Source organism: Paeniglutamicibacter sp. NPDC091659, from assembly GCF_044756805.1.
GTDB lineage: Bacteria > Actinomycetota > Actinomycetes > Actinomycetales > Micrococcaceae > Paeniglutamicibacter.
Map to the genome: position 1 here is coordinate 114,442 of NZ_JBIVTO010000004.1, position 115,343 is coordinate 229,784.

A 115,343-nucleotide genomic window follows, 5' to 3' on the forward strand; every position below is an offset into this window, starting at 1 on the left:
GACTACGACTTCCAGAACTGGAAGGCGCACGAACCGGTGAAGATCGGCCCGTTCTCCATCACCCCGTACCCGGTGCTGCACCCCATCGAGGAGTCCTACGCGCTGCGCGTCGAGGCCACCGAACCGATGGCCGACGGGACCATGCGCACCTCCGTGCTCACGTACTCGGGTGACACGGATTCCTGCCCGGGCCTCATCGAGGCCGCCCGGGGCGCTGACATGTTCCTCTGCGAGGCCGCCTTCCAGGAGGGCCGTGACGATGCCATCAAGGGCGTGCACCTGACCGGTCGGCGCGCCGGCCAGGCCGCGACGGAGGCGGGGGTCGAGCGCCTGCTGCTGACCCACGTCCCGGTCTGGACCGACATCAATACCGTGGTCAACGAGGCCAAGGAGGTCTACTCCGGCGGCATCGCCGTGGCGGTCTCCGGCGTCACCTACGGGGTCTGGTCCGGTTCCCAGCTGGGCACGCCGAAGTCGCTGCCCACCGCGCCGGTCTCGATCGTGCGTTCGGCGCCCACCCGCGAGTGGCGGGGCGCAAAACCCAAGAAGAAGTAGCGCCGCGCAGCAGCATGGCGCGTGAAGGCGCATCCGGTCCCGCCGATTTCCGGTGGCACCGGATGTGTCTTTGGCTTTCCCCGCCGTTCACGCCCCAGGTGCACGGCGTGCGGTCCGGTTGGATGCGCGCACTAGACTTGAAGCCATGACTTCAGCATCGACTTCCGCAGCAGTGCGCGCCGACGGGCGCGCCGTAGACCAACTCCGCGAGATCACCATCACCCGTGGTTGGTCCAAGCAGGCCGAGGGCTCGGCCCTCATCGAATTCGGCAACACCAAGGTGCTGTGCACCGCCTCCTTCACCGCCGGCGTGCCGCGCTGGCTCAAGGGGGAGGGCACCGGCTGGGTCACCGCCGAGTACTCGATGCTGCCGCGCGCCACCAACACCCGCAACAGCCGCGAATCGGTCAAGGGCAAGATCGGCGGCCGCACCCACGAGATCTCCCGCCTGATCGGCCGCTCGCTGCGCGCCGTCATCGACACCAAGGCACTGGGCGAGAACACCATCGTGCTCGACTGCGACGTCCTGCAGGCCGACGGCGGCACCCGCACCGCGGCGATCACCGGCGCCTACGTGGCACTGGCCGAGGCCATCGAATGGGCCCGGGCCAACAACCTGGTCAAGAAGAACGCCAAGGTCCTCACCGACTCGGTCTCCGCGATCTCCGTGGGCATCATCGCCGGCACCCCGATGCTTGACCTGCCGTACGTCGAGGACGTCGACGCCGAGACCGACATGAACGTCGTAGTCACCGGCGGCGGCGACTTCGTCGAGGTCCAGGGCACCGCCGAGGGCGCACCGTTCAAGCGCGCCGAACTGGACGCGCTGCTGGACCTGGCGTTGGTCGGAACCACCGAGCTGGCCCGCATCCAGCGCGAAACCCTGGGCGAAAACGCATGAGCGTAGGCCCCCGTTTGGTGCTTGCCACCCACAACAAGGGCAAATTGCGCGAGTTGCGCGAGCTGCTGCGCGGCCAGGTGCCCGGGCTTGACGTCGACACCCAGGTCGTTGACGCCTCCGCGGTCGGCGCCCCCGACGTGGTCGAGGACGAGGTGACCTTCCAGGGCAACGCGCTGCTCAAGGCCCGCGCCGTCACCGCCGCCACCGGCCTGATCGCCATTGCCGACGACTCCGGCCTGTCGGTCGACGTGCTGGGCGGGGCCCCGGGCATCTTCTCGGCGCGCTGGGCTGGCCGCCACGGCGACGACCAGGCGAACATCGACCTGTTGCTCGCACAGCTTGGCGACGTCAAGGACGAGCACCGCGGTGCCTCGTTCGTGTGTGCCGCCGCTTTGGCGACCCCGGACGGGTACGTCGCTGTGGAGCTCGGGCACATGCCCGGCACGCTGCTGCGTGAGCGCCGGGGCGACGGAGGATTCGGCTACGACCCGATCCTGCAGCCGGAGGGCTACCAGATCTCGGTGGCCGAGCTGAGCCGCGAGGAAAAGAACGCGATCAGCCACCGCGGGCGTGCCTTCCGCGGTCTGCTGCCGCAGATCGTGAAGGCGCTGGCAGACCAGGACGCCAAGTAGGCATCGTCGCCGGTTCGGCGACAATGGAATGGGCGGTTCGCTTCAGTTCTTACCGAGTGGGCCGCCTTTTTCATGTCCTCATCGTGGCCATGGTCTGGTCGGAAACTGCTCCATGGGTTCATGCCGGAAGGCGGCGGGAGCCCGAGGCTGATGCCGGCACGCACGGCGTCGACGGCCAAGCCCTGTCCGCCATCCGGTTCCTGACTGCTGCGCAGGGGATACTGTGTGGTCGCATCCTGCCCAACGCAGCTCAGCACATAGAGTGGAAGCAAGCCGCAGTACGAAGAACGAACGGAGCAATAGTGGACACTTTTATTTTGGGGCCATCAAAGCGGGATGTCGCAGGCATGAAGAACGCTTTCGCGCTCGTGAAGAACACGGAAGTGATTTCGGTTCTGTTCAAGAATGCGCGCTATGGCAATTTCCTGGTCACCGGTGCTGCCCACCTGACGGTACTCGATGACCTCATGGTTGGCGGGGTGAACGCGGCTGCCGCTGCAAAGGATGCCAAGTCAGCAGATGGCGGCACCCTGCGACAGCGACAGCCGGACACGGAAGTACGTGCCTTCCCGGCAATCTTTGAGAGGCAGTTCGACCCGACGGAGATTGCGGCAGAACGCGTTGGACATGGCGATCTGGTGGTCGCTTCATTCGAACAGGAACCGTACGGTGATTTCGTGGTCACCGGCGTGGCCACCGCGGCCGAAGACGACAACTCCTACCTCATGGTCGGGCCGTGGATCCTCCATACCAAGAATGGGCCCGCCCCAAGGCTGAACGACGTGAAGCTCGTGGCCGCTGCCAGCAATCACGTCGCTCCCGTCCCGCCGCGCCGCGGACATGTGGAGTTCGAGGACTAGGCCTGGACTTTTTGCCCCGCACCGTGAACGATCCTGCATGTCCATCCCAATCCCCAACGGACATGCAGGGTCGTTGCAAATGGGGCATGCCCGGGATTCGGGCGCCCGCCGGAGGCCTCAATGCGCATGTCCCGTCCTTGACCGGGGCACGGCGCACCGGGTAGACATTGGGCATCGGAGATCGCGGGAAACGGGGCACCATGAAAAAGTTTTCACTCACGGCCATCGCGCGCACGCAGATGCGCACGGCAGCGACGGCTTCCAGCGGGCGCAGTGCCAGCACCGTCTTCGGCGGGCACGAGCACACGCTGCGGCAAACCGTCATGGGCCTGGCCGCCGGAACCGAGCTCAAGGAGCACCTCAACCCGGGCGAAGCCACGGTGATGGTGCTCAGCGGCCGCATCCGGCTGACCTCGGGCGAGGAGCATTGGGAAGGCCGCACCGGGGACCTGCTGGTCATGCCGCCGGGAACCTCGCAGATCACCGCCCTGGAGGAATCAGGGCTTTTGCTCAGCGTCGCCAAGACGGACAGGCCCGGCCCGGTCGCCACGGCGTAAGCCACGTCGCCGGCAGGCCCGGTGGCGCCCAAAGGCTATTTCTTGCGCTTGCGGGATCTGCCAGGGACCCCCTGCATGTCAAACACCGTGTCGCCCAGCGGCGCAGCGGCGTAGAGAGGGTCGTCCTTCAAGATTTCCCGCATTTCGCGGGCCGAGCGCAGCTTGGCTTCAAGCAAGCCGTCGAAGCACTTGGCCGCCGCCGGATTGGCCGCAGCACCGGGCACCGGAAAAGCACCGGGAGATCCAGGCTCAGGGCACCGAGATACTCGACGCTGTGGCCGGAACCGATTTCCGAGGAGACCAGTTTGGCGAGGCGAACGCCCTCCTGGATGAACTTCAGCTCAACTCCCCTCGAGCGAAACGCGTGGTTGCTGTTGAGCCCGCAGTAGAAGGACTGCTCCCATGCCAGCAGGTCTTCAACAAGCCCGCCGCTCAACCCGGTGTCGACATAATCCACCGGACCGTCGGCCCAGAGCACGGTGTCGGCGTAGTCGGGAAACATGCGGATGATTTCCGGGTTCCGGGAACTTGCGGGCTTCATGCGTTCATCGCACCGGCGGGCCGGCCGGTGAGTTCTTCGCCACATCTCGGCCGTCGTCACAGGAAACATCCGGACGGGTAGGGGAGACTGAATGGTGATGACGACTCTGATTGCGCTACAGGCCGCCACCGCCGATTCCTCCGGCGACAGCCTGATTTCCCGATTTGCCGACTGGGCCGTGGGCCTGATGGAAATCATCGGTGCCCCCGGCGCCGCTCTGGCCATCGCCATGGAGAACCTATTCCCGCCGCTGCCCTCCGAGGTGATCCTGCCGCTGGCCGGCTTCACCGCGAGCCGCGGATCGTTCTCTCTCTTCGAGGCGCTCCTGTGGACCACGCTTGGCTCGATCTTCGGCGCCTACGCACTCTACTGGGTGGGCCGCGCGCTGGGGCGCGAGCGCACCCGCAAGATCTTCGGCTGGCTTCCGCTGGTGGATCTGAACGACGTGGACAAGGTCGAGGGCTGGTTTGACCGCAACGGCTCCAAGGCCGTGTTCTTCGGCCGCATGATCCCGATCTTCCGCTCGTTGATTTCCATACCCGCGGGCATCACCAAGATGAACCAGGGCAAGTTCCTGGCGCTGACGGCCGCCGGTTCCCTGATCTGGAACTCGATCTTCGTACTTGCAGGCTTCTACCTGGGTGAAAACTGGCATGTCGTTGAAACCTACGCGGATGTCTTCCAGAAGATCGTCATCGTGGTCGTTGTCCTGCTGGTTGCCTTGTGGCTGGTGCTGAAGCTGCGCAAGCGCAAGGCCCAGCCGCTTCAGCCCGAGCAGGAAAGCGAAATCGTCGGTTAGCGGATAGGCCGTGTGACCGGATTTTTCGAGGCCCGGTCGTTGCATCTTCCCAAGCGGGAGCGCAACGACCGGGCTTTTTGCTGCCCTGAGAGGCCCCGGGTGCCGAAAATCTGCGCCGCTCGGATCTTGACACCGGGCAATCGCGGATCCTAGGTTAGTTACATGAGTAATGAACCAGTGAACCAATCAAGCGGTTGCCTCAGGGAATCCTCGGAGGTAGTACCCCATGAGCGTGATCGATGATTCCCGGCCGATCTTCCTGCAAATCGCGGAGTTGATCGAAAACGACATCGTTTCGGGAACCCTTGGCGAGGAATCACAGGTCCCCTCCACCAACGAATTCGCGGCCTACTACCGCATCAATCCGGCCACCGCTGCCAAGGGCGTCAACCTCTTGGTCGAAAGCGGAATCCTCTACAAGAAACGTGGAATTGGCATGTTTGTCTCAACCGGCGCGCGAGACCGATTGCTGGACGTCCGCCGCAAGGATTTCCAGGCACAGTACATCCAACCCCTGGCTCGGGAAGCGCGGAAACTCGGCATCAGTGGCGAGGAGCTAAACCTCATGATCAAACAATCACTCATCGCAGAAGTAGCTGAAGGGAGCGGCCCCCGATGAACGACCAACCAACACCCGCCATCGAGGTTCGCAACCTCGTCAAGGCGTACAAGGAACTCAACGCCTTGGACGGCATCTCGCTCACGCTCCAGGAGGGGAAGATCCACGGATTGCTGGGACGCAACGGTGCCGGCAAAACGACCCTGATGTCCATCCTGACCGGACAGGGCTACCCCACCAGCGGCGAGGCGCTGATCTACGGAAGCAACCCGTTCGAACACGACGAGACACTCTCGCGGATCTGTTTCATCCGCGAGTCCCAGAAGTACCCGGACGACTTCACGCCGAAGCAGGCGTTCATGGCGGCATCGCTCTTCTTCCGAAACTGGAACCAGGACCTTGCCGACCGCCTGGTGGAAGAGTTCTCCCTGCCGCTGAAGCGCCGGATCAAGAAACTTTCCCGGGGGCAGCTCTCGGCGGTCGGCGTCATCATCGGCATGGCGTCCCGGGCCGAGATCACCTTCTTCGACGAGCCGTACCTCGGTCTTGACGCCGTGGCCCGACAGATCTTCTACGACCGCCTGGTCGAGGATTTTTCGGAATACCCGCGCACGATCGTTTTGTCCTCGCACTTGATCGACGAAATCGCGAACCTGCTTGAACACGTGGTGGTCATCGACAAGGGCAGGATCATGCTCGACGAGGATGCCGAAACGCTGCGTGGATCCGCGGTGGCCGTCACCGGCAATTCGGAGAAGGTCGGCGCGTTCATCGACGGATACGAGGTGTTGCACCGCGATTCGCTCGGTTCACTGGCCTCGGTGACCATCAAGGCCAGGCTCACCGGCATGCAGCGGGAGATGGCAGCGGAACTGGGGCTCGAACTCTCCCCGGTGCCGCTCCAGCAGCTGGTGGTTCGCACCACGCTGGCAGAACAGTCCAAGGAAAACAACGAGGAAAGCCTGGAGGCCCTCAAATGAGCCGCATCGTCAACGTCGCGCGCATGCAACTGATCAACAAGTGGACCTTCCTGGGCATCCCGATGGTGATCCTGGTGGCAAGCACGACGTTCACCTTAGCCATCTGGGCCATCGTGTCAAGGAACTCGAGCGACGCTGTCCTGTTCTCCGGTTCGGGGCAGGCCGTCATGTGGTACTTCCTTGCGCTCGGGATCCAGTCGCTGACGCTGACGTTTCCCTTCTCACAGGCCATGAGCGTGTCGCGGAGAAGCTTCTACCTGGGAACCCTGGGCCTGTTCGCGGTGATCGCACTGGCGTACTCGGTGCTCTACTACGTGCTGGGGCTCATCGAAAAGGCAACCGGCGGGTGGGGCATGAACGGACAGCTCTTTGCGCTGGGATGGATTGCCGAGAACAACGCAGCGGTCCAGATCCTGTTCTACTTCGTGGCCATGGTGCTGCTGTTCATGATCGGGTTCTGGTGCGCCACCGTGTACCAGCGCTGGAAGGCCACCGGCATGCTGATCGTGGGCATCGGATTCGCGGTGATCGTGCTGGCGCTGATGGCGATGGTGACCTTCAACGACTGGTGGGTCCTCGTTGGCGGCTGGCTCGGCTCGCTGACCACCCTCGGGGTAGCACTGATACTGGGGACCATCTGCGTGCTGCTCGCCGGCGGCTCGTACGTGACCCTGCGGAAGGCAACCACTTAGGATCTACCCCCCGACGCTCTTGAAACCAAAGGTTGGCTCCCCGTTGCGACATGCGGGGAGTCAACCTTTTGTTGGGTGCACAGGGGGAATGCTGTAGGCGGAGGCACTGTCATTCCCGCCACATAAGATTGCCGCGGTTCCAAGAATGTCGGTCATCGGCTGTATCGTGTCACACGTGGCTTTGGACTTTACATCGATCGACTTTGAGACGGCTAACGGATTCCGCGGCTCTGCATGCAGCGTGGGCCTGAGCAAGGTCCGCAACGGAAAAATCATTGAGGAAGTCTCGTGGCTGATGCGTCCGCCTGCGGGTTTCGACCACTTCGATGCGCGCAACACGATGATCCACCACATCACCGCCGAGATGGTTGCCGATGCCCCGCGCTTCGGCGAACTGTTCATCCCCATGGCCAACTTCATCGGCGATGACACCCTCGTGGCGCACAACGCGGCCTTCGACCTCGGCGTGATCCGCTCCGCCCTGGAGGTTTCCGAACTCTCCGGCCCCGCCTACGACTACGCGTGTACCGTGAAGATGGCCCGGAAAACCTACGAGCTTTCTTCCTACTCGCTGCCCTTCGTCGCGGAGGAAGCGGGGTCGCCCATGGTGAACCACCACGACGCGCTCGCCGACGCCCACGCCTGCGCCGCCATCATGGTCGACATCGCCCATCGCCAAGCTGCGGATTCCGTGGCGATGGCGGCCGAGAAATTGAAAATCAAGATGGGCTTCGCGCAGGCATACCTCCCGGGTGACGAGCTTTCGAAGGCCACCCGCGATGCCCAGGGGTGGGCTGCCCGGGGCAACTCGGTTCCCGTCCAGCCCGACTGGGCGGCATGGCCGCAGGAAGGCAAGGATCCGGAGCCGAACCTCGAAGCCGATCCGGCGCACCCGCTGTACGGTGAAACCGTTGTCTTCACCGGAAACCTCGGCATCAGCCGACAGGTGGCAAAGGACAGCGCCGCCGAGCGGGGCGCCACCACGGCCAGCCGGGTCACCAAGGCCACCACGGTGCTGGTGGTCGGCGACGGGTTCGTCCCCGAGGATCTTGCCAACGGGCGGCTCACCGGCAAGGCCAAGCGGGTGCTGCGCCTCCAGGAAGCGGGCCAGCGCGTGGCCATCCTGGCCGAAGGCGAATTCCTTCAACTTATCGACGGGTTCGGAGCGGTCTAAGCCCGTTTTGCGCGCATGTCGCGAAGCGCGCCGAATCCCTCGCGGGCGAGCTGGCTCAGCGTGGCTTCGGGCAGGAAAGCGCGGGTCAGCCCGCCGGCAATGCGCGGCAGGTCGCTTTCGTCCCGGTACACCAAGTACATGGGCGCGACCCGGGGATTGAACTTGGCCTTGAAGGCATGCAACGAACCAAAACCGTAGAGCGGCTCCAGGGCCCTGGAGACCGAGGCGAGCACCCTGTCCACAGGTTCCTGCGCAGCCGTGTGCTGGGTGTGGGCCAGCGGCGCCCCCGACAGCGAGGCGAAATCGGCTCCTGAAGCCGAGAAGTGCTTGAGGGATGAACCGATGAGGAACTCCATGACCGACGCGAAGCCAAAGTCGCGCCGGCGCATGAGGTCCAGCGTCCAGCCGGAAATCTCGCCGCCCGGGGCATAGACCGGCAACCAGCTCAGGAATCCCTGGATCTCTCCCTGCGCATTCTCGGCCAGGGCAAGTTTCACCATGGGGTCGGCAGCCTCTTCCATGGTGCCAAGGGTGAACCGCATCTGGGGCAAGGACTTGTCGCCAACCCATGCCTTGGAGATCTCTTCGAGTTGGGACCTAACGCCCGCAGGTTCATCTGCCAGGCGGGTGACCCTGAACGAAACTTCCTCACGTGCGGCCCGGTTGAGCGCGGTGCGGATATCCGACCATTTCTTGCCCGCAAATTCCAGCCCCGGCAAATCGACCAGGGTGTCTTCTGCGATTTGCATGGCCCGCCAATGATCCGGCGGCGTGGCGAGGGGCGCGCTGGTGGAGAAGAAGAACGGGCAAAGGCCTGCTTTTTCGGCCGACGATGAGAACGCCGTCATGGCGGCATCCCGGTCCTCGACCGGGCCGATGGGCTCGGCCAATCCGATGGCGCACCCCATGTGGACCTGGTAGGTCACCAGCGACCCGCCGGGGGAGCGGAAATGCTGGTTCCCGCGCCACGTACTCATCCACGAGATGGTCCCGCCGCCGTACCTCCGCAGCTGGGCAACCACCGCTGGGGCATCCATGTCCCGGTGTCCAAGGGCGGTCGGCAGTCGTCGGAGCCTGCGCACGCCAAAGGCGCGCCAGCACAGCACGAGGTAGACAAGCATGAGGGTCCACAACGCCGCATGGGCCGCGGCAAACGAGGCAATGCCCGACCCGCGCTTGAGTTCCGGCCCGAGGGTCACGATAAGCGTCAAACCGATGATTCCACGCAGCACGTTCAGCACGGCCAAGACGATGGCAGCGACCCACGCGACACGGCGGCCGGAACGCAGTTCGCGAGCCAGGACAAGGACAAGCACGGCGTTGACAAGCACGGCAATGCGCCCGCCGCCGGCCTGGGTGGGGCCAAAGGGGCCGTTGGTGGGAACGATGATCGTCAGGATCTGGATGGTGACCAGCGAAAACAGTCCGACCCAGGCGATGAACCGCTGTTCGCGCAAGTTGGGCCTGGAAATGGTCCGGATTTTCCACAGGAGCACCAGGATGATCGCCGCGGCATGTTCAAGATCGCTGATTTCCCCGACGAGTGTCACGCTCACCACCGCGAAGCTGATCAAGAGAAACTGCCAGCGCAGCCTCCAGGGCTGCCGCAGGTAGCAAACAGCCAGGGTGAGGCATGCGAAGATGCCTCCGGTCGGACCGGTGTCCACGTCGCGGGACAGCGCATCGATCCAGGGCGATCCCAGGTCCCTGAAGAGCAGCAACACGGCGGCAACGACGGCGAGCGAAGCGAATTGGCCGAGGAAAAACGTCACGATCGCGGACTTTGTTCCGCGGGAAACCTCCAGCCACCCGACGCTGAACGGCAGCAGGAACATCACCAAAAGGTAGGAGGCCGGTTCACCGAGCACGAAGGTTCCGGTGATTGCGGTGAGCCAGTCGCCATTGCTGAACGCCGGCAAACCGTAGGCAAGGTCTTCGAACCACCTGTTGTTGCCAATGGTCCTGAACAGAGATCGGGTGATCAGGCCGCTGAGCAGAATGGCCCCCATGAGCGCAACGGTGAAGGGTGCCTTGGAGACCGCCCCGTATGCGGTGGCCCGCACGGTGCCGGCGAACTCGGACAGGCTGCGGCCCTTGGAAATTCCGGCGGGTGGCTTACCCGATGAGCCAGTCTCCGTCATGTGTTGCCCCTTTGCCACGTGCTTCGCTGAGATGCCGTCCGAAAGGCGGTGCTGCCGCGTTTCCGCGCTTCAAGCACTATCACTCGGATGGGACCGATCACTGCATGTCCGGCGAATCCCGGTGCAGGTCAAGATGCCGGACCGTGGAGCTGGACGTCCAGCGGTCCGGCAGCCGTCCTGGTTAGCTTCCGACGGTCAGCTTGATCCACCGCTCGTGCATCTGGTCGAGGATGGGATCGAGAACCGACGCGGGGCGGTGGGCCACGGCATCCGTCCCCAACACCGCTGCCAGCAACGCGCCTGCGAAGGAGGCGGTCTCGACATCAGGTTCTTCCCCGAGCAGTTCAAAGAGCGCGTCGTAGGCGGCCTGCGGGTCGGTGTTTTCCAGCGCTTCGGTGACAAAAGCCACCGCTGTGCGCAGCGCCTCGGCTGCCGTGCCCTTCAGACCGGCAACAAGCTCGGCCCATCGGGGCGCTGATGCCGAGCCGTTTTCCAGTGCGGCGCGCACGACAAGCGCAGCCTGGCCTGCTGCACGGTGGGCCAGCGGAGAACCGTGGGTCAGCGCGGCGGCGTCGGTTGCAAGTTTGTGTGTCGTTGACTCGTCGACGCGCGGCAGCAAGGCCATGAACGCCGCGCGGCTCAACACACCCGTGGTATCGGCGTCCGGGAAGGCAGGACGTCCAACGGAAGCCATATCCGAGTTCACCAGGGCCAACAGGTGCTGGGGATCGCCGGGTGCGAAGTCTTCTGCGCCTTCGAACGCCTCGTCGATCCAGCGCGGCTGCGGTACCGGCGAGCCCTCGGGGAATGACTTGATCACAAGCTTGTACCAACGCAGACCGGCCAGCCACATGCAGGCGGCCTCGTCCGAGGCAACGCCGTCGTTGGCCCACTCCAGGGCTTCAAGCAATCCATCAAGCAGGAACAGGGACAGCGTTTCGCTTTCGCCGGGTTCCTGGCCATCACGGGCGTGGGTGGCAGCGTCAACGGCGGCAAGCAGCACACCGAAAACTCGGTCGGAAAAATCAGCGGGAATCGCATACGGATCGATTGAATCAGTCACCCCACCAGTCTATGGGTTTTCCCCGGGGTGCCGAGTCGGTTATCAAAGCGTCCGGCGGCGTCGCTAGGCTTGGAGCCATGCGTATCTTGCACACCTCCGATTGGCACCTGGGCCGTTCCTTCCACGGGGCTTCCCTGCTGGCGGCACAGGAAGAATTCATCGACCGACTCCTGGACACCATCCGGGAGGAGAACATCGATGTGGTTCTCGTTGCCGGGGACGTCTACGACAGGGCCTTGCCGTCGGTCGACGCGGTGTCGCTCTTTGACAGGTCACTGGTCAGGCTGCGCCACGCCGGGGTCCAGCTGGTCATCACCAGCGGAAACCACGACTCGGCCCTGCGCCTGGGATTCGGCTCGGCATTGCTGGAACACGCCGGATTGCACCTGCGCACGCGCCTGGAGGACATTGCCAGGCCGGTGGTCATGGACGGAGAAGGCTTCGCGCTCGCCGTTTACGGACTGCCCTACCTGGAGCCGCGCATGGTCGCCGAACGACTGGGCGTTGAGGAGCCCGGCCATTCGCCTGTCGTCCATGCGGCACTGAACCTGGTGCGCGACGACCTGAAGGCCCGCCAAGCGGGTGCGGACAAGCCCGTTCACAGCATCGTCCTGGCGCACGTCTTTGCCGCCGGGGGAGCGGGCTCGGAATCCGAGCGTGAGTTGAGCATCGGCGGGCTGGACATCGTCCCCACCTCGCACTTCAACGACTTCAGTTATGCCGCGCTCGGACACCTTCACGGGCGCCAAAAACTTGCCCCGAGCATCCGCTACTCGGGTTCCCCCATCCCGTATTCCTTCTCGGAGGCAGGCCACAGCAAGGGTGCCTGGGTCCTTGAAGTGACGGCCGAGGGGCTGGGCGAGGTCAAGCACGTCGACTGGCCCGCACGGAAGCAACTACGCATCCTGCGCGGAAAGATCGACGAACTGCTCACCGACGAGCGGTACGCGTCGGCCAGCGATGCCTGGTGCCAGATCACGCTCACCGACAAGCACCGCCCGGCCGGGGCCATGGAACGGCTGCGCAGCAGGTTCCCCGACACCCTGGTGCTGAACTTCGAGCCCGATGAAAAGCCCGACGACACGGCACACAGCTATGCCGACCGGCTTGCGGAAGCCAAGTCGCCGATGGAGGTCTGTTCGGGATTCGTCGAGCACGTGCGCAAACGCCCGCTCAACGAGGCCGAGGATGACCTGCTCATCTCCGTCCTTGCCCAGGTACGCAGCGAAAAGGTTGAAAAATGAGGGTACACAGTCTCGAGTTAGAGGCCTTCGGTCCGTTCGCCAAGCGCGCCACCATCGACTTCGATGCACTCTCCGAGGGCGGGATCTTCCTGCTCAACGGTGAGACCGGTGCCGGCAAGACAAGCGTGCTCGACGGCATCTGCTATGCCCTTTACGGTTCGCTTCCCGGGGTCCGCCAGGGCAGCAAGTCGCTGCGCAGCGACCACGCGGAGGCGTCGGTGGCCCCCGAGGTCATCTGCGAATTCTCCACCGGGGGCCGACGCTTCGAGGTCACCCGCTCGCCCGCCTGGGACCGGCCGACCAAACGCGGCAAGAGCGGCACCACAACGGCCCAGGCACAGAGCCGCCTGCGTGAATTCGTCGGCGGAGGCTGGGTCGAAAAATCCACCCGGAACGACGAAGTCGGTGCCACCCTCAGCGAAATCCTGGGCCTGGACAAGGAGCAGTTCACCAAGGTGGCCATGCTGCCGCAGGGTGCCTTCGCTGCTTTCCTGCGGGCCAAGGACAAGGACCGCGAAGATCTACTGCGCTCGCTCTTTGACACCAGTGAATACGCACTCACCGAAAAGGTGCTGGCCGAACGATTCGCCCAGGCCAAGGCGGAGGCCGAGGCCGCCGAGCGAGACCAGCGGGCAACCGTCGACCAACTGGTCGCCGACGCGCTGACGACGCTGTACCCGGCCGAGGCCGGCTTGCCGGAGGACGCTGCGGGGTTGCGCGACTCGGCCGACTTTGACGCGCTGGGTGAATTCCTAGGCACCGCGCTGTCCGATGCCCGGCAGAAGTTGCGGCAGGAACTCGCGGAAGCGGACGCCCAGTCGGGAGCCGCACGCACCGCGGAAACCAAACTCAAGGAACGGGGGGCCCGGCATGCGCAGCTTGCCGAGCTGTCCACCCTGCGCGGGATCCATGAGGAGCAAAGCGCCGACGTTGCGGGGCTGGCCGCCAAGCTGAAGCTCGACGCTGCCGCGGCCGCGCTCAAGCCCTACCACCAGCAAGCACTCGGCGCCGCGGAAGCCACGGCAAACGCGGAGGCCAAGCTGCATGAAGCGATTTCCGACGCCGTCGATTTGGGTGCAGGATCCGCGGCTGCAGCCCTGGAGGTGGACGGAAACGACGAAGCATCCGCCGGGCTCTTTGCCTTGGCACAGGCTCCCGGGGTCGCGCTGGACACGGTGATGCAACTTGCCGAACATGCAAAGGCATCGGCAACCTCCGCCGTGCAGAAAGCCGCGGTCATCGAGGCGGCGCTGCCCGATGAACAGGAACTCGAGTTCACCCGGACCGAGCTGGGCAAGTTCAAGAACGCACTGGAATCCGAAGCGGCACTGCAATCCCGGCGCGCCAAAGACATCCAGGAGCTCAAGGCCGGACTCCCCGCCCTCCAGGCCGCATGCGCCACCGCGGACGCCCTGCTTGCCTCCCTGCCGGCGCTCCAGGAAGCGGTCGACGCAGCGAACGAACGCCGCGAGCAAGTGGCGGCGCGCGGTAAGGCCGAACGAGCCCAGCTCAAGGCACACTCCGAATTCAACGACGCCAAGAGCCACACGCTGACGCTGCGCGAGGCAGCGGCAGACCTTGTCTCCCTGCGCCTCGACCAGTCGGCCGCGACGCTGGCCTTGGAGCTGCGCGACGGCGAGGCTTGCATGGTCTGCGGTTCCGACGCGCACCCCAAGCCCGCAACCCTGCCCGAGGGCGAGCTCGTCGACTCCGACGCCATCGAACGAGCCCAGGAACAGGTCGCCAAGGCCGAGGTGGCCGAAGGCAAAACCGCTGCCCTGCTGGAAAAGGCAAACACCGCGCTGGCATTGATCCGGGACAGGATCGGCGACCTCGACCAGGAAACCGCCACGGCGGATTTCGACGCGGCCACGCTCACGCACCGGGCCGCCGCCGAGTCTTCCGCGGCCGCAACCAAGGCCGCCGCTGAACTTGCCCAGGAAACGGAAAAGCTCGAATCCCTGCAAAAAGACGAGGCCAAGGCGGCCACGGCCATCGAAGTCACCGGCACCAAGATTGCGGCGGCCGAGGCCCGCGTCGGCAAGCTCACCGAGTCACTTGCAGCTCTGGGCGGCGACGGACTGGACCTGCAAGAACTCCACACGACGCTCAAGGCCCGGGCAGCGGTCTTCGAATCCCTCGCCACGGCGGCCACGGCGCTGGCCGCAGCCCATGGCGCGGCAGCGGACGCGGACGCGCAGTGGGAGGCGAAACTCGCCCAGGCCGGCATCGCCGACACCGCCGCGTGGCTGGGTCAACTGCTGCCATCGGGTGAACGCGCCCGGAGCCAGCAACTGGTCGATGCCCACAACGAGCAGGCCGTGCGCATCAAGACGCTGGCCGAGGCCCCGGAAACAGCGCTCGCGCGCGCCGAGGCCGACTCCGGCACGGGGGCCCCGGAGGCCGAAGAGCTTGTCGCCGCCGCGGCAGCGGTGCGGGAATCCCTGGACCGCCGTGACGCGGTGCTTGCCGGCGATGCGGTGCTCGAAAGCTACACCGCCAGGCTGCAGGCCAACCGGGAAAGGCTTGCCGCCCTGGCCCGGGAGCAGGGGCCGGTCCTTGAACGGTTCAACACGCTCAAGTCGCTGGCCGATCTGGCCCGCGGTTTGGGGGAGAACCGGCTCAAGATGACCTTGAGCACCTACGTGCTCGCCGCCCGGCTGGAGGCCGTCGCGCTCGCGGCAACGCAGCGCCTGCTGCTGATGACGGGCCAACGCTACTCTCTGGTCCACGACGACACTCCGCGCGGAAACAACAAATCGGGGCTGGGACTGCAGATCCTCGATTCCTGGACCGGCGTCCGGCGCGACACCCAAACGCTTTCCGGCGGCGAATCGTTCATGGCCTCTCTGTCCCTGGCGTTGGGATTGGCGGATGTCATCCAGCACCAAAGCGGCGGCATCGACATCGAGACGCTGTTCGTGGACGAGGGCTTCGGCTCGCTTGACGCCGAAACCCTCGAGCAGGTCATGGACGCCCTCGAGGCCCTGCGCAGCGGCGGCCGGGTCATCGGCGTGGTCTCCCATGTGGCCGACATGAAGCAACGGATCACCACCCGGCTCAACGTCCACAAGGGGCGCAACGGGTCCACGGTGTCCATGGAAGTCGGAGGATAGCGCCGAGACGTATCTCGGATAGACTGTTAGACGTCTGAAAAGGGTTTTGTGCAACGGGAGGCAGGGACGGTGCACGCACGTTAGTGGAGCACACCCATTTTGAAATCCAAGACCACCCCCAAGACCCCAAGTGCCCAGGGTTCGCCCTATGCGGCGCTGCCGCCGCTGGTCGGCTGGGCCTTTTTCCCGCTGGGCTTCTTCGCCCGCCTGCCTCTGGCCATGCTCACCATCGGATCGATGACTCTGCTCATCGATTCGACGGGTTCCTACGCGATGGGCGGCATGGCCGCCGCCATGGTCGGCCTCGGCTCGGCCGTGGGCGGACCCACCGTCGGCTACTTCTCCGACCGCCTGGGCCAGCGCCGTGTGCTGATTCCGGTGGCGATCCTGCAATCACTGATGATCGCCGCACTGATGTGGTTTGGCGGCTCCGCCGCGCTGGCCCCCGTGGGAATCATCGTGTTGTTGGCCTTGCTGGCCGGTGCCACCGGCCCGCAGATCGGCCCGCTGGCGCGTGTGCGCTGGATGGCCTTGACCCGCAAGCGCGAGACCGGAGGACGTGAACTCTCCGCGGCACTGAGCTATGAAAGCATGGTCGACGAACTCGGCTTCGTGCTTGGCCCCGCGGCCGTCGGGCTCTTCGCCGCGCTGATCGCCCCCTGGTTGCCGCTGGCCATTGCCGCCGTCATGACACTCATCCTGGTGCCGCTTTTCGCGGTGCACCGCACCGAAAAGGCCGTCGTTCCCCAGGTCAAGAGCTCAACCAAGATCAAGTTGACGCGGAACCAGGTCGCCGGAATCTCGCTGGCCGTCGTCGGCATGATCGGCATGGGAACCTTCTTCGGGTCCAGTGCCGCCGGCACGCTGGCATTTGCCGGTGCCCAGGGCAACGCGAACATCGGCGGCCTGCTCTACGCGGCCGTGGGTTCGACAAGCGCCGCCGCCGCGCTGTCCGTTGCGTTCTGGCCGCACGGTTGGCCGCAGGCCAGCCGCTGGCTTGCCTGCGCCATCTTCATGGTGCCCGCAGCCCTGCTGCTGCAAATTCCTTCCGGGATCGGTTGGATGGTCGCGGCCCTGCTGCTGGTCGGGATCCCCGTCGGGCCGATCCTGGTCACCATCTTCACCCTTGGAGGCGAGGTCGCACCGGCCGAACGCCTCTCAACCGTCATGACCCTGCTGTCCTCGGGCATCGTCGTCGGGACGGCCGTTGGCAACGGCTTGGCCGGTGCCTTCGCCGATTCGTACGGCTACTCCGGTGCGTTTGGTGTTGCCGCCGCAGCCGCGGTACTCCTGCTGCTTTCCGGAACCGGCATGGCGGTGTTGCGTTCAAGCGCACAGCGCCGCATGCTGGCCGCCTAGTCGCGCCCGGCACTGCGCGAGCGGAACCCTGCTACCCGAGCTCCGCGGAGATCGCCAGGGCCGCTTCGCGCAGGCGGGCGCCGATTGCCTCGACCTCGCTGGTGTTCGAGCCGGTGCTGTAGACGACGGCAACGGCCGCCGGAAGCCGGCCGGGCACCTCGATGGGCGCGGCCACGGAGGAGAGCCCGGGAATCACCTCATCGATGCTTGTTGCGTAGCCCCTGCTTCGGGCCAATGCGGCATTCTGCCGGTACGGGGTCTCGTGGTTCAAGGCGTTCCACTGTTCCTCGGTGAGCGTGGACTGCATCGCAATGCCGGGGGCTCCGTGCCCGAACGGGTGCCGGGTGCCGGGGTGCTGAACCACAGTGGCGTGCACGTGGCGTGGTTCCACCGTCACCAGCGTGGTGCAGTCGGGCTGGTCCCAAACGGCAATGAATGCACACATCTTCAACTCGTTGGCCAAGACCGTGAGTTCCGGCAGTGCGGCGCTTTGCAGGTCCCGTTGCACCCCGCGGGCAAGCACGGCGAGACCCGGGGCCGCGTGGACGCGGCCCGATTCATCGCGGGTGACCAGCCGGTGCGATTCCAGGGTGCGCAGGATCCGGTAGGCAATCGAACGGTGCACGCCCAAGTCGGAAGCCAACTGGGCAATGGTTCGGGGTCCCGGTGCCTCGGCCAGGAGCTCCAGCATGCGGATGCCCCTGGAAAGAGTCTGTGAAGCTGGTGCAGATGTGTCCGATGGTGGCATGGTGGGGGGGACCCTTTCGCAATTTCGTTTCCCGGGCCACTGGCTTCTTGTTTGTCCAGTGAGTCTCAACTATGGTTTTAAACACAATTTCGCTATTAGAACCTTAGGTTCGATATTAGAACACTCTGGATCTGAGTGCGAGCCGGGCGGGGCAGCGGGAAATCCTGGGGAAATTCATGATGGTCACACGCAGGAAAATTGTCGCCGAGGGATCCATCCCCAGGAAGCTCGACGGCGCGACGTTGCATCACTTCCGCGGGAGCCTGGGCAGGTTTGCCACGGGCGTTGCCATCGTGACCTTCGACGGCGTGAGCCGGCGCCACGGCATCACCGTGAATTCCTTCACCTCGGTCTCCATGGAGCCTCCCTTGGTGCTTGTGTCCATCGCGCGCAGCAGCAAGGCGCACGACGAGCTCAAGGATCGCCCGTTCACCGTCAACATCCTCGGGGCCGAACAGCAGGCCCTGGCCATGCATTTTGCAGGACGTCCGGGTCTGGAACCCCTCTGGGTCGAGGGTGAAACCGCGCCGCGGCTTTCCGGAGTCCTGGCCTTTTTCTCATGCACGCCCTGGGCCGCCTACGACGGCGGCGACCACACCCTCTACCTTGGCCTGGTCCACGAGTTCAACTACCGCAAGGGCGATGCCCTCGCGTTCGCCAACAGCTCCTTCACCACCATCCCCGAAAGCCAGCTGGGCGTCGAAGAGCTTCTCTGAGGTCTTTTGCCTGCCCGCGGGTGCCAAACGGCACCGAGCCAGTCCCGAACACCAGTGAATCAGAATCGCAGAAGAGGTTGGAAAATGGGTATTCGTACAGGTCGGCAGTTTTTGGACAAACTAGACTCGATGACCCCGCACCTGGTCATCGACGGGGAAGTCGTCTCCCGGAATCTTACCGAGCACCCCGCGTTCAAGGAGCTGGCCCTCACCTACGCCAAGCTTTTCGACATGCAACACGACCCCAAGTACCAAGACGCGCTGACCTACGCCTCGCCAACTTCCGGGAACTTGGTCAACGCCTCGTTCCTGGTTCCGCGTTCGGCGGAGGACCTGAAGAAACGGCGGGCGGCGACCGCCACCTGGGCGGAGTACTCAAACGGTTTCCTGGGCCGCACCGGGGACTATATGAACTCCGCGCTCACCGCCCTGTCCACCGCCAAGAAGTTTTTTGAAAAAGCCGATCCCAAATTCGGCCAACGCATCGAGGCATACTACGAGTACGCCCGCGAAAACGACCTGCTGGCAACCCACACGCTGATTCCGCCACAGGTCAACCGCTCGGTCTCCGGCTCCGAGCAGCTCGGCGGGCAGCTCACGGCGCGAATCGTCGAGGAACGCGACGGCGGCATCGTCATCAGCGGTGCCCGCATGCTTGCCACGATCGCGCCGATCGCCGACGAACTTCTGGTCTTCCCCTCGACGGTGCTCCGCGGCACCCCCGAGGACGAGCCGTTCTCGTTCGCCTTCGCCATCCAGAACGACGCACCGGGCCTGCGCTACCTGTGTCGCACGGGACTGCACAACGGCGGCAACAAGCACGACGAGCCGCTGGCGAGCCGTTTTGACGAGATCGACGCCGTGGTCGTCTTCGACGACGTCTTCGTTCCCGCCGAGCGCGTCTTCATGCAGGGCCGCCCCGACCTGTGCAACGCCTGGTACCAGGAGACGGGCGCCGGTGCCCTGATGACCCACCAGGTGGTCACGCGCACCATCGCCAAGTCCGAGTTCTTCCTGGGCCTGGCTTCGGAGATCGCCGGGACCATCGGCATCGACGGCTTCCAGCACATCCAGGAGGACCTCGCCGAGTTGATCCGCTACGTCGAACTCGGCAAGGCGCTGGTCACCGCCTCCGAGGCGCTCGCGGCGCCGAGCGAGGACGGGGTGTTCCTGCCGCACTGGGAAACCCTGAACGCCGCGCGCAACTGGTACCCGAAGGCGTCCCAGCGTTTCCCGGAGATCATCAGGAAGTTCTGCGCCTCGGGCCTCATGGCGCTTCCTGGCCAGGCGGACCTCGAGGTGGCGCGAGATGACATCGAGATGTACTTGCAGGGCAAGAGCCTGACCGGGCCGGAGCGGATCCGCCTGTTCAAGCTCGCCTACGATGCGTCGATCACGGGCTTCTCCGGCCGCCAGGCGCTCTACGAGTACTTCTTCTTCGGCGACCCGGTCCGCATGGCCGGCGCGTTGGTCAACAGCTACGACCGCGAGCCCGTCCGCGCGCGCATCCGCGAGTTCCTCGCCCGCGAAGACTAGGGCCCGGCCGGACGGCGGTGCCGGACCAGTGACGCGCAGGGCGCCGCCCCGAGACGGCGCCCTGCACGTCGGTCTTAAATAGCTACACGTGGGAGTGCGGTTTCTGCTCGGAGGCGCGATGGTGTGACCGTCTGCCCGTTCGTCTCAAATTTCGACCACAGGGGTGAGCGAAGTCACGAACATGGGCTATCATGATCCTTGTCACATAACCGTCCGAACGGTCGGTAATAAGTGGTTTTCCCCTCATCATTCGAAGCGCACAGCGCCCCCACCCTTGGAGTTCCCATGGCTTCAGCTTCCCTGGCCGCAAACACCAAACGTTCCGAGGAACGTCGCGTCCTTGCGGGCACCCTGGTCGGCACCACCATCGAGTGGTACGACTTCTTCATCTTCGCGCAGCTCACCGCGACGTTGCTGACCCCGCTCTTCCTGAAGCCGTTGGGTGAATCCAACCCGGGCCTGGCCCAGATCCTGGCCTTCGCCATGATCGGCATCTCCTTCCTCTTCCGCCCGCTCGGCGCCATCGTCGCCGGCCACCTGGGCGACAAGTACGGGCGCAAGCGGGTCCTGGTCGCGACCCTGATCATGATGGGCGCGGCAACCGCGCTGATCGGCATGCTGCCGGTCTACGCACAGATCGGTTTCTGGGCCCCGCTGATGCTGGTGGTCCTGCGCATCGTCCAGGGCTTCTCCGCCGGCGGCGAATGGGGCGGCGCGGCGCTGATGGCCGTCGAGCACGCACCGGAAAATAAGCGCGGCTACTTCGGCGCCTACCCGCAGATCGGCGTGCCGATCGGCATGATCCTGGCCACCGGCATGCTCTACATCCTGCGCGTCTCGATGACCCCCGAGCAGTTCACGGCCTGGGGCTGGCGCATCCCGTTCCTGCTCTCGGTCGTGCTGATCGTCGTGGGCTACCTGATCCGCAAGGCCGTCGAGGAATCCCCGATCTTCAAGCAGCTGGCGCTGCGCAAGGCCTCGGAGCACACCCCGCTGAAGCAGCTCTTCCAGACGAACACCAAGGAAGTCATCCAGGCGGCCCTGATCTTCATCTCCAACAACGCCGCCGGCTACCTGGTCATTGCCTTCCTGATCTCCTACACCACCAAGGTGCTTCACATGCCCGCGGCCCCCGTGCTGCTGGCAACCACCATCGGTTCGGTCGGCTGGCTCGTCTTCACCCTGGTCGGTGGCTGGCTTTCGGACATCATCGGCCGCCGCAACACCTTTGTGTTGGGTTACGCGATTGTTTTCGTGTGGATGATCCCGATGTTCATGCTCATCGACACCGGCGACATCTTCCTCTACGGACTCTCGGTCTTCATCCTGACCATCGGCCTGGGCCTGTCCTACGGACCGCAGTCGGCCATGTACGCCGAGATGTTCCCGGCGCACATCCGCTACTCGGGCATCTCGATCGGCTACGCCCTCGGCGCGATCCTCGGCGGCGCCTTCGCCGCAACCGTTGCCCAGGTGCTGCTGGAGGAGACCGGCAAGTCGATATCGATCGCCATCTACATCATGGTCCTCACGGTCATCTCCGTGGCCGCGGTCTTCTGGGTCGGCGAAACCAAGGGCAACAACCTCCACGTCGAGGATGTCGATCCCGCCCTGCAGGCCGCGCACGACAAGGAACAGCACGGCCAGAACGCCTAAGGGCCACGTTCCGGCACACGACACATCGGGCCGGCCGATTCGCTTCCTCCCGCACAGGGCGGGGGAGCAGCGAGTCGGCCGGCCCTTTTGGCGCACCGGCACGCACGAACGCCTTCCGTGCGGATCTCAAAGGTGCGGGATCAGCGCCACGACCTCGTCGTCGGACACCGCATCGAAGCGGGAGTAGAAGGCGCTCACGGTATTGAACACCTTCGGCGAGATGGCACAGATGAACTCGTCGGCCTCGGCCTCGACTTCCTGGCGGGCGGCCAGCGTGGCCACCGGAACCGCCACGACGATGCGGGCAGCCCCCGCATGGCGCATGACTTCTATCGCCGCCAGCATGGTGGCGCCGGTTGCCATTCCGTCCTCGCACAGAATCACGGTCCGGTCCTTCACGGGCAGCACGATCTCCCCGACCAGCCTGTGCTGCAGGTCCATGAGCTCCGTGCGGGCCGCGGCCTCCACCTCGGCCAGGACCTCCTTGGTGAAGCGCTGTTGGGCGGGGCCCCAGACCCGGGCAACGTACTTCAAAGACACGTCGTCCCCGTAGGCCGCCAATGCGGCATAGGCGACTGTGCTGCGTTCGGGCAGGACGAGCCCGCTGACGGCAAGGGCGTCGACCTCGGCGCCCAGGTGCTTCGCGATTGCCGCCGCGACCGGGACTCCGCCGCTCAACAGGCCGAGGACCACCGTGTTTTCATCGGCGGCATGGTGCTCCAGCTCGGCAGCCAGGTACTCGCCGGCCTCGGCTCGGTCGGAAAATCGCGTGGGTGCAACGTGGTCCGGTGTCATGGGTCAAGTCTGCACCCTGGGTCGGGCCACGGCGATCCCCGGCAGCGCCGCGGCGCGGCGACGGGCACGGAATGCGGCTGTAGCATGTGTCCATGAAACGAATTGCAGCGCTCTTGCTTGTTCTGGTCGCAGCCTTGGGCCTCACCGGCTGCGCAACGTCTCCGGGGCAGGACGGGTCTTCCGTCGTTGGCCAGTGGGGTGGAGTGCCCGACGGTGCGCCCGTCCTCGTTTTCTCGGGAGAGGGCTCGTTCACCGGAAACGACGGTTGCAACACCTTGACCGGTTCCTGGAAGCAGGCCAACGACGTTGTCACCCTGGAAAACATGGCCACGACACTGATGGCGTGCGAGGGCGTCGACACATGGCTTTCACGAGCGTCCACCGCCAAGATCGAAGGCATGAACCTCACGGTGTTCGATGCCCAGGGCGGAGAAATCGGCGTGCTGGCACACGAGGGCACCAAGAACTGAGCCGGCTGGTTCCCCGGGGGGAACCGCCACGGGGCCGGTGCGGAGGGATGCCTGCTCTGTTCCGCGAAACCGGTCACGCACCGTGAGGCGGCACAAAAAGGTGTCGGCGTGCCCCCTCGCGAGGGGGCACGCCGACACCTGATTATTGGTTAGTGAGCGGCGCGGTGGCCTTCGCCCCGGCCCTTCACCAATCCGTAGATCCCGGCGACCACAACACCGCCAAGGATGGCCAGCACCCAAGTGCGAAGGTTGAAGAAACCGCCGAGTCCCGTATTGAAGATCATGGATCCGAGCCAGCCGCCCACAAGGGCGCCGACAACGCCGAGCACGAGTGATGTGATCCACCCGCCGTTGACCCTGCCAGGCATGAACTGCTTGACCAGGACGCCAACGATGAGTCCGAGAATGATCCAGCTAATGATGGTCATGATCTGCTCCTTCGAACAGGGGCCCGGCCATCCCGGTGACGGTGGGGCCGATTTGCCGGTAGATACCAGCGGCAACAACTTACGCCCGTTGCCGTGCCGAAGCAATGGGTCGATCGGCCCTATACACGGGCCCGCATGTAAGCTCTTTCGGGTGCAGAAACCCGGCAATGTCTGTCTTGCCCGGCACCGCGGAACGGAACGGAACGTTCTATCCACCCCGTTGTTGTCGCGAGGGTGGGTCGAGGGCCGCGGCCGGCACGGACGGCTACGGCTTGGTGCCGAACTCCGCAATCAGCCGGAGGATCTCCGGCTCGGAGACTTGTGAAAAATCCTCGTAGTAGGTGCCCACCGACGAAAAATCCGGCGGGGAAGAATAACAAATCACCGCATCCGCGTAGGCAGACAGTTCGCGCAGGACCTTTGCGGGGGAGACTGGAACCGCGACCACCAGGCTGGCCGGCCCCAGCAGGGAAACCACCCGAAGCGCCGCGGTCATGGTGGCGCCGGTCGCCAGGCCGTCATCGCACAGCACCACGGTCCGTCCCGCACAGTCCGGTGCAAACGCGTCAAATGCGGCGGACAGGCGAAGCAACTTGGCACTTGCCTGGCGCTCCACGGTGTCTAGGATTGCGGGGGAGTAGCGGCGCAGTGCATATTCGTAGATCCGCGGGACATGGTGCACCACGTGGTGCTGCCGATAGCTGGCGACGGCGCCGAAGGCGACCTCCGGCTCGTCGGGGATGCCCAGCTTTCGCACGGCCAGGGCCCCCAGCGAGGCGCCAAGCCGCGCGGCGATCGGGGCGGCGACGGGAACCCCGCCGCGCAGCAGGCCAAGCACGACCGCGTCGGAGCCAAGCCCCTGGGCGGCCAACAGCTCGCCGAGGATGGACCCGGCCGCCGAACGGTCGGCGAATCTGTGTGGGCCAACGGTGTTCATGGCATCCAGTTTCCCCGCATTGGCCCGCCGCCGCCATGCCCGGCGGCCATCGAGCGCGGGAGTCTTAACGGCCCGTGGCCGGCGTCCGGCTCCCGTTGCGCAGGTGCGCATGTGAGGGAGCGGAAGCCGGCCACGGGGTCGGTGCCTTGGAAGGGCTGCGGGTTAGAGCTGGTGGCCCATCTTGAAGCCGACTTCCTCGCCCGGATCCCCCGTCAGCGCATCGCCCGGGGCGCGGGTGTAGGAGAAGCCGTCGGCCCCCACGGTCACTGCCATCTCCGAGGAGTCGGTGCGTGCGATGACCTCGCGCGGGTTGCCGTCCAGGTCCAGGACCAGGGATGCCTCGGTGTACCAGGACGGGACCACCGGGTTGCCCCACCAGTCGCGGCGCTGGTTGTCGTGCACGTCCCAGGTGATGACCGGGTTGTCCGGGTCGCCGGTGTAGTAGTCCTGGGTGTAGATCTCGATGCGGTGGTCATCCGGATCCAGGATGTAAAGGTAGAACGCGTTGGAGACGCCGTGGCGTCCCGGGCCGCGCTCGATGCGGTCGGACATGCGCAGCGCGCCCATCTTGTCGCAGATCTGGATGATGTTGTGCTTCTCGTGGGTGGAGAAGGCCACGTGGTGCAGGCGCGGGCCGTCGCCGCCGGTCAGCGCGGTGTCGTGCACGGTGCCCTTGCGGTGCATCCAGGCCGCGTAGGTCACGCCCTTGTCGTCCTGGATGTCCTCGGTGACGCGGAAGCCCAGGTCCTCGAGGTACTTGCGGCCGCGCGGAACGTCCGGGGTGACCTGGTTGAAGTGGTCGAGGCGGACCAGCTCGCCGGCCGAGTAGATGTCGTAGCGCATGTGCAGGCGTTCGACGTGGGTGGTCTCGAAGAAGAACTCGTAGGGGAAGCCCAGCGGATCCTCCACGCGGACCGCGTCGCCGATGCCCTTGACGAAGCCCTCGGTGCGGCGCTCGGTGCGGCAGCCCAGTTCCTTGTAGTACGCCTCGGCGGCGTCGACGTCCTCCGGGGTGCGCACGCGGAAGGCCATGGCCTTCAGCGCGGCGACCGGGCCCTTGGTGAGGACCAGGTTGTGGTGGATGAACTCCTCGAAGGAGCGCAGGTAGATCTGCTCGTCGTCCTCGTAGGAAACGTGCAGTCCCAGCACGTCGACGTAGAACTTGCGCGAGGCGGCGAGGTCGGTGACGACCAGTTCGGCGTAGGCGCAGCGCAGGATGTCCGGGGCCGGGACGGACGGCTTGGGGATGGTGTTGGATTCGTTGGTGCTCATGGTTCGCTCCTTTGCGGAAAAACTCTTGAAGTGGGGAGGGGGGAAGGGCTAGGCGCCGAACTTGGGGGTGTGGACCTCACCGAGGGTGATGTGCACGGCCTGCTGGTCGGTGTAGAAATCGATCGAGCGGTAGCCGCCCTCGTGGCCCAGGCCCGAGGCCTTCACGCCGCCGAACGGGCTGCGTAGGTCGCGCACGTTGTGGCTGTTGAGCCAGACCATGCCGGCCTCGACGTCCTGCGCGAAGTTGTGGGCGCGCTTCAGGTCGTTGGTCCACACGTAGGCGGCCAGGCCGTACTTGGTGTTGTTGGCCAGCTCGAGGGCCTCTTCGTCGGTGTCGAACGGGGTGATCGCGACGACGGGGCCGAAGATCTCCTCCTGGAAGATGCGGGCATCCGGTGCGACGTCGGCGAAGACGGTCGGGGCGACGTAGGAGCCGTTTTCCTGGCCCTCGGGCAGGTTCTCCGGGCGGCCGCCGCCGGCCACGACGCGGCCCTCGGTCTTGCCGATCTCCACGTAGCTCATGACCTTGTTGTAGTGCTCCGGATGGACCAGCGCGCCGACCTGGGTGGTCGGGTCGTGCGGGTCGCCGACCTTGATGTTCTTGGCGCGGGCCGCGTAGGTCTCGACGAACTTCTCGTAGATCGGACGCTCGACCAGGATGCGGGAACCGGCGGTGCAGCGCTCGCCGTTCAGCGAGAACACGCCGAAGAGGGTGGAGTCGATCGCGGCGTCGAAGTCGGCATCGGCGAACACGATGGCCGGGGACTTGCCGCCGAGCTCCATGGACATGCCCTTGAGGTTCTCCGCGCAGTTGCGGTAGATCAGCTGGCCGGTGGAGGATTCGCCGGTGAAGGAGATCAGCGGGACCTTCGGGTGCTTGACCAGCGCGTCGCCGGCCTCCTCGCCAATGCCGTTGACCAGGTTGAAGACGCCGGCCGGCAGGCCCGCTTCCTCGAAGATGGTGGCCCACAGCGAGGCGGACAGCGGGGTGAACTCGGCCGGCTTCAGGACCACGGTGCAGCCGGAGGCGATGGACGGGGCCAGCTTCCAGGACTCGAGCATGAACGGGGTGTTCCACGGGGTGATCAGGCCGGCGACGCCGATCGGCTTGCGGTTCACGTAGTTCAGCTGGGAACCCGGGACCTTCAGAGCGGTGTCGTGCTGGGCGACGATCAGGTCGGCGAAGAAGCGGAAGTTCTCCGCGGCGCGCTGCGCCTGGCCGCGGGCCTGGGTGATCGGCAGGCCGGTGTCGAAGGTTTCCATCTCCGCGAGGCGGTCTTCCTGGGCGACGACGGCGTCGGCGATCTTGTACAGCACGTTGGCGCGGGCGCGCGGGCTCATGGTCGGCCACGGGCCGTTCTTGAAGGCCTCGGTGGCCGCGGCGACGGCGGCGTCGATGTCGGCCTTCTGGCCGGCGGCGGCGGTGGCGTAGGTCTGGTTGGTCACCGGGTCCAGGACCTCGAAGGTTTCCCCGCCGATGGAGTCGACGAACTGGCCGCCGATGTAGTGCTGCAGGTGCGTGGGCAGGTTCTCCGGAACGAAGTGCTTGCTCATGTGGTGTCTCCTTTGGTGTGACAAGTTTCAGGAAGGAAGTCGTGCTAAGTGCTGGGTGTTCTGTGCCGGCAGTTTCCCGCTAGAGCGGGGAGGCCGGCAGGTTGGCCGCCGCCAGGTACGCGTTCAGCGTGTTGGTGCGGTGCGCCCGGGCCGCCTGTTCGATCTCTGCCGCCGGGGCCTGGGCCTCGATCATGTCGAGCAGCTGCGCGTGCTCCCGCACCGATTCCCTGGCGCGTCCAGGAATATGGGTGAAGGACGAGGAGCGCATCAGCGCCAGCCGGTTCCAGCCGCGGTGCACCAAATCCAGGATGTGCGGATTGGGGCAGTTGCGGTAGAGCACTTGGTGGAACTCGTTGTTCAGCTCGGTGAAGCGCGGCGGGTCGAAGTCGGTGAGCAGGTCGGTCATCGCCTGGTTGATGGCCCGTGCCGCGGCCAGCTGGTCCGCATCCACGAAGGGTGCGCTCAGCGCGGTGGCGGCGCCCTCGATGATCGCAAGGGTCTGCATGGTGTGCAGGTAGAGCGCGCTGTCGGCCGCGGCGACGGTGGCCCCGACGTTGCGTTCGAAGTTCACCATGCCCTCGGCCTCCAGACGCCGGATGGCCTCGCGCACCGGCACCACCGAGCAGCCAAGCTCGTTGGCGATGGTGCCGAGCACCAGCCGGTACCCGGGGGTGAAGGTTCCCTCGGTGATGCGCGTGTGCAGCAGCCGGTAGGCGGCCTCTGACTTGCTCGTGTTCATGGCAGGCCTAGAAATCCGGTTCGCCGTCGGCGACCCACTGGTTGTACTTGGCCTTCCAGCCGGCGTTCATCGGGAACAGGCCCTTGATCTCGGCGCCGTTGGCGACGTTCTTGAACACGAAGGTGTCCTCGCGCTCGGACTCGACGACCTCGTCGGCGATCTCGGCCGCCAGGTGCGGCGGGATCACCAGGATGCCGTCGGCGTCGGCGATCACGATGTCGCCGGGCTGGATGGTGGCGCCGCCGCAGCCGATGGTCACGTCGGTGTCCCACGGCACGTGCTTGCGCCCAAGCACCGCCGGGTGCGCGCCGTTGTGGAAGGTCGGGATGTCCAGGGCGGCCACGGCGTCGAGGTCGCGCACGCCGCCGTCGGTGATGATGGCTTCGGCGCCGCGCACCTGGGTGCGCATCGCCAGGATGTCGCCCAGGGTGCCGGAACCCTTTTCGCCGCGGGCCTCCATGACCAGGATCTCGCCCGGGCCCACGGAGTCGATGACGCGCTTCTGCGCGTTGTAGCCGCCGCCGTGGGACTTGAAGAGGTCCTCGCGGTTGGGCACGTAGCGCAGCGTGCGGGCGGTGCCGATGACCTTTGTCATGCCCTTGGTGGCCTGCAGGCCGTCGACCGAGACGTTGTTCAGCCCGCGCTTGCGCAGCGCGCCGGAGATGGTGGCGGTGGCGACCGAGAGCAGCTTGGCCTTGACCTCGTCGGTCAGCGCCTCCTTGCCGGTGATCGGCAGCTCGATGCCGGCCGCGGAGGCCGTGCCGAAGGCGTCGATCCGGTCCGCGTCGGTGATCTTCGGCTGGTTGCCGAAGGCCGCGAAGGAGTCGGTGCCCTCGGTGACGGTCGTGGCCAGGCGCCCGGTGGTCAGGCCCGCGGCCTCGTCGTCGACCTGGACCTCGACGAGGTCGCCGGGGACGATCACGGAGGAGCCTGCCGGGGTGCCGGTGAGGATCACGTCGCCGGCCTTCAGCGTCATCTGCTGCGACAGGTCCGCGACGATCTGCGCGAAGGAGAAGATGAGCTCGGCGGTCGAGGCGTCCTGGGCGATCTCGCCGTTGACCCAGGTGCGGATGCGCAGGGCCTCCGGGTTCACGGCGGCCGCCGGTAGCAGCACCGGGCCCATCGGGGTGTAGCCGTCGCCGGACTTGGACCGGATGTTCGATCCCTTGTCGGCGTACTTCATGTCATACACGCCCAGGTCGTTGGAGGCGGTGACGGAGCCGACGTGGCTCCAGGCGTCCTCCACGGAAACGCGGCGGGCGTCGGTGCCGATGACCAGGGCGATCTCGCCCTCGAAGGCCAACAGCTCGGTTCCGGCCGGGCGTTCCACGGTGGAACCCGAGGTCGCCAGCGAGGAGGAGGCCTTCATGAAGTATGAAGGGAACGCGGGGGTGCGGCCGCGCTGGGCTGCACGCGAGGAGTACGAGAGATGGACTGCAAGCACCTTGCCCGCTGCATCGAATACTGACTGGTCGACCTGGACCAGATCGGTGGCTGTGGCGTCGCTGCTCACGTTTCCTCCTGTGATGTATGAAATCGTATACGATCTAGTGTGATGGCGGTCTCCGTGTTTGTCAACAGGGAAATGTTGCGCGTCATACATCCGCCGGAAATGCCTCCGAAGCGAATCTGCGGACCGTGTCCTGCTCGCAACGAAAGTCTCCAAGTGGTTCCGGTTTTTTCGTGTCATGATTCCGCGCGGATGCCCCCTCAACGGGTGCAGGGTTCGAAAGAACGGGCTCCCGGGAGTCCGGTGGCAGGGCGTGCTGTCTTGCCCAAGAGCATTTCATGGTCGCGCTCCGAACTCCATGGGAGTGAGGGATTGAAGCGCTCGAATCCTCAGAGCGACGGATCCGGCCGCAAACAGGTGGTGTTAGCCACTTGGTGTCGATCGTCCATTGTTGGACGCTCGCCGTAGGATCGCCTGGAATGTAGCCAAATACCCGCGGGTTGGGCCCGCAATATAGGGGGAAACACATGGAATTCCAGAAAGAATGCAAGTCGTGGTGCGATGGGTGTCAGGACGGCGAGTGCACGACCGAATCCACCCTGCATCGCGGCGGCATGCGTTCCGTAGGTTTCGGATTCGACTCCGACGGGTTCTACTCGCACAGCGACGAGCTGATGGTTCGCGCCGCGGCCGACGGCCAGGACGAGGACGGTGAATGCGATGGCACCGACTCGGTTTGGGTGAATTTTGCCGATGTGAGCAGTGGGTCGATCGTCGATCGGGCAAGTTTCGAAACCGATTGGCCCGGCATGCGTACCGTCCGCGCGCAGCTCGGGCGGTTCATCGCACTGGTCCGCAGCAGCGACGCCTACAAATCCGGGTTGTCCCCGAGCGGAAAGTTGGCGGCCGCAGGATCGTTGACCGGGGTGGATCCGGGAGCGCCGGACCTTGATCTCTGTGAACCGTGGTGCGCGGACCACGAGGTCGAGGGCTGCAAGCTGCGCATGACCCTTGGGGTGACGGTCGGCCGGGAACCGGAGAATCGATTCTGCGAGGCGAGGGAATCGACGGTGGCTGCCAACGGGATGCTGGAAGCGCAGGCGCGTTACGCGCGCCCGGTGGCGGGCAAACCCGGAATATTCCGGGTCCAACTCGACTGCGTCATGGATTTCTCCGACGGCGCGCGCTCCGAGGGGCGGATCGATACGGCGGTGCTCGGGCTGGACATGACCGAACTCAAGCGGATCCACACGCGGTTGGGCGCGTTCCTCGACCGACTCGACCTGTCGGCGTAGAGCCACGCCGGCGGGTCGAATGCCGGGAACCTAGCTTGCGAGGAACTCCACCGCTGCGTTCTTGAACTCGCGGCTCGTCACGGCGTTGGCGTGGTCGCGGCCCTGCAGCCAGAGCACGGACTTTGGCGTCTGGCGGGTGCCGAGCAGCTCGGTCAGCCGCGGCATGGTGGTGGCCAGCGAATCGCCGTCGCCCGCAACCAGCAGGGTCGGCATGGTCGGGACCATCTGCTCCGGGGCGAACGGCTCGGTCTTGATCGCCTGGATCATGCTCATGAGCGAGAACATGTCGTTGGACGGCACGGTCTGCGCCATGCGCAGCAGATCGGCGGTTGCCTCGTCGGCAATGGAGCTGCCATCGGCCAGGAACTGCTGGGCCGCGGCCAGGTCGAACGACGCCAGCGGGTCGATGCTGGCCGGGCCGCCGAGCACCAGCCGGTTCACCAGCTGCGGCTGGGTGCCGCCGAATTCCCAGGCCAGGCGGGCGCCGAGCGAGTAACCGACCAGATCGACGCCGGAGTGCGGGTCGCCTTCCTTGAGCGCCAGCGCGCCATGGTCCATCAAAAGCTGCAGCAAGTCCGCTCGCATCCGGCTGGGCGTGTAGGCGTCCAAGTCCTCCGGAGCCGGGGACGTCCCGTGGCCGGGGAGGTCGACGGCCAGGACCCGGCGGCCGGCCTCGGTGAGCGAGCGGATCCAGCCGGATTTCACCCAGTTCAGGTCGCTGGAGGAAGCGAAACCGTGCAGCAGCACCACGGGGCGGAGCCCGGCGGGGGCGTCCGGTTCGTAGGTGGTCAGGCTCAATGCGTTGGCAGTGCCCTCGACGAGGTGCTCATGTGTGGATCCCATGGGCAAATCCTGTCAGATCGGACATGGATTTGCGAGTTCCGCAAGATACAAGGGTTGCTGTGAAGCAACGGGTGCTTCGTCGGCGAAAACGACCCCGTGGCCGCGGTCAGCCCCGGGATGCCCGCCGGCTTACAGCGCCAGCAACTGCCGCGCGGTCCGTGCCGCGGCCGTGGACCCGGTGAACCCGGCCAGCCATTCAATCAAGGCTCCGCTTTCGGGCGCCTTGCCCAGACGAATGCTTTCGTCAAGCAGCACATTCATGAGGGTGCCAATGCCGTGGTGCCTTCTGTCTAACAGCGGGAACAACTCCGTCAGGGTTTCAACAACCGATCGTGCCGCACGCTGAGAGATACTCGCTACATCGGATAACGATGAGGCCCATCGTGAAGCCTTGGCAGGGCCGGCGCAATTTTTCATACCTCGTGCGAGTTCGGCTGCTGAAAGACGGTCAGGGATCGCTGCAGCAAATATCTCGGCCGCACGGATGCGAACCTCTCCGCGGTGTGCCGAGAGCGCAAGTCCCAACAATTCACCGGTTTCCTGATGCCAGATTCCCGGGTGAGTCTCCAGAGCGTACAGGATTGCCTCTTGTGCTGCAGAATCAAAATAATCTACAGCGCTATTCATCCGTGAGAGGGTCGCGGCCACCAGAGGCAGCGTGCAAAACGGAACGCTTAGGGCCAATTGGCGGATGTCCTGCGGCGAAGCGTCCCCCGTATCCCGAGGGCAGGAGGGAATCACTGTTGGATAATCGGGTAGTGAAACGGTGGGAACGGCAGCTTGCAGGGTAAGGTCCCAGACTTTGTAATGGGAGGTATCTTCTCCGTACCCGTAAGTCACCCGGCGTTCGATCCATGTGGTGTTAACCGTCGCAGGGTCGGTCTGCCCGAGTATCGTCAGCCCAGCCAACCGCAGATTTTCATCGCTTGAAAGCGGCGCACGTGCCCGCGCCGCGGCAACCCGCCATGGAGAGTTTTTGATCTCCAGTGCCGGGCCGCCAAGCGCATATGCCAAGGCGTTGGCGGCCTCTGCGCATGCAGGGGAGATATGTGACTTGGACATGAGATTCAAGGCGTCGGCACGCCGCTCGGGGCCGGTCCGGAGCAACGCTACGATCGTGTCGAAGTGTAGGGGTTCATGCCCCTCTGCATCGGATATAAGAAGCCGCTCGACCAATGTCACAGGATCAATCCACCCGTGTGCGTCAGTGGGTGTGGCCAGCAACAGGCGCCGAGGTGCGCGGCCTTGGAGTATCTCTACGACCTCCCGCATGCGCTTATGGAATGCGGGAATTACCGATTCCTCTTCGGGCCAATGGTTTGGACGGGTCTCGGGCGCTCCGAAACGCTGATTGCGCCGACGCCCGGGCCGAAAGACATAGGCGGGGTTGGTGGCGGCAAGAATCAAATCCACCGAGAAGTTGTCGTTCCGGTAGTCGGGTGCGTCAATTTTTGCTGCACGCCTTGCCAGTGGCTGCAATGTTGCTGGAGCATCGTTGGCTGCAAGCCACGCGAGGCCCAATTCGAAATCGATCTGATCTGTGTCATTTTCCAGCAGGGCTGCAAATCTTTCCAACACCTCGTCATTTTCCCAAGATTGAACCGGCAGCGCCGACGGTGAAAGGACCAGGGGGTCGATAGGTGTTGCGGGCACCGGAAATATGGGTGTGTCTGAGCCGATTGCCGAGAATGCGGTAGCCGTTGCCGGCGCCAGGGAATCGAAGCCGACCTCCAATAGTGCGGTTTGCTGGTGCATAACCAAGAGTTCTGCGGCAGCACGTTGGGCATCCCGATGGGGATGGGTCAACGCGCAAGCAATGGCCGAAAACAACTCGGCACGTGAGGTTAGATCCCCGACGAGGGTAGAAGGATTGGCCGAGGCCAGGGTCCCCAAGATATCGAGGATTTTCAGTGCTGAAGCCTTGCTGCTGGCCAATGCCGGCGAGCAAAGGCCAACGAACCGGCTCGTGTCTAGGTTTCCGGATCGATGCAGCAACGCGATCTGGCGTACGGCAAGTGAGACGGTGGCTGGGATATTGGAGGAAAGCAAGTGCAGTATCTCGGACTGATGGGCGGCTGTTTCGAGAGCACTGGGGTCAAGCACGTCGTACAGCCTCGAAAACCAGCCGGCGCGATAGCTGGAAAAGTCCCGGTTCAGGGCTTGAAGGCAGCTGAGTAGAACGCGTTCCCGTTCCAGTACGCCATCGTTGACCAATCCCACGACGGTGTCCTTCCAAGACCCGTTTTCACCGTTGAACTTGTCGATATTGGCCAAGGATGTCTCCCCGCCGCCCTCAACTTCGAAGAAGCGCCAAAACACGTCCTCGCGCAGACCCACATCGTGCGTGAGCATGAACGAGCGGACCGCATTCCCAGTCCACCGGCCGAGACCGGCAATTGTGTCCAGGACATAGTCATCGTCGTGTTCCCGCTGTACCCCATGGAAGATTTCACCGAGGCGCAGGGCGACAAAACTTGGCCACTGGGCTTCCGTGTCAGCCAGGAATGTCAGAAACCTTGGATCGGCCGCGGACTGTTGGAGATCGGGGTCGTTGATCTTGAGCATTCGCTCGTTCAGGGTCTCCAACGTTGCTGAGGTATCGTCGACCAACGCAGTGAGGTCCCTATTGAATTCCCAAAAATGGTAGGCCTCGTTGCTCATTCTGTTTCGCATTCGCTCTCATGGTTGGTCTGGTTGGAATCCCGCTGGAAGATCCGTGCGGCCAAGACATGCTTGCAGGGCCCGCGGCCGCCCTTGTACTTGGCAAACCACGGGCAGCTGCAGCTATCGGCGCGCTGCTCCCGCAGGTGAACGCGGTATTCCGTTCCGCCGGAATGCACCGCGAACGATTCGGCCCCCGGTGCCGACGGATCGAGCGGGGCGACGGCCCCGAGTGAAAGCAGCTTGTGGGCGCCCTCCAGCCGGGGATGGGCGCCGAGCAGGTCGCCCGTCTCAAAGGGCAGCGGTCGATGGAAGTAGCCCGACTCCGCGACGTCGAAACCGACTTGGCCGGATGAGGCCAGTACGGCCAACGCGTCGGCGACCCGGGGAATCCGCAGCCCGGTCTTTCCGCCCAGCCGGTGCAGGTCGATGCGGGGTTCGAAGGCCAGTGCCGCGCCGAGGATCCCGGCATCGTCCTGTGCGGCCGCCCCGGCAACCTCGTGGAGCACGCCTCCCTCGCCGGGGAATCCCCGGGATTTGTCGGGGCTGAGAGTAAGGCTGAGTCGGGCCCCCGGCAGGTCCAGCACCCATGTGCTGGCACTTGGCAGTGAGCCGGAATCCGTTTCCCTCCCGTAGATACGTAGCCCGGTGGCAAACCGCATCAGGGGTTCCAGCGTGCGCAGGCGTTCGGGGCCGGCCAGGCACACGGCCCCGGGGCTCGGTCTCGAGGCCAGGCGAAGCGAACGCGCGCCCCGGGTGGCCCAGGCCACCGATCCCGTGGAGCTGGTGCGGGGCAGCGAGCGAATGAACCGCCGCGCGTCTTCCGGCCCGAGTTCGTGCCGAAGGGCGACGGTCGACGCCGACGCCTGGACCTCGCAGAAACCCTTCAACCAGCGACGGGGCAGCTCGACCTTTTCCTCGACCGCCTCGGCGTCCAGGGTGCGGACGCGCAGCCCATCGTCCCCGACCGCCAGCTGCAACGGTTCCCCGGGCCGGAGGCCCGCAAGTGCCTGCCGCAGCGGGGGATTGACGTCGACGTTTGTCACGCCGCTGGCCTGGAATTCGGTGTCGAGGGCGTCGGCTGCCACGTCAAGCCGCGCGTAGACCCCGCAGCATGCGCTGAAGGATTCAAAACGCAACCCCTGGGGTGACGAGGTGACCACCGGGTCGGCCGCGCGCAGGATGGCCGCGAGCATTCCGGGCGGCACGTAGTACCTGGTCCGGGAGACCTTTGCCACGACCAGGAGTCCCGCGGCGACGCTCATCGGTTCGTTGGGGAAACCCGAGTAGAAATACGGATGTGCGGCCGGAGCAAGGTTTGCGTCCAATCCGCCGCTGGTGGCCATGTGCAGGAACGGGCGGCCGCCCAGGGAAACCAGCTCGGAGCTGTGGCCGTAGGTATAGAGCTGTTCGGTGAAGGGTGCGGTCATCGTGGGCATCAACTTTTCACGGGGCGGCAGGCGGGTGCCGTTTTACGCGGCGTGGATCCATGCTAGCCGAGGAATCCGCTCCGGGACATGACCCCGGGCCGCTAGCATCTTCGAAAGCGCGCAGGTCAACACCGCTATGGAGAGGCTCGTGGAGCCGGCGGGACGCCGCGCCGCGGCCATGCCGGAAGCCCCGCAAGCCCCGCTTGTTTCCGGCGTTTTGCACCCGCGGTGGCAGTGGTCGGGGCGCATCCCGTAATACGGGTTGTGCAGCCGCGTCCATGGTCGTATCCTTAGTTTTGGTCAATATGACATTAACTAAGGTGCTGAGTCAGATTCCATTCGCAAACGTGGCCGAACGCCGCGAACAACCGCCGATGCTGGCGGTCTCGACTGTCATCTTCGCGCTGCGCGACGACGATCGATCGGGGCGCAAGAGCCTCTGGCTTCCGCTGGTCCGCCGCACCCGCGAGCCCTTCCACGGTCAATGGGCGCTGCCCGGCGGCCCGCTCGGTCCCCGCGATTCGCTGCTCGACGCCGCGGCGGCAAACCTGCTCGACACCACCGGGCTCGTCCCGCGCTACCTCGAACAGCTCTACGCCTTCGGCGACCTGGATCGCTCGCCGACCCGCCGCGTCGTCTCCATCGTCTACTGGGCGCTGGTGCGCGAGGACGACGCCCCGCACACCGACACCCCCGCAACCTCGGTGCTGCTCGATGACCCGAACGTCGCCTGGTTCCGCGCCGACGACGAGGCCGTCCTGGCCAACCTGGCCTTCGATCACCGCCAGATCATCGAGTACGCGCTCTGGCGGCTGCGCAACAAGGTCGAGTACGGGTCGATCGCCCACCGCCTGCTGGGCGAGCGATTCACCCTCGCCCAGGTGCGCGAGGTCTACGAGGCGGTGCTGGGCAAGTCCCTGGACCCCGCCAACTTCCGCCGCCAGCTCCGCACGGCCACCGACCTCGAGGAAACCGATGAGTTCCTCTCCGGCGGCAAGCACCGCCCCCCACGCCTCTATCGCTACACCGGCTCAACTTCCCACCCACTTGAGAGCGAGAACATCTCATGAGCAGCATCAACTCCACCATCCAGCGCCTCACGCTGATCTCCCCGGAATCCACCTGCAACACGGACCTGGCCAAGGGCCCCTGGGCCTTCGACAAGGGCGCTCCGTCCTACGGCCCGGGCGCCTCGGAGGCCGACGCCACCCCGGCCTCCACCCCGAAGCAGGGCGACATCCCGGCCGAGTACCGCGAGGCCTCCGACGAGGAGCTGACCGCCCGCATCCTCGCCGCCAAGGAGACCCTCGGCGACCGGCTGGTCATCCTGGGCCACTTCTACCAGCGCGACGAGGTAGTGAAGTTCGCCGACTTCGTGGGCGACTCCTTCCAGCTGGCCAACGCCGCGCTGAGCCGCGAGGAGGCCGAATACATCGTCTTCTGCGGCGTCCACTTCATGGCCGAGACCGCCGACATCCTCTCCACCGATGCGCAGAAGGTCATCCTGCCGAACCTCGCCGCCGGCTGCTCGATGGCGGACATGGCCGACGAGTCCTCCGTGGAGGAATGCTGGGAACAGCTCATGGACCTCTACGGGGATGCGAAGACCCCGGAGGGCCTGGCCCCGGTCATCCCGGTGACCTACATGAACTGCTCCGCCGCGCTGAAGGCGTTCGTCGGCAAGCACGGCGGCATCGTCTGCACCTCCTCCAACGCCGCCACCGTGCTGGAATGGGCGTTCGAGCGCGGGCAGCGGGTGCTCTTCTTCCCCGACCAGCACCTGGGCCGCAACACCGCCAAGGCCATGGGCGTGCCGCTGGAGCAGATGCCCATGTGGAACCCGAACAAGCCGCTGGGAGGCAACGACGCGCAGACCCTGCTCGACTCCCGGGTCATCCTGTGGCACGGCTTCTGCTCGGTGCACCGCCGCTTCAACACCAAGCAGATCGACAAGGCGCGCATCGATTTCCCCGGCGTGCAGGTGATCGTGCACCCCGAGTGCCCGATGGAGGTCGTTGACGCGGCCGACGCCGCCGGCTCCACCGACTACATCCGCAAGGCAGTCGCCGCGGCCCCGGCCGGCTCCACCTTTGCCATCGGCACCGAGGTCAACATGGTCAACCGGCTGGCCGCCGAGTACCCGCAGCACCACATCTTCTGCCTGGACCCGGTGATCTGCCCGTGCTCGACCATGTACCGCATCCACCCGGGCTACCTGGCCTGGGTGCTCGAGGCGCTGGTCCGCGGCGAGGTGCTCAACCAGATCGTCGTGGCACCGGAGGTCGCGGCCGACGCACGCGTGGCCCTTGACCGGATGCTGGCGGCGCGGCCATGACTGCCGCGCCGTTGAATGCCGCACCGCTGCGGGCCACCGGCCTGCTGGTGGTCGGCTCCGGCGTCGCCGGGCTCTACGCGGCGCTGACCGCCGCGGCCCGCGGCCTGGAGGTCACGCTGCTGACCAAGGACAACCTGGAGAACTCGAACTCCTGGTTCGCCCAGGGCGGCCTGAGCGCCGTGGGACCCGCCGGGATTGCCCGCGGGGACTCGGTCGCCAGCCACGTCGCGGACACGCTCACCGCCGGCGCCAGGCTGAACGACGCCGGCGCCGTGGCTGCCATGTGCGCCGCGGCCTGGGACCACGTGGAGCGGCTCACCGAGGCCGGCGCCGTTTTTGATTCCGATCCCGAGGGCGAATACGCCCTGGGCCTGGAGGCCGCGCACGCCCACGCGCGCATCCTGCACGCGGGAGGGGACGCCACGGGCAAGGCCCTGGCCAGCGCGCTGATCGACGCCTGCCTGAAGCAGGAGGCCGCCGGCGCCCTGCGCATCCGCGAACGGGCCTTCGTCACCGAGCTGTTGGCGCAGGACCCCTACGACCCCGAACGCATCACCGGCGTCCGCGTGCTCAACGCCGACGGCACCACGGAGGAGCTCACCGCCGACGCGGTGCTGCTGGCCACCGGGGGCGTCGGCAACCTGTTCGCCGCCACCACCAATCCGCGCGGCGCCACCGGCGACGGCGCCGCGCTGGCCTACCGCGCCGGCGCCCTGCTGGCGGACAGCGAATTCGTCCAGTTCCACCCCACGCTGGTGAGCCCCGGCGGCTTCATGGTCTCCGAGGCCGTGCGCGGCGAAGGGGCGATCCTCGTCGACCAACACGGGCACCGCTTCATGCCGGCCGTGCACCCGGACGCCGAGCTTGCCCCGCGCGACGTGGTAGCCCGCGCCATCCACGCGGTCAACGCCGCGGGCGGGCAGGCCTACCTGGACGCCACGGGGGTGGAGTCCGACCACGGGCCAGGCTTCCTGGCCCGGCGCTTCCCGTCCATCACCGCCGCCCTGGCCAAGCTCGGCCACGACCTCGCCGCCGCGCCGGTGCCCGTCACCGAGGCCGCCCACTACTGGATGGGCGGCGTGTTCACCGACCGGCTCGGGCGCACCACCCTGCCGGGTCTCTACGCCGCGGGGGAGACCGCCTGCACCGGCGTGCACGGGGCCAACCGGCTGGCCTCCAACTCCCTGCTGGAGGCGCTGGTCTTCGCATGGTCCGCGGTGGTCAACCTGCCGGCCGCCGGCGCAACCGCGGATCCCCGAAGTGCGGACGCCGGAACGATCGCCGTCCACACGCTGGAAACCGTAGCAACCGCAGCCGCGGGATCAACCCCCGTTGACCTGCCGACGCTGCAGCGCCTCGCCACCGGCCACCTTGGTGTGGAACGCACCGGTGCGGACCTTGAAGACGCGCTCCGGCAGCTCTCCCTCTGGCACGTGGAAGGCGCGGACCGCGCGGCCCACGAGCTGTGCAACCTGCTCACCCTGGCCCGCGTCATGGCCACCGCGGCGCTCGCCCGGGAAAACTCGATCGGCGCGCACTTCCGGCTCGATGCGCCGGGGGCCCCGGAACCCGCCAACGGCGCCCTGCCGCGCCGCGGCTACCGGATGGCTGGCCCCGTCAAGGCATTCCCTGCCATTGCAAACGCCGACACGGCAATTGCCGCCACCTCCCAACTCGTCTCCTCGAACATCGGATCCTGACCTTGCCGAACACCAACCCCGCCCCTGCCGCACCAGCCACCGTCATGCCAGCCACTGTCGTGCCGATGCCCGTCCCTGCCCGGGCCATCAACGAGATCGTGCTCGCCGCGCTCGCCGAGGACAACCCGCGCGGCGACCTCACCGGCAACGTGCTCATCCCCGCAGACGCCCGCGCGACCGCCTCGGTCATCGCCCGCGAACCGGGCACCTGCGCAGGCCTGGACACCTTCATCGCCGCCATGAAGCTGACCGACCCGGCCCTGGAACTCACCCCCGCCCTGGCCGACGGCGACGAATTCGCCGCCGGCGACACCCTGATCACCGTGACCGGCCCGGCCCGCTCGCTGCTGGCCGGCGAACGCGTGGGCCTGAACCTGCTCCAGCGCATGTCCGGCATCGCGACAGCCACCCGCGCCCACGTCCGGGCCGCGGCCGGCACCGGGGCCCGCATCGTCGACACCCGTAAGACCACCCCGGGGCTGCGCATCCTGGAACGCTACGCGGTGCGCTGCGGCGGCGGGCACAACCACCGCGACAACCTCTCCGACGCCGTCATGGCCAAGGACAACCACCTGGCCCTGCTCGGCACCGGCGCCGAACTCACCGCCGCCCTGCGCAACGCCCGCGCGCGGCTTGGCCACACCGTGCACTTCGAGGTCGAGATAGACCACCTCGACCAGCTCGACGCGGTGCTCGCCGCCGGCGTGGACACCATCATGCTGGACAACTTCTCGCTCGCGGATCTGGCCACCGGGGTGCGCCGGGTGGCGGGTGCGGCGCTGGTCGAGGCATCGGGTAACGTCAAGCTGGACACCGTGGCGGCCATCGCGGCCACCGGCGTCGACATCATTTCGTCCGGGGCCCTCACCCATTCGGTGCGGGCGCTGGACCTTGGGCTGGACATCACCATCGAAACCAGCGCCAGCTAAACCAGCACGATCGAACCCGGCACCGTCTAAACCTGCAGGATTGAAGCACACCAACCATGATCTACCTCGACGCCGCAGCCACCACCCCCGTACGCCAGGAGGTGCTCGATGTCATCATCCCGCTGCTGACCAGCGACTACGGCAACCCCTCCAGCGTCCATTCGATGGGCCAGACCGCGGCCCGCGCCCTGGACTACGCCCGCGAGACCGCCGCCAACACCCTCGGCGTGCGCACCGGGGACATCGTCTTCACCTCCGGCGGCACCGAGTCCAACAACCTGGCCATCAAGGGCCTGGCGCTGGCCAACCCGCGCGGGCGGCACCTGGTCCGCTCGGCGATCGAACACGCCTCGGTCATCGAGTCCTGCGCGTACCTGGTCAAGCACCACGGATTCACGCTCGATGTGGCACCGGTGGACGCCGAGGGCATCGTGGACCCGGCGGCCCTCGCCGCCCTGCTGCGCGAGGACACCACGCTGGTCTCCGTCATGGCGGTGAACAACGAGGTCGGCACCATCCAGCCGATCGCGGACATCGCCGCGGCCGCACACGGCGTCGGCGCGCTGGTGCACACCGACGCGGTGCAGGCCGCCGGCTGGCTCGACGTCGCCCAGATCGCCGCGCACGTGGATGCGCTGAGCATCTCCGGGCACAAGCTCGGCGGGCTGAAGGGCGCCGGGCTGCTCATGGTGCGCGGCAAGCTGGCCCTGGAGCCGCTGGTCCACGGCGGCGGGCAGGAGCGCGAACGTCGCTCCGGCACCGAAAACGTCGCGGGCGCGGTCTCCACGGCCACCGCGCTGCAACTGGCCGCGGAGGCCAACGCCGCAGGTGCGGCCAGCGGCTACGGCAACCACATCATCCAGACCGTCCTGAAGGGCCTGAACACCTCCGGCCGCACCCGCGCCACGATCACCGGCCACGCCGCCGAACGCGTGCCCGGCATCGTCTCCTTCACCTTCCCGGAAACCGGGGGCGAGACCGTGCTGCTGGAACTCGAGCGCCGCGGGGTCGTCGCCTCCTCCGGGTCTGCCTGCGCCGCCGGGTCCACCGAGGCCTCGCACGTGCTGCTGGCCCTGGGCCGGGACGAGCAGGAGGCCCACACCGCCGTGCGGCTGAGCTTCACCCGTTCGGTGAAGGAATCGGAGATCGCCACCGCCGCACGCGCGGTGGTGGCCGCGGTCAAGGCGATCGCCGGTCCCTGACGGAGCGTCCCCAACGGAGCAGTTCTCGACGGTGGCCACTCCGTTGCCGACACGTTGCAGCCCTTGAGGCCCGGCGGCCGTCCGTGCTATCCATTGCTGCATGGGAATCGTGCTGGTCGAGGGGCAAAGCGACGCGATCGCCGTACAGGTCCTGGCCGAACGGCTGGGACTGCCGGCGCCGCGGGTGCTTGCGGTGGGCGGGTCCAAGGGGGCCCGCCGTGCGGCGGAGTCGCTGGCCGGGCAGCGGCTGGTCGGGCTGGTCGACGCCGCCGAACGCCGCGACTTCGAGTCCGTGCTGCAAACCGTCTTCGTCTGCGATCCTGACCTGGAATCCGAGTTCGTCCGCGCCCTGGGCGTGGAGGGGGTCGAGGAGGTCATGGCGCAGCAGGGCGAACTGGAGTCCTTCCGCCGGCTGCAGGCCCAGCCCTTCCAGCGCACCCGCACCATCGAGCAGCAGCTGGCCAGGTTCTTCGGCGGGCGCAGCGGCAACAAGGCGCGCTATGCCCGGTTCCTGGCGCAGGCCGTGCCCCTTGAGCGCATCCCGCGGCCGCTGAACGACCTGCTGGCAAGCCTTTCCGCGCAGGACGCGCCGCGCGATCGGTGAACCGTGCTCGATGCCCCTCGCATCATCCCGGCATAGACTACGGAACATGTCTCCCACCTCACACGTTGTCCCGGCGTCCGACGGACTCCCGGATCCCTGCGAATTCCTGGCCCCTGACGACGTCTCGCTCCGCGTGGCGGCGAAACTCGCCGAGCTGATCCGGTGCCGGACCGTTTCGCGCCCCGACCGCACCCTGGAAGACCGGGCGGAATTCACCCGGCACGTGCAGGCGATCAACTCGCTCTTCCCGCACATCGCCGGCGCGGTCGAGCAACACACCGTCGGCATCACAGGGCAGCTCTGGCACTGGCGCGGCGGCGAGTCCGCCCGGCCGATCGTGCTCATGGCGCACCAGGACGTGGTGCCCGTGGAGAGCGAGGACCACTGGGAGCACCCGCCGTTCGACGGGGTCATCGCCGACGGCCGCATCCACGGCCGCGGCACACTCGATGACAAGGGGGACCTGGCGTGCATCCTGGAGGCCGCCGAGTCCCTGGCCGCGACGGGCTTTGTCCCGGGGCAGGACGTGTACTTCTTCTTCGGCGACTGCGAGGAAACCGCGGGGGCCACGGCCGCGGAGGCCGTCGAATTCCTGCGTGGACGGGGCGTGCGCCCCTGGCTGGTGCTCGACGAGGGCGGTGCCGTGGCGCACCAGGCCTTCCCCGGCATCGGCGCGCCGGTGGGGGTCATCGGCGTCAGCGAGAAGGGCATCCTGGACCTGCTGCTGGAGGCCGAGGACGCCGGCGGTCACGCCTCGGCGCCACCCTCGTTCGGCGCGGTGCAGCGCATCGCCCGGGCCATCCTGCGCCTGCAGCGCAAGCCCTTCCCGGCCTCGGTCCACCCCGCCACCGAGGAGATGTTCAAGCGGCTGGGCTCCACCGCGCCGGGCCTGATGCGCACCGCCCTGAGGCTGGTCGCCCGCCCGGGACGGCCCGCCGGCGAGGTGCTGGCCCGGGTCGGCGCTGAACCGGCTGCGATGGTCCGCACCACGGTTGCGGCCACCGAGCTGCAGGGCAGCGACGGCACCAACGTGTTGGCGCGCCGCGCGGCCGTCACCCTGAACATCCGCATCGCCGTCACCGAATCGGTGGCGTCGGCCATTGCGGGGGTCCGCAAGCGCATCGCCGATCCCAGGATCAGGCACACTGTCCTTTCGGCGACCGAGCCGTCGCCGCTCTCGCCCGTCGACTGCGAGCAGTTCGCGCTCTTGGAGTCCTGCATGGGCCGCTCGCACCCGGAGGCGCTCGCCGTTCCGTACATCATGATGGCCGCCACCGATGCCCGGTTCTTCGCCGCGATCAGCGAGCACGTCTACCGTTTTGCGCCGCTGGGCATGGACAAGGCCCAGCGCGGTTCCATCCACGGGACCAACGAATCCGTCGCGATCCCCGAGCTTGGCAAGGGCGTGGCCTTCTACCGGCAGCTGCTGCGCTCGCTGTGACGGCGCCGGACCCGCAATGAAGCCTTCGACCGGGTTGCCTCCGCGTGGCGGGTGAGCGCCCGGGGCATCGGCCTTTGGCCGACGGCTCCTTCCTGCCGGCCCATGCGCTGGAACGTGGCGGAAAACGATCGCTGCGCTCCTCGATCCGGCGGCTCGGCGAGCACGGGGAGCGGCTGGCCTTTCACCAGGGGACCGCTGTGCCCGGATGGCCGACCCGTGTGCCGGGAATCGCCCGGCACCGCCAATGCCCGCCGGACATGGGTGGATCCCGGGGTTGGCCTCGTGCAATCATGGGGAGTCGGGGAGTCGGCAATGCGGATCCCCTCCAGCGGATCGTCCCGCTCCCGCCACGAAGAACCAATTTTGCACTCGAATCCCGAGGAGAGAGCATGTTCAACTGCGACCCAGGCGAAGTGTTGTCGGTGGTCATGGCCGACCGCGACACCTTGCCTCCGCGTCACGAACCAACGCCCGAACCCCTGCCCGGCCCGCCGCCGGGACCCGAGCCGGTGTACCCGACGTATCCACCCGTGGAGCCCGATCCCGGGTTGCCGCCGGGCTACCCTCCCGGGCCGGTCCCCGATCCCGAGCCTGGCCCGGCGCCGGCTCCTTGGTGAAGCGCTCCACGTCGCAGTAGTTTCAGCGAAGCGCCCGTCTTGGCGTAACCGCAGGATTCCGGGCGTGACCTCGTGCAAGGAGCGGGTAGACGGCCATCCGTCAACCCGCTCCTTCACCTAGTCGCAACCACCTGGCCGAATCTACATGGCCTTGGCCGCCGCGTCCTTCTCCGTCTTGGCCCCGGCGTTGAGCAGTTTGCCCTGGTCGTTTTCGAGGTGGGAGCGGATGAACCACTGGAACTGTTCCAGCTCACCGGTCTGGCCGATCAACAGGTCTTCGGTGATGGGGTCCAGCGCGCCGACTTCCGCGATGCACTCGCGCATGGACCCGATAACGCCCGAGAAGACCAGGTCGAGGGCGGCCAGGTGCTCGCCGGTGCTTGCCCTGTTGATGGAATAGTCGTCCCAGGCGCGCTGCTTGACCAGGTCGCCGGCCAAACCGTTGGGGGCAACGCCCAAGGTCGCCATGCGCTCGGCGAGCGCGTCCACCATGAGCCGGACGCTGGCGACCTGCGGGTCGAGCATTTCATGAACGCCGATGAAGTTCTGTCCCACCACGTTCCAGTGTGCGTGCTTGAGTGTCAGCTGCAGGTCGTTGAGCGCGTGCAGGCGCATCTGCAATGCCTTGCCCACCTTCTGTCCGTCCTTGAGTTCAAGGCCGGGTACCGTGAATTTTGCCTTCGAGCCGTTGCTTGTTGACATTGGTGCCTCTTTCGTTGCGTGGCGCCCCGCGGGATCACGGCGCGCAGGTAGGTATTTTGTGACGTGGTTTCGGGGCTGAACGTGCATGGGGCATGGTCGGGATCAGCTGCGCATGTCCGGGTCGATGCCCCATGTCTCGTAGCCCGCGTCGGTGTCCGGGTCCCATGCCAGCTTCGGCATGTGCTCAATCCGGTGCGTGGCCCTCCACATAACGGCGGCGCACGCGGCGGCGATCAACGTAACCACCCCCAGGAACATGAGCACGCCTGGCACCTTCGAGGGGTGGGTGCCGTACTTCCGTTGGGCCGAGGCCAGCGACCTGTCGATCGATTTCCGTGCATGTCTGGCCATCGCGCGGTTTCCCGTCACGGTGGCGAGGACTTCCTCCGATGCCCGCGACAGCCCCCGGGGATCGATCCGGTCCACGGCACGCCTCAGGGAATCCTCCAGGTGCTGGGGGTAGTCCTGCTTGGCCTTCTGCGACCAGCATTCGAGTCTCTTGATGATGTCCTGCATCTGCTTTTCGGCATGTGTCATTTTGGAGGCCCCTTCGTGCGTCGGCCGTTGAATTGTCCTACTGTGGCCAACCTAGACTCATCAATCGCCGCGGGCAAGCAGTGCCCGGGGAGTTTGCCCCGAAATGTGTTCGAATATATGTTCTACTCACGGTTTGGGAGGGTTGCCCGGGCGGCCGCGGGGCCTGTGCCCGGCGCATCCCGGCGTACCCCTTGCACCGGCCCGTCGGATGAGTAGGGTGACGCATAGGGGGACCGGAGAAGCGGAGCGCGGGAAAGGTGGGTGTGCGGCATGTCAAAGCGCAGCGACGCCCACATCCGTGAACTGCTTGCCTCCATGGCCAGCGTCACCAGCGACCTCAGCGTCGACACGCTCGTCCGGCGCTTGCTGGACGAGGCGATGAAAATCTTCGGGGCCACCGCCGGTCTGCTCGAACTCACCAACGCCACCATGGCCGAAGGCCGCCTCGCCAGGGGGAAGGACGCGGCCGCGCTGGGAGAATCCGCGGGCAGGGACGAGGGCAAGCGGTTGCGGGTCGAACTCAAGACCCGCGACCAACTCCTGGGCCGGCTCACCCTGGGGCCCAAGAACGGAAAGGACCGCTACTCGCGCGTCGACCGCGAGCTGGCCGACGCGCTCGCCGGAGCCGCCGGGGTCGCCCTGGAAAACGCCCAGCTCTACCAGGATGCCGCTGACCGTGTCCGCTGGCTCGAGGCAAGCTCCCGCATCGGTGAGCTGTTGGGCGGCGACCAGCAACAAACCCAGGGCCTGGATAGCGTCGCCGAGTTGGCCCGCAGCGAATCCCACGCCAAGTACGGACTGGTCCTCACGCCGGTGAACGACGAAAACGCCCCCCGCTACACCTACCGGATCGCGGGGATCAGCGAGCACGTCCACCCCAGCCTCTCCGGGCGAATCCTGGTCAACGTCGGGCAACGCGAGCCCAACGGCCCGAGGGACTTCGAACCGGCCATCCTCAAGGGTCCCGAGTCGGTGCTGCCGCTGGGGGAGATTGCCGACGGCGGGTACACGCTGCTGACCGAACTGCGCGCACGCGACACCCACTACGGCATCCTGCTGATGGTCAGGGGGAAGGGGGAACCGACCTACCGGCACATCGAAACCCAGATGGCCGCGGTCTTCAGCTCCAACATCGCCCAGGGCCTCGGGCTGGTCCAGATGCACCGCCTGCATGAGGAGGTCCGCCTGTACCTGGAGCGAGAGCGCATCGCCCGCGACCTGCACGACGTCGTCATCCAGCGCATCTTCGCCGCGGGCCTGAGCATCAGCGCCCTGGGCAAGCACCTTCCCACGCCGGCCACCAGGGAACGCGCGGCAGGCATCACCCGCGAGCTGGACACGACCATCGCCGAGCTGCGCGCCACCATCTACTCGCTGCGCACCAGCGCCGGGGAGCACGAGCGGCCCAGCAGCCGCATCCTGCGCGCCATCCGACTGGCCTGCGAACCGCTGGACTTCACGCCGCAGGTGCACATCGGCGACGCCGTCGACGGGCTTGGCGACGAAACCCTGCTCACGCACCTGCTGGCCGTGATCACCGAGTCGCTGTCCAACGCCGTGCGCCACGCACACGCCGGCGCACTGGTCATCGACGTGGAGCGCACCGAGGGTGCCCTGGTGCTCCAGGTCTCGGACGACGGCGTGGGCTTCACGGTGCCGGTCGCCGAGAGCGGCTTGGCGAACATGCGCCAACGCGCGGAGGAACTCGGCGGCACCCTTGGGCTGGATTCGGGACCCGGAAAGGGAACCACGCTGCGCTGGGCCGTTCCGCTGGGTTGAGACCCATGCCGAGGGATGCCAAGCGCCGCATGCGGCATGGCACCGGCGCGCCCGACCCGCCGGCAATCCCGACAGGACCGACATTTCCGACAGGCCCGGTCAGGTGCCCCCGTCGTTGGGCCCGGCCGGCGGGTGGGTCACAAACACCGCCGCCTGCGTCCGCGACTCGAACCCCAGCTTCGCCAACATCGACGAGACGTAGTTTTTCACGGTCTTCTCCGCCAGGCGCATGCGCTCGCCGATCTGCCGGTTGCTCATGCCCTCGCCGACAAGCTCCAGCACCCGGCGTTCCTGGGTGGTGAGCGCCCCCATGCGGGGATCCGGGTTCTCGTGCGCAAAAAGCCCCGAAACGATCCGCTGCTTGAGCCCAGGGGTGAACAGCGATTCGCCGCGCGCGGCCCTGCGCAGGGCGCCGATGAGGTCTGTCCCGCCGATCTGCTTCAGCACATAGCCGACGGCGCCGGCAAGCACCGCGCCGCGCAACGCCTGTTCGTCGTCGTAGCTGGTGAGGATCAGGCAATTGAGCGATCCGTCGATGGAGCGCACGTCGCGGCAGACCTCGATGCCCGTGCCGTCGGGCAGCCGGGCGTCGAGCACCGAAACGTCGGGGCGCAGGGCCGGGATCTGCTTGCGGGCGTCCTTGGCGCTGCCCGAGGTGCCGACCACCTCGAACCCTTCGCCCTCCAGCAGCTCGCGCAACCCGCGGCGCACCAGCTCGTGGTCGTCGAGGATGAAGACGCGGATGGGGGGACCTTGTCCGGGTCCGCCCGACGCGTCGTCCGCGGCGACGGCGTCGGGGGCGGAAACCTCGGGTGCGGGATGGAATCCGGTCGATCCAGCAGTGTGTTCCATGTGCGGTCCACCCCAATCCCAAGGCGCAAGAAGTTGTCGTTGCCTTCATTCTTCGCCGGGCAGCGGGCGGTCGGCAAGGGGCCAAAGGCCCCGGTCCGGAAGTGCCCTCCGGAAGAGGCGGCTACTGGCCGGTGCCGGTGTCCATGTCGGTGTCCAGGCCAAGCAGGTGCCGTGTCCGGGCGTACTTGGCCGCGAGTCGTTCGCGGGTGGCCTCGGGCAGCAGCGCCGTGCGCGCAGGGTCGGTGTTGTCATCGATGTCCGCGCGCTTGACCCGCAGGGCGGTGGGGCTGGCGAGGATGCGGGCGCAGTAGTCCTCCGGCGCTTCGCCATCGATCTTGGTGACCGCCTGGACGGCATCGATGACGGCGTCGGGGATGCCGGCCGCGGCCAGGTCGGCGGCCGACACGTCGCAGTCCTCCAGCACGTCGTGGAGCCAGGCCGCGGCAACCGCCTCGTCGGCACCGCCCTGGCGGAGCACGCGTTCGGCGACGCGGGCAGGGTGGGTGATGTAGTCGACGCCGGACTTGTCGAATTGGCCGGCGTGGGCGCTGCGCGCCATGGCTTCCGCGATCTCCACGAATGCCTGCTGGATCATTTCTTCCTCCGTAGCGGGGTGTGCGTTGCCCCGTGCCACACGGTACCAAGTCCCACCGACTCGTTGGGCGGGCACGGACACGCGGGAGGGTGCAGGTGGGTGTGCCTGTTGGTCGGGCGGTCGGCGAGCCATTCGGCGCGAAGCGGCGCCGCCGCCCGCCGGGCAGTGGGTCTTCGGCGCGCCTACAGGTCCGACGGATCGGTGTTGGCGCCGCAAACCAGCAGGGCCATCCGCTCGCCGGGGGCCGGGACGTAGGCGCCGGAGCGGACAGCGGCCACCACCGTCGCGGCACCGTGCTCGACCGCCATGCGGTAGTTCCGCCACAGCCAGGACCGGGCATCGAGAATCGCCGCCTCGCCCACCGTCACCGTGGAAACGCCGTGCGCCGCGGCAACCTCGAAACCGATCGTGCCGACCAGCCGCGCACCGAGCGAGTCGGCCGCGACGCCCGAAACCTCCACCTCGACCGGGCGGCCGGCGGCCAGCGAGGCGGTCAGCGACGGGCACAGCTCCGGCTCGACGCCGACCACCTTGATCTTCCGGTCGACGCCGGCCGTGATGCCGCCGACCAGCCCGCCGCCACCGACCGCGACGAGCAGGGTGTCCACCCCGCCCGCCGCCTGGTCGATCAATTCAAGTCCGATGGTCCCGGCGCCCGCGACGATTTCCGGCTGGTCGTAGGCGTGGCAGAACAATGCCCCGCGCTGCTCCTCGAACTCGATGGCCGCCTCGTAGGCGTGGCTGTACTCGGTGCCGACCAGGTGGACGACCGCGCCGTAGGCCCTGAGCTTGGCCACCTTCACCGCCGGCGCGTTCCCCGGCACGAAGACGTTCGCCGGAACGCCCAGGGCGGCGGCAGCATAGGCGTTTGCGAGTCCCGCGTTGCCGCCGGATGCCGCGACGATCCCGGCCTCCGCATCGAGTTCCCCTGCCTCCAAGGCCGCCAGCTGCCGGTTGAAGGCGCCGCGCGCCTTGAACGTCCCGGTGACCTGCAGCTGTTCCAGCTTCAGGTGGGTGACCCCGGGAAGTCCCGGGTCGTTGACGGGCATCAGCGGCGTGCGGCGGATGCGTCCGGCGATGCGTGCGGCGGCGTCGAGGACATCGGAATGCTGAAGCATGGGTTGCTCTTTTCCGCCGGCAGTGGCGTTCGGTGCGGGAAGCGGGTGGATGCAGCAGGTTGACGCGGCCGGGCGCGGCCCGACGGGTGCTTGGTCCCTAAGAGTTGATGCCGATGCGGACCTTGCCGTCCTCGACCTGCCAGCGCGCATCAAGCCGGACGTTGTCCAGCAGGCGGCGGTCGTGGGTCACCAAGAGCAGGGCGCCCTCGTATGATTCCAGGGCCTCCTCGAGCTGCTCGATGGCCGGTAGGTCCAGGTGGTTGGTCGGCTCGTCGAGCACCAGCAGGTTGACTCCGCGCGCCTGCAGCAGGGCCAGGCCCGACCGGGTGCGTTCGCCGGGGGACAGGTCGCGGACCAGGGAGGCGGTTTGGTGCGCCTTGAGGCCGAACTTCGCCAGCAGCGTCCGGGCCTCGGCCGGGTTCATCTCCGGCACCGCGAGCTCGAAGGCGTCTCCCAGCGGCGTATCCTCGCCCAGGTAGCTGCGCGCCTGGTCGATCTCGCCGATCGCCACCGAGGAACCCAGCGACGCGGAGCCGGTGTCCGGGGTCAGGTGCCCGAGCAGCAGGTTCAGCAGCGTCGACTTCCCGGCGCCGTTGGGGCCCGTGATGCCGATCCGGTCCCCGGCGTTGACCTGTGCGGAAACCGGGCCGAACGTGAAGTCGCCGCGCGTGATGGAGGCTTCGTTGAGCGTCGAAACGACGGTTGAGCCGCGCGGGGCGGCGGCGATCTCGAACTGCAGCACCCATTCCTTGCGTGGCTCGGCGACCTCGTCCAGCCGCGCGATGCGCGACTCCATCTGGCGGACCTTCTGCGCCTGCTTCTCGGAGGACTCGTTGGACGCCTTGCGGCGCAGCTTGTCGTTGTCCGGGTTCTTCTTCATGGCGTTGCGCACGCCCTGGGAGGACCACTCGCGCTGGGTTCGGGCGCGGGAGACCAGATCGGCCTTCTTGTCGGCGAACTCGTCGTAGGCCTCGCGGGCGTGCCGGCGGTTGATGGCGCGCTCCTCCAGGTAGGAGTCGTAGCCGCCGTCGTAGACCGCGACCTGGTTCTGCGCCAGGTCCAGTTCGACGATGCGGGTGACGCAGCGGGCCAGGAATTCGCGGTCGTGGGACACCAGTACGACGCCGGTGCGCAGCGAGGAAACGAAGGACTCGAGGCGCTCGAGCCCGGCGAGGTCCAGGTCGTTGGTCGGTTCGTCGAGCAGCACCAGGTCAAAGCGGCTGAGGAGCAGTGCGGCCAGAGCCACGCGGGCCACCTGCCCGCCGGAGAGCGCCGTCATCAGGGTGTCGGTGGGCAGGTCGAAACCCAGCTCGGCGAGCGTTGCCGGCGCGCGGTCCTCGAGGTCCATGGCACCGGACGCCATCCAGTGGTCGAACGCCGCGGCGTAGGCGTCGTCGGCTCCCGGAGCGCCGGAACCCAGGGCCTCCGCGGTGGACTCCATGTCGGCGGTGGCCTGGGCGCAGCCGGTGCGGCGGGCCAGATAGGCCTCGATGGTCTCGCCCTCGAGGCGCTCGTGTTCCTGCGGGAGCCAGCCGATGAACGCGCCGTCCGGCGCGGAAGAGACGGTGCCGCCCAGCGGCTCGTCGACGCCGGCCAGCAGACGCAACAGCGTCGACTTTCCGGCACCGTTGGCGCCCACCACGCCGATGACGTCCCCGGGGGAAACAGTGAAGTTCAGGTTGGAGAAAAGGGTTCGGTGGGCGTGGCCACCGGCAAGGTCCTTGGCCACGAGCGTTGCAGTCATGGATCCAGTTTAGTTTCCCGCGCCGCCGGAGCGGACATCGGTGCCCGGCCGGGGAGCGGGCGCGGGAATCAGCGCAGGTACTGCGAGCTCATCCAGCCGGTCTTGGTCCCGACCTTCACCTGGAACCAGACGCCGGAGGCCTTGCCCGTCAGCCTGACCCTGGTGCCTTTCGCGACACTGGCCAGCTTGTCCGAGTCGGTGGTCGCGCTCCGGCGCAGGTTCACCTTGGTGGTGGTGGTCTTGGTGAGGGTGGCCACGCCGTAGTAGTGCTCCAGCGTCTTGGACTTCTTCTTGGCCATGGCGCGGGCCTGTGTGGCGCCGACGTAGCGGAAGTGCCACGGCTCGTACTTGTAGCCGGTTACTGCTTCCTGGCCCTTGGGGTAGCGCAGCACAAAGCCGTACTTCGGGGCGTTCTTGCCCATCCACCTGCCCACCGGGGTGGTGGCGAAGCAGTCATTCAGCGCGCATTTCCGATTGAAGTTTCCGACGTCCAGGCTCAACCCGGTCTGGTGTTCGGAGGTGCCGGGCTTGGCGGCGAGGCTCCGTGCCTTCTCCGGACCGTACCAAACGGTGTAATTGTCGAAGATCGTTTTTTGGGACTTGTACGAGCGGTAACCGGAGGTGAGCTTGATGTTCACCCCGTCCCGTCTGGCTGCCTTGGCAAGGTCTCGATAGGCAGCGGCGGTTCTGGTCTCGAGGCGGATGCCCGTGTCCGCGATCGTCGAGGTCTTCGGGGCGTACTCCTTTGGCGCCAGCGGGTAGGTCTTGTTGACCAACACGTTGAGCTTCTTCGGGTTCCGCGGCGGGGCCGGCTTCTTGGCCAGCTGCGGGGCCGGCGTCAGTGCCGCGGGCGCAAGTGCCTGTGCCGAAGCGGGAACGGATGCCGACGCCGATGCAGGGGCTGCGGCGCCGCCGAAGCCCAGGGTCAAGGAGAGCGTGGCTGTGGCCAGCAGTGCCGGAAGCTTCAGGTGTTTTCGCATGGGTGTGTCCGGTTCCGTTCGCTCGATGGTGCCGTGCCTGTCTTGCGCGGCGTGCCTTGCAAGACATCTTATCCACAATCGGTGGCGAAACTCCCGTGGGCCGGGTGTGGACGGCCTACTGTTGGTGTTCGGCCCTGTAGACGTGGACCAGCGCGTTGGCATGCCCGTGGCCGATGCCGTGTTCGGATTTCAGCCAGTTGACCTGCTCCAAGTGTTTTTGGCCGGCCACGGCGTCCAGCAGTCCCATCCAGTGTTCGATGGGTTGGCCGTACGTGGTTTCGATCGACGGGAAATAGGACTTGGGTCCCTGGGTCGCATCACTCATGCGGTCCATCCCAGCACGCCGCGGCCCCTCCCGCAAGGGCCGGGATTCAAGAACGAAGGCGGGCGGGCGCGAAAACCAGCAGGCCCAAGCCGGTGGGGCCGGTGACTTTGTACCCTATCCGGGCAAGGTGCGCGGGAGCAGGATGAGAGTAGCCGACGGAAGGCTGTGGGACCAGGCGCAAGCCAGGGTCCGCATCGGGTTTCCGGCGGAGCCCGAACGGGCGACCCCTCATCGCGTATCGACAAACTCGTGAATCGGGGGACGGGATGAAAGGCAAGGAGATCTGGACCATGAAGCGGTTTACTGGATGGCAGAACTGGTTGGTGGTGGCCTGCGGCGTCTACACGTTGCTTGCCATGACGTGGACCAACGCGATGGGAATGTCCATGGCGTACATGACTGCCGGTGGTATCGCGTTGATTGTGATTGGTGCGGTCAACCTGGCAATGCCGGGCATGCCCGCTGCCGAATGGGTGCAGCTCGTCGTGGCACTGTTGGTTGTCGCGGCACCGTGGATGGGTAGCTTCGCTTCCGGAATGCCGGGCGTGGCATGGAATACCTGGATCCCGGGCGTGGTGGCACTCGTCGCCACGGGCATGGCGGTCAAGCCGGCGATGCGCGAGTACCGCGAGCATCACCATGCTGCCTCGCACTAGGTGAGCACAACCGATTCGCAGGGCCCGGCCAGCAAGGCCGGGTCTTGCTCCATGTATGGGCTTGGTTGCCGGTGTCCGGGATTGGCGGCCGGTGTCGCCGCGCAACCCCTGCACGATACCCTTGAACCATGTTGCTGCGCACCGAAACCCCTGCCGACCGCCCCGCGATTCGTGAACTGACCATTCGGGCATTTGCCGACAGCGAGAGTGGCGTTGAGCCCGGCGAGGCCGCGTTGCTGGATGACCTCTTCGGGTGCGAGGAATACCTGCAGGACTTTTCGGTGGTTGCCGAGGTCGACGGAAACATCGTCGGCCATGTGATCGCCACCCGTGGTTGGGTCGACGGGGACGTCCCGCTGCTGGGACTGGGGCCGATCTCGGTGCTTCCCGATCACCAGGGCCGTGGCATCGGCGGGGCGCTGCTCGACGAAATCCGCGACCGTGCGGCGGCCGCGGGGGAGCGAGCCATCGTCTTGCTGGGCCACATCGGCTACTACCCGCGCTTCGGCTACGTCCCGGCCATCCCCGCAGGCATCCTGCCCTCGGACATGTCGTGGGGCGACCACTTCATGGTGCTGGCGCTGGACGGCCACAAGTTGCCGGCCGGCAAGTTCAGGTACGCGGCACCGTTCGGCGTCTGAGACGGCCCGTCGGGCAGGACATTCCTGTCTCCAAGGCCTGGCCAGGCCATGTAGCCGTCGAGCCGCGCAAAAGAACCGCGGGTACCGGGGAAGTTGATTCTTCGCCCGGTACCCGCGGATCTTTTTCGTCGGGAACAGCTGCCCGCCTAGTCGGACTCGACGTGGTCGCGCAGCTTGGTGGTCAGCCGTTCCAGGACGGCGAACTCCTCGGCGGTGAGTGCATCGCCGATCAGTGCATGGATGCCCTTGACGTGCTCGCGGCCGATCTCCTTCTGCAACTTGGCGCCGGCCTGGGTCAGCGTGAACAACACGGCCCGCTGGTCGGTGGGATCCGGCTGCCGGGCGACCAGGCCCTTGGCCTCCAGCCGGTCGGCCATGCGGCTGAGGCTCGGCTGGGAAATGAGCAGGTGCTGGTTCAGGTCCGAGAGGCGGCTGGACCCGGAAGGGCAGCGGGCCAGGTTGAAGAGCACGTCGTATTCGCGGGTGCTCAGCAGCTTGAACTCCGGCAGCTTCTGCAGCTTGCGCATCACGGACACCTGGGCCCTGAAGAGGGATTCCCAGGCGGCGTTGGAGGCGCGCAGGGAGGCGTGCTCAGGCATCGGTGTTCCCTGCGAACAGCTTGGCGTCGCGGGCGGCCACGCGGTTGGCGTGGGTGGGGGCCTCCGGGTGGTCGGACGGCTTGCGCGCGTCGAGCTCCTTGCGCAGTTCCGGCAGCACGTACTCGCCGAAGAGGTCAAGCTGCTCCAGCACGGTCTTGACCGGCAGGCCCGCGTGGTCGACCAGGAAGAGCTGGCGGTGGTAGTCGCCGAACGCCTCCTGGAAGGTGAGGGTCTTCTCGATCATTTCCTGCGGCGAGCCGACGGTCAGCGGGGTCTGCTCCATGAAGTCCTCCATGGAGGGGCCGTGGCCGTAGACCGGTGCGTTGTTGAAGTACGGGCGGAACTCGTTCTTCGCGTCCTGGGAGTTCTTGCGGATGAAGAACTGGCCGCCGAGGCCGACGATCGCCTGGTCCGCGCGGCCGTGGCCGTAGTGCTCGTAGCGTTCGCGGTAGAGGCTGATCAGCTGCTGGTAGTGCTCCTTGGGCCAGAAGATGTTGTTGGCGAAGAAGCCGTCGCCGTAGTAGGCGGCGATCTCCGCGACCTGCGGGGTGCGGATCGACCCGTGCCAGACGAACGGGGCCACGCCGTCCAGCGGGCGCGGGGTTGAGGTGAAGTTCTGCAGCGGGGTGCGGTACTTGCCTTCCCAGTTCACGACGTCCTCGTCCCAGAGGCGGCGCAGCAGGTTGTAGTTCTCCACCGTCAGGTTCACCGAGTCCTGCATGTTCTTGCCGAACCACGGGTAGACCGGTGCCGTGTTGCCGCGGCCCAGCACCAGGTCCACGCGGCCGCCGGCGAGGTTCTGCAGCATGGCGAAGTCCTCGGCGATCTTCACCGGGTCGTTGGTGGTGATCAGCGTGGTGGCGGTGGAGAGGATCAGTTTCTCGGTCTGCGCCGCGATGTACGCCAGCGTGGTGGTGGGGGACGACGAGAAGAACGGGCGGTTGTGGTGCTCGCCGATGGCGAAGACATCCATCCCGACCTCTTCGGTCTTCTTGGCGATGGCGACGATGTCGTCGATGCGCTGCTTCTCGGTCGGCGTGCTGCCGCTGACCGGGTTGCGGGTGATGTCGCTGACGCTGAAAATGCCGAACTGCATTCTGTCCCTCCTGAGGGGTGTTGGTGCTGGCAACCATTCTGCCATATTTGCATGCGTTTGCATGTAATAGCGCGAAGTGGGTTGGAATAATTCCCGCGGGCCTTGTGCTGCGCATCACGTCAGGGTTGAAGTTCGCGGTAGAGTCCCGCTATGAACCATTCACCCACCCCGCCCGTCCGCCCCGCGGGCCTTGTCACCCACGCCCCGGTGCGCTGGGGCGCCGTCGCCTCGATCGTCGGTTTCCTGGCCCTGGTGGAGATCACCAGCGGCATCCTGCAGGGCTACTACACGCCGCTGATGACCGACATCGCGCGCCACCTGGGCATCCACGACGCCGACGTGAACTGGTTCGAGGCCGCCCAGCTGATGGTCTCGGCTCTCGCGGTGCCGCTGCTGGCATCCCTCGGGGACATTTTCGGGCACAAGCGCATGCTGCTCATCTCCGCAATCGTCACAGCCGCCGCATCATGGGCCGTGGTGTTCGCCGGTTCATTCACCACTTTCCTGATCGCCTGGGCATTCCAGGGGTTCTACGCGGTGTGGCTGCCACTGGAAATTGCCATCATCTTCTCCCGCTCCCGCAAGCTCGGCGCACCTGGCCCCATCACCCGCCGCGCCGCGGGCCTGCTGGTGGGTGCCCTCGAGCTGGGCGTGATCGGCGGCGCCTTGGCCGGCGGTGCACTTATCGGGGTGTTCGGCGGCAACCTCGCCTTGACCATGGTGGTTCCGGCGGTCGCCACGACGCTGTGCATCTTTGCCGTTGGCTTCGGCGTACCAGACGACGGGGCGCGCAGCGGAGCCAAGATCGACGGCGGAGGCTTCGGCTACCTGGCCGTCGGGTTGCTGTTGCTCACCAGCGGGTTGAGCTTCCTGCGCATCAACGGGCCTTCCAGCCCGCTGGTCTGGGGCTGCCTGGTGCTTGGCCTGGCCGTGCTCTACGTGTTCTACCGCCACGAAAACAAGCAGGACGACCCGCTGATCGATTTCAAGGTGCTCTTCGCCCGTTCCATGTGGCCGCTGCAGCTCACCGCCGGCCTGTTTGGCGTCTCGGTGCTCGGGGCGCAGATCCCGATGAGTACCTTTGCCCGCACCGATCCGGCGGTGAACGGCTACGGGCTGGGCATGAGCGCCTCGGGCGTCTCGATCATCATTGGCGCCTACGTGCTCTCGCTGCTCATCGGCGCGCTGCTCTTCCCGGTGGCGGCACGTCTTCTGGGAACCCGAATGACGCTGGTTGCGGCAAACACCCTGGTGGGCATCGGCTACCTGATGTTCCTGCCGCTGCACGGATCGCTCACCCAGGTCCTGACCAACATGATTGTTGCGGGCCTGGGATCCGGCGCACTGGTCGCGGCACTTCCGGCCGCGGCGGCCGCGGCGGCTCCGTTCAACCGGACCGGCATGGCCACGGGGTTGACCAATGCGGTCAAGACCATCGGCGGGTCCTTTGCCTCGGCGATCTTCGGACTGGCGCTGATCGGGCAGGTTGCCGGAGCCGCGAGCGAGGGGGCCGCCGAGAACTTTGCCGCCCCGCTGGCTGGCTACATGATCGTGTGGGCCATCTGTGGGGTAACCGCCATCGTGTGTGCGCTTGCGTTGTTGGCGGTGCCGCGCGGAGCGTTGGAGGATGCGCCGGCAAACGTGTAGTCAGAGGAATATGTTGTTGTGGGGCGTTGGGGACTGCCGACGAAGCGAACCTAGAACAGAGTCGGTTTCGGGCCCTGCCAGTAGGAGTTGCGCCGCGGAATCTGCTCCGGGTCCAAGTACTTCGGCAGCAGAAGATGCGGCAAGCCGTTGTACATGATGACCTTGAGCTCCCCATTGTCGATGCCGTGGTGGTGCGCCGTGCATTGTGCGATCAACGACCCCACACTGGTGCCCCCGCCGTTCTGGAACTGGTCGATGTGGTGGAATTCAAGATGCTCCGGTGGCACCGAACAACCAGGGAAAAGACAACCGCCGTCGCGGGCCAGCACCGCACGCTTCATGTAGTCGGGGGCGAAACGCATTTCCTGCCCGACGTCGAGTATCTCGCTTTGACCGCCAAGCACCATCGGAATCACGCCTTCGGTGGCAAGCTGTCGTCGTAGGTGTCCAACGGGGACTTCCAATCCGTGCGCCGTCCAACCCGCTCCCGTGGCAAGGCCCAGCAATGTTTCCAGATACACGTACACCACGATGTTTGCCCTGGGCAGACCGGTGGTTCCTCTCGCCGGTGGGGAATTCGGTGCACGCATCAGATTCAACAGCGTTTGCAGGTACCGCTGCGGCCGGGTAAGTCCGTCGGGACCGGGTTCCGTCGAATTCCTGCTGCCTGGACCGATGGATCCGAGTGCCACTGTTCCGCTGTTGAACTGGTCGTCAAATGTTTCGGCGTTGGCTGGTCTGGTGAACCAATCCGGGCCATCGATCTGGGACGCGGGTTCCGATGTGGTTTCCGGCGGATGCTGGGATTCGTGGGCGCCGTCCTCGGGGTTTGGGTCCGTGTGGATGTCCGAATTCTTCCCGGGTAGCGTAGCGGCCTCGAACAGTGCATGACGGTTTCCGGCATTGGTGCCAGGGTTGTCAGACCTGGCGAAATGCGACATGAACACCTCGGCGTCCAGATTCAGCATGCAAACGCTCAAATACGTGAAGTGCCGGGTGCGCTTGGTGATGAAAACACCGGTCTTCTCGCGAATTTCGGCAGCGCTGGGGAGCATGGTGGCGCCTTCGAGCTCGTCGCCCAGTTGGTCGAAAAGCTTCCTGGTGTTCTTCGCAATGCCAGTGGCAACGGATGTGGCAACGCGTTCCTCGAGTTCCCGTGCCAGCCGAGCCGCATCGGGTCGGGCCTGGATGCTTGGGCGGAGCTTGTCCAGCCGGCGGGCGGCATCGGCGGTGGGGCGCAATCGGGCCTTCCCGGCGCGCAGCTGGTCGGCGAGTTGCGGGTATCTGGGACCAAGCTGGATGCCATGCTCGTCAAGGTGCGGCAGCAATGCCTCGGCGGCGGCCAGCCTGTCTTGGGCCTCGAAATAGGTGATCCCCAGGGAGCCTTCGAGGCATTCGGCGGGGTTCTTGAATTCGAGCCGGCCCGTGGGGACAGCGGTGGGGTCCGGAGGGAGGACAATGGTGCCCTCAACGTAACTGGTGGGGTTATCGGCGATGCCGCGCAGGCCGGTGAGGATTTCAGCCGAGAGCTCGTGGACAAGGTTGCGCTGGGCCAGTTGGGCGACGGCGATTTGCGTGATTTCAAGTTCCCGGTGGGCTAGTTCGACGGCCTCGGCCAGCAACAGCACACGGGTGGGGGAACCCGACTCGTTTTCCAGTCGTTGGATCAGGATTCGGGCAAGCTGCAGGGTATTGAGCAGGGCGCGCAGTTCATCATCCGGGGTCGGTGCGTACCCCGGTTCGTCACGGTGTCCCGTGACCGCTGCGATGAATTGCGTTGCTTCCACGACCCCAGTGTGGGGGACTCGCCGTCCCCGGTGGGTTGGCTGCACGGGAGTGTGGATAACCCTTGGGCACAGCGGGGGACCCGGCGCCAGGGAGGCCGCGGGCGTGGCAGCATGGCAGGATCCGTGGCGGGGTGCCTGCGTTCAGCCGTGCTTCATGTGCTTCCACCAAGTCATGGGTTCGGTCACGTGGAAGCGGCGGCCGGTGACGCTGGTGGGAACGATGCGCACGAACTGGTCTTTCGGGCCGGGCTCCCACGGGAAGAGCATGAGCGAGAACGAGTCGACGAGTTCCTCGATGCCCTGGAACAGCTCCACGGTTCCCTCGATCATGACCGACCAGGCGACGCCGGTTTCCTGGTCGACGCCGTCGGCCTCGAACGCGACGTTCGGTTGCAGGCGCATGACGTCGAGCTTGTTTCCGGGGCCGGTGCGGAACACTACGGTGCCGTGGTCGACGGTGTAGTTGATCGGGAAGATCCTCGGCTGGTCGCCGTGGCTGACGGCCAGGTGCCCGACCGAGACGCTCCGCAACTGTTCCCAGCACTGGTGGGATTCGAGGACCTCGGTCCCCGGGTGGCGCTGTTGTTTTTCCATGCCACGAGCGTACGTCGGCGCCGGAGTTGTTGCCAGAGGTATCGATTCGGTGAACGAGCAAATGTCTGTCTTCATTTCCTCGGATGTCACGGTGGAGCGAGGGCGCGTAGCCGAAAGACAGCTTGCAATGCTGCGTGCGGATCGCTCTGATGTCGGCGGTCGGGTGATTCGCGGGCAGCGTGCGACGAAGCCGTTGGGTACGGCAAGATCCAGAAGCGGCGAGCTGGGTGTGAAGGTGCTCCAAGCGCATATCCGAAGCGAATGCTCCTCGAACGCGCGGTCAAGCCCGCAGTGTTATCGGTGCCCGGTTGTGCCAGCCCCGTCTTCGATTTCGTCAGTGACGAATCGGCGAGCACCTGTGCTTGATGCACACTAATCTGGGCAATATGTGCATATTGCACGTGGCGCGGATCATGAATCCTCCATAACTTAAGTGAGTCCCCGCATCCGCACTATCCACTTTGTCCAAGGAGCAACATGGCACATCCGACGCACGCCGACGATTTCGCCCTCTCCCGTGTCACCCCGCAGGCGCAGAAGCCATGGTTCGGCATTGCCGTCCAACGCTTCGGCCAGGTCTCAGCGCTCTCGCAATTCCTGCTGGGCGCGACGCTAGGCTTCAGCATGACCTTCGGAGAAGCGGCCCTGGCTCTACTCTTCGGGTCGATCATTCTTGAGATTCTGATGTGCATTGTTGGCATCATCGGCCAGAAGGAAGGCCTCAACACCGCACTATTGGCCCGCTGGACCGGTTTCGGTGACGTGGGAGCCTCCTTGGTTGGACTGGCCATCGGCATCAGCCTGATTGGCTGGTTCGGCATCCAGAGCGCCATCTCCGCACAGTCACTTGATGTGCTCATGCCCAACATGCTTCCCATGTGGGTCTGGTCCCTGCTTTTCGGCCTGGCAGTCACTGGCATCGTCGCCTTCGGCTTCTCCGGCATGCAGCGCCTGGCCAACATCACCGTGCCGCTATTCCTGGTTCTTGTCGGGTGGTCTGTGATCAGCGAACTTCGGAACCACTCCTTGGGCGAGTTGTTGACCTCCCCGGCTCCGGGCCCGACCATGACCGTCTGGCAGGGAACCGCAGTGGTGGCGGGCGGACTCATCGTCGGCGCCATCATCACCGCCGACATGACCCGGTTCAACCGTTCCAAGGCGGACGTCGTCAAGCAGACGGTGCTTGGCGTGACCCTCGGTGAGTTCGTCATCGGGCTGGCCGGCGTCCTACTGGCCCATGCCGCGGCCACCGGCGACATCGTGGCGATCGTGACGTCTTCCATCGGCTTCGTCGGACTGCTGATCGTGATTACCGGAACCTTGAAGATCAATGACTGGAACCTCTATTCCTCGTCGCTTGGGCTGATCAATTTCGTCTCCACGACCTTCAACAAGAACCTGAACCGCGTCACCACCACCGTGGTTCTGGGCTTGGTCGGATCCATCCTTGCCGCGGCCGGCATCCTCTCACGCTTCACGGACTTCCTGATCGTGTTGGGCGTCGCCTTCCCTCCGATCGCCGGAATCATGGTCGCGGAGTACTACATCCTCAAGCGGTGGCGCGGTGAACTCGATGCCACGCGCCTTTTGGGCACCCTGCCGGAAACCGCGCCGCGCGTCGTCCCGGCAACCATCATCATTTGGGTGGTCTCCTCGGTGGCCGGATACTTCGTCACTTGGGGTATCCCATCGCTGATCTCACTATTCCTATCAATGGCGCTCTACGTTGCCGCGGGCAAGCTCGGACTGGTCAGGGGTGTAGGGCAATCCCGCACCCTCCAGTCCGAACCCGCGAACGTCTCAACCGCAGCCTGAAACCAGACCTCACACATTTAGCGAAGGACTAGACCATGCATATCGGAATCGATGTCGGGGGCACCAACACCGACGCCGTGCTGATGGACGGGCGCCAGACGCTCGGCGCAGTCAAGCACGCCACCACACCCGACGTGACCACCGGAATCGTCGAGGCGATCCAAGACCTGCGACGCGGACACCACTTCGAGGGCGAGCAAGTCACCGCCGTCATGATCGGCACTACCCATTTCATCAACGCACTGGTTCAGGCCAAGCACTTGGCCCCCACTGCGGCACTGCGCCTGGGGCTTCCCGCAACCAAGGCACTGCCGCCGCTGGTGGACTGGCCCGAAGGGCTGAAGAACGCCATCAACGCGCGCAGCTACCTTGCACACGGTGGTTACGAATTCGACGGACGGCCCATCTCGCCGCTGGACCCCGATGAATTGCGTGCCCACGCCGCGGACATGAAAGCCCACGGCATCCGCTCGGTCGCGATTTCATCGGTCTTCAGCCCCGTCAACCACGACCTCGAGGTCAGGGCCGCGGAAATCGTCGCGGAAGTCCTCGGAAGCGATGTCGCCATCTCACTTTCCCACGAGATCGGCCGCATTGGCCTGCTGGAACGCGAAAACGCCACGATCATCAACGCTGCGCTGCGTGAACTGGCGGCTGAGATCGTGGACGGGCTCACAGTTGCAGTGCGCGCCGAGGGCATCGAATCACCCATTTACCTGAGCCAGAACGATGGCACACTGATGGACGAGGACTACGTGCGCCGCTACCCCGTGGCGACCTTCGCCTCCGGGCCCACCAACTCGATGCGCGGGGCCGCGCTCACTTCCGGCCTGGCTACCTGCGCCGTCATTGACATCGGCGGCACCACCGCGGACATCGGCCTGCTGGTCAACGGCTTCCCGCGCGAAACGGCCAACGAGGTCAAGGTCGCGGGCATCCGCACCAACTTCCGCATGCCGGACGTGCTGTCACTAGGCATCGGAGGCGGCAGCATCGTCGACACCGAAACCGGTGAAGTGGGCCCTGAATCGGTCGGCTACAAGCTGAGCACGGAGGCCTTGGTCTTTGGCGGCGGTACGCTCACTGCCACCGACATAGCCGTGGCGGCAGGCCGCGTGGAGATCGGGGATCGGAGCAAGGTCGCCCATCTGGATCCGGTCTTCGTGCAGAAGGTCCTGGCGCGGATTGCCGAACGGGTGTCCGAGGCGGTCGATAGGATGCGCACGTCGCCGGAACCCATCTCCGTGGTGGCGGTTGGCGGCGGCTCTATCCTCCTGGCCGATGAACTGCCGCTCTTTGGGGCCGTGAATCGCCCGGAAAACTACGCGGTTGCCAACGCCATCGGAGCATCCATAGCCCAGGTCGGAGGCGAGATCGACAAGGTGTACACCATCGAGCCGGGCCGCAGAGAGGAATCCCTGGCTGCAGTGCGCTCCGAGGCCATCGACAAGGCCATCGCTGCGGGGGCGTCCCCGCGCTCCGTCAAAATCATCGACTTCGACGAGGTGCCCATCCCGTACCTGCCGGGCAACGCCACGCGCATCCGGGTCAAGGCCGTCGGCGACCTGGAAATGGGGGTTCGGGTATGAGCTGGATGATATCCCTTGACATGATCGCGCCTCTGGCCCGCGGCGCGGCGGTGCTGGGCACCGGAGGGGGAGGAGACCCTTACATCGGCTCGCTGCTCGCCGAACAGGCATTGCGCGAACACGGTCCCGTCACGGCCATCTCGCTGGAGGAGGTGCCTGATGACGCCCTTGCGCTCACAGTCTCCATGATGGGCGCGCCCACCGTCATGGTGGAAAAACTGCCGAGCCTCGAGGAGCTCGTGGCGCCCGTCCGCGCACTGGAAAAGCACCTGGGACGGAAGATGACCCATGTTGCGTGTGCGGAGGTCGGCGGCGTGAACTCCACCATCCCGATCGCCGCGGCGGCCGTCCTGGGATTGCCGCTGATCGATGCGGACGGCATGGGCAGGGCCTTCCCGGAGCTGCAGATGCTTCTGCCCACGCTCTACGGAATCACCGCATCCCCGCTGGCCATCAGCGACGAAAAGGGCAACACCGCTGTGCTGGAAACTGCAAACAACCTCTGGACCGAACGGATCGCCCGGGTTGCCTGCGTGGAGATGGGGTGCTCCGTGATGGTCGCCGGGTTCGCCATGGACGGCCGGCAGGCCAGAGCCTCCATGGTGCCCGGTTCCCTGGGCCACTGCCTGTCTATCGGCACCGGCATCGAGGAGGCCCGCGCCGCCAAGACCGACCCCGTCGCGGTGGTGCTCGACCTCATCGGAGGGCTGGAAATATTTGCAGGCAAGGTCGTGGACGTCGAACGCGGCACCACCAAGGGCTTTGCCCGTGGCAACGCACGGATCGAGGACGCCGATTCCACGCTGAGGCTCTCCTTCCAAAACGAACACCTGATTGCCCAGACCGGGGCCCGGGTACTGGCCACCACTCCCGACCTGATCATGGTGCTGGACCACGAATCCGGGGAGCCGATCACCACCGAGTCGCTGCGCTACGGGCAACGGGTGCGCGTGCTCAGCGCGCCCAGCGACCCCCGCTGGCATTCCCCAGAGGCCCTGGCCATGGTGGGGCCAGGGTACTTCGGTTACGACATGCCATCGCACCGCTTCGACGGTGTTCCGGAGCCGGTTTCATGAGCTGGCAGCTGCGCGCCTCTGACCTCGATGACCTGGCCCGCGGAGCCACGTTGCTGGGCACGGGCGGTGGCGGGGACCCTTACATCGGAAAGATGCTGGTGGAACGCGTCCTGGGCGATGGGCACATCACCATCCTGGATCCGGAGGAGATCGACGACGATATGTTCGTGATCCCCACCGCCCAAATGGGTGCCCCCACGGTCATGGTCGAGAAGATCCCGGCCGGGACCGAGGCTCTGTTGGCCCTGCGCACCCTGGAAGAACACTTGGGCCGTACCGCCGATGCGACGATGCCCATCGAATGTGGCGGCATCAACTCGATGATTCCGCTGGCGGTTGCCGTTGAGGCGGGACTTCCCGTCATCGATGCAGACGGTATGGGGAGGGCCTTCCCCGAGCTGTCCATGGAGACCTTTGCAGTGTACGGGGTGCACGGCTCGCCGCTGGCGCTTGCCGGCGAACGCGGCGAGAAGGTCGTCATTGACACGGGGGACGACGACAGGCAGATGGAATGGCTGGCCCGGGGCATCACCGTCCGCCTGGGCGGGGTGGGGCACATTGCCGAATATTCGATGACGGGCGCCGATGTCAAGCGGACCGCCGTGCCACGCACGCTCTCCATGGCGCTGGCCCTGGGCCGGGCCATTCGCATGGCCCGGGAAGAACATGGCTCGCCCTTCGAAGCTATCGCCAAGACGCTGTCGAGCACCCTGTACTGCCACGTCAGGGAGCTCTTTATTGGCAAGGTAAGCGACGTGGAGCGGCGCACCACTGACGGATTCGCCAAGGGAAGTGCGGTGATTTCCCCGCTCGGAGTCGAAGGGGGCGAAGACCTGGAGATCGTGTTCCAAAACGAGAATCTGGTGGCACGCTGTGGCGGGGCCATCCTGGCCATCGTCCCGGACCTGATTTGCGTCCTTGACGCCGAAAGCGGGGAACCTATCACCACCGAAGGATTGCGCTACGGGCAACGTGTGAGGGTGCTGGGAATCTCGACCCCGGAGATGATGCGCACCCCCGCGGCCCTTGCCGCCTTTGGCCCCGCCGCATTCGGCCTCGAGGAGTCATTCGTCCCCGTGGAACAGCAAGGATTGCTGCGGGTGCCCCGATAGGATGGCACCATGACGATCATCCTCGGGCAAGCCCGGATCCCGGCGCTTGCCCGAGGGTTTTCCCTTCTGGGATCCGGGGGCGGCGGGAAAACCACGCTGCAGGAACTCATCTTGGGGGCCTCTGGCGAGTGGCCGCTGAACGTGCACCAAGTGCGCGACGTGGATCCGGCACTCCCGTGCGTTGCGGTTGCCTACGTGGGATCCACCCACTTCCTGCATGAGCGACTCCCTGCCGAGGACCCGTTTGCCCCGCTGCTGACGGCCGCGGCGCGCTGGTCGGGAACACGGCCGGAGGCCGTCTGTGCGTTGGAAGGCGGCGGGGTCAACGGCCTCACAGCCCTGGGCCTGGCCCATGAGATGGTCTTCGTCGACGCGGATTTCACCGGGCGGGCCTACCCCCGGCTTGATCAAATGTCTCTCTATGTGGACAAGGTTCCAGGCCTCTTTGCCGTCTGCGACACCGGTGCCGGCGGGGTCGCGATCGTGAACACCGACAGGGCCGAAGACATGGAAAAGGTCATCCGTGCCGCGGTGATCCAGGCCGGCGGGGTTGCCCCGGTCCTGCTGGGCGGCTTTCACGTCGGGGACCTCCGCGAACATGCCATCAATGGAATCTACCTGCAGGCCCTGGAACTGGGCGAAGCATTCATCGCCGCGGAGCAGGAGCCGGTGCCCGTACTTGCCGAAAGGCTGGGCGCCCGGCTCTTGGGCCAAGGCAGGGTCACAGCGATCGAAATTTCCGCGCAGACGATGCACAATTCGACCATCGAGGTCACCTGCAACGACGGGGAGATTTCCCGGGTGATAGCCCGCTCCGAGTTCCTGGCCTACATGAGCGATGGCGAAGTCCTGGCCGCAACCCCGGAAATCATCGTGGTGCTCGATTCGATATCCCGGGCCATCCTCCAGGTCGACGAGGTGATGCAGGGCAGGCACATAGCGGTCGTTTCGCTTCCGGCGCCAGCGTGGTGGCTGGAACGCAGAGAACGGCTGATCCATGTTTTGCCCGCCGTCTTTGGACTGGACCAACTTGAACGGAGCACATGAACCGGACACTGACGCTCAGCGACCTGCTGGCCCATCCACAGAACGGCGGCCTGCGCATCATCACCGGAGAACCGGGCATTTCGCTGCCGGAGGCGTTCGTTGAATCCGCGGAGGACAGGCTGCCGTGGAACAACTTGGGGGACTTGGCGGTGCTCACCATCGCTCCTCCGAGCGATGCCTGGCAACAAGACGCACTGATCCGCCGTGTACGCGACAGGGGCTTTGGCGCACTTGCCCTGCTGGATGCCGATCGCTTCGGCGTAGGCACCCGGGTGCTTGCCGGACGCCTGGGCCTTGCGCTGTTGCATGTGGATCGGCCCATGGAATTGGCCCAGGCTTGGTGGCAGTTGCGCGAGGGGCGCGATTCGTTGATGCTTTCCTATGTGCGGAAGGCTGCCCGGTCCTTTGAATACCGGGCGGAGGGGGTGTCCGACATGATCGGGCACCTCGCTGCGAACCTGGGCCACGGGATCGCCTTGGTGTCACGGGAAGGCGTGCTCGCTCAGTCCGGCGGGATCCTTTCGGCCGGACTGCTCTCGGAGATCGATTTTGCGCCGTGGCTGGACACCGCGCGAAGCGCCCACGGATGCGTGGCCTCGGTGCGCGTGGACAGCGCCGGCCGCAGCGGGCTGCGCCTTGCGGTCTTTGGGCAGGGGTTCGGGGAGGTGCAACTGGGGGCGCTGGCGATGGCCGCCGAGGTGATGATGCCCGCAGTCGCGGCCCGCATCCTCATTGACGAGGTCGCAGAGGTCAACGACGCCTCGGTGTCCGCCGGCCTGCTGGGCGATTTCCTGGAGAAACGGTCTGCCCCGGATCTCGACCTGGAACGTCGCATGCTCGACCGCGGCTGGGGGATCGGCGGATACCACCTGGGATTCAGGATGGTCGGCAGGACACGCATCGATGCATTGCAGCTGTTGCGCGAACTGAAACGATACCTGTCAGGCCTATCCGCTGACTGGCAAGCAGTGACCCTTGGCGAAGGCATTGCGGGCTGGCTGAACTTCCCGGCGCCGCTCAGGCAAAACGACCTGGAGGCCCAAGTCGCGGCCCTGAAGGCCATGCATGTGGAAGTGCGCCGATCCTTCAACATTGCCACGGGTATCGGGACCCCGGACAGCGGGCCGACGGGTCTCGCCGAGACCATCAACGGAGCCTCGGAGGCCGCACGGATCGCCACGCAGCGCTCGGCGACCGGATGGTTTGTGCGCATGGATGCATTGGGCATCGAACAATTGCTGCTTTCGTGGACCGAAAACGACACATTCGTCCCTGCTGCACGATCCCTGCTGGCACCGCTTCGGGAGAGCAACGCCGAGCTGGTCCCGACGCTGGGATCCTACCTGGACCACGAGTCGAGCATCAGCGCCACCGCTGCCGCGTTGGGCCTCCACCGAAACACCGTGGCAGCCCGCGTTTCCAGGATCCAGGAACTGCTGGGGCTGGACCTCTCGGATGCAGAGACGCGTTTGGCCCTGCGACTTGCCTGCCGCGCCGTGGCTGGCTAGGGGCCCGACCCGCCGTTCCGGTACTTGAAGACGCCCAGGTGGGTTCGCATCCCGAATAGGCAAGGCGCGCCACAACCCATGGGTTGTGGCGACCCTTGCCGACTATCCGTACAGAAACACAACGTTGAATCCGGCGTTAGGCCAGGCGCCCGTGCTGCCCCTCTTCGACTTCCTTGCGTTCCCTGCGGGTCAGCGGGATCGAACCCGTTGCCGGGTTGATCAGCGTGCCCGGGGGGTAGGCCCCGGTGGCGCTGACCGGCGGCGGAACCGCGCCCATGCAGTTGGTGTCGGCCTTGGTGCCGGAGGACCCGTAGACGGGTACCTTGCCGGCCTCGTCCATCGCCTTGATCAGGTCGCTGGTCGAGGTGGCGGGACCGCCGGGCTTGCGGCGCCTGTCGTCACGGCGCTTGGCGCCGCGTTCCTTGGCGCCCTCCACCAGGTGGTAGAGCACCGGAACCAGGACCAGGGTCAGCGCGGTGGAGGAGACCAGGCCGCCGATGACCACCACGGCCAGCGGCTGGGAGATGAACCCTCCGCCGCCGGTCAGGCCCATGGCCATCGGGATCAGCGCGAAGATGGTGGCCGCGGCCGTCATCAGGATCGGGCGCAGGCGCTGGCGGGCGCCGTGGTGGATGGCGTCCTGCAGGTTCATCGCCGGCCGGTCACCGCTCGCGTGCCGGTACTGGTTGATGAGGTCGATCAGCACGATCGCGTTGGTGACGACGATGCCCACCAGCATCAGCATGCCGATCAGCGACGGCAGGCCCAGCGGCACGCCGGTGAGCAGCAGCAGGCCGATCGCGCCGGTGGCGGCGAACGGGATGGAGACCAGCAGGATCAGCGGCTGCGCCAGCGACTTGAACGTTGCCACCATGACCACGTAGACGATCGCGATGGCCGCAAGCAGCGCCAGGTAAAGCTGGGAGAAGGACTCCGCCTGCTGGGTGGCGGCGCCGCCGAGCTCCGCGGTGGCGCCGGCCGGCAGGGCCAGCGCATCGAGCCGCTTGGCGACCTCGGCGGAGACCGCACCCAGGTCGTTCTCGCCCGGGGTGATGGACACGGTGGCGATGCGGTCGCCGTTGGAGGAAGTGATGGTGGCGGGGGAGTCGGTGCGTTCGACCGTTGCCACGTCGCCCAGCTTGACCGCGCCGCCGGGGGTCGGCAGCAACAGGTCCTTCAGCTGGGCCAGCGACGTCAGGTCGGTGCCCTCGCCGATGGACACCGGGTAGTCGGTGTAGCCCACGCGCACGGTGCCGGCGGGGATCGGGGAGATCGTGCCGGCGGCGAGCGCGCCGATCTGCGCTTCGGAGAGCCCGGCCTTGGCTGCCTTGACCCGGTCCACCGTGATGGAGACCTGCGGGCGCGCCTCGGAGAGGTTGTCGCTGACATCCGTGGCGCCGGGGATCCCGGCCATCGCCTTGGCGGTGGCCGTGGTGGCCTCTGCCAGCAGCTTCGGGGTGGGGGCGCCGACCTGGACGGTGACGGCGCTGGTGCCGCCCATGCCGCCCTCGGAGCCGGAGAGCGAGATCGTCGAGTCCTTGGCCAGCGGTTCGACCGCGGCGCGGGCGGCGCCCATGATGGTTTCCTGGTCGGCCTTGGCGTCGGTCATCACGGTGAAGCTCGCGGTGTCCGATCCGCCGGCCATGAAGGAGGCGAACCCGCCGGACGGCGTGCCGACGGTCATCTGCACGTCCTGCACGCCGGGGACCTTGCGCAGCGCCTTTTCCACGGGCTTGGCGGCCTTCAGCGTGGTCTCCAGCGAGGAGCCGGCGGGCATGGCCTGGGTGACGGAGAAGGTGTTCTGCCCGGTGCCGCCGAGCAGGTTGGTGGGCACCAGAGGGACCATCAGCACGGTGCCGGCCAGGATCGCGACCGAGGCCAGCAGCGTGATGACCGGGCGGCGCTGGGTGCCGCGCAGCACCGGGGCGTAGCCGCGCTGCAGCCAGGAGTTCCGCTCCTTGGCCTCGGCCTTGGCGCGGGCGGCCGCAAGGTCCGCGGCGCCGGGCTGGGTGTGCCCCAGGAACCAGTAGGCAAGCACCGGCACGATCGTCAGCGAGACCAGCAGCGATGCCAGCAGCGCGATCGTCACGGTGAGCGCGAACGGGCGGAAGAGCTCCCCGGCCATGCCGCCGACCAGCGCCACGGGCAGGAACACCGCCACGGTGGTCAGCGTCGCGGCGGTCACCGCGGTGGCGACCTCGCGCACCGCGGTGGTGATCGCGGTCTTCTTGTCCTCGCCGTAGGCCAGGTGCCGCTTGATGTTCTCGATGACGACGATCGAGTCGTCGACCACGCGGCCGATCGAGATGGTCAGGGCGCCCAGGGTCAGCATGTTCAGCGAGTAGCCGCCCATGCGCAGGCCGATGAACGTGACCAGCAGGGACAGCGGGATGGAGATCGCGGTGACAAGCGTGGAGCGCACCGAGAACAGGAAGATGAGGATGACGACGACGGCGAAGCCCAGGCCCAGCAGGCCCTCGACCGTGAGGTCGTGGATGGACTGCTCGATGAACGGCGCCTGGTCGAACACCGTGGTGAACTTCGCGCCGTCGCCCAGCTGGGCGGCCAGCCCCGGGACCATGGCGGTGACGGCGTGGGAGATGCCCACGGTGTCCCCGTCGGGCTTCTTGGTCACCGAGACCGCGAGGGTCTCCACTCCGTTGGTGCGGGTGATGGAGGTGGCTGCATCGTCCTGCATCTCGATCGCGGCCAGCTCGGAGAGCTTGAGCACCCCGGAGGAGCCCTTGACCGGTAGGGACTTCACGGCGCCCAGCGAGTCGACGAGCGATCCGCTGGTGACGGGCAGGTCCAGGCCGCCGGTTTCCAGACGGCCCACCGGCATCAGCCCGGAGCCGTCCTCGATGGCCTTCTTGAGGTCGTTGACGCCCAGCTTCTCGGAGGCGAGCTTCTTGGCATCCGGCAGCACGGCGATGTGCTGGGCGGTGCCGCCGGAGACGTCGGCTGTGCGCACGCCGTCGATCTTGGAAAGCTTGGGCAGCACCAGGCGCTCGACGTCCGAACGCAGCGTGTTCAGGTCCTTGCCGCCGGAGACCGCCATGTAGACGATCGGGAAGTCGGAGATGGACCCGGCGAAGGCGGAGGGTTCCACGTCGGCCGGCAGCGTGGCCTTGGCGTTGGAGATGGCCTTGTCCACCTGGGCGCGGGCGCGGTCCAGGTCGGTGCCGTAGACGAAGGACAACGAGACGGTGGTGAAACCGGTCTGCGAGGTCGACGAGGAGGACTCGAGCCCCTCGACGGCCTGCAGCGCGCCCTCCAGCGGCTGGGCGACCTGCTTGTCGATGACCTCCGGGGAGGCGCCGGGCTGGGATGCGACGACCGAGATCCGCGGGAATTCCAGCGAGGGAATGAGTTCCTGCTTGAGTTGCCCCATCGTGATCACGCCGAAGACCGCGACGAACACGGTGATCAACGCGATCAGGGCGCGGTTGCCCAGTGAGAGTACGGCCAGCCGATGCATCTGCCATCCTTGAGAATTGTGGTGTGTGGTTTTGCGCTTCTACCACTCTAGCCACCCGGGAGCACGCAGGCATGAACCGAAAGGACGACCTTGGCCACAGCGTGGCGTGTGACAAGGGACTCCGGCGTCGACGTTCCGTGGACGCTGCGCGGATGTGTGACGGATCTTGTGCGGATGCCGGGAGGAAGCGCGGCGGGCCTCGCCCAGCGGTGCACGGTCCACGGCGCCCGATGCGGGCGCGGGGAACGATGGAATCTTCCAGGGGGAGTGAGGATCCATGGGACTTTTGGCGGTTGGAACGCCGCCCCGGAGGCGGTAGCTTGGCGGTAGCGCGGCAGTTGGGGGATCGGTTCCCGGGCAGGGAACCGATCGCGCACAGGCCGGACGGCGCGGGAATCGCCCCGGGCGACTCCGGGGCCGGCCCTGCATGAGTGGGAGAAGAAAAATGACCGCGAACATCCCGGGGCCCAGGCCGGGACCCGGAGAAGCAGGCATCGGACCGCGTGGCGGCCTTGACCCGTTGCTGGAGGCGGAACTGGTTGTCGACGATGGAGCGGCGAACCTGGGGCTCGGCGTGTTGCCGCGACAGCACGAAGCGGGCCCGGCCCCGAACGAAGACGACGAAGCCGGGCAAGGTTCAGACGCCCGGTGACGGACTCGGCGCATGAGAGACACTGCGCGCCGCCCGGGCCGGGCGCCGCGTCGGGATCAGCGTTCCGGCGGTGCCGCGTGCCTGCCGTGCGTGGCCCCGGGAGCCTTCGGGGGCGTCGTTTCGCTGGCCGTCACCACGTACTTGCGCAGCAGCGGGCGCCCCTCGTCGTCGTCCACGGCGATGACCCGCTCATCCGTCTCGAAGCCCGAGGGGCGGGTCGCGCGTGCCGGAGCGGCGGCCGGATCCGCGGCGTGGGCCCCGTGGGACCGGCCGGCAGGCTCCGGCGGTTCCGGTCCGTAGTATTCGAAGAGCCTGTCCTCGTCCGCGATGCCCAGCTCGGCCAGGGGATCGATGTTCGGCGCGTGCCGCACGACGTCCTTGTCGAAGGCGACGTGGAGGATGCCCCGGGAGATCGTGGCACCGCTGAGCGGGACGATGCTTTCGGCCGTTCCGAAAAAGCCGGTGTGGATCGTGGCGAATCCGGGTTCCCCGGTGCGGGCGTCCAGCAGCAGGTGGCCCAGCGTGCCGATCTTTTCACCGGTCGGGCCAACGACGGTGGTTGCGGTTTCAAGCAGTTTGTGGAGTTCCTCGCGGCGAAGCATGGCTGTGTCCTTACCTGATGTTTCTCCCGGCGCGGCCGGACGGGCCGTCCGGTGGGGCCTGTGAACCGGGCGGATCGGGCATGGCCGAAATATCGCAGCCATCCTTGCCGGGCATCCATGGCAAGCAAAGCACCATGCGCGTTCCCGTTCAAGGGGGAGGGGGGCATCCGCCAAGTCGTTTGCGACGCCGGCCGCGGGGCGACGTCGCCTGCCTGCTCCCTACTCCTGTGTCCCGGCGCCCGCGGTGCCGGCAATGCCCCGCGCGTAGTAAAGGTCAAGCAGGTGCTTGTCCTCGTCGGTCAGCGTGGCGGCGGAGTCCAGGTGCGGGGCGTGCCTGATCTTGTCCTTGCCGAACGCCACATGCAGGCGTCCGTGGGCGATCTCGGCGCCCTCGAGCGAAACGAAGCACTCCTCGGCGCCGAAGAGCCCCAGATGGACGGTGACGAAGTCGGCGTCCCCGGTGCCGACATCCATGAAGATGTTGCCCAGCGTGCCGATCTTTTCCCCCCGGGGGCCGAAGACGCCGCTCTTGGCCTGTTTCAGGGCGTTCACGTAGCCGTGTCCAAGCATTGCCGTGTCCTTGCCGGATGGTCCTCCCCGGCACGCCGCCGGAACCGCATGGTGCGGTTCCGCGGACGCTGCACATGGCCGTCGGCAACGACTGCGCCATGAACTCTTTCGGGCATCCACGCCAAGCAAACCACCCCGCCTGTTCCCTTTCAAGGCGGGGTGGCGGGTGCACCGGAGTTCCCCGGGGCAATCCCCTCCGGCGTTTCAGCCGGCGATGAGCTTCAGCTCCCGTGTGGCCAGGGTCTTGCCGGTGATCCAGTCGTTCCATTTGATCCGCAGCGTGTAGTCTCCGGCCTCCGGCGGGTGCAGGAGCACGTCGTACCGTTCCGCCGCCCCCATCGCCACAATGTGGGTGAAAAGGTGTGCCGCCGGGTCCGGGTGCATGCTCGTCGGGATCGCCGGTGCTCCCTTGACCGCGGTGTGCCGGTAGGGGCGGCCGTCGTGGGCGATGAGTTCGGCGATGCGTGCGGGGTTGCCGTCCTTGTCATGGAACGTGATCACGTTGGGCAGGTAATTGCCGTCCAGCAGCCTCATGAGGCTCGGGGCTTGCTCCTCGCCTGGTTCATTGCTGGGTACCCTGATGGGTAGCTCGGTTGGCGCCCACACCGCGCCTTCGCGTTCCTCGCGCGAGTTCAGCAGGCCGCCGGTGATGTAGAAGTGATTGGGTTCAAAGCGGTTGAGCCCCACGTCCTCGCCGGACAGGCCCGCCGCATGCCCGAGGTCGTGCCAGCGCGGATCGACCGAATACATCATGATCAGGGACTCGGTCTCGATGTCGTACTCGGGTCCGTCGCCGAAGGCCCTGCGGTTTTTGGGTGAGGAAACCTCATAGCCAGGCAGTTCGATCGGGTCGACGATCAGCGGGCCCAGCAACCCCATCTGCGCATGCAGCACCGTGTTGACGTGGCAGTGGTAGAAGTAGGTGCCCGCAGCGCCGTAGTTGGGGTCGTGCACCCGCCCGGGTTCGGGCTGCCACTGGTAGGTGTAGTGGTCATCGATCTCGAACGAGGTGTGCCCCACCCCGTCGTTGCGCGGATCCGGTTCCATGCCGTGCCAGTGGATGGTGTGCGGACCCATGCTGGGTTCGACCCGGGAATGGAAGATTTCCCCTTCCTTGGGCCGCAGCGTGGGCCCGGGGAAGCCGCGTCCGGAGTCCGGGGAGTGGAAAACCCACGTCTCGAACTCCGCCCCGTCGGGGAAGATCAGCCTTTTGTTCGCAACGTCCAGGTCGACCGAGAGTTGAGGGGTCTGCCTGAACTGGGTTTCCGGGGTGTCCTGCTGCATTTGGTGCGAGGCGAAGTCGGCCTGGGAGTCGTATTCCCGGGGCTCGCCGTCGTCATCATCGTCGGATGATGGCGGGGCGACCGTCGGACGTGGCGGCGGGGAGGTCGGCGCCGTGGACTGGGTTGGACTTGTCGTCGGCGCCGGACCTGTCGGGCTCGGTGCTGCCGTGGCGGTTGGCGACGGTGTCTTCGTCGGAGTAGGAGACGGCGACGGTGGTTTTGTCGCAGATGGCGACGGAGTCGGCTTAGGCGTCGGACTTGGTTTCGGCGTTGGCTTGGGTGCGGGCTTGGGCGTCGGTTTCGGGGCCTTCTTCTTGGCGACCTTCTTCTTTGTCGTCGTGCCCGGCTCCTTGGCGGCCTTCACCTTTGCCTTTGTCTTGGCTTTCGACTTCCGCTTTTTCTTGGACTTCTTCTTTTCCGCGTCGCGGATGCCGCCGATCGCCGCTGCACTACCGGGCAATCCCCAGAATGTTGTGCTCATGGTCCTAGCCTCCGCTCGCCGGTGATTTGAGTTCCCAGTGGGCGACAAGCCCGCCGGGGTACAGGCCGCCGGCCGCGGTTTGCGACATCTCGGCGTGGCAGTGCATGGGGTACTTCCAGTCCTCGGTCCGGTTGTTCCAGACCTGGTCGGTGGCGTCGGGCGGTCGTTTCAACGGAATGATGCAGTCCTTGCGGTCCATGGGTTGGAGTTCGACGACATCCTCCCATTGCTGGAGCACCACGTGCCCCTCGTCATCCACGAGTCCATTCTCGCGAGTCCATTCGACGTTGTTTCGCCGCACCGTCCAGAGGTGGTTGCCGTGGAAATGAATCTGGTGGAAGGCGATCCCGGGATTCACCAACCGGACCGCCTGCCCGCCCCGGAGGGTGCCCAGCTCCGCGTCCTCGCCGAAATCGCGGACGTCGACTTGCCGCGGGTAGCCGGACACCAGTGACTCCTCATGCGCCGCCCGGTTGATCGCAGCGTTCGGCGAGTGGCCGAGGGCCTCGAAGCCGCTGCGGTCGTTGAGCAGGAAATAGCGGGGCACCGCGGGGTCCGCCTCCGGATCGACGGTTCCGCCGGCCGCCTCGATATCTGCCCACGTGGTGTCGACCGCATGGGTGACCCACAGCCACTGCCGTTCGAAGGCCATCTGATTCGGCGCCACCCGCCAGGCGTCCTCGGGATCCAGCACCACGAGGGTTCCGAAGAGTCCGATGGCGCGCTGCACGGGGGAATTCGTCGGATCGTAGTAGATGTAGGTGCCTGCGCCGGGTGCGGCGAAATCCAGATACGCTACCCCGCCCGGAGGAATCGGTTCCGTGGTCTCATCGCTGTGACCTGGCCCGGCCTGGGCAACGGTGAGCTGGTGTGTTCCGGAAAGCCCGTTGAATACGCGAAGCCGCACCGTCGATCCGGTTTCGGCAATGATGGTGCGTTGCGGGAAATAGCTGGCCCAGTGGTTGCGCCTGATCATGAACTGGCCGGAGTTCGCGTGGTCCGGCCCGGCCGGCGTCGGCGTCCCGTTGGGGGGAAGCGCCGCGCCCAATGGATAGGTCCGTGATGCGACCACTTGCCCGTTTCTTGTAAAGACCTTCGGCCCGATGCGCAGCGACGGCTTGAGATCCCGAAGCACGGTGGGCCGGTCGCCGAACCCGCGCTGGTAGACAAGGGAATCGTCAACCATCTTGGCGTAGCCCTCGTTGATGTAGAGGTCCAACACCCCGTTCAACGGGGCTGCTGCCGCAGGCGCCCGTCCGCGGGCCCTGGCGGGAGCGACAGCCACGGCGGGGCGGGAGACTGCGGCCATGGCCGCGAGAACCCCGATCCCCGCGGCCGCACCGAATTTCAGTGCGCTGGCCCGGTCGAGCGTGCCTTCATTGGCGCCGGGAGCGGTGGTGGAATCGCCGGGGTGGGTGCCGTCCGCTGGAGGCAGGTTTTCCTTAGACATGATCGGCCTCCAGGAATCCGGGGCGCCAAGCCACGGCGGGCAGCGGCATATCGATGGGCACGCCGCCCGGGCTTGCGATGTCGTCAAAGAGTGCGGTGAATGCCGTGGCGTCGGAGGGAACCAGGAAGCTGATGTTGGCCCGGAGCTCGGCTCCCGGGGCCAGCAGCCCCGGCGGCTGGTCGTTCCACCGGTTGACAACCAGCCACGGTTGACTGTTTCCCCGCAGGCGAAGTTGCCCGGGTGAAAACATCTGGTCTTCGTCGCTTTCGTTGAAGACATCGAGTTGGACGAGAACGTGGTCCCCGTAGGTCATGTTCACCGGCTGAAGCGACCTGCCGCCGGACATCTGGTGGCCGCCGTGGCCACTGCTCGTGGCAGTGTCCGCCGAGAGCCTGGACTGGCGTTCCGCCCGGGAAATCCGGGCCCGGCCGAAGCCGGTTTTCACGGTGGTTGTTCCGGGAGGGCCTGCGGCGGCGAATGCCACGGCCAACGCCGTGATCCCGCCCGACCCGAGAACCAGCGAGGTTCCGAGTGTGATGCCAAGTGAGCGCCGCGACAACAATTGCGGTTCCCCGATGTCTTCTTGGCCAGCAGCCACCCCGTGGATGCGATGGTGAGCGGTGTTGTTTTTTCCCCAAGCCGCGAGCATGCTTTTGCCCCCCCTAGATACCGAGCGTTTCCCTGTGGCGGCAAGATCTGGGGGTTCCCTTCCCCCGATTCCCTTGATCCGGCCTCCGTGGTGTGGCTCAGTATGCCGTGGGGCCAAACACAGTGTAAAGGCGCGGCGGTGCATCTAAACCCTAGTCACAAGGTTTCTACAAGGTTTCGCGGGATTCCGGGCATGCAGGGGCGGTGCCGGAAACAGCAAAAGTCCGGTCCACCGTCCCCGCCCACTCCAGGTGGGGAAGAACATGTGAACCGGACTCTTGCCGGTGATGTGCGTTCGGTGGCCGGGATTCGACCAGCCGTGCAGGCTAGGCCAGCTTCAGGACCTTGTCGGTCTCGGCGCGAACCTCGGCGTAAAGCGACGGGTTCTCGTTGAGCTTCACGCCGTATGACGGAATGATTTCCTTGAGCTTGGATTCCCAGCCGGAGAACTGCTTCGGGAAGCAGCGGCCCAGCAGGCCGATCATGATCGGGGTTGCCGTCGAGGCTCCCGGGGAGGCGCCGAGCAGGCCGGAGATGGTGCCGTCCGAAGAGGTGATGACCTCGGTGCCGAACTGCAGTGCACCGCCCTTCTTGGCGTCCTTCTTGATGACCTGGACACGCTGGCCGGCGGTGATCAGTTCCCACTTGTCGCCGGTGGCCTCCGGGAAGTACTCGCGCAGTGCATCGTCCTTCTTCGCACGCGATTTGAGCACCTCCTTGATCAGGTAGGCGGTCAACGACATGTTGTCCTTGCCCACGGCCAGCATCGGGATGATGTTGTGCGGGCGGATCGACAGCGGAAGGTCCCACAACGAGGAGGTCTTCAGGAAGTTCGTGGAGAAGCCGGCGTACGGGCCGAACATCAGCGAGCGCTTGCCGTCGACAAAGCGGGTGTCCAGGTGCGGAACGCTCATCGGAGGGGCGCCGACCGAAGCCTGGCCGTAGACCTTGGCGTGGTGCTGGTCGATGACGGTTTCATCGGTGCAGCGCAGGAACTGGCCGGAGACGGGGAAGCCGCCGAAGCCCTTGATCTCCTCGATGCCTGCCTTCTGCAGCAGGCCCAGGGCGCCGCCGCCGGCGCCGACGAAGACGAACTTGGCGTTGACGGTGCGCTTCGCCTTGGTGGCGTTGTTCTTGACCGTCAGGGTCCAGCCGGTGCCGTCGCGCTTGATGCCCTTGACCTTGTGGCCGAAGTTGACGTCGACGCCGGTGGCCGCGAGGTTCTCGGTCATCTGGCGGGTCAGCGAACCGAAATCGACGTCGGTGCCGGATTCGACGCGGGACGCCGCAACGCGCTGCGAGCCGTCGCGGCCCCTGGCAACCAGCGGGGTCCAGGACTCGATGGTGTCCAGGTCCTCGGTGTGCTCGATCTCGTTGAACAGCGCGTGGGGCTTGAGCGCCTCGTAACGGGTCTTGAGGTAGTCCGCGTGCTCGTCTCCGATGACAAAGCTCATGTGCGGCAGCGGGTTGATGAAGCTCGTGGCGTCGCCGACCTGCTTGTTCTGCACCAGGTGGGAGTAGAACTGGCGCGTGACCTGGAACTGCTCGTTGATGCCGATGGCCTTGGCCGGATCAACCGATCCGTCGGCAGCTGCGGCGGTGTAGTTCAGCTCGCACAGGGCCGAGTGGCCGGTGCCGGCGTTGTTCCAGGGCGATGAAGACTCAAGGCCTGCCTGATCCAGGTTTTCGAAAAGTCCAATGCTCCACCCCGGCTCCAACTGCTTGAGCAGGGTTCCGAGCGTTGCGCTCATGACACCGGCGCCGATTAGAACGACGTCAAATGATTGACTGGTGGCTTCAGAAGGCACAGGCTATCTCCGTTGAAAGTTCTTCTAGACTCCAGCCAAGAATAGCGCGGTGGCTCCGACTCCAAGAAATTGGGGTCTTGACTACTTCGTCACTTGTTGTTCAGTTTCACGTCGGAGAAAACTTCGTCAAGCACCGGCGACGAAGGATAGTTCCGCACCGTGTCGTTGAACGCCAGCCCGGAAATCGGGAAAACCAGCGGCAACGCGGGCAGGTCGACGGCCAGGGTGCGTGAAATGTCCTGGTAGGCGTTGACGCGTTCCTCCCCGACGGGAATCGACCGGGCCAGCAGGATCTGCGCCTGCAGGATCGGCGAGTTGTACCCGAACTGCTTCCTCGTGTCCGAGAAGATCCCCCCGAGGAAATCATCGGGGTCGCGGTAGCCGCCATTGAATCCCAAGAGGTGCAACCCGGGGGTGGTGCCCGATCGCACGCGGCTGACGTAGCCGTCCGTCCAGTCCACCGGGATCGGTTCGACGGCGATGCCCGCGGTCGCGAGCTGGCGGGAGATTTCCGCATAGATGAGTTCGGGCAGCGGCAGGTAGGCCCGGGAGATGTTCAGCGGGTACAGGAACGGGACGGGCGAACCGTCGTAGCCGGCCTCCGTCAACAGCGCCTTGGCACGTTGCAGGTCGGGGCCGAAGTAGGTGTCGGAGGGCTTGACGCCCAGGGAAGCGGGCAGGAAGCCGCGCGCTTCCTTGGTTCCGGAAATGTAGTACGCATCGATGATCTTCTGCCGGTCGATGCTGTGCGCGACCGCCTGGCGGAATTCGGGCTTGGCGAGCCACTTGTTCTGCTGGTTCATGCCCAGGTAGGCCACGGAGAACGGGTCCCGCTGGACGATCAGTTTGCCCTCGCGGACAAGTTCGCGCAGGCCCGTGACGGTGACCATGTCAAAGCCGTCGATGTCGCCGCGACGCAACTCGCCCAGGCGCTTGGCCGGGGTGCTGGTTTCGCGGAAGGAAACAAGTGTCGGGGCCTCGGGGTTGCCGGCAAAGGCCGCGGCGTCCCAGTAGCCCTCGAAGCGGGAAACTTCGACGGTGTTGCCTTCCCACGAGGCAAAGGCGTAGGGGCCCGTGCCCACCGGGTGGCTGGACAGCGCCGAGACGTGCCCGGAGTCGGTTGCCGCCGCGGCAAGTGCCTTGGGGGAGGCGATCGCCAACCCCGGCAGGGTCAGGGCCTCGATCAACCCGGTGATGGGACGGCGCAGCGTCAGTACGACGGTGTGGGTGCCGGCGGTCTTGATGGAACCGAAGTAGCTGCCGCTGGCCCCGGTGCTGGCCCCGATGAACGGGTTGGACTTCAGCTGTTCGCGCAGGGTTTCAAGGCGCTGCACCTCGGCCAGGTGTTCGGCCTCCAGCTGCGGATCCACGGTTTCCTGGCCGTCGGGCCCCTTGACAGGTTTCGGCGCCGGGATGGAATCGGGCAACTTGGGCAGCGAATCGGTGTATCTGAAGACCTGGTTGAAACCCTGGTCGGAGTCGGCCTTGGCATCCTTCGGCAGCGCCGCCCAGCGTTGGAAGTTGATGGCCACGGCCTCGGCGTTGAAGTCGGTGCCGTCATGGAACTTCACGTCCCGGCGCAGGATGAAGGTGTGTTGCAGGCGGTCTGGGCTGGAGATCCAGTCGGTCGCAAGCAGCGGGATCGGTGCGCCGGTTTCCCGGTCGACCCCGATGAGGCCTTCGAAGATTTGCCTGGTGATGCGGAAGGTTTCGTTGTCCCCGGAGACCGCCGGATCCAGCGTCGCGGGGTTGGCGGCAGTGCCCAGGCGGAATTTCTGCACGGCGGGGGCGGGGGTGCCGGTGGGGGAGGCGGTCGGGTCTGGGGTCCTGTTGGGCACGCAGCCGGTCAGCGCCAGGGCGGCGACGCCGAGTCCGCCGGCAAGGAATGCGCGGCGCGAGGCGGCTGCCGAAACTGGGGATGGCGGCGGCGTGGGCACCAAGGACTCCTTCAAGTGGTTTGGGCACCGATATCGTTTCGGGCCCCTGCACGGTACTAACGAACAAGGCCCCCGGAAATATCCGGGGGCCTTGTCTGGGTGCCTGAGGGGATGGAATGCCCTTCGGCGATTTGTGCGAGCGGGGGGACTTGAACCCCCACGTCCGAAGACACTGGAACCTAAATCCAGCGCGTCTGCCAATTTCGCCACGCTCGCAAGGCCGCAACCACTCTCGTGGTTCAGCATGAATCAGTGTAGCGGATTCCGGCGGCCGATTTTTCCACTTTTGGGCTGTGGGCGAAACTTACTTCGGATCGAGTCCCAGATCACGACGGAGTTTTGCAACGTGTCCCGTGGCGCGCACGTTGTACTGCGCAACCTCGACGATTCCGTTCTCGTCGATGGCGAAGGTCGAGCGGATCAGGCCCTCGTAGACGCGGCCGTAGTTCTTCTTTTCGCCCCAGGCGCCGTAGGCCGCAGCGACGGCGTGGTCCTCGTCGGAAAGCAGCGGGAAGCCGAGTTCTTCCTTGGCCGCGAACTTGGCAAGCTTCGCCGGTGCGTCGGGCGAGATGCCGACGACCTGGTAGCCGGCGCCCTGGAGGGATTCAAGCGAATCGCGGAAGTCGCAGGCCTGCTTGGTGCACCCGGGTGTGGAGGCGGCAGGGTAGAAGTACACGATGGTCTTCTTGCCGTGCAGCGATGCCAGGGCAAGCTCATCGCCGTTGGCGTCGGGCAGGGTGAAGTCCGGTGCGGCGTCGCCGGCCGCCAGGCGGATGGCTTCGGTGGTTGCGTTCTCGCTCATGGGGTTGGATGCTCCCTGTGTTGCTGTTCGGCGCACGAAGGTCGTACCCCGATAAGTGGTTGGTCTTACCCGAAAGCCTATCCAATGCACGGGCCATTAGTTGCTTTGATGCACAATGGTCTGTCCGCCGCGTGTGCCGGGCTGCTCTTCCGCGTCACCCGCCGTCAAGGGGAGGGACCGTCGGATTGCAATATTGGCGCCAGGCCGGATCTTTTCCTGAGCCATATTCATCAGCCCCTTTGCGGATTGCGGGGCAGGGGAATTGGCTTACCTCTGTCAACTATCCAGGTTAGTCCCGTGGCCGCGTCCGGAACCTGAGTATTTGCCCCGAGTGATTGGTGGGGATCGTCGGGCAATTAGGAGACGCTGCATGCGAGGCCTGTTGGGGGACAGCGCCTGCATTGAGACCGGGAACGACAGCCCCACGGCTTTGGAGGGGCAGTGCTTGGCTCGAAGTCCGGTCGGCCGGGGATATGGATCACGACTCCCGAAGTAGGTGGCCGGTCTGCGGGATTCGGGGGAAAACGAAAGGCTCGATCTGTCGAAACAGATCGAGCCTTTCTCACTGTGCACCCCCCGGGACTTGAACCCGGAACCTACTGATTAAGAGTCAGTTGCTCTGCCAATTGAGCTAGAGGTGCGTTATGCCGTTTCGGTCAGCGTTCCGTGCGGAACCCGTCCTTGCGACGCAAATAATCATAACCAGAAAGTGGTCCGGAAATAAAATCGGGGGTGCGGGCTTGTCGTTGCCGCAAACCTCCCCGGAAATTCAAGGTTTTTCCTGCGCCGTCGGGAGGTTCGCGCGAGATTCCGGGGCGTTTCCCGCAAAATTCGCCTTGTGACGGTGGGCACAATTGGTTCCGAAGGTGAGGCTTGTGCGTCGTTCGTTGCGTAGGCCGACGGGTCAGGGACCAAGGGCGGAGCCTTCAGTTGGTTCAGCGTCTCGCGCGGAATGGCACTGCGGCCGCTTCGCGGGTGCACCCGCGCTGGATCATGGGCTGCGGCCTCAGGCTTGGTGGCCACGCTTATCTCAACCAATACCTACGGTTGGGTTCATCGGTCACGTGTCCGGTCCCAAGTCGGCGGTGCAACAACCGACCGAGTGGGATCTCGAGACGATTTTTGGCATTCGGCGAAGGTGGAGCGATCGTAGCTGTCGCTTGACTGCATCGCATCTTGTCCGCTTTGTAAGCCTGCTTTGAGTCATGGTCGAGGCTGGACGCGAGCGGTTCACGTGTCTTCAAGGCCGGGTACCCAGTGGCGGCCGACGAACAGTGTCTGAGCGGTCCCTGGGTTGACTGGCGGGAAATCGTCGATCCAGCCGTGTCAAAGTGCAGGGGGACAGGGTCGTGGCGATGGGCCCGCTGCTCCAAGCAGGGCGTGGTGAATCGGGTCGGCAAATCACCGTTCTTCAAGGACTCGGCCCGTTGGTGAAAATGCACTCTGTTCTCGACATGCCCAAGGATCATTGATCTACTGGAAGGGCATGACGAAGCAGGTGTTATGGAAGATCAGAGGGCGCGGGATGAAGAAACGACCGTTCACCACTATCCACGGTTTCACGGCAACCGCCACGGCTTTGTCGCACACTGCATTCAACCGGAAACCACAGCCAATTCCGAAAATCCCAGCGGGGATTGTTCCAAGTCGGGAACTCGAAGTGGCGCGTCAAATCACGATGATCATCGCTAAAATGCGCAGGATCGAGAAGCTTGGTCAACCGGCGGCGGTGAAAGTTTCCATGGCGGCACCGGGGCGGCGTGCCCATGTATCCGTGGGGATCCCTGGATCGAAAACTCAGGTCGCTGCATCGGCAGGGAATCAATGGGGGACGTTCCATTTTCGCCTTACGTCATGCCGTCCTCACTGAGCCATTGCGGCGGCCGCGGTCCCGGAGGGGCAGAAGCGCTTGAAGGGATGATCCTCTCGGGGGCTCTTGACGGGAATGCCGAAGGAAAGCCGCTCTCCGGCTCGAACCTTTTCAACTCGGGGACCTAAAAGAAGTAGGTGTACTCATGAAGGATTCAGCGTTTTTCAGGGGGAAACTGGCAGTTGGCGCGGTTCTCACCCTGATTTTGACCGGGTGCGCGTCAGGTGCTGTGCCGCCACCAGATCCAATCAGTGTGGAACCGGGAAGCCCAACACCAAGTCCAACACCAGGCCCGGACGCGACTGCCGGGCAGTGCGTGGAGGACCCGACCGCGGTGGTGAAGGCTGCGCCGGGTGCCTTGGGCGCCCTGCCGGAATCCGTGGTTGCGGCTCTCGACTCGGGTGCCAAGGCTGCCTTTGAGAATGCTGCGGCACCGGGGGCGATCGTTGGCGTGCGCACGCCGCAAGGCATCTGGACGGCGGCCTACGGACTGGCGGACCCTAAGACCAACGCGCCAATGACCACTGACATGCATACCCGCATCGGCTCCGTCACCAAGACGTTCACCGGCACTTTGCTGCTCCAATTGGCGGAAGAGGGCAAGCTCGGCCTCGATGATCCGATCGGCAAGTACCATCCCGGCATTCCCAACGGTGACCGGATCACCCTGCGCATGCTGGCCAACATGACCAGCGGCGTGTCCAGCTTCTACACCGAGGAATTCTTGAAGCGCTACTTCGGCGATCCCGAGGACAAGTTCACCACGGATGAGCTCATAGCGTACGGCGTTTCGGCCTCGCCGCTGTTTGCTCCGGGGGAGAAGTTCAACTATTCCAACACCAACACCATCCTGCTGGGAACGGTGATCGAAAAGGTGGCCGGGCAGCCATTCCAGGAGGTTCTTAGGCAGCGAATCCTGGAGCCGCTGGGCATGGCGAACACCAGTTGGCCCGGAGACTCGGACGCGATTCCGAACCCCCATCCGCGCGGGTACACGCTTCAGGGCCTGGAACCGCTGAAGGAGCCAATCGACGCCACGAACTGGACACCGACTTTCGCCGGTGCCGCCGGCGCCTTGATCTCCACGGTTGAGGACCTATTGACGTATGACCGGGCGCTGGGTACCGGTCAGGGACTGCTCTCGCAGGAGACCCAAATCGAGCGGCTCCAGTCGTTCCCGGCTCCGGCGGGCTACGGCCTCGCCTTGGGCTGCATCGGCGGCTGGGTGGGGCACACGGGGGAGCTGCCCGGTTTCAACACGGCCTTGTACTACGACACCACCGCCGACACCTCGGTGGTGGTCATGGTCAACAGCGACATTTCTTCGGGCGGATGCTCAGAGTCACCCACATTGAGCGACAATCCAGGCGAGTTGCCGTGCGCGGCCCCGGCAACTCGCATTTTTGTGGGGGTATCCAAGGCGTTGGGACATGAATTTACGCCCGTGCCTTCACAATGAGGGAGCCCTGGCAGTTGTAAAGCGTCGATGCCCGTTCCGGAACACGCCCCGTGGGATCGGGCCGGGCTTCGGGAAAAGCAAAAGGTCCGACTCGCAATTGCGAATCGGACCTTCTTTGCTGTGCACCCCCCGGGACTTGAACCCGGAACCTACTGATTAAGAGTCAGTTGCTCTGCCAATTGAGCTAGAGGTGCGTCCGTTGTTTTGCCGGAGTTCGTAACTCCTGCGCTCTGCAACGACATGAAACTGTACCAGAGTTTTTGGCTTGTGCACGACATTTCCGACTTGCGCCGAATATTGTTCGAGTTTGGGCAGTGAGCCCTGGGTGTGGGTGAGCCGATCGGGTGGACGCGACCGCGGGTTTGTCCCGTGTGGTTGCGGTGCCGCGTTGGGGCCGTTGCATCCGGGAAAAGCAGAAGACCCGACTCGCAGTTGCGAATCGGGTCTTCTTTGCTGTGCACCCCCCGGGACTTGAACCCGGAACCTACTGATTAAGAGTCAGTTGCTCTGCCAATTGAGCTAGAGGTGCGTCTGTTGCTTTGCCGGAGTTCGTAACTCCTGCGCTCTGCAACGACATGAAACAATACCAGCTTGTCGGGGGAATGCAAATCGAAATGGCCCTTTGCGATCGAGGTCACAAAAACGGCTCTGAAGTGGGGTGTTGCGGGGGTGAAGGCACGACTTTTGCTCCTGAACGGATTGTTTCGTTGCTGAACCATGCCCCTTTGGGGCGCGTGCCCTGATCGATTTAGGCTCAAGGGCATGAAGCAGAGCACCGTTGTAACTTTTCCCAGTGAAGAACTCCTTGCGGCCGTCGGACCTTTGCCCGAAGGGCTTGAAGCGGGCATTTGGGATCTCGAGAGCGATCCCGTGGGCGTGGCGCTGGAAGCCATCGAGATTGCGGTCTTTCCCTACATGGCCAAGTTCTCGGAGCTTGAAGCGGTGAGAACGGCACCGAACCTCAGGTTGGTGCAGACCCAGACCACGGGTTTCGACGGGATCCGTGAATTGGTCGGGCCGAGCGTGTCCGTTGCGACCGCGCACGGCGTGCATGCCGCGTCCACCGCCGAGCTGGCCGTTGGCCTGTCCATCGCCTCGCTGCGCGGAATCGGTGAATCGGTGCGTGACCAGGCGAACGCCCACTGGAACCCGCGACGCTGGCCCGGACTGGCCGACCGCAAGGTGGCAATCGTGGGTGTCGGCGGCATCGGCGAGGAAATCCGCAAGCGGCTGGTGCCCTTTGAGGTTGAGCTCAGCCGCTTCGGCACGCGTGCCCGCACCGACGAACACGGCGAGATCCATGCCATTGACGACCTGCACTCGCATGCGTCGTCGATCGAGGTCCTGATCCTCATCGTTCCGCACAACGCATCGACCCACCACCTGGTGGATGCCCGGCTGCTGGCCGCGTTGCCCGACGATGCGGTCGTCGTCAACGTGGCCCGCGGCCCTGTGGTCGACACCGACGCGCTGGTGGCGGAACTGGCGACCGGGCGCCTGCGTTGCGCCTCCGACGTCTTCGACCCCGAGCCGCTTCCGGAAGACCACCCGATCTGGGGTCTGCCGAACGCGCTGGTCGTTCCGCACAACGGCGGAAACACGGAGGCGTTCCTGCCGCGCATGACGAAGCTGCTTAAGCGACAGGTCGTGGCATGGGCCGAAGGCAGGGCTTCGGAAAACCTCGTTTACAGTGCCGAGGCCGCCGAACGACCCTAGCCGGATTCCCGGCCTGTGCGGCGCCGGGCGTCGTTTGCCTTGCAGGTGTTCACGGCACCGGGTTTCGGTCGCTGCGCCGGTCCACAAATGAACATGCCGCGACGAAGGCCGTCAGGACCATGGCCGCATGCAGGGGGAGCAGCACCGAGCCGGCAATGACCGCTCCTGCGAGGGCCGTCCCGGCGGACCCGGCGGTGATTTTCAGTGCGCCGACCCAGACAAAGACCTGGCCTCGTGAGTTTTGCGGCGCAAACTCGCTGCGCGCCGCAAGGGTCGCGGCAAAGAAATAGGCGTTGACGATGCCGGCTAGGGCATAGACGGCGATCGCCAAGCCGAAAACCTTGGTGAGGGCCACGCACAGCAACGCGCCGGCAACCGTGAAGGCAAGCCGTGTCATGAGTTTGTCGGCGTCCCCTCGTGGCGGGCGGATCATCACGCCGATCGATCCGGCCAGATTGCCCAGGCCGTACGCGGCGGTGAGGATTGCTGCTGCGACGGCACCGACCCTGAAATGACCCGTCGAAGCCACCGCGGTGATCGGAAGCACGGCCACCGACAGGGCCACCGCCATGGTCATGTACAGGGTTCGGCGCAGCGGTCCGGTTCCCAGGATCAGCAACAACGTTTGCCCGGGCCTGGGTACCTCGGCCGGATTGGCGGCCCGGGTTCCGCGCGGCAGTTGCCGTACCAGGACGGCGGCAAGCATGGTTCCCACGGCAAGGATGAGGGCCGCGACGGTCGCCCCGGACCAGGCCGAGACGGCCGCGACGATCCCCGGGCCGATCGTCCCGCCCATCCCGTAGGTCGCAACGTCCCAGCCCTGGGCCCGGCGCTGGCTCTCCCGACTGTCTCCGGCAATCTCGGGGAGCCGGGAACTGATGCCGCCTGTCAGGAGCGGGCCAAACAGCCCGGAAGCCATCAGGAGCAGCGCCGGCACCAGTGGCCAAGTGACGGGATAGAGCAGCACCGCCGCGGCGAGCGTTCCGCCGTGCGCGACGCAGGCAAAGGCAATGACGTTGCGTGCATCGGCGGCGGTGTCCAGCCGGCGGGCGGCGAACGGCCCCAGCAGGTGCGGTGCCGTGATGCTGGCGCCAAGGAGCCCGGCAAGCCAGCCGGGGCCGCCGCTGGTGGTGACCAGCAGGACGACGGCGACCACGGCGCCGCCGTCCGCCGTCCGCGCCAAGGTCGCGGCGGCCACGTACCTTGCCAGTCCGCCGATGCGCTCGGATCGAGCCGCGGGCGGGACCATGGCGGTTTCTTGGTTGGGTGTTTTCACGGTGTGATCCATCGAGGTGCGCCGGCGTCGGGCAGCGGGCTCAGCCGTCCAGGCCGCTGAGCTCCAGGGAGGCCCGGACCTCCGAACGGGCTTCCTCGTCAAGGCCCTGCAGCGGGCGCGGGAGACCATGGGCACCGGTGATCCCCAGTTCCTCCGCGATGGCCGCAACCACGCGAAGACTTCCGTGGGTCTTGAACAGCGCCCAGATGGGATCGGACTTCCGGGAGGTTTCCCGTGCGGTGCCTGCGTTGCCCGCCATGGCGGCGTCGGCGAGTTCCAGTGCGTAGCGCGGGAAGACTCCTGCAATGACCGAATGCCACACGCCGTAGCCCGCCAGCAAGGCCTCGGCCGCCTCCCAATCCCCGCTGATGCCAATCGACTGTGCGGGGGAGAAGATGCCGCGAAGCTCGGCGAGGCGCGATGCCGTGGTCCCGGCCGGGGGCGGGGGAACCTTGATGCCGCCGATCCGGGGGAGCCGGGCGATTCGTTCCAGCAGTTCGTCGGTGAAGGAAAACCCCGTGGTGCCCGGGGTGTCGTAGACCAACACCGGCACGGAGGAGGCCGAGGCGACGTCGCGGTACAGGCCGTAGACCTCGTTGTCGGTGAGTCGGTGGTAGGAGACGGGGGCAAGCAGCAGGGCGGAGGCGCCAGCTTCCTGCGCGTCTTCGGCGTTGGCGATCACGTCGCGGGTGCGCACCGCGCCGATCCCGCACATGACCGATGCTTCACCGGCTGACGCGACGGCGGCTTCCAGCGCTTCGTGTCGCTCGTTCCGGGACAGGTAGGGATAGACGCCCGTGGACCCCAGGACGCCGATTGATTTCACGCCGGCGTCGGTGATGCGGCCGACGAGGCCGGCAAGGGCGGCTTGGTCTACGCCGTTGTCCGCCAGCGGCGTCAGCGGGAAGGCGCACAGTCCTTCAAACATGGATGGATCCTCGATCTTCTCTGGTTCCCGCGGTCGGTCGCAGGAACTCCAAGATCTATGCTTGCAAGCAGCATGGACCTAACCTAGATCCAAGATTGTCAATAACGATAGGACCAACGTGTCGACGGCTGAACTTCCCATCACCCTGGACTTCGGCAGCAACTCGCCGCTGACGATCCAGCTGGCGGCACACCTGCGCACGGCCATCCTTGACGGAACGCTGCGGGCGGAGGACTCCCTGCTGTCCTCGCGCACTCTGGCCGCCGAGCTTGGGGTCTCTCGGGGTGTGGTTGTCAGGGCCTTCGAGCAACTCTCGGGGGAGGGGTACCTCGAAAGCCACGGAGCGGGAGGGACTCGTGTGGCCGTTCGTCCCGACATCCGGGGACACGTCCCGGCGGCCACCGCGGCAAGACCGCCGGAAGCGGGAAGGCCAATGCTGGACCTGAGCCCGGGGCGCCCCTCGGGTACTCCGTTCCTCGACAACGAATGGCGCTCCGCCTGGCGCAAGGCGGTGGCCGAACCCATGAGTCCACGGCTCCCGCCGGCACTGGGTGTCGACATCCTGCGCGCGGCCATCCAAGGGCACCTTGGAACCTCGCGGGGGCTCAACGTCGGTGCCGAGGACGTGATCGTTTCGGCGGGCACCAGCGATGCCCTGCAACTGGTCGTCACCGCACTTCGCCGCCGTTCCCGGATCCCCAGGATCCTCGTCGAGGACCCGGGGTATCCAACGGCCAGGAGGGTGCTGACCGCGGCGGGGGCCGTCGTTGAGACGCTGCCGGTGGGCGTCGACGGACTGCGGGTCGAACAACTCGCAGGCCGGGGGACTCCGCCCGATGCCGTGCTCGTCACCCCGAGCCACCAATACCCCCTGGGCGGGCGCATGCCGATCCAGGAACGCCTGGCCCTGCTGTCCTGGGCCGCTGCAAACAACGTCTTGATCCTCGAAGACGATTACGACAGCGAGTTCCGCCACCGACGGATGCCCCTGCCCACCCTCGCCTCGCTTCCGTCGGAGGCCGACGTGATCCTCGTGGGAACGTTCTCCAAGTCCCTGAGCCCGTGGCTGCGCTGCGGTTACCTCGTCGCACGGGGGAGCTCCGCCCCGCTGCTCAAACAAGCCCGCCGCGACCTCGACTCGCCGGTCCCCGGAATCATGCAGCTGGCGCTTGCCCGCTACATCGACGGCGGAGGACTTGCGCGGCACATCGCCAGGGCCCGCCGGGAATACGCCCACCGCCGGGCCATCATCCTCGAGCGGCTCGGCGAGCGTGACGACGTGGTGGTGTCAGCCCTTGACGGAGGCCTGCATGCGGTACTGGAACTGCCGCCGGGGCTCGACGCCCGCGACCTCGTCGGGCGGGCCCTGGAGCAGGGGGTGCTGGTTCCGGCGCTCGCCGACTACTACGCCGACGGGGCGCGGAAAAATGGGCTGGTGCTCGGATACGGCGCGGTGACGGACCTGGAGCTGGCCCGTGCACTCGGTGTCCTGCTCTCACTCATCGAGGATGTCGGCGCGGGGAAGGCGCCTTCCTCCGAATGACGAACTCCGTGCCGTTCAGCGGCCTCTGCGGCCCTCGCGCTTGGCCGAGGTCCGGGCCCGGCTGCGCAGCTGGATGATGCGCACAGCGCCGGCAATTGCCACCACGGTAGCGCCGGCGACCGCGGCGATGAGCATGGCAATCCCGAGTGCAAGCTGTCCGTGGAATCCCAGGAAAAACACGGTGACCCGATCCTGGTTTTGCACCATGAAGACCACCAGGAACACCAGGACGATGAGGGCGACGACGGTGAAAGTCCAGACGACGCCGGCGCGGGTGCCGACGGCGGGCCGGACGGGTGCCGCTTCCGGCATGCCGGGGGGAACCGTGGGTTCCTGCCCATGCGGAGTGAGCGGGTCTTCGGTCATGGTTTCTTCGCTTCCCATCCAACGGCGACGACGTTTGGGCAAGGTGCCGTGTGGTCAACGTAGACGCTTGCCCCGGAGGAGGCAAGGGCGAATGCCGGGGGCGGGCAGGTGCTCCGCAACCCGGGATCGCCGGTTTTAGTCGGTTTCGGAAGCCACGCGCTCGAGCACGTCCATGAAGATGTTCATGAAGTCGGCGAAGTCGGCGGCGTCCTCATCCTGGTCAATGCTCCCGCGCAGGGCGGCGCTACCGTCGCCGGCGGGGATGTCGAGCGTCGGGTGCGCCGGGATGTTGAAGCGGTAGACGCGGCCGGTGCTGGTTCCGACTTCGTAGCTGCCGTCGCTGATCAGCGCCACGTGGGAAACGTTGGTGTTGTTCACCGACACAGCGCGGTCGGACGCGGTCATCGTCTTGGGGTTGAGCGGGCAAATGATGAGCTCGGCCGGTTCGCGCCGGTATCCGATCACCTTCAGTCCCGAGGATCCCGAGGTGCCGGAGGCCGCAACAAGGTTGTAGCTTCCGTAATTGGGGATCTGGCCATCGAACGCCTCATGTAGCAGGCACTTGAGGGTGTGGTCGGTGGAATCAACTGGTGGTCTCTCCATGAGGGCCAGTCTATCCGTTGGATGTTTCGAACACATGTCCTGTAATTCAATGGACGAAATATGTCGTCATGCCGTCACGGGTTCGGCAGCACCGCTTGACAGGCCTAGTATTTAGGGCATGAGCCAGGACACAACTCCAGATATTAAACCTCGTAGCCGCGTAGTTACGGACGGCATCCACGCCGCTCCGGCACGCGGCATGTTCCGCGCCGTGGGCATGGGCGATGACGACTTCGCCAAGCCGCAAATCGGTGTTGCGAGCTCGTGGAACGAAATTACCCCATGCAACCTTTCGCTGAACCGCTTGGCCCAGGGTGCCAAGGAAGGCGTTCACGCCGGCGGGGGATTCCCCATGCAGTTCGGCACCATTTCCGTCTCCGATGGCATTTCCATGGGTCACGAAGGCATGCACTTCTCGCTGGTGTCCCGCGAGGTTATTGCCGACTCCGTCGAGGTAGTCATGCAGGCCGAGCGCATTGACGGCTCCGTCCTGCTGGCCGGTTGCGACAAGTCCCTTCCGGGCATGCTGATGGCAGCGGCCCGCCTGGACCTTGCGTCGGTGTTCCTGTACGCCGGTTCGATCATGCCGGGCTGGGTCAAACTGGAGGACGGCTCCGAAAAGGAAGTCACCCTGATCGACGCCTTCGAAGCCGTGGGCGCCTGCGCCGCCGGCAAGATGAGCCTCGAGGACCTGACCCGCATCGAAAAGGCCATCTGCCCCGGCGAGGGTGCCTGCGGTGGCATGTACACGGCAAACACCATGGCCTGCATCGGCGAGGCACTGGGCATGAGCCTTCCCGGCTCCGCCGCCCCGCCATCGGCCGACCGCCGCCGCGACATGTTCGCCCGTGCTTCCGGCGAGGCCGTGGTGAACCTGCTGCGCAAGGGCATCACCGCCCGCGACATCATGACCAAGAAGGCCTTCGAGAACGCCATTGCCGTGACCATGGCCTTCGGCGGCTCCACCAACGCCGTGCTGCACCTGCTGGCCATCGCCCGCGAGGCCGAGGTCGACCTGACCCTCGCGGACTTCAACCGCATCGGCGACAAGATCCCGCACCTGGGCGACCTGAAGCCGTTCGGCCGCTACGTCATGACCGACGTCGACAAGATCGGCGGCGTGCCGGTGATCATGAAGGCCCTGCTGGATGCCGGCCTGCTGCACGGCGACTGCCTCACCGTGACCGGCAAGACCGTCGCGGAGAACCTCGCGGAGATCAACCCGCCGGACGTCGACGGCAAGATCCTGCGCGCGCTGGACAACCCGATCCACAAGACCGGCGGCATCACCGTGCTTCACGGTTCGATGGCACCCGAGGGTGCGGTCGTCAAGACCGCAGGCTTCGACGCCGATATCTTCGAGGGCACCGCCCGCGTCTTCGAACGCGAACAGGGCGCCCTGGAGGCACTGGACAACGGCGAGATCCACGCCGGCGACGTCGTGGTCATCCGCTACGAGGGCCCCAAGGGCGGCCCGGGCATGCGCGAGATGCTTGCCATCACCGGCGCCATCAAGGGTGCCGGCCTGGGCAAGGACGTCCTGCTGCTCACCGACGGCCGCTTCTCCGGCGGAACCACCGGCCTGTGCATCGGCCACGTGGCGCCCGAGGCCGTCGACGGCGGCCCGATCGCGTTCGTCAAGGACGGCGACAAGATCCGCGTTGACATTGCTGCCCGTTCCTTCGACCTGTTGGTCGACGAGGCCGAGCTCGAAGCGCGCAAGGTCGGATGGGAGCCGTTGCCGGCCAAGTTCACCACAGGCGTGCTGGGCAAGTACGTCAAGCTGGTCAATTCGGCCTCCACTGGCGCATACTGCGGCTAGGTAAACTGTGCATCCGATGGGTGGGCGCGTGATCCATGCGTCCACCCATCGGACACTCATCTCATATAGTGAGATGAGAGGTGTGATTGTTTGACTCCAGAAGCGGCGGCGACCAAACTGGAAACATGCAGATCCGCACCGAAGTACTACTAGTTATCAAGCGCTGAGCTTGAGCCCCTCCAACACCCGGGAGGGCTTCGGTGACGCGCAAACCCCATTCGCCGCCAGGCGCCATTGGGGTTTTTTTATGTGCAGAGTAGAAGAGATAGAGAAGGAATAATCCCCATGAGTAACGGAACTCCCGCCAGCCCCACGCTGCCGGCAAAACCCGCCAACCGAAGCAAGGATGCCACTGTCTCTTCCGTCGTGGAAGCGTCGAGCCCCGTCCAGGGCCCGAACAACATCGTTGCTCCCACTGAGATGCTTGGCTCACAAGCCATCGTCCGCACACTGGAAGAACTGGGCGTCAAGGACGTCTTTGGGTTGCCGGGCGGCGCAATCATGCCGACCTACGACTCGCTCATGGATTCGACCAAGATCAACCACATCCTGGTCCGCCACGAACAGGGCTCAGGCCACGCGGCACAGGGTTACGCGATGGTCACCGGAGAGGTCGGCGTCTGCATTGCCACCTCCGGCCCGGGCGCCACCAACCTTGTCACCGCCATTGCCGACGCACACATGGACTCGGTCCCGATGGTTGCCATCACCGGACAGGTCCACAGCGCCTTCATCGGCTCGGACGCCTTCCAGGAGGCGGACATCGTGGGCATCACCATGCCCATCACCAAGCACTCGTTCCTTGTCACCAAGGCCGAGGACATCCCGCGGATGCTGGCAAGCGCCTTCTACATCGCTGCCACCGGCCGTCCCGGCCCGGTGCTGGTGGACATCACCAAGGACGCACAGCAGTCCAAGATGATGTTCTCCTGGCCGCCGAAGATCGACCTGCCCGGCTACAAGACCGTGGTGCGCGGACACAACAAGCAGGTCCGCGAGGCCGCCAAGCTCATCGCAGCTTCCAAGCGCCCGGTGTTCTACGTCGGCGGCGGCGTCGTCAAGGGACACGCCTCGGCCGAGCTCAAGGAATTCGCAGAGCTGGTCGGCGCCCCGGTGGTCACCACCCTGCAGGCCCGCGGCGCGTTCCCGGACTCGCACGACCTGCACGTGGGCATGCCCGGCATGCACGGCTCCGTTTCAGCGGTCACAGCGCTGCAGCAGTCGGACCTGCTGATCACGCTCGGCGCCCGCTTCGACGACCGCGTCACCGGCGTGCTGCACACCTTCGCGCCAAACGCCAAGGTCATCCACGCGGACATCGACCCGGCCGAGATCTCCAAGAACCGCACGGCGGACATCCCGATCGTGGGTTCGGTCAAGGAGATCATCCCGGAGCTCACCGAGGCCTGCCGCGCACGCTTCGCCGAGGAGGGCGCGCCGGACCTGACCGACTGGTGGTCCACCATCGGACGCCTGCGCGAGACCTACCCGATCGGGTTCACCCCGACCCAGGACGGGCTTTCGGCCCCGCAGCACGTGATCCAGCGCATCGGCGAGCTCACCGGCCCGGAGGCCGTGTACGTCGCCGGCGTGGGACAGCACCAGATGTGGGCCGCGCAGTTCATCAAGTACGAGCGCCCGCACGCCTGGCTGAACTCGGGCGGACTGGGCACCATGGGCTACTCGGTCCCGGCGGCCATGGGCGCGAAGGTCGGCAACCCCGACCGCGTCGTCTGGGCCATCGACGGCGACGGCTGCTTCCAGATGACCAACCAGGAACTGGCCACCTGCGTCATCAACAACATCCCGATCAAGGTGGCGATCATCAACAACTCGTCGCTCGGCATGGTCCGCCAGTGGCAGACGCTGTTCTACGATTCCCGCTACTCAAACACCGATTTGAACACGGGCCACGGAACCGCGCGCGTCCCGGACTTCGTGAAGCTCGCCGACGCATATGGTTGTGTCGGCCTGCGTTGCGAACGCGACGAGGACATCGACGCAACCATCAAGCAGGCGCTGGCAATCAACGACCGCCCGGTGGTCATCGACTTCGTGGTTTCCCGCGACTCGATGGTCTGGCCGATGGTCCCGACCGGCGTGAGCAACGACCTGATCCAGATTGCTCGCGGCATGACGCCCGAGTGGGAAGAAGAGGACTAGAAAGCAATGGCACGCCACACTCTTTCCGTACTCGTCGAAGACGTCCCGGGTGTCCTGACCCGCGTGGCAGGGCTCTTCGCCCGCCGCGCGTTCAACATCCACTCCCTGGCCGTGGGCCCCACCGAGGTCCCGGGCATCTCCCGGGTCACGGTGGTCGTCGACGCCGAGGGGGACCTGCTGGAGCAGGTCACCAAGCAGCTGAACAAACTCATCAACGTCATCAAGATCGTTGAGCTCATGCCGGAGGCATCGGTGCAGCGCGACCACATCCTGGTCAAGGTGCGCGCCGATGCGGCCACCCGTCTGCAGGTCACCCAGGCCGCAGACCTCTTCCGCGCCTCCGTGGTGGACGTGTCGACCGACTCGCTCATCATCGAGGCCACCGGCAATGCCGATAAGATCAACGCACTGCTCGCGGTGCTTGAGCCGTTCGGCATCCGCGAAATCGTCCAGGCAGGCACCCTTGCCGTGGGCCGCGGGTCCAAATCGATGTCGGACCGTGCCCTGCGCTCCGTATCCGCCTAACCAAAATCTTCACACCGAAACAAGGAGAAATTCCAGTGACTGACATGTACTACGACGACGATGCAGACCTCTCGATCATCCAGGGACGCACCGTCGCCGTTATCGGCTACGGTTCCCAGGGCCACGCCCACGCGCTGAACCTGCGCGACTCCGGCGTTGACGTGCGCATCGGCCTGAAGGCCGGCTCCAAGTCGATCGCCAAGGCCGAGGCCGAGGGCCTGCGCGTCCTGTCCGTCGCCGAGGCAGTTGCCGAAGCCGACGTCATCATGATCCTCACCCCGGACCAGGTCCAGCGCCACGTCTACAAGGACGACATCGAAGCCAACCTGCAGCCGGGCGACGCCCTGTTCTTCGGCCACGGCTTCAACATCCGCTACGGCTACATCACCCCGCCGGCAAACGTCGACGTTGCCCTCGTTGCACCGAAGGCCCCGGGCCACACCGTGCGCCGCGAATTCGAAGCCGGCCGCGGCATCCCCGACCTGATCGCCATCGAGCAGGACTTCACCGGCGGCGCCAAGGCCCTCGCCCTGTCCTACGCCAAGGCCATCGGCGGCACCCGCGCCGGCGTCATCGAGACCACCTTCACCGAAGAGACCGAAACCGACCTCTTCGGCGAGCAGGCAGTCCTGTGCGGCGGCGCCTCGCAGCTGATCCAGTACGGCTTCGAGACCCTGACCGAAGCCGGCTACAAGCCGGAGATCGCCTACTTCGAGGTCCTGCACGAGCTCAAGCTCATCGTCGACCTCATGTGGGAGGGCGGCATCGCCAAGCAGCGCTGGAGCGTCTCCGACACCGCAGAGTACGGCGACTACGTCTCCGGCCCGCGCGTGATCACCCCGGAGGTCAAGGAGAACATGAAGGCAGTTCTCGCCGACGTCCAGAACGGCAACTTCGCCAAGCGCTTCATCGAAGACCAGGATGCCGGAGCACCGGAGTTCCTGGCACTGCGCGCCAAGGGCGAGGCCCACCCGATCGAGGCCACCGGCCGCGAACTGCGCAACCTCTTCTCCTGGAAGACCACCGATGACTACACCGAAGGTTCGGTTGCACGCTAAGGCCACAAGCCACAGCGAGTGACTGCCGCCAGGTAGTTTTCAATGCTTTGCCCCGATCCGCCGAAAGGCGGGCCGGGGCAAAGTGCGTTAAGTGGCAGCGGCCAACCACGACTTTGGGCTCCCGATCGTGTGGCGGCTCGGAGGAACCGGGAAAGTCGAAGCATTCGGCACTCCGGGCCCGCAGCTGTTCCCCACGAGGGACTATGGGAGGAACATGGTACTCAGGTACCAGTCGGGGTTCACTGAGAAAGAAGGAACGCATCATGAGCAAGGAACCGCCGCATGTCGGGGGAGCGGGCCCCATTGTTGCAGGAGCGATGACAAAACAGCCCCGGCGGGTGCTCCTCGAGGCCCGTGCCTTGGCCGAGTCGCTGGGCAGTGCATTGGTTTTTGCCTTCGTGGAGCCAAACAGCTACCTCGTTGAATGGGAGCTGAAGGAAGACATCCGTGGCAATTCGTTGAACCCCAAGGAAATCGACGAGGACATGACGGCAGATGCCGCCGACATCATGAAGGTGCTCGAAAGCTGCATGGCCGGCAGCAAGGTCGAGTGGTCGTTGAAGGTCCTGGCAGGGGAGCCCGGGAAAGCCCTGTCTCGGCTGGCCGATGAGCTGCATGCCCGAATGATCGTGGTGGGCACCCGCCACAAGGGCTTTGGCGCACACCTGTCCGAACTCTTCAACGGTTCCACGGCCTCGCACGTGATTGCGCACCAAAGCCTGCCGGTCGTGGTGGTCCCGGTGCATCACGAGGACCGCTAGCCCCGCGGTAGTGAAATCCTGGTCAGCTGCGCCCGTCCAGGCTGAGATTCCCCTGGACGGTGGCGTAGAGCCTCTTGCCGCCGAACTCCGTCGGAAGGCCGTCCTCGGGGGCCAACAGGCGCCGCGGGTTGCCATCGATGCCGTCCAGCCGAAGTTGCACGTAGAGATCCACGATCACATTGCCCAGGGTGGCCATTTCGGATACGGGCAAGTGAACCACGTGATCCCGGCCATCCGGGCGCAGCTCGAACATCAGCTGGCTATCCTTGCCGCGAGCCCGGGCCAGCAGGTGGACCGACTCGTACTTCGCCGCGGGCTCGAGTCGGACCCGTAGTTCCGTGCCGCTTGGTTGCGGCAGCGCCGCACGGCAGTCGGGCCGCAACGCCTCCTCGGTGGCGGCCAGCCGGAGCAGTCCCTCGACGTCTTGCTTGCGGACCAATTGCGATCGTTGGCGGAACGGGAATCCGAGCTGTTCTTCCAAACGCAGGGGTATGTGTTGGCCCAGGAATCCCGCGTGGGCCTTCACCCAGCGAGCCCTGACGCGGGGAGACATCGCCCGGAAGCGCGTCGGCACGTAGGAACGCAGCAACTTGCGCTGGTACAAATCCAGCACCAGGAGTTCGGCGTGGTCGGCGTCCGAGTGGTTGTCCTTGATGATCCGTGCGATCTCGAAAACTGATCGGGTGTATTTTTCGGGAACGGTTCCTTGAGAACTGATGTTCGTGCCGTTGCCCCTGGCGCGGATGAAGTAGTAGTCGTAGTCGGCGAGGATGGATATCCGTCGGGCCAACAAGTAGCAGCGGGCCAGCATCATGCCGTCTTCGAGTCGGATCTTGCCCTCGGGAAACCGAATGCCGTGTGCTGTGAGCAGTTCCCGGCGGATCAGTTTCTGCGGCATCAACGTGGCCAGGATCTGGCGGATCGGTACGTCCACCAGGGTCTTGGCGAAGAGCGTGGAGTTCACTCCCCGCCCGCCAATGCCGACCACCCGGGGTGCCAACACGTCCACCTGGTGCTCGTCGGCGAAGTCGAGCATTCTGCGCAAGGCTTCGGGCCCCATGACGTCGTCCGCATCGCAAAAGAAGATGTAGTCGGCGGTGCTCGATTCGATTCCGACGTTCCGGGGCTTGCCGGGCCAGCCGCTGTTTCGTTGGCGGATTACCCGCCAGTTGGGGTTCCTGGCGGCAAAGCTGTCGAGTACTTGGCCTCCGCCGTCGGTGGAACCGTCGTCGACGGCAATTACCTCGAACAATGCGGGGTCCAGATCCTGGGCGGCCAAGGAGTCGAGCAATACCTGGAGGTATGGCATGGCATTGAACACCGGTATGACGACGGCGACCCGGGCGGTCTGCGCGCTGGCCGTTGGCCCTGAATCCGAGGTACGTATCCGCACCTGCCCGACCTGTGCAGCGAATTGCTTCAGTTTTCGCTGCGCCGAACCCAACTTGTCGGTGATGTCCAACCGGGCTCCTAATCTGGGATTCAAATCCGGGCATTTGTCGTGGTGAAACGGTGCAACCGGCGGAGTTCCTCGAGGAATGGCAACATTGGCTTTCGCGTGCTGTGACGTACGTTACCAGCGTCCGCCCTTTTGTGTCTTGACGTTGGCCAATCGGCGCGGCGGAGCGAATCGCCTGGCGGTGCCGCGGCTGCCATCGCCGAATCGGTCCAGGGCAGGGCTGATGCAATTCACCCTTGCCGATGGTGGCGATGGTAGTTTGCCAAGCCGGAGAACAATGGCCGGACTTTGCCCGGTTGATGCCAATCCTTGTAATTCCGGGGGGCGCTCAATCGTCGCCATTTACAGCCAGTGAGGGATTTTTCACGATGGTGAAGAGAATGTTTCACGATTTCCAACCATAAACAAAAGTTATTCGATACTCTAGGGTCTGTCCGCTCGCCGCAAACACCTTGTCAGGAGCCCCTGGATGAAGCGCAAGCACCTCGGAGTAGTGTTGGCCCTTGCCGTTTCACTAATTGGCGGACCTACAGTCGTATCCGCGGCGCAACTGCCGACCCCGGTTCTTTCGATGAATGTGAACGTTACGCTTGCGCCGGCAAAAGCGGTCAAAAGAACAACCGCGAACTTAAACTTGCGCAAGAGCGCCAGTACCTCCTCGGCATCGTTGGCGGTGGTTCCAAAGAACACTGCACTCAGCATCCTGAAGGTAAGCGGAACTTGGCACCAGGTGACCTACAAGTCGAAAACCGGCTGGGTCTCGGGCAACTATCTGGTGAAAACCTCGACGGACAAAGCCAAGGTCTACAACTACACCAAGGGCTACACCACACTGCGGTCCAAGGCCTCGAATTCTTCAAGTGCCATCCTTTCGGTGCATCGTCGCACGAAGGTCGAGGTAGTCAGCAAGAGCGGGTCTTGGGTCAAGGTCAAGGCCTCTGGCAAGACCGGCTTCGTTCCAAGCAGCGCTTTGACCCGCCTCAATTCTTCCGCAGTCAACCGGTGGGTCAACGGCAAGCAGAAAGCCTTCGTGAAGGCGAGTGCCTCTAGCAAGACCCTCACCACATTGCCATCCAACACCAAGGTTGAATGGCTTCGGACTTCCGGCTCGTGGCAGCAGGTCAGGACCGCCGCGGGTATTGGATGGGTACCGTCGAAGTACCTTTCCACCAAGGTCATAGTGCCGGCCGTACCCGACATCAAGCCCACATCCCCAAAACCGCCCACACCACGGCCTCCGGCGCTGAACTACAGCAGCCCCAGATGGACCACCAATGCGGTCAACGTTCGCATCGCTGCTGGTACAAACTTCAAGAGCCAAGGTGTCATCCCGGCCGGCGAAAAGGTGCTCCAGGCTCGCTCCGCCGACGGCTGGGCAAACGTCAAGACCAGCAAGGGCGCCGGCTGGGTGAGTGAACGGTACCTTTCGGAAGCCAAGTACAACAAGCCGGTCGAAGTCCAGTACCGCTGGGCCAACGGGAACGTAAACCTGCGCGCAGGGAACTCGACGGCACACGAGGTGCGCGACGTCGTGCCTGCCGGCGAAAGGGTCACCTTTCTTGAATCAAGGGATGGCTGGGCTCGGGTAATCTCCAGCAAGGGCGAAGGCTGGATGAGTGAAGCGCTGCTCTCGAAGACCATGATCGCCACCCTCCAACCCGATACTCTGGCCGTCATGAACGCAGTTCGGGCGCGCTACTCAAGTGTTGTTTCGTCAATTGGCGGCATCCGCCCGGGCTCGGTGGGACACAGCGCCGGCAAGGCGGCAGACATCATGATCAGGGACTACCGGAATCCGATCAATGTCGCCAAGGGAAATGAGATGGCCCAGTTCCTGATCAACAACCGTTCCTCACTTGGCATTTCCTACTTGATCTGGCAAGACAAGATTTGGCTAGGTCCTTCTAGAGGTTGGGAAGAGTACTCAAAATCCGGCAAGTACGGGCAGCAATTTTCCGGCAACTGGAACGACACCACTTTGCACATGGACCATATCCATGCGGAGACCTATGGCAATTCCGGGAGCCGCGCACCGTTGTCCAAGTAGGTAGGGCTTCTATCCGGCTCGAAGATTGATTTCGCGCAAGATAGCGCTTTGAACCAGTCTGTCGCGAATTTTTTGGGTTATCGGGCGACCAGCCAGCAACTGGCCATGGGCGATGCTCTCAACTTTCGCTTCCGCGTGCAGCATGATCGATTCGATCTCTTGAAGCGACAGGTTCTCCAAGTATTTCCACACGAACGCATCGTGGGCGGAGCTGTCCCGTGAGCTTGTGGAGTCACTGCTTGCCACGGCACACCTCCTGATTCAAGTGTGGCATTGGGGCCCGGGTTCCGCCTAGACCGGCACCCCGAGACAACAGGTAGAGCAAGGCCTCCAGCGTCATGTAGCGGGCAGCGTTGTCACGGTAGAGCACGAGCCCGCTGAACCATCTGAGGAGACGCTGAACGACCCGGGCTGGGCCATTGGGGGAAGCTCTTTCCCCTCCAACTGGCGATCTGAGTGTGGTGCAGCGGCTAGTAGAATCGATGGTGGTGTTTGGGCTCCGTGATTTGCCAGTCGAACACCGGATGTACTCCTACGGGAACGTGCACTCTTCAAAGCAACCTTGTGTGTTGCCAACGACCTTCTCGATAGGACCCACCCCATGAGCCTGATCCGGCTAAACGATGTCAGCGTGCGATTTGAAAACAACCAGATCCTGCGCGAGGCCTTCTTCAAACTAGAGGCCGGCGATCGTGTCGGCCTCATTGGCAAGAACGGCTCGGGCAAATCGACATTGCTAAAGCTCGTCCTGGACCAGGTCGAACCGGATACCGGAACAGTTTCCGTGGAGCTGGGAACCAAGATCGGCTACTTCTCGCAGTTCTCCGAGCTCAACGGATCATCGACCATTGCCGAGGTGCTCGACGAATTGTTTGTCGAGGTCAAGGACATCGAAGCTGAACTGGCCTCCATTGACATGGCCATTGCAGGGAATCCCAACGCCGATGAAATGGATCGGTTGATCCACCGCCAGTCCGAACTCTTTGAATCCATGGATCGGCTGGATGGCTGGGACTACCAACGTTCCATCGACACCGTGCTTACGACTCTTGGGTTTGATGAAGCCCACCGTGTGTGTTCAATTGATTCGCTTTCCGGTGGTTGGCGCAACCGGGCGGCATTGGCCAAGATCCTGCTGGAGGATCCGGACGTGTTGTTGCTTGACGAGCCGACCAACTACCTGGATGTTGCCGGCGTTGAATGGCTGGAAAACTGGTTCAAGTCTTTCAAGGGCGCAGCGATCATCGTCTCGCACGACCGGAAGTTCCTTGACTCCGTGGTGACCCGGATCATCGAGGTGGAGAACTTCCACCTGCACGAATACCCCGGAAACTTTGCCGAGTATGTGGTAGCCAAACAGTTCAAGCTCAAGACCCTCGAATCCCAGTTTGTCCACGAATCCGAGCTTCTGGCGTTCGAAGCCGAAGGCATCTCCGACCGCCGCGAAGCAGCCAAGGCCGCCAGCAAGGGACTGGACAGCAAGCTGTCCAAGATCAAGAAGTCCCGCGCCCCGCGCCCGGTGGACAAGATCATCACCGAAATCTACAGTGGCCTTCACATCAAGGACACCCTGTGCCGTGTTGAGGGGCTGAGCAAGTCCTACGGCGAGAAGACGCTGTTCAACGACCTCAGCTTCGAAGTCCGCCGTGGCAACCGCTTGGTCATCCTCGGCTCCAACGGCAGCGGCAAGTCGACACTGCTGCGCGTCCTGACCGAACAGGAAAAGCAGGACGCCGGATATATCACCTGGACCAAGGGCGCAGCGGTTGTCTCATACAACCAGGTCCTTGAAGAGCTGGACCCGGAAGACACCGTGACCCATGCGGTCAATGCGATGCCGAATTCGCTTGCATTCACCGCGACCAAGAAATCCGTGAACCGGTTCCTGTCCATGTTCCAGTTCTCCGAGGCAGACCTGAAGAACCGCATTGGCAACCTTTCGGGAGGCCAGCGATCACGTGTGGCAATGGCCATGTGCCTGCTATCGGGTGCCTCGGTGCTGATCCTCGATGAGCCGACCAACCACCTGGACATGTCCAGCACCCAGGTGATGGAACGCGCATTGCTGCATTTCCCGGGCGCAGTCGTCGTGGTCAGCCACGACAGGTTCTTCACCGAAAAAATCGCCACTCGTCACCTGGTGTTCGGCGCCGAGGGCGCAAAGCCGGGGGAAATTGCGGTTCGCGGGGCATAGCCTTGGTTGGTGCCCCGAGTCAGTTGACTCCCTCACTATTCGCCTTGTCGGTTGTTGTTTAGGGCGTCGCAGCCGATTCTGTGGAACCTGGGATCTTTCGACCAGCCAGCACTGAATGCTGCACGTGACAGCGTTGGGGCGGTCTTGAGCAGTCTTCGGGACTGCGCCAGCAATCGTGTACTCCTGCGCGGCCGTGATCTAGATTGAGCTCTTCCTTCGTTTCGATCAATCGCGCGTAGTGGGCGTCTACACAACCCAATTCTCGTTGCGCTAACTGGTTCGGGGTGTGCCGGTCGCGAGCCAAACCTTGAAGCCGCCTGCCGAACCCCTGCCCGGTTCAAGCAGCCAGCAGGGGAACGCTGGCCGCGTACCTTGAACGGCATGGAAAATGTGGCGGATGTTGCCTGGCCGAATGCCGACGTGGAATTCCATTTCCCAAGCGGCACGCGTAAAGGCACTCTCCGTGGGTGGCCAGCAAACAAGATCCCCTCACCCGATCGGGTGAGGGGATCTTGTCGTTAGTCATTTAGGGAGCGTGCTTCGGGGTGCTCCTGTGATGCAAAATGACCGACCTGCGGACCGCTCGGTGCACTCTTTCTCCCAAGAACCATCACTTTGGCCAAGTGCCCGAGGTAAGAACGGGTGACGGCGGGTTCAATGTGCGTTGCCAAGGAAGCCATGCTCGATACAGGAATTGGGCCAAATCGCGTGAAGCCGCAGAAGGACTGCGTGGGCCGGGGCCAGAATGCGAACAGGATGCTGGTTGCACGTAGACGCGGAATCATCGAGCCGAACGGTCCGGGGCGACTTGACTGTCGCCTGGGTTTTCGGGATAGGGGGTGCAACGTTTTCCCTTTGGGCGAGCTCGAATTGGAGGAGCGCAAAGAATGCGTGTAGTCCATTGGGGCATCATGTATATCAGCAGAGCCCAAGAGGGTGATTGGTCGAAATTGCTGCACTACGAGCCCTATAGATAAGGTCTAGCGCCTGGCGCATCCGAGGAGATTCGTTGGTTGATTTGGACGTATTGGTGGATGGCAGTGAGACGTGAAGATGCCCTTCAGGCATTCATTATTAAGCTTTTGTTACTGAAGAAATTTTGAACATGCCTTCCCATGTGGTATGGGGCATCGTTAGACTGGGTCGAGTCGGGGCTACTGGGACCGCGAAGCCCTTCCAACTTCAGTGTTTCTTTTTTGGGGAGAAGTTCTGATGGAAAAAATTAGATTCAAACTCGCCGCTGCAATTTTGGTCATTCTGTTCTTGATAACGAGCACGCCGAACACTGCCAGTGCAGCCGTTGTAAAACGTTCACTTACCCCACAGCGGGTGTTCCAGTTTGCCCCGCCAGTGCAGGACCAAATAATCCAGACATTCGACAATGGAGCAGGGGCGGACGTCTACTTCGCCCAGCAAGTGGGGAGCGATACTCGTTTATCTAGGTGTTCACGCACGGCGACTGGGATATGCGCGCAGCGTGACAGCGTGATTCTGCCGGGCTATGGGCACGGCGAGTCGCTCGAGGTTTATACGGAGAAGGGCCGCACGTACGCATGGGTCGGGAGCAAGGCTGTGCAGGCGACTGTTTACAAATTCGCCAGTGAGGTCTCGCTTATCGAGTACATCAAGGCTCGAGCCGGTTCGAAGCTGGCCAAGTACCGCGTGGTTGGAACACTCACGAACTTGGCCGCCGTTGCCCCTGGAAAGACCGGTGCCGGTATCCGCAGCAACGTCGCCATTGCTGATGGCAGTGATCGTCTGGCACTTCGGGTACAGGTTGATTCGGCTGCATCATCCAGCTACTACGCGATCTACAAAACTGCGGCTTTGACGGCGCTCATGAAGAAGGCGCCCGGAAAGAAACTGTCGATCGTGAAAGCCAAGAGCTTGATGGTGTCCCAGTTCAAGGAACCAGCCCGCCCGCATAATTCCTTTCAGGGTTTCGACATCAAGGGCGTTGGAACCAACAAGAAATTTCTCTACGTTTTTGGCGGCCAGCCTGGCCAAGCGCCCACAATCTACCGGTTTGCCTATGCCAACGGCGGAAAAGTCAAGCAGGATCGCACCTACGTCATCAAGGGGGCTTACGTGGCTTCCCTCGAGGCGGAAGGAATCAAGGTTGAGGCTGATCCCACGAATGGCGGGAAAGTGCGCATACAACATAGCCTGAACCCGACAGGTCGTGACAAAGCGGGGCGCAAGATGTTTCGCCTCTACAGCTTTGCGGAATAGGCTGCATAAGCATCGAGCTCTTGGGTCGCTTCGTGACAGCGAAGGTCAGCACGACGCACTTGATTTTGCGTCAGTCCACCGGTCGAGGTCGGACAGGATGGAGCGGGGGAGTTTGTATCTGGACCCGCGGTAGAACTAGTTCCCTGTCCCGTAGCCAGGGACCGCTCGCGGAGTCAGGTTATTTGTCGACGGCGTCGACTGGAATCGGTTGATGCGGTGGATTTCCTGGAAGCGTCGAACGCCTCCCTGCCGCCAGCGTGTAGCTATCGAGTTCCACCAGATCGTCATATGACTCATCGAACGCGTAGGGAGGCGGTCAGATCCTGGTCCACGGTACGGCAATGGCAGTCAAGATCGTGTGTGTGTGTGCAATCCTCAGTGCATCCATGAGTGGGAGCTGTTGCGTCTAATTTCAAAGGGCAGGGAAAGGAATCCGAGTTGACCAGCGTGTGCGCACAGACTGCGACGATATGAGTGTGGGAACCCGGCTTTCCAACGCGGAATCATGAGAGGCCAAAGCAGCCTTGATATTCACATCCACTTTCGAAAGAGGGTGGTCGGTGCTTCTGAATTTGAAAGTGCGTGGATTCAACGTCCTCGAAATACCGGGTGAAATCCAGGCCAATCGGACGTGAATTTGACGAAGACCCATTTTTCTGTGAAATGGTTCACAAACCAGGGTGTTGGTGCCGTAACATCGCGCAGTGGACCCCGAAGTATTACGGGCCGGACGATATTCTGGCATCTGGTCCGGTCGTTCCCGGGCCAAGCATCCAGCCCACTGAAATAGCAAAGGTGCCAACCCGTGTCTGAAAACAAGCCAGTCGTCCTATTGGCCGAAGAACTCTCGCCCGCAACCATTGCGGCGTTGGGTCCAGATTTTGAAATTCGCCAGACAGACGGTGCGGACCGCTCCCAGCTGTTGGCTGCCATCGCCGACGTTGATGCCATCCTGGTTCGCTCGGCAACCCAGGTCGATGCCGAGGCCATTGCAGCAGCCAAGAAGCTCAAGGTAATCGCCCGTGCAGGTGTCGGTCTGGACAACGTTGACATCAAGGCCGCAACCCAGGCTGGCGTCATGGTCGTGAATGCACCGACCTCAAACATCATCTCCGCTGCGGAATTGACCGTGGGACACATCGTCTCCCTTGCTCGCCGTATTCCGGCCGCCAACGCCTCACTCAAGGCGGGTGCCTGGAAGCGTAGCTCATACACGGGTATTGAGCTTTTTGAGAAGAAGGCCGGCATCATCGGCCTTGGCCGCATCGGCGCCTTGGTTGCCGCCCGGCTTCAGGGCTTCGGCATGGATATCCTCGCCTACGACCCGTACATCACCCCGGCTCGCGCCCAGCAGCTCGGCGTCACCTTGGTGAGCCTGGATGAGCTGTTGGCCCAGTCTGACTTCATTACCATCCACATGCCAAAGACTCCGGAAACACTGGGCATGCTTGGCAAGGACGCCTTTGCGAAGATGAAGAAGTCGGCCTATGTCATCAACGTGGCCCGCGGTGGCCTCGTTGATGAAGAAGCCCTTTACACGGCATTGAAAAACGAAGAGATCGCTGGCGCCGGCATTGACGTTTTCGTCAAGGAACCTAGTGTCGATTTGCCGTTCTTTGAATTTGAGAATGTCACTGTCACTCCGCACCTCGGAGCCTCGACCGACGAAGCCCAGGAAAAGGCCGGAGTTTCGGTTGCAAAGTCCGTACGCTTGGCGTTGGCCGGCGAGCTCGTGCCTGACGCGGTCAACGTCGCAGGTGGCATCATCGACGAAAACGTTCGCCCAGGCATCCCGCTGATTGAAAAGCTGGGACGAATCTTCAACGCATTGACCGTTGGTTCGTTGACCAGCATCGACGTTGTGGTCGCCGGTGAAATCGCCGCCCTGGATGTTAAGGCACTCGAGCTTTCGGCCCTCAAGGGCGTTTTCATGGACGTGGTTTCCGATCAGGTCTCATACGTCAATGCGCCGGTACTGGCCGAACAGCGCGGCGTTGCAACACGCTTGGTTACAAGCCCGGATTCCCCGGAATACCGCAACCTTCTCACCATCAAGGGTGCATCCTCCGAAGGTACCCAGCTTTCCGTCGCTGGTACCTTGACCGGTCCGAAGCAGATCGAAAAGCTCGTAGGCATCAACGGTTACGAAATCGAAATCCCCGTCACCGATCACATGATCGTTCTGCGCTATGCAGACCGCCCGGGTGTCATCGGCACCCTGGGTAACGTCTTCGGCGAGCAGGGTGTAAACATTGCCGGAATGCAGGTGGCGCGCAAGGAGGAACGTGGCGAGGCTTTGGCCGTACTTGCGGTTGATTCGGCACTGCCGGCCGGCGTACTCGACATCGTAGGAGCTGCAATCGGCGCCACCGTGGCGCGTGAAATCAACCTCGAAGGTTAATCGCCTCAACTGGTAACGCATAGCGTGCCTCGTACCTGCCAGTACTTTCAGGGGACTAAGTCCCGTGAATAGTCGCGGTGGCGTGCGGGGCACGTTTTGTCATTAATGGTTTTACAGCCCGACGGTCATTTGGCCCAGTAGCCGCGGACCGTTGGCTTACCCCCCCCGAAGTGCTGGGAACTCCCTGTGTAGAGTTGAGATGATCCGTGCGTTTCCCCAACTCAACTGCCTAAGAGCATAGGATCAATGCATGATGTCACAGAGTGCAATTTTCGTGGACGCAAGCTTTCTATTGGCAATCGGAGGGCACCGAACTTCTGGGACAACTCTGCGCTCAGCCTTTACCGTTAACTACGAAGCCCTGATTGAAGGAATCCTTAAAACAGCTAATGATTTTTCCGGCTTGGAGAACCTTCGCGTTTATTGGTATGACGCGGCGAAAGATGCCATCTTTACCGATCAGCACAAACGCATTGGCCTTCTCCCTGGCGTCAAGGTTCGTTTGGGGCGTATTTCATTCAACGGAGAGCAAAAGGGCGTAGACCTAAAACTGGCTCTTGACTTGGTCGGGATTGCCCGAAATCGTGCCGCTTCCGTTGCGTTCCTAGTGTCGGGCGATGATGACTTGGCGGAGGCTGTTGAAGAAGCCCAGGACTTGGGCATGAAGGTGGTGCTTATCGGCGTGGAGAAGGCAGATCACCGCTTGGGCGTCGCTTCGGTTGCTGAACACTTGGCCCTCCGGGTGGACAGTATTATCACCTTGCCCGAGGAACTTATCGCCTCATCCTTCATGAAGGCCGTAACGTGGGATCCTGAACATGCGGCCCAATCTGCAGCCATCGCCAGTGCAGGCACCCAAGCCAAGAGTGCCGAGGATGCATCGGAAGAATTGCACGTCACGCCAAAGCCCGGCCTCCCTAAGCCTCCCTCACCGGCGCTGTTGCAATCCCGCCCCAAGGCTCAGCCCAATGCGACGCCAACACCGCCTGATTATCAACTCGTTTACAGTTCAACACAGCAGAGCTCGGGATTTGCAGCCGGCACGTCCCATGATGCCTCGGACATGGATGTGGCCGAGGAAGTCGGTGCCAGCGTCGCGAAGAACTGGCACGCCAGCACCACACAAGCGGAGCTAAAGGACTTGATTGCAGACCGACCGCTGTTGCCGGCGGAAATAGATCGTGTGCTGCTCAAGGACTGTGCCCAGCGCATCGGCGAGTGGAAGACGGACCTGCAGGAAGTCCGTAGGGCCCTTCGCATCGCTTTTTGGGACCAGCTCGATCAGCTCACATAGCGATTCCGATGGGCGGTTTACTGCCAAACTACGGTAGATTTCTAGGGTGACTTCTGAGCAGACTCCGTTTTATATCACCACCGCCATCTCGTACCCGAACGGCGTGCCGCACATCGGGCATGCCTACGAGGTAATCGCGACTGACGCCATGGCACGTTTCAAGCGACTTGACGGCTTTGACGTGTTCTTCTTGACAGGTACCGACGAGCACGGCCAAAAGATGTTGCAGACAGCGGAGAAGCAGGGGATCACCCCGCGCGAGCTGGCCCAGCGGAATTCGGATGCTTTCCAGGCCATGAACGACGAGCTGGGCATCAGCTACGATCGCTTCATCCGCACCACCGACTCCGACCACTATGCCGCTGCCCAGGCCATCTGGAAGCGCATGGAGGCAAATGGCGACATCTACCTGGACAAGTACGCAGGCTGGTACTCCGTACGCGACGAGGCTTTCCACGCAGAGGAAGACACCGAAGTCCGTGAAGACGGCATTCGATACTCCAAGGAAACTGACACCGAGGTCACCTGGACCGAAGAGGAATCGTACTTCTTCAAGCTCTCGTCGTACCAAGACAAGCTGCTTGAGCTTTACAAGTCCCAGCCGGACTTCGGTGCGCCCCACTCACGCTTCAACGAAGTCATCCGCTTCGTGGAACGCGGTCTGGAAGACCTATCGATTTCCCGCACTACCTTTGACTGGGGAGTCCCGGTTCCGGGCAACAAGGACCACGTCATGTACGTGTGGGTTGACGCGCTGACCAACTACCTGACGGGCACCGGCTTCCCAGACGTAGAGGCCGAATCCTTCAAGAAGTACTGGCCTGCCGATGTGCACGTGATTGGCAAGGATATTTCGCGTTTCCACGCGATCTACTGGCCGGCCTTCCTGATGTCGGCGAAATTGCCTTTGCCCAAGCGCGTGATGATCCACGGCTTCCTTCACAACAACGGCGTGAAGATGTCCAAGTCGCTGGGCAACGTTGTTTCACCCACCGATTTCATTTCGCAGTACGGGCTGGACCAGGTCCGCTACTTCTTCCTGCGCGAAGTTCCGTTTGGTGCGGATGGCAGCTACAACCATGAAGTCATCGTGGCCCGCATGAACTCGGACCTTGCCAACAATCTCGGAAACCTGGCCCAGCGTTCGCTGTCCATGGTGGCCAAGAACTGTGGGGGATTGGTACCGACCCCCGGAGACTTCACCGACGCCGACCAGCACATCCTGGCTGAGGCCGGCAAGCTCCTCGAACTTTGCCGCGACTCGTACTCGCGCCAGGAGTTCAGCAAGGCGCTCGAAGCCATCTGGACCGTTCTGGGCGACACGAATGCCTACTTCGCGGACCAGGCCCCCTGGGTGCTGCGGAAGACCGACATTGCGCGCATGGAAACCGTCCTGTACGTGACCCTGGAGGTTGTCCGCCGCGTGGCCCTTCTGGTGCAGCCGGTCATGCCGACCGCGGCGGCGACGTTGCTTGACGTTCTGGGTCAGCCCGAGGGATCGGCTCGAGATTTCGATGCATTCAATACCGCGCTGGTAGCCGGCACGGAGCTACCTGCACCGACGCCGATTTTCCCGAAGTACGAAGATCCTAGCCTCTAGCCTCAAATACTTGGTGAAGAATAGACGTGGGTCCAATCGTCGGCCGAAGACGGATGCTCTAGATGCATTTAGGACACTTTGTCCGAAGTGCAACTTTTGAGCGGAATAGAAGCTCTACAGTAAAATCCTTTGTCAACAATCCCAACTTGAATTAAAGAATGCTTGGACTTCTGGATTGCACAGAGATTTTAGCGCGCGTTGGCGTAGAGCGGCCAAAATGTGTACCACTGCGCGATAGATCACGGAACCGAGGCAGATTAAGTGGCGACCGACCAGACCACAGTAACAGCTCGATAATTTTGAGTTAGGCAAGTCGTCGGAATATCCTAGCTGCGACGATGCCGTTCTTCGTCCGCCATGCAAGTGCGATGGTAAGATTTCAGTGTGATTGATTGACTATTTGGTGGGGAATCTTTCCGAATGGCGCTAAGAAGTGTGGACATTGGATAGGCAGACGGTATCCGCTGATGTCATGTCCGACGACTGAACATGTTCATAGCGCGAGGAGCGATGCAACTTCTTGTTGGGCCATAGGCGGCTCAACAAAAGCATGTATTGCTGAGACTAGTACACGTCCTCTTTTCACCTCAAGCAAGAGGATTCACCTTATCTGTGATCATAAAACAGATTCGAATTATTGAAAGACTCTAAGAATGACTGTTCGCAACAAAAACGTTTGGCTTTTCAACTCAGCAAATACTTTCACAGGCAACCCCAAATGGCTGTTTACGTACATCCACAAACACCGCGCTGATATCGAGGCATGGTGGATCTGCGACTCCATGGAAACAATTGAGTTGATTCGCGGTTTAGGTTTCAAAGCTACACAATTCGGGACCCCCGAAGGAAACGCTATCCAGAAACGTGCCGGCGTTTTTGTCGTAAACCAGGTCAAGGAACATATCGCCAAGAATCTCGAGGGCGCCACTATCCTCAACCTTTGGCACGGCGTCGGCGTCAAAAACATTGAACGTGGCATGACTGAAGGCTACCTCTCTGAGCGAATTGCTAAGAAATACATCAAGCACAACCGTACCTATCGAGAATCACAGCTCTTCTTGGTCACATCGCCGATGATGGAAGAACACTTCCGCAAGCAGATCGGTCTGGCTGAACACAACATCATTCGTGCGGGCTATCCGCAGAACACCTACACTAAGCAGTATGGCGAGGTGTCAACTTTTGATCATGATGTATTGAAGCAACGGGGACTGAGTTCAGATGCGAAGATCGCTATCTATTCACCCACGCCCCGCAGAGAATCTTCGGCGGCGTTCCTAGCGCAAGCACTTCCTGACATGCCGCGACTCATTGAGTCCTTGGAAAGTGCAAACACGCTTCTGATCGTAAAAATGCATCCGCATATGGAGAATGATGCATCCTTCCGCCTCATGCGTGAGACCCATGGATCTTCCAAACATCTTCTGTTCTGGGACAATAAGAATGATATATACGAGATCTTCGGCCAAATTGATCTGGCAATCATTGACTATTCGTCAATTTTGTATGACATGCTTGCAGCCGGGGTATCAAATGTAATTCGCTATATTTTTGACTACAACGACGGTACGAATCCTGTACTACAGCCGGAATTTGACTACTTAGACTATTCTTGCGGGACGATCGCTATGAATTTTGAAGAGTTGCTGACAACTATCGGATCTGATAACCGGGTTCCAGCTGAAGAAAATGCCAAACTGGAAGAGCGCTTTTGGGAGTATTCATCGCCTAGCGACTGTGAGAGCATCGTTGATGCAGCACTGAAGTTTGAGCCAGTGCATGTTCCCCTTCCGACGCTCTATAGCTTTGACATTTTCGACACGGTGATTCATAGGCGCGGAGTCTTGCCCGTTTCCGTATTTTATGCGATGCAAGAGCGAATTCGTTCAAGCAACTTGAATTTCCCAAGGTATCTTGTCGATCGTTTTCCTGAGGCACGCCAGCAGGCTGAAGCTGCAGTTCGAGAAAACCGGCGTAAGCGACGAGAATTTCAATCCTCCGGTATGTTAGAAATTCAATTTGAGGATATTTACCAAAAGCTTGCTAGCACGTTTATGCTAAGCGATGAACAGTGCCAGGCCCTTATGGCTTGGGAAACGGAGATAGAGGTTTCCGATACGTTGCCCAACGCGGCGATGATTGACAAGGTGCGCGAGCTCAAGAATGAGGGCAACGACGTTATCCTCATCAGTGACATGTATCTACCTGAAGCTACGATCAAGCGAATGCTGGCAAAGGCAGACCCGCTTCTCGCTGAACTGCCTCTGTTTCTCTCTAGTACTGTCGGCCTTCAAAAATCAACTAGGCGACTCTACTTGCATGTGTACCGCGAGTTGAGCTACGACTATGAAAAATGGGTCCATACTGGCGATAACGACCACGCAGACATCAAGTCGGCGCGCGCAATGGGAATTCAAACTGTTAAACGGCGTACACCGACATTTGATGCCTACGAACGCGCTCTAGTACGACAAATTCCAAACTATGACGGATATCAGCTTGCCAGCATGTTGCATGGAAACCGCTGGGGGATGCAACGTACATCGCATGAACAGTTTTCGTTCCGGCATGTAGCGCTGTATCTGGTGCCGTACGTGGATTGGGTGGTTTCGGACGCGCTGAGGCGCGGCTACAAAACGCTCTACTTTGTATCGCGCGACGGTCACCATATGAAGCGAATCTGTGATGCCTTGATTGAGGAACGGGGTCTCACTCTACGGACTGCTTACATTTATGGTTCGCGAGCCTCCTGGCGACTAGCATCGCAGGTCAATGAAATTGATGATGATGTGTTCTCGATCTATGGAAGTTTTTCCGGTACTGAGAATCTTAAGTCTCTGGCAGAAATTGTTAATCTTAGTGCTAGTGATCTAGTTCAATTGGTCCCGGAAATTGACCAGCATGCAAATGTTGAAAAGCTCTCCAAAACTCAACTTTCTGAGATTTTGGCCATTTTGAAACTGTCGGAGCCATTCCGCAAGCATGTTCTCGCTGTTGGGGCGATTGATCGAGATCTGGTTTCACGGTACTTGGATTCTGTCATTGATTTCGATGAAGAATTTGCCCTTGTTGAATATTGGGGCCGAGGCTACACGCAAGACTGTTTGATCAATATCGTGGAAGAGATGCGGGGAGAGCGAATCGCCGTTCCCTTCTACTATGCAAGGAGCATTTACTCAACTGATGATAGATCGGTGCGTCATAATTTCACGAGCGCCAACTACTCAATGTTGTTTATGGAAGCGGTATTTGCGAACCTCGAACATGGGACTGTGGCTGGTTTTTCCGATTCGCCTGACGGCGTGGTGCCCGTCATGTTGACCAGGAAGAATGATCCCGTTCTCCATCGAGCCCTAGAAAAGGGTCTTGTTGAGTTTGCAAGGTTGTATGCGCGAACTGACTTTGTTGACCTTGAATCTTTAGGCCGCAACGCGTTTCGATTCGGATTTGAGCATTTCAAGGCGCATCCTGGCAACAATATCTACGTTCAGAGACTGGGTGCATTGAAGGATTCAGTGGAAATGGGAGCTACGGAACGTGAGTTTGCTCCAGCCTTCACGTTGAAGGACATTACCGATTCCATGCGTGGATCCGAATTGTTGCATAAGACAAGATCAATGCAGATTTCGCTGGCACGTACAGCTAAACTACCGAGGCTTGTATATCATTGGGAAAATAAGCACAAGATTTCTCAGACATTTTCGACTTGCAGAGAATCATTTAAGCGAAAGATTTCGAGGCTGCATAGAATTATTAATAATTTGAAGAATGATTGATTTTTAGTCTTCGGAGACACTGAGAAGCGATTTTCTTGTGGTGGTGGCGATACTGAAATGTTTCGCCACCACTTTTCTATTGTTTGGCCCTGACTTTTCGTCGGGTGCCGGCAGGCCGTTGGTTCCGTGCTAAATAGCCCCAAATTGGCAAATATACCTAGCCTCGATTTTTCATCGAGTGCCGTCAGGCCGTTGAATCCGTGATTTTC

The 115,343-nt window shown here is 64.3% G+C and carries 93 protein-coding genes and 4 tRNA genes (1 of these 97 running past the window's edge); 52 read left to right on the top strand and 45 right to left on the bottom strand.

The genetic code is table 11. From position 1 onward, the window contains the following. From ACIQLF_RS09570 to ACIQLF_RS09590, 5 genes are all read left to right on the top strand, one after another. A protein-coding gene (locus ACIQLF_RS09570; RefSeq protein WP_400297310.1) for an MBL fold metallo-hydrolase crosses the window boundary here: on the top strand, positions 1–555 show its 3' portion. It extends 351 nt beyond the left edge of the window; 555 of the gene's 906 nt are visible here — the last part of the coding sequence; its start codon lies beyond the left edge, outside the window; its stop codon occupies positions 553–555. Between the two features lie 145 nt (positions 556–700). Beyond that, positions 701–1,456 (top strand): ribonuclease PH, encoded by a 756-nt coding sequence (rph, locus tag ACIQLF_RS09575; RefSeq protein WP_400297313.1) that lies wholly within the window; start codon positions 701–703, stop codon positions 1,454–1,456. Next, positions 1,453–2,088 carry an RdgB/HAM1 family non-canonical purine NTP pyrophosphatase gene (gene rdgB, locus ACIQLF_RS09580; RefSeq protein WP_400297316.1) on the top strand — a complete coding sequence of 212 codons (636 nt, stop codon included), beginning with the start codon at positions 1,453–1,455 and terminating at the stop codon, positions 2,086–2,088. The genes rph and rdgB overlap by 4 nt, the downstream gene beginning before the upstream one ends. Positions 2,089–2,390: 302 nt before the next feature. After that, positions 2,391–2,948: a hypothetical protein gene (locus ACIQLF_RS09585; RefSeq protein WP_400297318.1), complete on the top strand. Its 558-nt coding sequence runs from the start codon at positions 2,391–2,393 to the stop codon at positions 2,946–2,948. Between the two features lie 200 nt (positions 2,949–3,148). Then, positions 3,149–3,505 carry a cupin domain-containing protein gene (locus ACIQLF_RS09590; protein ID WP_400297321.1) on the top strand — a complete coding sequence of 119 codons (357 nt, stop codon included), beginning with the start codon at positions 3,149–3,151 and terminating at the stop codon, positions 3,503–3,505. A gap of 127 nt (positions 3,506–3,632) precedes the next feature. Here the strand turns inward: ACIQLF_RS09590 and ACIQLF_RS09595 are convergent, their stop codons facing one another. Beyond that, positions 3,633–4,106, bottom strand: a complete 474-nt coding sequence (locus ACIQLF_RS09595) for a hypothetical protein (protein ID WP_400297324.1) — start codon at positions 4,104–4,106, stop codon at positions 3,633–3,635. 37 nt (positions 4,107–4,143) lie between these two features. On the opposite strand from ACIQLF_RS09595, the gene ACIQLF_RS09600 reads away from it, so the two are divergent. The 5 genes from ACIQLF_RS09600 (at position 4,144) to ACIQLF_RS09620 (ending at position 8,250) form a co-directional block, all read left to right on the top strand. Next, positions 4,144–4,845: a DedA family protein gene (locus tag ACIQLF_RS09600; RefSeq protein WP_400297326.1), complete on the top strand. Its 702-nt coding sequence runs from the start codon at positions 4,144–4,146 to the stop codon at positions 4,843–4,845. A gap of 226 nt (positions 4,846–5,071) precedes the next feature. Beyond that, positions 5,072–5,464: a GntR family transcriptional regulator gene (locus ACIQLF_RS09605; protein ID WP_400297329.1), complete on the top strand. Its 393-nt coding sequence runs from the start codon at positions 5,072–5,074 to the stop codon at positions 5,462–5,464. After that, a complete protein-coding gene (locus tag ACIQLF_RS09610; protein ID WP_400297332.1) occupies positions 5,461–6,384 on the top strand; it encodes an ABC transporter ATP-binding protein in 924 nt (307 codons plus the stop codon). Before ACIQLF_RS09605 ends, ACIQLF_RS09610 begins: the two co-directional genes overlap by 4 nt. Further along, positions 6,381–7,076 carry a hypothetical protein gene (locus ACIQLF_RS09615; RefSeq protein ID WP_400297335.1) on the top strand — a complete coding sequence of 232 codons (696 nt, stop codon included), beginning with the start codon at positions 6,381–6,383 and terminating at the stop codon, positions 7,074–7,076. The genes ACIQLF_RS09610 and ACIQLF_RS09615 overlap by 4 nt, the downstream gene beginning before the upstream one ends. Positions 7,077–7,251: 175 nt before the next feature. After that, positions 7,252–8,250, top strand: a complete 999-nt coding sequence (locus tag ACIQLF_RS09620; protein WP_400297337.1) for an exonuclease domain-containing protein — start codon at positions 7,252–7,254, stop codon at positions 8,248–8,250. On the opposite strand, the gene ACIQLF_RS09625 is transcribed toward ACIQLF_RS09620, so the two are convergent. Next, a complete protein-coding gene (locus tag ACIQLF_RS09625) occupies positions 8,247–10,391 on the bottom strand; it encodes a bifunctional lysylphosphatidylglycerol flippase/synthetase MprF (protein ID WP_400297340.1) in 2,145 nt (714 codons plus the stop codon). The genes ACIQLF_RS09620 and ACIQLF_RS09625 overlap by 4 nt on opposite strands. 181 nt (positions 10,392–10,572) lie before the next feature. Further along, positions 10,573–11,454 carry an ADP-ribosylglycohydrolase family protein gene (locus tag ACIQLF_RS09630; RefSeq protein WP_400297342.1) on the bottom strand — a complete coding sequence of 294 codons (882 nt, stop codon included), beginning with the start codon at positions 11,452–11,454 and terminating at the stop codon, positions 10,573–10,575. A gap of 77 nt (positions 11,455–11,531) precedes the next feature. On the opposite strand from ACIQLF_RS09630, the gene ACIQLF_RS09635 reads away from it, so the two are divergent. The 3 genes from ACIQLF_RS09635 (at position 11,532) to ACIQLF_RS09645 (ending at position 17,173) form a co-directional block, all read left to right on the top strand. Then, entirely contained in the window at positions 11,532–12,698 is a 1,167-nt protein-coding gene (locus ACIQLF_RS09635) for an exonuclease SbcCD subunit D (RefSeq protein ID WP_400297344.1), read from the top strand. Further along, a complete protein-coding gene (locus tag ACIQLF_RS09640; protein WP_400297346.1) occupies positions 12,695–15,814 on the top strand; it encodes an AAA family ATPase in 3,120 nt (1,039 codons plus the stop codon). Before ACIQLF_RS09635 ends, ACIQLF_RS09640 begins: the two co-directional genes overlap by 4 nt. A 99-nt stretch (positions 15,815–15,913) precedes the next feature. After that, positions 15,914–17,173, top strand: coding sequence for an MFS transporter (locus ACIQLF_RS09645; RefSeq protein WP_400297349.1), 1,260 nt, complete (start codon positions 15,914–15,916; stop codon positions 17,171–17,173). Positions 17,174–17,204: 31 nt separating this feature from the next. Here the strand turns inward: ACIQLF_RS09645 and ACIQLF_RS09650 are convergent, their stop codons facing one another. After that, positions 17,205–17,921: an IclR family transcriptional regulator gene (locus ACIQLF_RS09650; RefSeq protein ID WP_400297352.1), complete on the bottom strand. Its 717-nt coding sequence runs from the start codon at positions 17,919–17,921 to the stop codon at positions 17,205–17,207. 176 nt (positions 17,922–18,097) lie between these two features. Here ACIQLF_RS09650 and ACIQLF_RS09655 point away from each other — a divergent pair, with 176 nt between their 5' ends. From ACIQLF_RS09655 to ACIQLF_RS09665, 3 genes are all read left to right on the top strand, one after another. Next, entirely contained in the window at positions 18,098–18,637 is a 540-nt protein-coding gene (locus tag ACIQLF_RS09655; RefSeq protein WP_400297355.1) for a flavin reductase family protein, read from the top strand. 84 nt (positions 18,638–18,721) lie between these two features. Next, a complete protein-coding gene (gene hpaB, locus ACIQLF_RS09660) occupies positions 18,722–20,173 on the top strand; it encodes a 4-hydroxyphenylacetate 3-monooxygenase, oxygenase component (protein ID WP_400297357.1) in 1,452 nt (483 codons plus the stop codon). 285 nt (positions 20,174–20,458) lie between these two features. Beyond that, complete coding sequence (locus ACIQLF_RS09665; RefSeq protein ID WP_400297359.1) at positions 20,459–21,829, top strand: MFS transporter; 1,371 nt, start codon at positions 20,459–20,461, stop codon at positions 21,827–21,829. A 126-nt stretch (positions 21,830–21,955) separates the two neighbouring features. On the opposite strand, the gene ACIQLF_RS09670 is transcribed toward ACIQLF_RS09665, so the two are convergent. Then, positions 21,956–22,624: a phosphoribosyltransferase gene (locus ACIQLF_RS09670; RefSeq protein ID WP_400297361.1), complete on the bottom strand. Its 669-nt coding sequence runs from the start codon at positions 22,622–22,624 to the stop codon at positions 21,956–21,958. Between the two features lie 92 nt (positions 22,625–22,716). Between ACIQLF_RS09670 and ACIQLF_RS09675 the strand changes: the two genes are divergently transcribed. After that, positions 22,717–23,094, top strand: a complete 378-nt coding sequence (locus ACIQLF_RS09675; protein WP_400297364.1) for an META domain-containing protein — start codon at positions 22,717–22,719, stop codon at positions 23,092–23,094. A gap of 149 nt (positions 23,095–23,243) precedes the next feature. Here the strand turns inward: ACIQLF_RS09675 and ACIQLF_RS09680 are convergent, their stop codons facing one another. The 6 genes from ACIQLF_RS09680 to ACIQLF_RS09705 all read right to left on the bottom strand — a co-directional run bounded on the left by ACIQLF_RS09680 (position 23,244) and on the right by ACIQLF_RS09705 (position 29,537). After that, positions 23,244–23,522: a GlsB/YeaQ/YmgE family stress response membrane protein gene (locus ACIQLF_RS09680; protein ID WP_400297366.1), complete on the bottom strand. Its 279-nt coding sequence runs from the start codon at positions 23,520–23,522 to the stop codon at positions 23,244–23,246. A 265-nt stretch (positions 23,523–23,787) separates the two neighbouring features. Next, positions 23,788–24,459 (bottom strand): phosphoribosyltransferase, encoded by a 672-nt coding sequence (locus ACIQLF_RS09685; protein ID WP_400297369.1) that lies wholly within the window; start codon positions 24,457–24,459, stop codon positions 23,788–23,790. 162 nt (positions 24,460–24,621) lie between these two features. After that, positions 24,622–25,731, bottom strand: coding sequence for a 3,4-dihydroxyphenylacetate 2,3-dioxygenase (gene hpaD, locus ACIQLF_RS09690; RefSeq protein WP_400297372.1), 1,110 nt, complete (start codon positions 25,729–25,731; stop codon positions 24,622–24,624). Between the two features lie 48 nt (positions 25,732–25,779). Then, positions 25,780–27,285, bottom strand: coding sequence for a 5-carboxymethyl-2-hydroxymuconate semialdehyde dehydrogenase (gene hpaE, locus ACIQLF_RS09695; protein ID WP_400297375.1), 1,506 nt, complete (start codon positions 27,283–27,285; stop codon positions 25,780–25,782). Positions 27,286–27,364: 79 nt separating this feature from the next. Continuing rightward, the gene (locus ACIQLF_RS09700) at positions 27,365–28,024 is read right to left on the bottom strand and encodes a GntR family transcriptional regulator (RefSeq protein ID WP_400297377.1); all 660 of its coding nucleotides are present in this window, start codon (positions 28,022–28,024) and stop codon (positions 27,365–27,367) included. A gap of 7 nt (positions 28,025–28,031) precedes the next feature. After that, positions 28,032–29,537: a fumarylacetoacetate hydrolase family protein gene (locus ACIQLF_RS09705; protein ID WP_400297380.1), complete on the bottom strand. Its 1,506-nt coding sequence runs from the start codon at positions 29,535–29,537 to the stop codon at positions 28,032–28,034. Between the two features lie 464 nt (positions 29,538–30,001). Here ACIQLF_RS09705 and ACIQLF_RS09710 point away from each other — a divergent pair, with 464 nt between their 5' ends. Beyond that, positions 30,002–30,769, top strand: coding sequence for a hypothetical protein (locus ACIQLF_RS09710; RefSeq protein ID WP_400297383.1), 768 nt, complete (start codon positions 30,002–30,004; stop codon positions 30,767–30,769). 30 nt (positions 30,770–30,799) lie between these two features. Here ACIQLF_RS09710 and ACIQLF_RS09715 read toward each other — a convergent pair whose 3' ends face one another. The 3 genes from ACIQLF_RS09715 to ACIQLF_RS09725 all read right to left on the bottom strand — a co-directional run bounded on the left by ACIQLF_RS09715 (position 30,800) and on the right by ACIQLF_RS09725 (position 35,712). Further along, positions 30,800–31,612, bottom strand: a complete 813-nt coding sequence (locus ACIQLF_RS09715; RefSeq protein WP_400297385.1) for an alpha/beta fold hydrolase — start codon at positions 31,610–31,612, stop codon at positions 30,800–30,802. A 129-nt stretch (positions 31,613–31,741) separates the two neighbouring features. Next, complete coding sequence (locus ACIQLF_RS09720) at positions 31,742–34,273, bottom strand: DUF6493 family protein (protein WP_400297388.1); 2,532 nt, start codon at positions 34,271–34,273, stop codon at positions 31,742–31,744. Beyond that, positions 34,270–35,712 (bottom strand): SWIM zinc finger family protein, encoded by a 1,443-nt coding sequence (locus ACIQLF_RS09725; protein ID WP_400297391.1) that lies wholly within the window; start codon positions 35,710–35,712, stop codon positions 34,270–34,272. Before ACIQLF_RS09725 ends, ACIQLF_RS09720 begins: the two co-directional genes overlap by 4 nt. Before the next feature lie 296 nt (positions 35,713–36,008). On the opposite strand from ACIQLF_RS09725, the gene ACIQLF_RS09730 reads away from it, so the two are divergent. The 7 genes from ACIQLF_RS09730 to ACIQLF_RS09760 all read left to right on the top strand — a co-directional run bounded on the left by ACIQLF_RS09730 (position 36,009) and on the right by ACIQLF_RS09760 (position 43,914). Continuing rightward, entirely contained in the window at positions 36,009–36,773 is a 765-nt protein-coding gene (locus ACIQLF_RS09730; protein ID WP_400297393.1) for an NUDIX hydrolase, read from the top strand. Then, positions 36,770–38,038: a quinolinate synthase NadA gene (gene nadA / locus ACIQLF_RS09735; RefSeq protein WP_400297396.1), complete on the top strand. Its 1,269-nt coding sequence runs from the start codon at positions 36,770–36,772 to the stop codon at positions 38,036–38,038. The genes ACIQLF_RS09730 and nadA overlap by 4 nt, the downstream gene beginning before the upstream one ends. Beyond that, positions 38,035–39,738 (top strand): L-aspartate oxidase, encoded by a 1,704-nt coding sequence (gene nadB, locus ACIQLF_RS09740; protein WP_400297399.1) that lies wholly within the window; start codon positions 38,035–38,037, stop codon positions 39,736–39,738. The genes nadA and nadB overlap by 4 nt, the downstream gene beginning before the upstream one ends. A 44-nt stretch (positions 39,739–39,782) precedes the next feature. Further along, a complete protein-coding gene (nadC, locus tag ACIQLF_RS09745; RefSeq protein ID WP_400297402.1) occupies positions 39,783–40,667 on the top strand; it encodes a carboxylating nicotinate-nucleotide diphosphorylase in 885 nt (294 codons plus the stop codon). A 56-nt stretch (positions 40,668–40,723) separates the two neighbouring features. Further along, positions 40,724–41,869: a cysteine desulfurase family protein gene (locus ACIQLF_RS09750; protein ID WP_400297404.1), complete on the top strand. Its 1,146-nt coding sequence runs from the start codon at positions 40,724–40,726 to the stop codon at positions 41,867–41,869. A 100-nt stretch (positions 41,870–41,969) separates the two neighbouring features. Beyond that, complete coding sequence (locus tag ACIQLF_RS09755; protein ID WP_400297407.1) at positions 41,970–42,473, top strand: ATP-dependent endonuclease; 504 nt, start codon at positions 41,970–41,972, stop codon at positions 42,471–42,473. Between the two features lie 46 nt (positions 42,474–42,519). Continuing rightward, positions 42,520–43,914, top strand: coding sequence for a M20/M25/M40 family metallo-hydrolase (locus ACIQLF_RS09760; RefSeq protein WP_400297409.1), 1,395 nt, complete (start codon positions 42,520–42,522; stop codon positions 43,912–43,914). Positions 43,915–44,672: 758 nt separating this feature from the next. On the opposite strand, the gene ACIQLF_RS09765 is transcribed toward ACIQLF_RS09760, so the two are convergent. Continuing rightward, entirely contained in the window at positions 44,673–45,233 is a 561-nt protein-coding gene (locus ACIQLF_RS09765; protein ID WP_400297411.1) for a Dps family protein, read from the bottom strand. Positions 45,234–45,335: 102 nt separating this feature from the next. Further along, positions 45,336–45,770 carry a hypothetical protein gene (locus ACIQLF_RS09770; RefSeq protein WP_400297414.1) on the bottom strand — a complete coding sequence of 145 codons (435 nt, stop codon included), beginning with the start codon at positions 45,768–45,770 and terminating at the stop codon, positions 45,336–45,338. 270 nt (positions 45,771–46,040) lie between these two features. Between ACIQLF_RS09770 and ACIQLF_RS09775 the strand changes: the two genes are divergently transcribed. Further along, complete coding sequence (locus ACIQLF_RS09775) at positions 46,041–47,549, top strand: sensor histidine kinase (protein ID WP_400297417.1); 1,509 nt, start codon at positions 46,041–46,043, stop codon at positions 47,547–47,549. Positions 47,550–47,648: 99 nt separating this feature from the next. On the opposite strand, the gene ACIQLF_RS09780 is transcribed toward ACIQLF_RS09775, so the two are convergent. From ACIQLF_RS09780 to ACIQLF_RS09805, 6 genes are all read right to left on the bottom strand, one after another. Then, positions 47,649–48,401: a response regulator gene (locus ACIQLF_RS09780; RefSeq protein ID WP_400297420.1), complete on the bottom strand. Its 753-nt coding sequence runs from the start codon at positions 48,399–48,401 to the stop codon at positions 47,649–47,651. 121 nt (positions 48,402–48,522) lie between these two features. Beyond that, positions 48,523–48,996, bottom strand: coding sequence for an HD domain-containing protein (locus ACIQLF_RS09785; RefSeq protein ID WP_400297423.1), 474 nt, complete (start codon positions 48,994–48,996; stop codon positions 48,523–48,525). Positions 48,997–49,178: 182 nt separating this feature from the next. Beyond that, on the bottom strand, positions 49,179–50,114 hold the full coding sequence (locus ACIQLF_RS09790) for a threonine/serine dehydratase (RefSeq protein WP_400297426.1): 936 nt from the start codon (positions 50,112–50,114) through the stop codon (positions 49,179–49,181). Between the two features lie 97 nt (positions 50,115–50,211). After that, entirely contained in the window at positions 50,212–51,858 is a 1,647-nt protein-coding gene (locus ACIQLF_RS09795) for an ABC-F family ATP-binding cassette domain-containing protein (RefSeq protein ID WP_400297428.1), read from the bottom strand. Positions 51,859–51,926: 68 nt separating this feature from the next. Beyond that, a complete protein-coding gene (locus tag ACIQLF_RS09800; protein ID WP_400297431.1) occupies positions 51,927–52,838 on the bottom strand; it encodes a D-alanyl-D-alanine carboxypeptidase family protein in 912 nt (303 codons plus the stop codon). Between the two features lie 115 nt (positions 52,839–52,953). Continuing rightward, on the bottom strand, positions 52,954–53,163 hold the full coding sequence (locus ACIQLF_RS09805; protein WP_400297433.1) for a DUF4287 domain-containing protein: 210 nt from the start codon (positions 53,161–53,163) through the stop codon (positions 52,954–52,956). Positions 53,164–53,453: 290 nt separating this feature from the next. Between ACIQLF_RS09805 and ACIQLF_RS09810 the strand changes: the two genes are divergently transcribed. Together ACIQLF_RS09810 and ACIQLF_RS09815 are read left to right on the top strand one after the other, a co-directional pair. Next, positions 53,454–53,819 (top strand): hypothetical protein, encoded by a 366-nt coding sequence (locus tag ACIQLF_RS09810; RefSeq protein WP_400297436.1) that lies wholly within the window; start codon positions 53,454–53,456, stop codon positions 53,817–53,819. A 128-nt stretch (positions 53,820–53,947) separates the two neighbouring features. Continuing rightward, positions 53,948–54,460, top strand: a complete 513-nt coding sequence (locus ACIQLF_RS09815; RefSeq protein ID WP_400297439.1) for a GNAT family N-acetyltransferase — start codon at positions 53,948–53,950, stop codon at positions 54,458–54,460. A gap of 146 nt (positions 54,461–54,606) precedes the next feature. On the opposite strand, the gene ACIQLF_RS09820 is transcribed toward ACIQLF_RS09815, so the two are convergent. Then, positions 54,607–55,059: a MarR family winged helix-turn-helix transcriptional regulator gene (locus ACIQLF_RS09820; protein WP_400297442.1), complete on the bottom strand. Its 453-nt coding sequence runs from the start codon at positions 55,057–55,059 to the stop codon at positions 54,607–54,609. Further along, entirely contained in the window at positions 55,052–56,155 is a 1,104-nt protein-coding gene (locus ACIQLF_RS09825; protein WP_400297445.1) for an LLM class flavin-dependent oxidoreductase, read from the bottom strand. Before ACIQLF_RS09825 ends, ACIQLF_RS09820 begins: the two co-directional genes overlap by 8 nt. Before the next feature lie 150 nt (positions 56,156–56,305). Here ACIQLF_RS09825 and ACIQLF_RS09830 point away from each other — a divergent pair, with 150 nt between their 5' ends. Then, the gene (locus ACIQLF_RS09830; protein ID WP_400297448.1) at positions 56,306–57,802 is read left to right on the top strand and encodes an MFS transporter; all 1,497 of its coding nucleotides are present in this window, start codon (positions 56,306–56,308) and stop codon (positions 57,800–57,802) included. 50 nt (positions 57,803–57,852) lie between these two features. Here the strand turns inward: ACIQLF_RS09830 and ACIQLF_RS09835 are convergent, their stop codons facing one another. Together ACIQLF_RS09835 and ACIQLF_RS09840 are read right to left on the bottom strand one after the other, a co-directional pair. Beyond that, the gene (locus tag ACIQLF_RS09835; protein ID WP_400297451.1) at positions 57,853–59,589 is read right to left on the bottom strand and encodes an HNH endonuclease signature motif containing protein; all 1,737 of its coding nucleotides are present in this window, start codon (positions 59,587–59,589) and stop codon (positions 57,853–57,855) included. A 141-nt stretch (positions 59,590–59,730) separates the two neighbouring features. Then, positions 59,731–60,183 carry a pyridoxamine 5'-phosphate oxidase family protein gene (locus ACIQLF_RS09840; RefSeq protein WP_400297454.1) on the bottom strand — a complete coding sequence of 151 codons (453 nt, stop codon included), beginning with the start codon at positions 60,181–60,183 and terminating at the stop codon, positions 59,731–59,733. Positions 60,184–60,660: 477 nt separating this feature from the next. Between ACIQLF_RS09840 and ACIQLF_RS09845 the strand changes: the two genes are divergently transcribed. From ACIQLF_RS09845 to ACIQLF_RS09870, 6 genes are read left to right on the top strand one after another with little or no spacing between them, the layout of a single operon-like run. Next, positions 60,661–61,998, top strand: a complete 1,338-nt coding sequence (locus ACIQLF_RS09845) for a purine-cytosine permease family protein (protein ID WP_400297456.1) — start codon at positions 60,661–60,663, stop codon at positions 61,996–61,998. Positions 61,999–62,033: 35 nt separating this feature from the next. Continuing rightward, the gene (locus ACIQLF_RS09850; RefSeq protein WP_400297458.1) at positions 62,034–63,587 is read left to right on the top strand and encodes a hydantoinase/oxoprolinase N-terminal domain-containing protein; all 1,554 of its coding nucleotides are present in this window, start codon (positions 62,034–62,036) and stop codon (positions 63,585–63,587) included. After that, on the top strand, positions 63,584–64,663 hold the full coding sequence (locus ACIQLF_RS09855; protein ID WP_400297460.1) for a DUF917 domain-containing protein: 1,080 nt from the start codon (positions 63,584–63,586) through the stop codon (positions 64,661–64,663). Before ACIQLF_RS09850 ends, ACIQLF_RS09855 begins: the two co-directional genes overlap by 4 nt. Then, positions 64,660–65,775 (top strand): DUF917 domain-containing protein, encoded by a 1,116-nt coding sequence (locus tag ACIQLF_RS09860; RefSeq protein ID WP_400297463.1) that lies wholly within the window; start codon positions 64,660–64,662, stop codon positions 65,773–65,775. The genes ACIQLF_RS09855 and ACIQLF_RS09860 overlap by 4 nt, the downstream gene beginning before the upstream one ends. A gap of 9 nt (positions 65,776–65,784) precedes the next feature. Next, on the top strand, positions 65,785–66,822 hold the full coding sequence (locus ACIQLF_RS09865; protein ID WP_400297465.1) for a DUF917 family protein: 1,038 nt from the start codon (positions 65,785–65,787) through the stop codon (positions 66,820–66,822). Then, positions 66,819–68,330, top strand: a complete 1,512-nt coding sequence (locus tag ACIQLF_RS09870) for a PucR family transcriptional regulator (RefSeq protein ID WP_400297468.1) — start codon at positions 66,819–66,821, stop codon at positions 68,328–68,330. Before ACIQLF_RS09865 ends, ACIQLF_RS09870 begins: the two co-directional genes overlap by 4 nt. Before the next feature lie 136 nt (positions 68,331–68,466). Here ACIQLF_RS09870 and ACIQLF_RS09875 read toward each other — a convergent pair whose 3' ends face one another. Further along, positions 68,467–71,808, bottom strand: a complete 3,342-nt coding sequence (locus ACIQLF_RS09875; RefSeq protein ID WP_400297471.1) for an efflux RND transporter permease subunit — start codon at positions 71,806–71,808, stop codon at positions 68,467–68,469. Between the two features lie 445 nt (positions 71,809–72,253). Here ACIQLF_RS09875 and ACIQLF_RS09880 point away from each other — a divergent pair, with 445 nt between their 5' ends. Beyond that, positions 72,254–72,460, top strand: a complete 207-nt coding sequence (locus ACIQLF_RS09880; protein ID WP_400297474.1) for a hypothetical protein — start codon at positions 72,254–72,256, stop codon at positions 72,458–72,460. A gap of 56 nt (positions 72,461–72,516) precedes the next feature. Here ACIQLF_RS09880 and ACIQLF_RS09885 read toward each other — a convergent pair whose 3' ends face one another. From ACIQLF_RS09885 to ACIQLF_RS09930, 10 genes are all read right to left on the bottom strand, one after another. Beyond that, positions 72,517–73,062: a PRC-barrel domain-containing protein gene (locus ACIQLF_RS09885; RefSeq protein WP_400297477.1), complete on the bottom strand. Its 546-nt coding sequence runs from the start codon at positions 73,060–73,062 to the stop codon at positions 72,517–72,519. Between the two features lie 219 nt (positions 73,063–73,281). Next, on the bottom strand, positions 73,282–73,632 hold the full coding sequence (locus ACIQLF_RS09890; protein ID WP_400297479.1) for a PRC-barrel domain-containing protein: 351 nt from the start codon (positions 73,630–73,632) through the stop codon (positions 73,282–73,284). Positions 73,633–73,836: 204 nt separating this feature from the next. Further along, positions 73,837–75,396, bottom strand: a complete 1,560-nt coding sequence (locus ACIQLF_RS09895) for a multicopper oxidase domain-containing protein (protein ID WP_400297482.1) — start codon at positions 75,394–75,396, stop codon at positions 73,837–73,839. A gap of 4 nt (positions 75,397–75,400) precedes the next feature. After that, complete coding sequence (locus ACIQLF_RS09900; protein WP_400297485.1) at positions 75,401–76,846, bottom strand: multicopper oxidase domain-containing protein; 1,446 nt, start codon at positions 76,844–76,846, stop codon at positions 75,401–75,403. Further along, positions 76,839–77,444, bottom strand: a complete 606-nt coding sequence (locus ACIQLF_RS09905; RefSeq protein WP_400297487.1) for a hypothetical protein — start codon at positions 77,442–77,444, stop codon at positions 76,839–76,841. Before ACIQLF_RS09905 ends, ACIQLF_RS09900 begins: the two co-directional genes overlap by 8 nt. 376 nt (positions 77,445–77,820) lie before the next feature. Then, positions 77,821–79,302: a malate:quinone oxidoreductase gene (locus tag ACIQLF_RS09910; RefSeq protein ID WP_400297490.1), complete on the bottom strand. Its 1,482-nt coding sequence runs from the start codon at positions 79,300–79,302 to the stop codon at positions 77,821–77,823. 89 nt (positions 79,303–79,391) lie between these two features. Then, positions 79,392–81,239, bottom strand: coding sequence for an ABC transporter substrate-binding protein (locus ACIQLF_RS09915; RefSeq protein ID WP_400297492.1), 1,848 nt, complete (start codon positions 81,237–81,239; stop codon positions 79,392–79,394). 134 nt (positions 81,240–81,373) lie between these two features. Next, positions 81,374–81,455 (bottom strand) — tRNA-Leu (locus tag ACIQLF_RS09920). Positions 81,456–81,543: 88 nt separating this feature from the next. Next, positions 81,544–82,041: a thioredoxin-dependent thiol peroxidase gene (gene bcp / locus ACIQLF_RS09925; RefSeq protein ID WP_400297495.1), complete on the bottom strand. Its 498-nt coding sequence runs from the start codon at positions 82,039–82,041 to the stop codon at positions 81,544–81,546. 568 nt (positions 82,042–82,609) lie between these two features. Next, a tRNA-Lys gene (locus ACIQLF_RS09930) sits at positions 82,610–82,682 on the bottom strand. 827 nt (positions 82,683–83,509) lie between these two features. On the opposite strand from ACIQLF_RS09930, the gene ACIQLF_RS09935 reads away from it, so the two are divergent. Both ACIQLF_RS09935 and ACIQLF_RS09940 read left to right on the top strand, forming a co-directional pair. After that, the gene (locus ACIQLF_RS09935) at positions 83,510–83,911 is read left to right on the top strand and encodes a hypothetical protein (protein WP_400297498.1); all 402 of its coding nucleotides are present in this window, start codon (positions 83,510–83,512) and stop codon (positions 83,909–83,911) included. A 316-nt stretch (positions 83,912–84,227) separates the two neighbouring features. Beyond that, the gene (locus tag ACIQLF_RS09940; protein ID WP_400297500.1) at positions 84,228–85,370 is read left to right on the top strand and encodes a serine hydrolase domain-containing protein; all 1,143 of its coding nucleotides are present in this window, start codon (positions 84,228–84,230) and stop codon (positions 85,368–85,370) included. A 121-nt stretch (positions 85,371–85,491) separates the two neighbouring features. Here the strand turns inward: ACIQLF_RS09940 and ACIQLF_RS09945 are convergent. Together ACIQLF_RS09945 and ACIQLF_RS09950 are read right to left on the bottom strand one after the other, a co-directional pair. Further along, a tRNA-Lys gene (locus tag ACIQLF_RS09945) sits at positions 85,492–85,564 on the bottom strand. 262 nt (positions 85,565–85,826) lie between these two features. Next, positions 85,827–85,899 (bottom strand) — tRNA-Lys (locus ACIQLF_RS09950). Between the two features lie 233 nt (positions 85,900–86,132). Here ACIQLF_RS09950 and ACIQLF_RS09955 point away from each other — a divergent pair. Then, the gene (locus ACIQLF_RS09955) at positions 86,133–87,086 is read left to right on the top strand and encodes a 2-hydroxyacid dehydrogenase (RefSeq protein ID WP_400297503.1); all 954 of its coding nucleotides are present in this window, start codon (positions 86,133–86,135) and stop codon (positions 87,084–87,086) included. 49 nt (positions 87,087–87,135) lie between these two features. On the opposite strand, the gene ACIQLF_RS09960 is transcribed toward ACIQLF_RS09955, so the two are convergent. Both ACIQLF_RS09960 and ACIQLF_RS09965 read right to left on the bottom strand, forming a co-directional pair. Beyond that, positions 87,136–88,362: an MFS transporter gene (locus ACIQLF_RS09960; protein ID WP_400297506.1), complete on the bottom strand. Its 1,227-nt coding sequence runs from the start codon at positions 88,360–88,362 to the stop codon at positions 87,136–87,138. Between the two features lie 40 nt (positions 88,363–88,402). Further along, positions 88,403–89,290: a dihydrodipicolinate synthase family protein gene (locus tag ACIQLF_RS09965; protein WP_400297509.1), complete on the bottom strand. Its 888-nt coding sequence runs from the start codon at positions 89,288–89,290 to the stop codon at positions 88,403–88,405. Between the two features lie 118 nt (positions 89,291–89,408). Here ACIQLF_RS09965 and ACIQLF_RS09970 point away from each other — a divergent pair, with 118 nt between their 5' ends. Then, positions 89,409–90,833 (top strand): PLP-dependent aminotransferase family protein, encoded by a 1,425-nt coding sequence (locus ACIQLF_RS09970; RefSeq protein ID WP_400297512.1) that lies wholly within the window; start codon positions 89,409–89,411, stop codon positions 90,831–90,833. A 15-nt stretch (positions 90,834–90,848) separates the two neighbouring features. Here ACIQLF_RS09970 and ACIQLF_RS09975 read toward each other — a convergent pair whose 3' ends face one another. Together ACIQLF_RS09975 and ACIQLF_RS09980 are read right to left on the bottom strand one after the other, a co-directional pair. Then, positions 90,849–91,199 carry a lipopolysaccharide assembly protein LapA domain-containing protein gene (locus ACIQLF_RS09975; protein WP_400297513.1) on the bottom strand — a complete coding sequence of 117 codons (351 nt, stop codon included), beginning with the start codon at positions 91,197–91,199 and terminating at the stop codon, positions 90,849–90,851. A gap of 135 nt (positions 91,200–91,334) precedes the next feature. Beyond that, on the bottom strand, positions 91,335–91,802 hold the full coding sequence (locus ACIQLF_RS09980; RefSeq protein WP_400297515.1) for a hypothetical protein: 468 nt from the start codon (positions 91,800–91,802) through the stop codon (positions 91,335–91,337). A gap of 118 nt (positions 91,803–91,920) precedes the next feature. Between ACIQLF_RS09980 and ilvD the strand changes: the two genes are divergently transcribed. The 5 genes from ilvD (at position 91,921) to ACIQLF_RS10005 (ending at position 98,131) form a co-directional block, all read left to right on the top strand. After that, the gene (ilvD, locus tag ACIQLF_RS09985) at positions 91,921–93,624 is read left to right on the top strand and encodes a dihydroxy-acid dehydratase (protein ID WP_400297518.1); all 1,704 of its coding nucleotides are present in this window, start codon (positions 91,921–91,923) and stop codon (positions 93,622–93,624) included. A gap of 285 nt (positions 93,625–93,909) precedes the next feature. Then, the gene (locus tag ACIQLF_RS09990) at positions 93,910–95,787 is read left to right on the top strand and encodes an acetolactate synthase large subunit (RefSeq protein WP_400297521.1); all 1,878 of its coding nucleotides are present in this window, start codon (positions 93,910–93,912) and stop codon (positions 95,785–95,787) included. A 6-nt stretch (positions 95,788–95,793) separates the two neighbouring features. Continuing rightward, positions 95,794–96,312 carry an acetolactate synthase small subunit gene (ilvN, locus tag ACIQLF_RS09995; protein WP_209996406.1) on the top strand — a complete coding sequence of 173 codons (519 nt, stop codon included), beginning with the start codon at positions 95,794–95,796 and terminating at the stop codon, positions 96,310–96,312. 35 nt (positions 96,313–96,347) lie between these two features. Next, the gene (gene ilvC / locus ACIQLF_RS10000; RefSeq protein WP_400297525.1) at positions 96,348–97,370 is read left to right on the top strand and encodes a ketol-acid reductoisomerase; all 1,023 of its coding nucleotides are present in this window, start codon (positions 96,348–96,350) and stop codon (positions 97,368–97,370) included. 263 nt (positions 97,371–97,633) lie between these two features. Beyond that, positions 97,634–98,131, top strand: a complete 498-nt coding sequence (locus ACIQLF_RS10005) for a universal stress protein (protein WP_400297527.1) — start codon at positions 97,634–97,636, stop codon at positions 98,129–98,131. 22 nt (positions 98,132–98,153) lie between these two features. On the opposite strand, the gene ACIQLF_RS10010 is transcribed toward ACIQLF_RS10005, so the two are convergent. After that, positions 98,154–99,593, bottom strand: coding sequence for a glycosyltransferase family 2 protein (locus ACIQLF_RS10010; RefSeq protein WP_400297530.1), 1,440 nt, complete (start codon positions 99,591–99,593; stop codon positions 98,154–98,156). Between the two features lie 493 nt (positions 99,594–100,086). On the opposite strand from ACIQLF_RS10010, the gene ACIQLF_RS10015 reads away from it, so the two are divergent. After that, positions 100,087–101,637 carry an SH3 domain-containing protein gene (locus tag ACIQLF_RS10015; protein WP_400297533.1) on the top strand — a complete coding sequence of 517 codons (1,551 nt, stop codon included), beginning with the start codon at positions 100,087–100,089 and terminating at the stop codon, positions 101,635–101,637. A 9-nt stretch (positions 101,638–101,646) separates the two neighbouring features. Here the strand turns inward: ACIQLF_RS10015 and ACIQLF_RS10020 are convergent, their stop codons facing one another. Then, the gene (locus tag ACIQLF_RS10020) at positions 101,647–101,883 is read right to left on the bottom strand and encodes a hypothetical protein (protein WP_400297535.1); all 237 of its coding nucleotides are present in this window, start codon (positions 101,881–101,883) and stop codon (positions 101,647–101,649) included. Between the two features lie 355 nt (positions 101,884–102,238). Here ACIQLF_RS10020 and ACIQLF_RS10025 point away from each other — a divergent pair, with 355 nt between their 5' ends. The 6 genes from ACIQLF_RS10025 to ACIQLF_RS10050 all read left to right on the top strand — a co-directional run bounded on the left by ACIQLF_RS10025 (position 102,239) and on the right by ACIQLF_RS10050 (position 115,134). Beyond that, positions 102,239–103,831: an ABC-F family ATP-binding cassette domain-containing protein gene (locus ACIQLF_RS10025; protein WP_400297538.1), complete on the top strand. Its 1,593-nt coding sequence runs from the start codon at positions 102,239–102,241 to the stop codon at positions 103,829–103,831. Between the two features lie 1,212 nt (positions 103,832–105,043). After that, positions 105,044–106,063, top strand: a complete 1,020-nt coding sequence (locus ACIQLF_RS10030; protein ID WP_400297541.1) for a hypothetical protein — start codon at positions 105,044–105,046, stop codon at positions 106,061–106,063. An 805-nt stretch (positions 106,064–106,868) separates the two neighbouring features. Then, entirely contained in the window at positions 106,869–108,464 is a 1,596-nt protein-coding gene (gene serA / locus ACIQLF_RS10035) for a phosphoglycerate dehydrogenase (RefSeq protein WP_400297544.1), read from the top strand. 250 nt (positions 108,465–108,714) lie between these two features. Continuing rightward, positions 108,715–109,758, top strand: coding sequence for an NYN domain-containing protein (locus ACIQLF_RS10040; protein WP_400297546.1), 1,044 nt, complete (start codon positions 108,715–108,717; stop codon positions 109,756–109,758). Between the two features lie 46 nt (positions 109,759–109,804). After that, a complete protein-coding gene (gene metG, locus ACIQLF_RS10045) occupies positions 109,805–111,358 on the top strand; it encodes a methionine--tRNA ligase (protein ID WP_400297549.1) in 1,554 nt (517 codons plus the stop codon). 653 nt (positions 111,359–112,011) lie between these two features. Continuing rightward, a complete protein-coding gene (locus tag ACIQLF_RS10050; RefSeq protein WP_400297551.1) occupies positions 112,012–115,134 on the top strand; it encodes a CDP-glycerol glycerophosphotransferase family protein in 3,123 nt (1,040 codons plus the stop codon). Positions 115,135–115,343 lie beyond the last annotated feature (209 nt).

Bases quoted from the DNA above. Each gene is read 5' to 3' on its own strand.
- ACIQLF_RS09750 (WP_400297404.1), top strand. From the start codon at position 40,724: ATGATCTACCTCGACGCCGCAGCCACCACCCCCGTACGCCAGGAGGTG.
- ACIQLF_RS09955 (WP_400297503.1), top strand. From the start codon at position 86,133: ATGAAGCAGAGCACCGTTGTAACTTTTCCCAGTGAAGAACTCCTTGCG.
- nadA (WP_400297396.1), top strand. From the start codon at position 36,770: ATGAGCAGCATCAACTCCACCATCCAGCGCCTCACGCTGATCTCCCCG.
- ACIQLF_RS09635 (WP_400297344.1), top strand. From the start codon at position 11,532: ATGCGTATCTTGCACACCTCCGATTGGCACCTGGGCCGTTCCTTCCAC.
- ACIQLF_RS09895 (WP_400297482.1), bottom strand. From the start codon at position 75,396: ATGAGCACAACATTCTGGGGATTGCCCGGTAGTGCAGCGGCGATCGGC.
- ACIQLF_RS09780 (WP_400297420.1), bottom strand. From the start codon at position 48,401: ATGGAACACACTGCTGGATCGACCGGATTCCATCCCGCACCCGAGGTT.
- ACIQLF_RS10030 (WP_400297541.1), top strand. From the start codon at position 105,044: ATGGAAAAAATTAGATTCAAACTCGCCGCTGCAATTTTGGTCATTCTG.
- hpaD (WP_400297372.1), bottom strand. From the start codon at position 25,731: ATGAGCACCAACGAATCCAACACCATCCCCAAGCCGTCCGTCCCGGCC.
- ACIQLF_RS09830 (WP_400297448.1), top strand. From the start codon at position 56,306: ATGAACCATTCACCCACCCCGCCCGTCCGCCCCGCGGGCCTTGTCACC.
- ACIQLF_RS09795 (WP_400297428.1), bottom strand. From the start codon at position 51,858: ATGACTGCAACGCTCGTGGCCAAGGACCTTGCCGGTGGCCACGCCCAC.
- ACIQLF_RS09885 (WP_400297477.1), bottom strand. From the start codon at position 73,062: ATGCTTCGCCGCGAGGAACTCCACAAACTGCTTGAAACCGCAACCACC.
- rdgB (WP_400297316.1), top strand. From the start codon at position 1,453: ATGAGCGTAGGCCCCCGTTTGGTGCTTGCCACCCACAACAAGGGCAAA.
- ACIQLF_RS09755 (WP_400297407.1), top strand. From the start codon at position 41,970: ATGGGAATCGTGCTGGTCGAGGGGCAAAGCGACGCGATCGCCGTACAG.
- ACIQLF_RS10050 (WP_400297551.1), top strand. From the start codon at position 112,012: ATGACTGTTCGCAACAAAAACGTTTGGCTTTTCAACTCAGCAAATACT.
- ilvD (WP_400297518.1), top strand. From the start codon at position 91,921: ATGAGCCAGGACACAACTCCAGATATTAAACCTCGTAGCCGCGTAGTT.
- ACIQLF_RS09810 (WP_400297436.1), top strand. From the start codon at position 53,454: ATGAAGCGGTTTACTGGATGGCAGAACTGGTTGGTGGTGGCCTGCGGC.
- ACIQLF_RS10005 (WP_400297527.1), top strand. From the start codon at position 97,634: ATGAGCAAGGAACCGCCGCATGTCGGGGGAGCGGGCCCCATTGTTGCA.
- ACIQLF_RS10025 (WP_400297538.1), top strand. From the start codon at position 102,239: ATGAGCCTGATCCGGCTAAACGATGTCAGCGTGCGATTTGAAAACAAC.
- ACIQLF_RS10040 (WP_400297546.1), top strand. From the start codon at position 108,715: ATGATGTCACAGAGTGCAATTTTCGTGGACGCAAGCTTTCTATTGGCA.
- nadC (WP_400297402.1), top strand. From the start codon at position 39,783: ATGCCAGCCACTGTCGTGCCGATGCCCGTCCCTGCCCGGGCCATCAAC.
- ACIQLF_RS09655 (WP_400297355.1), top strand. From the start codon at position 18,098: ATGATGGTCACACGCAGGAAAATTGTCGCCGAGGGATCCATCCCCAGG.
- ACIQLF_RS09855 (WP_400297460.1), top strand. From the start codon at position 63,584: ATGAGCTGGATGATATCCCTTGACATGATCGCGCCTCTGGCCCGCGGC.
- ACIQLF_RS09685 (WP_400297369.1), bottom strand. From the start codon at position 24,459: ATGAACACCGTTGGCCCACACAGATTCGCCGACCGTTCGGCGGCCGGG.
- ACIQLF_RS09840 (WP_400297454.1), bottom strand. From the start codon at position 60,183: ATGGAAAAACAACAGCGCCACCCGGGGACCGAGGTCCTCGAATCCCAC.
- ACIQLF_RS09845 (WP_400297456.1), top strand. From the start codon at position 60,661: ATGGCACATCCGACGCACGCCGACGATTTCGCCCTCTCCCGTGTCACC.
- bcp (WP_400297495.1), bottom strand. From the start codon at position 82,041: ATGAGCGAGAACGCAACCACCGAAGCCATCCGCCTGGCGGCCGGCGAC.
- ACIQLF_RS09850 (WP_400297458.1), top strand. From the start codon at position 62,034: ATGCATATCGGAATCGATGTCGGGGGCACCAACACCGACGCCGTGCTG.
- ACIQLF_RS09800 (WP_400297431.1), bottom strand. From the start codon at position 52,838: ATGCGAAAACACCTGAAGCTTCCGGCACTGCTGGCCACAGCCACGCTC.
- ACIQLF_RS09980 (WP_400297515.1), bottom strand. From the start codon at position 91,802: ATGGAGAGACCACCAGTTGATTCCACCGACCACACCCTCAAGTGCCTG.
- ACIQLF_RS09730 (WP_400297393.1), top strand. From the start codon at position 36,009: ATGACATTAACTAAGGTGCTGAGTCAGATTCCATTCGCAAACGTGGCC.
- ACIQLF_RS09820 (WP_400297442.1), bottom strand. From the start codon at position 55,059: ATGCCTGAGCACGCCTCCCTGCGCGCCTCCAACGCCGCCTGGGAATCC.
- ACIQLF_RS09600 (WP_400297326.1), top strand. From the start codon at position 4,144: ATGACGACTCTGATTGCGCTACAGGCCGCCACCGCCGATTCCTCCGGC.
- ACIQLF_RS09765 (WP_400297411.1), bottom strand. From the start codon at position 45,233: ATGTCAACAAGCAACGGCTCGAAGGCAAAATTCACGGTACCCGGCCTT.
- ACIQLF_RS09610 (WP_400297332.1), top strand. From the start codon at position 5,461: ATGAACGACCAACCAACACCCGCCATCGAGGTTCGCAACCTCGTCAAG.
- hpaE (WP_400297375.1), bottom strand. From the start codon at position 27,285: ATGAGCAAGCACTTCGTTCCGGAGAACCTGCCCACGCACCTGCAGCAC.
- ACIQLF_RS09640 (WP_400297346.1), top strand. From the start codon at position 12,695: ATGAGGGTACACAGTCTCGAGTTAGAGGCCTTCGGTCCGTTCGCCAAG.
- ACIQLF_RS09965 (WP_400297509.1), bottom strand. From the start codon at position 89,290: ATGTTTGAAGGACTGTGCGCCTTCCCGCTGACGCCGCTGGCGGACAAC.
- ilvN (WP_209996406.1), top strand. From the start codon at position 95,794: ATGGCACGCCACACTCTTTCCGTACTCGTCGAAGACGTCCCGGGTGTC.
- nadB (WP_400297399.1), top strand. From the start codon at position 38,035: ATGACTGCCGCGCCGTTGAATGCCGCACCGCTGCGGGCCACCGGCCTG.
- ACIQLF_RS09975 (WP_400297513.1), bottom strand. From the start codon at position 91,199: ATGACCGAAGACCCGCTCACTCCGCATGGGCAGGAACCCACGGTTCCC.
- ACIQLF_RS09725 (WP_400297391.1), bottom strand. From the start codon at position 35,712: ATGCCCACGATGACCGCACCCTTCACCGAACAGCTCTATACCTACGGC.
- ACIQLF_RS09825 (WP_400297445.1), bottom strand. From the start codon at position 56,155: ATGCAGTTCGGCATTTTCAGCGTCAGCGACATCACCCGCAACCCGGTC.
- rph (WP_400297313.1), top strand. From the start codon at position 701: ATGACTTCAGCATCGACTTCCGCAGCAGTGCGCGCCGACGGGCGCGCC.
- ACIQLF_RS09720 (WP_400297388.1), bottom strand. From the start codon at position 34,273: ATGAGCAACGAGGCCTACCATTTTTGGGAATTCAATAGGGACCTCACT.
- ACIQLF_RS09700 (WP_400297377.1), bottom strand. From the start codon at position 28,024: ATGAACACGAGCAAGTCAGAGGCCGCCTACCGGCTGCTGCACACGCGC.
- ACIQLF_RS09900 (WP_400297485.1), bottom strand. From the start codon at position 76,846: ATGTCTAAGGAAAACCTGCCTCCAGCGGACGGCACCCACCCCGGCGAT.
- ACIQLF_RS09625 (WP_400297340.1), bottom strand. From the start codon at position 10,391: ATGACGGAGACTGGCTCATCGGGTAAGCCACCCGCCGGAATTTCCAAG.
- ACIQLF_RS09670 (WP_400297361.1), bottom strand. From the start codon at position 22,624: ATGACACCGGACCACGTTGCACCCACGCGATTTTCCGACCGAGCCGAG.
- ACIQLF_RS09875 (WP_400297471.1), bottom strand. From the start codon at position 71,808: ATGCATCGGCTGGCCGTACTCTCACTGGGCAACCGCGCCCTGATCGCG.
- ACIQLF_RS09615 (WP_400297335.1), top strand. From the start codon at position 6,381: ATGAGCCGCATCGTCAACGTCGCGCGCATGCAACTGATCAACAAGTGG.
- ACIQLF_RS09760 (WP_400297409.1), top strand. From the start codon at position 42,520: ATGTCTCCCACCTCACACGTTGTCCCGGCGTCCGACGGACTCCCGGAT.
- ACIQLF_RS09785 (WP_400297423.1), bottom strand. From the start codon at position 48,996: ATGATCCAGCAGGCATTCGTGGAGATCGCGGAAGCCATGGCGCGCAGC.
- ACIQLF_RS09715 (WP_400297385.1), bottom strand. From the start codon at position 31,612: ATGGGATCCACACATGAGCACCTCGTCGAGGGCACTGCCAACGCATTG.
- ACIQLF_RS09815 (WP_400297439.1), top strand. From the start codon at position 53,948: ATGTTGCTGCGCACCGAAACCCCTGCCGACCGCCCCGCGATTCGTGAA.
- ACIQLF_RS09710 (WP_400297383.1), top strand. From the start codon at position 30,002: ATGGAATTCCAGAAAGAATGCAAGTCGTGGTGCGATGGGTGTCAGGAC.
- hpaB (WP_400297357.1), top strand. From the start codon at position 18,722: ATGGGTATTCGTACAGGTCGGCAGTTTTTGGACAAACTAGACTCGATG.
- ACIQLF_RS09680 (WP_400297366.1), bottom strand. From the start codon at position 23,522: ATGACCATCATTAGCTGGATCATTCTCGGACTCATCGTTGGCGTCCTG.
- ACIQLF_RS09790 (WP_400297426.1), bottom strand. From the start codon at position 50,114: ATGCTTCAGCATTCCGATGTCCTCGACGCCGCCGCACGCATCGCCGGA.
- ACIQLF_RS09650 (WP_400297352.1), bottom strand. From the start codon at position 17,921: ATGCCACCATCGGACACATCTGCACCAGCTTCACAGACTCTTTCCAGG.
- ACIQLF_RS09805 (WP_400297433.1), bottom strand. From the start codon at position 53,163: ATGAGTGATGCGACCCAGGGACCCAAGTCCTATTTCCCGTCGATCGAA.
- ACIQLF_RS09860 (WP_400297463.1), top strand. From the start codon at position 64,660: ATGAGCTGGCAGCTGCGCGCCTCTGACCTCGATGACCTGGCCCGCGGA.
- ACIQLF_RS09775 (WP_400297417.1), top strand. From the start codon at position 46,041: ATGTCAAAGCGCAGCGACGCCCACATCCGTGAACTGCTTGCCTCCATG.
- ACIQLF_RS09880 (WP_400297474.1), top strand. From the start codon at position 72,254: ATGACCGCGAACATCCCGGGGCCCAGGCCGGGACCCGGAGAAGCAGGC.
- ACIQLF_RS09590 (WP_400297321.1), top strand. From the start codon at position 3,149: ATGAAAAAGTTTTCACTCACGGCCATCGCGCGCACGCAGATGCGCACG.
- ACIQLF_RS09770 (WP_400297414.1), bottom strand. From the start codon at position 45,770: ATGACACATGCCGAAAAGCAGATGCAGGACATCATCAAGAGACTCGAA.
- ACIQLF_RS09665 (WP_400297359.1), top strand. From the start codon at position 20,459: ATGGCTTCAGCTTCCCTGGCCGCAAACACCAAACGTTCCGAGGAACGT.
- ACIQLF_RS09865 (WP_400297465.1), top strand. From the start codon at position 65,785: ATGACGATCATCCTCGGGCAAGCCCGGATCCCGGCGCTTGCCCGAGGG.
- ACIQLF_RS09675 (WP_400297364.1), top strand. From the start codon at position 22,717: ATGAAACGAATTGCAGCGCTCTTGCTTGTTCTGGTCGCAGCCTTGGGC.
- ACIQLF_RS09990 (WP_400297521.1), top strand. From the start codon at position 93,910: ATGAGTAACGGAACTCCCGCCAGCCCCACGCTGCCGGCAAAACCCGCC.
- ACIQLF_RS09605 (WP_400297329.1), top strand. From the start codon at position 5,072: ATGAGCGTGATCGATGATTCCCGGCCGATCTTCCTGCAAATCGCGGAG.
- ACIQLF_RS09870 (WP_400297468.1), top strand. From the start codon at position 66,819: ATGAACCGGACACTGACGCTCAGCGACCTGCTGGCCCATCCACAGAAC.
- ACIQLF_RS09890 (WP_400297479.1), bottom strand. From the start codon at position 73,632: ATGCTTGGACACGGCTACGTGAACGCCCTGAAACAGGCCAAGAGCGGC.